The organism is Rhizobium binae, assembly GCF_017357225.1.
Lineage (GTDB): Bacteria > Pseudomonadota > Alphaproteobacteria > Rhizobiales > Rhizobiaceae > Rhizobium > Rhizobium binae.
Genome location: NZ_CP071607.1, coordinates 230,223 through 345,285, shown reverse-complemented (window position 1 = coordinate 345,285; position 115,063 = coordinate 230,223). Strand labels below are relative to the sequence as shown.

Sequence of the window (115,063 nt, the reverse complement as noted above, 5' to 3'; positions counted from 1 at the left end):
GCGATGCACCGTTGGTTTTCAGGGTCGCTATGAAGAACAGAAGCTTGCAGAGTCGGTCATGCACGCTCTGATCGCCCGACCGCGCCAGGCCCGAAACGACACAGACGTCGCGCCCTCGAACCTCCACCAGCGGCCGGGTCTTTTCTTCCCCGTCTTCAAAGGTGCGCTCCTCGACCTGACTGAGCGGCAGACCCAGTTCGCTCGCCACACGCTCGCCGAAACTTCCGCTGCCTTTCAGCGCGAAGAGAAGCACATTCGGCGGTACTCTGTTCGGAAGAACCTTGGTCGCCGCGGACGAAAGCCGACGCATACTGGCGCTGGCAAGAAAGGAATCGATCGTTCTGCCATCGCTGGAAAGCGGAGCAACCAGAAGTTCCACATAAGCGGATGGAGCTTGTCGATATCTGGTGCTGAATACAGCGAGAATTGGCTCTCCTGTCCGGCCGACCATGTCGAACAGTCGGCGCAGCCGCACGGCGCCGCGACGGTTCTTTGCAGCTGCCAGGCGGCCGCCTGCCGGAAGCTCGCCGATGAGGGCCGCGGCCGGTGCCGGATCCGAAGTGAGCACATAGTCTTGCGGCGTTACGGCATCGCGCCGAAAGGTGAAAGCGCGCATGGCAGCGGTTGAACCTGGCGCAATGAGCGCTTCAGGCGTCGGAGCGATCAGTTGCCGACGCCGGTCCAGCCATTCCTGAAAAACATCCGATAGCTGCTGATCGCTGGGTCTCGGCAGGCTGTCCAGGCGCTGGAAAAGACGGGCCAACGCGGCGTTCGTTCTTGCCATCATGCTCATGAGAGACTCCTCCGTTGCAGGCAGGATAGCTCCAGCCGGGAGGGGTCGCGATGACCGAAGTCAAAAGGAGCGCTGTTATCGCGCATTTGAGGGACGTCAATGCGTCGGTCGGCGAACGGGCAAATATGCCTGACGATCGATCGTGGAGAAAACGACGTGCTTTCTTTGGATCAGAAGGTAGGCTTCCTCAGCAGGCAGGAAGCCTACGGGGAAGGGAGCGCTCCGATCACGGCGCTGGAAACCCACATGTCCTGGGTTTTCCTATGCGGCGACCGTGTCTACAAGTTTAAAAAACCCATCGTCAGCCCATTCATTGATTTTTCGGATCTCGCCGCGCGGGAGTTGAATTGCAGGGAGGAATTGCGCCTCAATCGGCGGCTGGCACCGGATGTCTATCTCCGCGTCACTCCTCTCGTCAGCCATCCGGACGGTATGCTTTCGATTGACGGCGAGGGGACAGTGGAGGAGTGGCTGCTGGAAATGCGCCGTCTGCCTGAAAAATTCATGCTCGATCAGCTGATCAAGAGCGGCACCCACACTGCAAATGACTTGGTCAGGCTAGCTGAACGCCTCACTGCCTTCTACCGCAGGGCGGAGCCCATCTCCCTCGACCCGCTCGATCATTTTCGGCTGCTGGAGTGTCAGAATGAAATCAACAGAGAGGTCTTGAGACACGAGGAGTTCGATATTGACCATCAGGCGGCCAGGAATCTGTTGAACGACCTTGACCATGCGTTTCATCAGTTACGCGATCCAATCGAGCAACGCATCAAGCAGGGCTGCTACATCGAGGGGCATGGGGATCTGCGGCCCGAGCACATCTGTCTGTGCGATCCCCTCGCCATATTCGACTGTCTTGAATTCGATCGACGGCTTCGCCTGATCGACCCTTTTGACGAGATCGCCTTCCTCGGAATGGAATGCAGCTTCTTGGGCGCTCCTGACATCGCCGACACGCTCTACCTCATGATGGAGGAGAAGCTGGACGACCGCATCCTGCCCGAATTGCGATTTCTGTACACGGCATTTCGGGCGGCCATGCGGGCGCGCATGAGCTACTCTCATCTGCTGGATTGCGTGCGAGTGGTGCCGGGTCTCTGGGAGGAGAAGACGACGAAGTATCTCGCTTTGGCGCAGGCCGCCCTTTATCGCGGGGGATTCGCATCCCTGTCTGCGCGCTGACACGATGCTCACGTGGCTGGCCGTCCCTTTCAGCCTCGATCGGCAGTCCCGGCCTGCATTCTTTCAACGGTATCTGGATCTTGCGGATACCAACCCAGTTCGCGCACCGCCGATCTTGAGAACACAGCAGGATCCGGTGACCGAACTCGCAGCTTGGTGAAATTCTGAAACGGGAATGTCCGTGGCCACTCCCGTGCGTCAGCAAGCAGCCTGTAAGCCGGAAATCCGTACCGCTTTGACGAAGGTCAAGGAATGCACTGGCCGGAAGGCTAATATCCTAACATTGAAACCGGAGAGGTATCCCGACATGACAATCAGGACGGTATTAAGCATCCTCAGCGTCAATCAGTGTGAGGAGGATCTCAAAAGCGCGATCGACTTCTGTGGGGCGCAGGGCGCACATCTGAACGCGCTGGTGATCGCATTGAGGGCGGTGCCGATCATGGCGGATTATAACACCATTTCTTCCGTCTGGCTCGACGAGCGCCAACGCGAAATCGACGCGCTTTCCGAGAAGGCCGATGAAATCAAGGAAATCCTGGGGCGCAGCGGACTTTCCTACGAGGTGCAGGACGTTTATTCAGAGTTCGCTTATGCGGATGCGGATATCGCCGAAAGGGCGCTTTACGCCGACATCGTCCTGATCGGGCGAGAAGCCGCCCGAGACGAAGAGCTCCGCAAGCGCATCATCGGTGGCGCTCTGTTCCAAACGCCGACGCCGATCCTCATCAACCGGGGAAGGCGGGCAATGAATTCATCTCCCGGTTCGATACTTCTGGCGTGGGATTCAAGTGACGAAGCCTCCCGTGCCGCTCGCCAGTCGCTCGATCTGCTCAAGCAAGCCGACACCGTCTATGTGACCATGGTGGATCCCGTCGCAAGGATGGGCGCGAATGGCGAGGAGCCGGGAGCCGACATTGCCGCCTATCTCGCCCGTCACGGAGTCAAGGTCCAGGTAGACCGAATTGCCAGCGGCGGACGGCCGGCAGATGAGATCTTGCGACAGCATGCCATAGACGTATCCGCCGACCTCATGGTCATGGGTGCCTATAATCATCCGCGTTGGCAGCAAACGATCTTTGGCGGTGTGACGCGCAACATGCTCGAAGAAAGCAAAATGCCGATATTCATGGCCCATTGAAGTCGGCCGTTTGCTCGGCTGCATCGCGAAATATCCGACGTCGGACTTCGGCGGGAAGCGAGCGACCTCCGCATACAATCCTTCTGCAACTTCGAGCAGGGCGAGTTCTCTTAGGGCGCCTTGGTCGGAGGGCCAAGAGGGAATTCCGGGTTCTTGCCATCCATCGGACAGGCAGAATCGTCGATTGGCACGATCACGCAGCCTTTCGAAGCCGCTTGGCTTTGCGAAGCGGACCACCAACAGTCCTTTGCCAATCGGTGAAAATGCACAGTACGAATGGCATTGTTTCGTGCTACCTCGGTTGTGTAATCATATAGAGCACGGCAGATTGCATTCTGGTTTGCGCCTTCATCAGCGATAAGAACCGGTACATCAAGGACTTCGCGATACGGCCATCGCTGGGCGCATTGGATAAGGCAAAAGCCTCGGATCATGCCCAGCCTGTCGACGGCAATGAGCATTTGGTTCAGGTGCCGATGCTTTCGAGCAGCAGAAAATTCGGCGGTTAGCTGCTTTAGGTCTTGCCAGATAGCCGGTGGCGGCATCACGCCTCCGACGTGCAGGAATCGTTCAAGGTCCGGCCAATCTGATTCCTGCGCTGGCGCCACGGTGAAATCGCTCACAACAGTTGCCCTGCTATGGAAAAAGTCGGCTCATCATAGACCCTGCGCAGTCAAAGGACATTGCGGGAGATCAAAGGTTCCGGGCCTGAGAATTTGCTTTCGCCGGTCATGGACTCTTCGAGGGTTTGACCATCTGGTCTGGCGGACCTGCTGCGGTCAGCGCTCAAGGCCATCTGAAATGAAACAGAGATCGCGTTGCAGGAAACATTGAAAGATTGAGCTATCGCAAGTCCTCTGACGAATAACCATGTCAATATTGCCTTTGTCTCAAGGAGGTGATGATGAGCGTGACCATTCGGGAAATGAGCGCGGATGATTGCTTCCACGTACTTCACCACGCGAAAACAGGGATCCTGGCATGTAGCCACGAGGATAAGCCATATCTCGTGCCGATGTCCTTGGCCTGTGAGGAGCGAAAGATCTATGCCTTCTCCCTCGAGGGAAAGAAAATCGCTTGGATGAGGGCAAATCCCCAGGTTTGCGTGTTGGTCCAAGAAAGTGCATCGCGTAGCGCCTGGCAGTCGGTGATCGCCTCGGGACGCTTTGAAGAATTTCCGGACAAGGACGGCTTTACCGGTGAACGGCAGCACGCCTGGAGCCTTCTGCAGAGGAAGAGTGGATGGTGGGAGCCTGGCGCCATCATCCCGGAAGAGGGGACGATCGCAAAGGCACATGAGCCCATCTTCTTTGGAATTTGGGTTGAAGAAATCTCGGGCAGGCAAGGTTTCGAGTTGACCTGAGACGAGCCAGACGGGTGAGGCGTATAAGCGTCTCGACCGAAGTCCTCAACAGCAGTCGTAAAGGCCTGCCCAAACTGGAAGTCGGATCCGCTTCTCCCATTCTCGCGTAAAGGGCGATGACATGCCGGTGACGATTATGGCGGTTGCAGCAGGTTGATGCGCTTCAAAACTCCCTGAGTCTGTTCTTCCCATAGTATGTTTCCGGCTGTGATCTTGGGCAGAGACGAGGGGGGAGGGATGAAGATGAGTCAGCAGCAGATCCCGCTAAAGGTGACCGCAATACGGTTCGTCCGCGCAGTTAGACTGTTCCTGATATCCGATGTCCGAAGACGCGCTTGGTTTCTTCTCGTTGCCCTGATCGCCCTCTTCAGCGGCATCAGTGCCCTCAACGTCGTCAACAGCTTCGTCGGCCGGCATTTCATGACTTCGATTGCCGAGAGGCAGACGACCGAATTTGTTCGCCAGGCAATCCTCTACACCAGCGCATTTGCCGTTTCGACAATCGTGTCGGTGGTGGCCCGCTTCGCCGAGGAACGACTGGCGCTGCTTTGGCGCGAATACCTGACCCGCCGCGCAGTCGGGGTTTATATGACCGGCGGGACTTTCTACCGGCTTGGCATACAGGGCAGACTTTCTTATCCCGATCAGCGGATTGCCGAGGATATCAAGGCCTTCACCACCACGACCCTGTCTTTCCTGCTCATGCTCTTGAGCAGCCTGTTGACAGTTTTCACCTTTTCGAGCGTCTTGTGGCTGATCAGCCCGCTTCTCTTCTTCACGGCCGTTATCTACGCAGCCTGCGGTTCGTTTATGACGATCCTGCTTGGACGGCCTCTCATCAAGCTGAACTATAACCAGATTGATTGCGAAGCGGGCTTTCGATCGGCACTTATCCGTGTCCGGGAAAATGCCGAATCGATAATGGTCGAACGCTCGCAGCAACGTCATGCAATTCGGCTGTTAGGACAGTTCGACGAACTCGCCGCGAATTTCAGGCGCATCATCAGTGTCAATCGCAACGTCGGCTTCTTCACCACTGGCTACAACTGGATGATCCAGATCATACCGGTGGTTCTCATCGCGCCGGCTTTCATGCGCGGCGATATGGAATTCGGCGTCATCACCCAGTCGGCGGCGGCATTTGCGATGCTCGTCGGCGCGTTCTCGTTCATCGTCGCGCAATTCAGCTCGATCTCGAATTTCGCGACCGTCGTGGGGCGCATCAGTTCCTTTCTGGACGCGGTCGAAGAAGCCAGCAAGGCGACGGATACGGGCGTCGAATGCATCGAGTCCGGCGGAGATTTCCGCTATCAGAACCTGACCCTGACATCGCCGACAGGCGATATCCTGCTGAAGGACCTGACCGTCAAGCTGGCGGCCGGCACCAGCCTGATCGTCGTGGGGGACGGCGATAGCGCGAGCACCGCGTTGTACCGGGCGACTGCAGGACTTGGCACCGCCGGGAGCGGGCGCATCGTCATGCCGCCCGGCCAAAATCTAGGTTTCGTCGGCCAGCGCGCCTATTGCGGTCCGGGAACCCTGCGCCAGATCCTGTCCTCTCAAGAGCCCGCGGCGGAGGAAACGGATGAGCGGCTCCTTGAGCTGTTGAGACAACTCGGCCTGGAACGGCCTTTGACGCTCGGCGACCTGGACGCCGAACAGGATTGGTCCTCCCTGCTGTCGTCACGCGAACAACGAATTGTTGCTCTTGCAAGCGCTATCGTCGCGGCCCCACGTTATATTCTTCTCGAGAAGGCCGATGCCGGCTTCGGCCAAGAACGCCTGGCGGATATCCTCAACTTTCTGGCGAAACGAGGGATCGGATGTGTCAATTTCGCTGAACCGGGAGCGCCGCGCGCTGGCTATGATGCCGTCCTCGAATATGGCCGGGACGGCTCGTGGGCGTGGATCGATCAGCATAAGCATGAATCTCCAGGTCCCTAGCATGATGCCAAAAGTGCGAGCGGTTTTCGGACGACATCATGCTCTGACTCTTTAATTTAGAACAGGCGTTTCATGGGCAAGGCGAGCTTTCGAAACCGGTCATAGCCAGCCACCGGAAAACCCCGCTCGTTTTAATCCGACAACCACCGGTTCGCACCGACGCATGATGTTCCACAACAGGCCGGTTCGGTAGTTCTCGATCATCAGGACGACCGGGCCCTGGTCGATCCCGAAATGGTAGGGGCTGACCCACCAGTCGTGGTCCTTGCCTTCAGTGGCATATGTTTGATTGAATGACGGCTTGAAACCATAAAGCCGCGTCATGCCAAGGTTCATACGAGCAAAGTTTCGCACCGTCGGGATCACAATCTCCGGCGCGAACGGCAGCGACGCGACCACAACCCAGGGAGATACCGTCCCGTCATCCGGCCCGAAGGGCGCCCCGCGCGCGACGTAATCATAGAACTCCCTGTCGATCCCATCTACCGTTCGCTTCGTCCAACCTGGTCCGTCGCTTGCCGTGAACCCCCAGCAGTGTTCACCGTAACCTTTAAAGTCCAATGGGTTGCGGATGGCATATTCTTGTTGGACGAATGTGGCGTGTCGGCTGTTCTGGAAATAGTCGCTATTGTGCTCGCGCATGAAGACGTCGCGAATTTCGCGAAAATCGATCCACATGTGCGAAAGCTGATGGGTAAAGAGCGGACCGGAATAGAGGAGTTCGCGACCGAAGATGTTCCGCCATTCGTAACTCTCCGTATAGGCCGTAAAGCTTTCAGGCGGCAGGGGGTGGGTCGGCGAGCCAAGCCCAAGAATGTAGAGAAGCAAACCTTCGTCATAGCCGCGCCAGCGATAAGGAATGAAGCCGTTCTCCGGCCGCCAGCCATGCGTAAGCGTCGCGCCGTTGTTGCGCGCCCAATTCCAGTCCACGCGCTCGTAGAGCGATCTTGCAAGTCTCCGGATCTTCGCTTCGTCATCGGTGTCTGCATCGAAATAGGCCGCAACGGTCAAGGCGCCGGCGAAGAGGAAGGCTGAGTCGATCGTTGACAGCTCGCATTCCCAGACCCGTCGTCCCGTTTCGATATCCAGGAAATGGTAGAAGAAGCCCTTGTAGCCGGACGCGTCCGGTTCCGGTCCCTGATGGCAGGACATCAGAAATTCCAGCCGTCGTCGGGTGATCTTGGCGGCGAACTCGCGAATGACGACGCCGCGCTCGACGATGACAGGAATGGTGGCAAGCGCCATGCCCACGGCCGCGATGCTGGCCGGGGCGCTTGGCTGCGTCTTGTCGCGCACCAATCCGTTATCCGGATTGGTGCATTGCAGATAATAGAGCAGTGTCGTGAACTGAAGACGACCGAGATCTTCATCCGTTGGCATTCGGTTCAGTTCGGGATCGGTGGACAGTAGCTCCGACATGATGTGGTAACCGAGGAGATCAGGTGGTTTCGCTGGAACAGCATTTGGGCCCGGTCGGCCTAAATACTGTTCCGAATTAAAGAGTTAGAGCATGATGTCGCCCGAAAACCGCTCACACCTTTCGGAATCATGCTCTAGGATCCGGAGTCGGCCATGGCCGCTTGCCCGCGGCCACGATCGTTTGCGCGCAATGTCTCGCCTAGGTATTGTCTCCCTCTGTGGACGTCGCCGCCTTGGCCTTTTCCGTGCTCTTGACACCCCATGTCCAGCCGCTGATCTGCGGCATGTCATCGCCGTGCGCCTCGATATATTGCCGGTGTTCGATCAGCTTGGCGCGAATTGCCTGCTTGAAATAGGCCGCGCGCGCCCCGAGCTGCGGCAGGCGGTCGATGACATCCTCGACAAGATGAAAGCGATCGAGCTGGTTCAGAACGACCATGTCGAATGGCGTCGTGGTCGTTCCCTCTTCCTTGTAGCCCCGCACATGCAGGTTCTTATGGTTTGTTCGCCGATAGGTAAGGCGGTGGATTAGCCAGGGATACCCGTGGAATGCGAAGATGACCGGCTTGTCCTTGGTGAAGAGCGCATCGAAGTCGGGATCCGAAAGCCCGTGAGGATGTTCGCTCTTCGGCTGCAGCTTCATCAGATTGACGACATTGATGACACGCACCTTCAACTCGGGAAGGTGCTCGCGGATCAGTTGGACGGCGGCAAGCGTCTCCAATGTTGGCACGTCGCCGCAGCAGGCCATGACCACATCCGGGTCCGAGTCGCGATCATTGCTCGCCCATTCCCAGATGCCGAGACCCTCGGCGCAGTGCTTGATCGCTTCATCCATCGTGAGCCATTGCGGTGCGGGCTGCTTGCCTGCGACCACAACGTTCACATAGTTTCGGCTGCGCAGGCAGTGATCGGTAACCGACAGAAGCGTATTGGCGTCCGGCGGCAGATAGACCCGGATAACCTCGGCCTTCTTGTTGATCACATGGTCTATGAAGCCTGGATCCTGATGGGAAAACCCATTGTGGTCCTGTCTCCAGACGTGTGAGCTCAGGAAGTAGTTGAGCGAGGCGATCGGCCTTCGCCATGGGATGTGGTTGCAGACCTTCAACCATTTGGCGTGCTGATTGAACATCGAGTCGATGATGTGGATGAAGGCCTCGTAACAAGAAAAGAAACCGTGTCGTCCCGTCAACAAATAACCTTCGAGCCAACCCTGGCATTGATGTTCGCTCAGGACTTCCATCACCCGCCCATCCGGCGAAAGATGATCGTCTTCGGAGTAGATCTCGGCCATGTAGCAGCGATCGGTGACCTCCAGCACGTCCTGCCAACGGTTGGAATTGTTCTCGTCGGGGCTGAACAGGCGAAAATTCTTGCTGTTGAGGTTCAGCTTCATCACATCGCGCAGGAATTTGCCCATGACACGGGCGGATTCTACGGTGACCGATCCGGGTTTCGGCACTGCGACGGCATAACTGCGGAAATCCGGCATCTTCAGATCGCGCAGCAACAGCCCGCCATTTGCGTGCGGATTGTCGCTCATCCGGCGATGTCCCGCCGGCGCCAACGAGGCCAGTTCGGCCCGCAATTTCCCTTCACCGTCGAAGAGTTCTTCGGGCCTGTAGGACTTCATCCAGCGTTGAAGCACCTTGATATGCTCGGGCTTATCCATGTCGCCCATCGGGACCTGATGCGAGCGCCAGTAGTCTTCGCATTTCTTACCGTCGATTTCGGAGGGGCAGGTCCAACCCTTCGGAGTGCGGAAGACAATCATCGGCCAGGCTGGACGGCGAACCTTCCCGTTGCTCCGCGCGTCCGCCCAGATCGTCTTGATTGTCGCAACGGCGGTGTCCAAGGCTGCGGCAAGCTGCTGCTGCACCTGATCTGGCTCATGGCCTTCCACGAAGAGGGGAGCATATCCCATGCCCTCAAAGAACTTTGCCAATTCCTCCCTGGGTATACGGGCAAGGAAGCAGGGATTGGCAATCTTGTAGCCATTGAGATGCAGGATCGGCAAAACGCAGCCGTCACGGGCAGGATTGAGAAACTTGTTGCCGTGCCATCCCGTTGCAAGAGGACCTGTCTCGGCTTCCCCGTCCCCGACGACACAGGCGACGATCAGGTCGGGATTGTCGAAAGCCGCGCCATAAGCGTGGCTGAGAGCGTAACCAAGTTCGCCGCCTTCGTGGATACTCCCCGGAGTTTCAGGGGCGACATGGCTCGGAATACCGCCGGGAAAGCTGAATTGCTTGAACAGCCTTTTGATTCCCTCCTCATCCTGGCCGATATTCGGGTAGAATTCGCTGTAGGTCCCCTCCAGATAGGCGTGCGCAACAAGCGAAGGACCGCCGTGGCCGGGCCCGATCACATAGATCATGTTGAGATCGTCGCGCTTGATCACCCGATTGAGATGCACGTAGAGCATGTTGAGGCCGGGTGAAGTTCCCCAATGGCCCAGCAGACGCGGCTTGATATGCTCGCGGGCAAGAGGTTTCTTGAGTAGCGGATTGTCGAGCAGATAAATCTGCCCGACCGACAGATAGTTCGATGCCCGCCAATAGGCATCCATCAGGCGGAGTTCCTCGGCCGGAAGCGGTGTCTTTGCCTGCGATGTTGCCGAGGCCGTTCTTTTCATCACTGCCGTTTCAAGTGAGGCCATCTCAGTCTCCCATTCAAAATGATGATTACGAATCTCCTCGGCAGATCGTCATCGGGTCGATCAAGTCTCGTGTGGATGCCGCGAGGCTATTGAAGAGGAGCTTCCGGGAAATGCTCCACCACACCGCGCACACCGCGAACACCCTCCGCTACAATTCTTGCCGCCCTGCGGCAGGCGGCCGTCTCGACGTTGCCCCGTAAATGCACGATCCCGTCAGCGACCGTGACGGATAAGTCCGAGCTCGGCCATCAGATTGGCCGCTTGCCGAACGCTATGATCGGGCAACAGTGTGATGAGCGTTGTGGTCATCACGTCATTAACGAGCATGTCGAAACCCCGGCTATACGTGTTGCAGACGATGCCAGCCTCCGAAGCTCGGATGCTTTTGGACGCTAAGGAACTGCAAGAGCCTAGACAGATCCGGCCAGGTTTTGCATTGAGCTCGATCAATGATAGTTGCCGATTTTGGCGCTTATCCGCGCGACGACGCGACCAAGTCTCTTGGCCGGGCTACAGCGTGCGCGTTCGCCCGAATGACCGCAACAACAGGTTAAGAGAGACGGCAACCTTGTCGATGTCGCGAATATCACGCGAATATTGGCCGGTGTAGAGTTTGACAATCATGTTGTCGCGAGCAGCGCCGCTGAGTTCGAAATACAGATGCAGATAATAGGCTTGCTTGTCGCCGCTGCGACTGACGCTCCTTCGTCGTTGCGTGACCTGCCCGAGTTCGGCTTGGACCGGGGCGAAGCCGGGAAGCTTCAGCATGACCGATTTGGATTGAAATCGGGCCATGTTGGGGACGGCAACGACCGCCTTGTCCAGTGCCAGACTGACGATCTGGCCGGAGACATCGTCGACGGTGGCCGGCTCATCGAGCTTGAACGCATGAAACAGGCGCCGGGGTTTCTCAAAGCAGATGAGCGACGCGATGAGCAGGACGACGATGTTGATGCCTGACCACCAGGCCGCGACCGGCGAAAACTGGCCTTGCACATGCGACGTCTCCGGCACGACGTTGACCAGCAGGCCAACGACGGTGACCGCGACGATGCTTGCGATCCAGGTGAAGCTGTAGCGGTCGAACTGGTTGGACTCGTTACCACTGCCCTTCGGCGTCACCCTGAACGGCTTGCCAAATGGTCTCACCAGGCTGGAGACCACGGTCGGCAACATGCGGAATGTCGCAAAGGTCCCGACGGCGCTGGAAACCACAGGCAGATAACGGGTCGGCGTGATCCACAGCATGAGCAGAAAATACGCCGCCAGCAGCGGCACCTGATGCGCGACATAATCGGCTATATCCGTGAAATAGAGCGGGAGAAGGCCGAACCAGAAATAGACGATGGGGACGAGCAATACCGTGAAGCGGACCAGATACTGTACCAGCCATGACGCCGGCAGGAACATGATCCGTTGAAAAAGCGTCAATCCCGGGCCGCGCAGCGGGCCATTATACAAATAGAGAGTTTGAATACCCCCCTGACACCACCGTTCGCGCTGCACAAAATAACCGGTCAGGTTTTCGGCGGCGAGTCCCATCGACAGGCGCTCGTTCAGGTAGCGCGTCTTGTAGCCCTTGTTGAGCATCGAAAGCGTCGTCAGCAGGTCTTCCGTGATCGACTCCGTCGGAAACCCGCCTATGGCGTCGACGGCCTTGCGGCGAGCAATCGAGCATGATCCGCAGCAGAAACTGACGTCCCAGGCGTCTCGGCTGGGCGCGATCTCGTCGAAGAACAGGCGCTGCTCGTCCGGCCAGATATTCTCCAGGCCGAGGTTCGATTGCACCGGATCGACATTGAAGAAATGTTGAGGCGTCTGGACGATGCCGATGCTTTCATCGCAGAAGAAGGGCAGCGTCCGGCGCAGGAAATGTCGATAGGGAACAAAATCGGCGTCGAAGATCGCAATAAACTCGCCCGAGCTAACCTTCAGCCCGTTGTTCATATTGCCTGCTTTGGCGTGGCTGTTGTCGCCGCGCGTGATGTGGATGACGTTCTTCTCTTCGCAATAGGCCTTCAGCCAGTCCCGGCGTTGATCGTCGAGCACATACACATTCAATTTGTCGGCAGGATAATCCAGCGAGCGGGCGCCGATGATGGTTCGCTCGAGCACATCGAGCGGCTCGTTATAGGTAGGAATGAAAACATCGACAGTCGGCAATCCACGTTGGTCTCGCGCAAAGAAAACGCGCGCCAGCCGGTCCGCTTCTGCGCTCCGGTCGACATAGCGGCTCATCAATACCAGAAAAAGGATGACCTCGACGCAGGCCAGGACCTCGACGATAAAGAGGATCCAGACCCAGTAGAAACTCGGACCGCCATCGGGAAAGGGAAGCACGGTCTCCGTCAAGCGCCAGAGCATGTATCGCAATGCGACTGCCGCGACAAAGGCGCAGGTCACAGCCCGAGTCCAGGTGTGACGGCGCGACCAGTTGAATGGCCCCAGGAAGAAGAAGGCCAAAACGACAAAGGTCGGAACCAGCGCTACAAGATACTGAACCACAGGCTTTTGACCCAGTTGGATACGTTGATGCCGTGTTTGGAAAATCGTACCTGCACTGTGCGCCCCACCTGGCAGAAGTTCGCAAAGTCGTCGTTCATGAAGGATGGATCGAGGCGAACCCGAATGCGGGCATTGCGCTGTGTCGACGGCGGCAAGCTGGCGGCATAGGAGTCGGTTTCGAGCGAAGCCGAACTGCCTCTGACGGAAATGACCGTGCCATTGAAGACATCGCTGCGGCCGAACAAGCGCACCTGTGCGACAAGTCCCGGATAGATCTCGTCATAATTGACTTCGGGAACAAGGATATCGACAAACAGCTCCCGACAGTCGAGCAGGCGCATCAGCTCGTTGTTCAGCACGACGTTGGAACCGCTGACGATACTCCTGCTCCAAACAACGCCGTCAAACGGCGCTATAGCGGTTGCGGATTCGAGGCTGTTGACGCGATTTTTCTCTTCGACCAGCTGCTTTTCGACTTCGCTGGCTCGTGTCTCGTTTTCCGCTATGCGCGAGTTCAAGTCGTTGATGCGAACGACGACCTCGTCTTCGCGCTGCCGCGAATAAGGCACGTCATTCTGTCCGTCGCCGAAGACAAAGATACCCTGGCGGACCGCATTGAGCCTTTGCTGCAATTGATCGACCGTCAGGTTGCTGATTTCAACCTCGCCGCCAGTCGCAGCTCCGGCGGCACGTGCGGCCTCGACCAGCTTCTGCGTCAGAATGCCTTTTGACTCGAGTGCCATCCGACGGTCCAGGTCGACCTGCGCGACCAGATCCTGAGCTTGCGACACCTCGACTTTTTTTCTGAGGATTTCGACTTCGCGTTCGAGATTGGCAATGGTGGTCTGCCTGTAGACCTCCAATCTGGCAGACAATTCCTCGCGAAGCGCGGAGAGCTCGTCCCGTTCCTTTTTCAATGCTGCGACGCGGTCGAGCGCCGTGTTTCGATCTGCCTCCAGCGACGCGAGGATGGCGCGATTGACGCGCGTATTTTTGATTTCTGCGAGCAATTGCCCGGCTTTGACCGGGATGCCGACTTTGATGGGTTCGTCCGCGATCGTGCCGTCGATTGGGGCATTAACGACAGCAAACCGGGCATTGACCGTGCCATCAAGGCTCGTAAAGCCGGTAATCGTCGGCAATGAGACGACCGTCACGAGTGTCAGCAGCAGTAGGCCGACGATGATGCGCGTGATGCGATGGTTCCAGATCATCTTGGCATCCGAAGGTATCGCTTTGCAGCCATTCGTCCCTATCGACCCGGTACAAACGGATGCAACTCATTCTTGCATAATTTAGCGGAATATAATTTATAGGCAAGTGATGGTCGTAACGCTGCGACAGAAACGCTTCGGCTCTGGATCAACGGCCGCCGACGAGGGCGTGGCATCATATCGATGCGGTGCTGGTAATATCGCCAAGCCATCTGCGGCGCGGCGACTGAGGTGATCGGGTGCTGGAAATCCTGCGCCGCGCCTGACAGCGCTGCCGTCTCATTTGGACAGGAACAGCACAATTCCACGCGATCTGGTTTAATGCGCATCGCATGAAACTTGATTCATGCGATGCGCTGTCGTTATTCCGGAACCACCCCACGCTTCCGGGCGACATGCATCAATGCGGTCGAAGCTTTTTGGTGGCGATCAGCATGACGAGATCTTCGGAGGCGTCTGCGAGCTCCAATGCCAATTCCGCAGCCGACCATCCCCGTTTCTGCAAACTGACGAGCATTTCCACCATCGCGACTTCGACCTCTCGTCTGCAGTTCGAAATCGGCTTCAGTTCGATTTGTTTCTCATCACACGCAGTGGTCATCACAGCCTCCATTCTGCCACGGAAATGGGCAGCGTCGCAAAAATTCGTCAATGGGTTGATAGGGTAAGGGTTGCGTGCAAGCCTCGGGCTCATTACGCATCGACACAGATGGCCTCGGCTGCGCGCAACCCCTTGCACGCCCTTATTTGCCGATATCCGGCCCCAGGCGCGTCTCGCATGATTGTGAGCAGGGGAGACCCGCACGACCGGCGATAGGAGTTTTTCCTGGCACCTGACGGTTGTGCGGAGAAGAATTGCCGCCGTAATCCGATGCCCGCGCAAAGCGCGCACGGATGTTGTCCCGATAGTTCACGACCTATCCTCCCATGCTTGCTTGTTTTGTTTTGAATAAGTGTCGCCTCACGTTGAGAGTGCTTTGAAACTGCATCGCACCGGCAAGTGAGATCTGGATTTCCGAACGCCCTTCGGAATTAACCATTGCTTAATTAGATACAGGAGAAGGACGCAATTGTCGTTATCGCTGCATCCTGAAAATTATCGGCCCGTCCATTTCTGCTCGTTAAGGAATATGATAAGTAGCTTATGCACGCGCTGGAGGAGTGGATGGCTGCCGAGTCTGGAGACGAACCCCCTGCGGGAAAGGAATGGCCGGCCCACCTGGAGCGGCGGCGCTGGCCACGGGAACCTGCCGCGCAGAAAGAACGTCGGGTCGACGTTCCGCCTGCACTGGTGCCCTTGCGATTTTCGACGCACGACCTGCCACCGAAAGAACAGTTCCAGTCCTGGCGATCACACATGGCGCCGCTTGTGGATGTTCATCTGCCGGACGGAAAATCAGAGGATGACGGCTTTCTGGCGGAACAGACCGGTTGGCATCTCGGTGATATCCTCCTCCTCCAACAGCGTGCGCAGGCATGCAGCTATGTTCGCGATCAGGCCATGCTGCGATCGAGCCCACTCGATCACTGGAACGTCGGCGTGTTTCGCAGCGGTCGGGCCTGGACCGAGGCCAATCGCCATGTAACGGAGACCGGTCCGGGGGAGATATTTTTCAGGTCTCTTGGTTATCCGTACCGCGGGCGGATGACCGATTCAGTCGCTGTGCTCATCTTTCTGCCCTATGAATTGTTGACCCGTGATGCGCCTCTTCTGCAGAACGCCCACAACATCGCCCTCTCCGGTAGCCTGGCCGAATTGCTCGTCAGCTATATCAACGGCCTGGAACCGAACCTCAGCAATCTGACGGTGGAAGACGTGCCGCGGATCATCCGGACGATCGGCGACATGGTCGTTGCATGCGCTGCCTCGTCCGCAAGTGCGGATCGCGGGCAGGAGAAGACCAATATGGGGCTGATGGAGCGGGCGCATCGCTATATTCACCTCAATCTTCATTCCGATCGCTTGACGCCTGACGTGATGTGCCGTGCGCTGGGCATCTCGCGGACGCGGCTCTACCAATTGTTCGAAACGAGCGGGGGCGTCTTCAATTACATTCGCAAACGTCGATTGCTGCAGGCCTATGCGGATCTTACCAACCCGACCGACAACAGGCCGATCTCGGAAATTGCCGAGGCCGCCGGCTTCGACGTTGCCGCCAATTTCACCCGCGCGTTCAGCCATGAATTCGGGCTCAGCCCGCGTGAGGTCCGAAAGACCATAGCAACCGAGCGCCCGGTCAACCCCGCAACACGTCCCATGCGACGTTTTGGGACAACGATCGGCGATTGGCTAACCCTCGCACGTTAAGGCGGGAACCCATCAACTGTCGAATATTTTCAATGTATTATGCAGCGACGTTTGCTTTAACGCCTTCAAGTTCCATAAGCTATCTTACGCCAGATTCGCCTGTAGCGGGGTACATTCTATTTAGTAATGCGACAGTTGAGCCAGTTAGAGATGCGACAGTCTCGCCTCTCGACGTGCTGGTCAACATCCACATTGGGAGCAAGGATGACGACTTTCAGCCTGATGAAGACCATCAGCGTTCGGAGTCGTGATATCCTTTTTGATCACCATGTCGCAGAAAGAATTGCATCGCCTTCGGCACGCCCCACAGATAGGCCTTGTGTTCGTCGATCAATCGGGAATGTTCGGCAGCCTTGCCGGGATCGGATACCGCATGGCGAACGACGATCACCGTCCAGTCTCGACGGGCGTCAGCACGAAATCGAAATCGGAGCGCCAGGCCGTCGGACCATCGACACGTTCGAAAGGCGCGATCAGGCTCTTTTTTACACCAAACACCGTATCTGATTCCAGATAGGGATCGTCGCCGACAAAGGTGTGGGTTACGAGCTTTTGATAACCTGAAGCCGTGATCAGGTAATGGGTATGGGCGGGACGGTAGGGATGGCGGCCGAGCGAGGCCAGCATCTGGCCGACCGGACCGTCATCCGGGATCGGATAGGAGACCGGCTTTATGCCGACGAAACTATAGGTGCCATCTGCGCCGGTGACGAAGATGCCCCGGTTGTTCCACTTCGGCTGGATGTCCGGCTGCTGGACATCGTAGAAGCCATCGGCATTATCCGACCATACATCGATCTGAGCTCCCTCGATCGGATTGCCGTAAAGATCCAGCACTCGCCCGATGAAGAGACAGCTCTCGCCCTTGCCGTCGAGAGAGATGTTTTCGCCCATCTGCCGTATGGGCGCGCCTTCGATATGGAACGGTCCAAACACGGTATTCTCCGTGGCGCCCGGCGGACGCCGGTTGTTGATGGCATCCACAAGCATCGACAAGCCCAGCGTATCACTGAGCAGGATGAACTCCTGTCGCTCGTCATGACAGAGATGGCCGGTTCGGGTCAGGAAGCCGATGGCCAGTTCCCATTCCTCCTGGGTCAGGCTGATATCCTTGGCAAAGGCATGCAGGTGCCTGACAAGCGACGCCATGATTTCGGCCAGACGCGGATTAATGTCCCGCCCCATCCGCGAGTTGACGGCTTCCGCGGATCTCTCTTCGCTGAAATATTCGGGCACGTGCCCATCCTCCAAAACGTTAACGCGGCCGCGCGCCCTCCCAGGCGCTCTGCAACAAAGTCCGGATCGCTTCCCATTCGATCGGGCGCGGGTTCCAGTAAGGATTCTGGGCGGCGAGTTCCGCCGCACGGTCCAGATCGGCCTCCTTCATACCCAGATCGCGCAGCGCCAAGGGGGCACCGATCGAAGCAGCAAAATCATAGACACCGCCGCCCAGCGAGCCGCCAAAAAGATCGGCAGCGGGTTTTAACGCATCCGCTGCGGCCTCCGCATTGTAGGCGGCAGAATGGGGAAGAATGACCGCATGGGTTTCCGCATGCGGCAGATCGAAGCTACCGCCCAGCGTATGGCAGAGCTTGTGATGCAGGGCCATGCCAACCGCTCCGAGCACCATACCGCACAGCCAGGAACCGTAAAGCGCTTCGCTTCGCGGCTCGATGTCCCCAGGGGCCTTGACGATTTGAGGTAACGCCTGCTTCAGCGCACGCAGGCCCTCGACCGCCATCATTGACGAAATTGGATTGCGATCCTGTGCATAGAGACCTTCGACCGCATGCGCCATTGCATTGAGCCCGCTGCTGACGCTGATGTTGACCGGCAATCCCAATGTCAATTCTGGGTCGTAGATCACCACTTCGGGCAGGATGCCAGGCCCGCGGACCGTCGTCTTCTGCCCGTTTTCCGTCTGGCCGAGGATCGGTGTAACCTCAGACCCCGCATAGGTCGTCGCCACCACGATTTGTGGCGCGTCGTTGCGATAGGCCATCGCCTTGCCGAGACCGATCGTCGATCCGCCGCCGATTGCGACCACGCAATCGGCGCCGGCCAAATTGTATGCCGCGATCGCGCGCTCGGTCACATCGACCGGCGTGTGCATGACAGCACCGTCGAATAATCCCGCCGCAAGCGGGCCGAGGGAAGCAGCGATGCGCTGAGCGTCGGCTTTCTGGTGCGGGGTCGAAAGGATCAGGGCGCGCTTGCCGCCCTGCCCTGTAATCGCCTCGGCGAGGCGACTCACCGAGCCGCTCCCGAAGAAGATTTGGGCCGCGCTGGCCGTGTATCTGAAAGATGCAACCATGCTATCGATCGAGTTTGAAGAGTGAAACCGCGTTGGTGCGACCGATCTTCAGACGGTCGGTCTCGGAGATGGTCGTGCTGTCGAACCAGTTTGCAGCATGATCGACGTTCTCGAATGGCCAGTCTGTCGAGAACAGAATACGGTCCGCGCCGATTTCCAGCATAGCATCGATCAGCGATTGCGTGCGGAAATTCCCCGACGTCGTAATGTAGAAATTCTCGTTGAAATAATCGGCAATCGGGCGTTTGGCCGGATAGTTCTTTTCCACCTTGACCCACGCATTCCGGTTGTCGATGCGCCACATCATGTACGGCAGTCCCTCGCCCATATGACCGACGATGATCCGCAAAGCCGGGTGCTCGTCAAACAGGCCGGATCCCATCAAGCGCAGCGCATGAACAGCGGTCTCCTGCGCGAACGCCCATGTCGGACCCATCAGCCAGGAGTGGCCGGCATAGATCCGGCTATCCTGCGGCAGCGGGTTGCGCGGATGCAGATAGAAGGGAACGTTGAGTTTTTCGACTTCGGCCCAGAACGAACGATATTGCGGCAGGTCGTAGTAAAGCGGCATGGTTCCGTCGCCTTCCTGCGAGAAGCCATTCACCAGTGCGCCGACGAAACCCATCGTTGTCACGCAGCGCTGCAATTCCTGCGCGGCCGCATCTGGATCCTGCAGGGGCAAAGCTGCAAATCCCAGGAAACGGTTCGGGTTCTTGACGCATTGCTCCGCCAGAAAGTCGTTGGCGCGTCGGGATATCTCCAGAGCCTTTGCTTTATCCGGGATCGCTTGCACGGCCGGAGCGTTCAGCGACAGGATCATTTTCTCGATGCCGTGGGCATCCATCAGCCGCAGACGCTTGTCCTGGATATCAAGAAGCCGGGCGGACAGTTCCGTCCAGTAGTCGCCCGGCACGAACCCCGCCGAATCCTGCAGCGTCTCGGGAATGGCGAAATGTTCTTCAAGCGCGATCTTGCCTTGCACGATATGCTCTCTTTCCTGTCTTAGGTCGAAATAATGGGGATGGCGGATCAGAATTGCCCCCTGGGCGGAAGACCGAGCAGTTGCTGGCCGACCATGGTGCCCACGGCATCCCAGTTCATGGAAATATGGCGCCCGACGGCATTTGCATCGCGCCATGCCCGCTGGACGGGGTTGGACATCTGGAGGCCGAGGCCGCCTGTCGATGCATTGAGAGCTTCGACGGCCCGAAGAGCCAGGCTGACCGCAAAGGACTGGCTGCGACGGGCGAGAATCCGATCGTCCTCGGTGATCTCGCCGGTGCCATCCTCGCGGGCCTGGGCCAGTTGCTGCGCCCGGGCAATATCGCGCAGAATGATTTCGCGGGCGGCATCCACGCATGCGGAGGCTTCCGCCACGCGAAGCTGGATCGTCGGAAATTCCGCGATCTTGTTGTTGCCACCAGCCACTGCACCACGTGTCACACGGGCTCCCATGTGGTCGATATAGCTCTCCAGTGCGCCCTTCGCCGCACCGACGGCTGCGCTGCCGAGGCAGAACGGAACCCCCATGAGCAGCGGAATGTTGAAAAGGCCGATACCCCTATAGCCTCGTCCGCCCGGCGTTCTACCGGAGGTCGCGTCCGGAAAACTCAGCATGCGGTATTCCGGAACGAAGACGTTCTTGAGGGTCAGGCTTTTTGAGCCGGTGCCCGCGAGGCCGACCACATCCCAGGTCTCGGCAATGGCATAATCGCTGGCGGGAACCAGAAGGAACGCCGGTACAGGACGCTCCCCCTCGCCGTTTGCCGGAATGATCGCCGCACAGAGCGCCCACTGGGCATTTTCGCATCCGCTCGCAAAGGCCCAATCTCCAGATAACCGGAAACCACCTTCGACGCGTTCCGCCATGCGGACCGGCGCATAGGAACCGCAGAGCAGGGCATCCGGATTGCTGCCCCACACCTCCTGCTGAACCCTTTCATCGAACATGGCGAGGAGCCATTGATGCGCGGAAAGGAGGCCGGCAACCCAGCCGGTGGAGGCACAGGCCGACGACAGTTCGATATTTGCATCGACAAGCTCGGCAAACGATCCTTCGTCGCCACCGAAACGGGCAGGCTTGACGATATCGAAATAGCCGACGGAGCGCAGCAGATCGATATTGCGTGCCGGCACGCGGCCGGATTTTTCCGTGTCGCGCGCACCGGCACTGATCTCGTTCAACACCGGGGCGATACGATCTGCAAGGCATGCGTTCTCAACCCGCGCCGAAGCGGGCAACAGGGCAGCTGTATTGTTCATGGAACTACCTTCAGTTCTGGGATGCAGGAAGCGCGTGCTGTGGCGCGCAGTATTTCGAATTCTCGTACATCAGCGCGGTCGTGTCGTCGGAATGGCGTGTATCCACCACCTGCCCGATGAAGATCGTGTGCGTGCCATAAGGAACCGCGCCCATACGGCGGCAGACAACCGAGGCATGAGCGGAGCCCAGGACCATCATGCCACGCTCATGGCGAACCCAATCGGCAGCATCGAAGCGACGCTCAGGCGCAATCTTGCCGCTGAACCCTTCCGATACGGCTGCCTGCCTGTCCGTCAGAACGCTGACGGCGAATTCCGGCACCTCGAGCAGCATGTCGTGCAGGTAGGTGCGATTGTTCAGGCAGATAATGAGAGATGGCGGATCCATCGAAAGTGATGTGACAGCAGTAGCCGTCATTCCATGATCGGCACCGTTGCGACAGGCGGAAATGACCGTCACCGTCGCCGGGAAACGGCGCATGGTCGATCGAAACGCATCGCTGATCGGTGCGGGCGTCGGCGCTATGCCGAGGGCAGCAGTGGCAGACATGATTTCCTCCCGTATCTCCTTGGGGCCCAAACTATTGCATTTGCAACTATTGTCAATGCAAATTTAGAGATTAGGCGGGAAAATGCTTGCTCTATCCAACCGTTCTCGGCAGTCGAAAGCCAATCGTATTGTCATCCCGGTAATTTAAGTGCATGTCGGAGAGAGCCTTCAGCAAGCCGAATCCCGCCAGCAGACAGAGACATGTACAAACTTACCGATTCCGTTCCCTATCTTCTCAATCGCGCCGGCGTGCGGATAGCCGAGGTCTTCGCGCAGAGAATCGCCGAAGACAATCTCAGCGTGGCGATGTACCGGGTCCTGGCCATGCTCAAAGAGCGCCAAGAGAGCACCCTGGGGGATCTCGCCGACGTCGTCTCTGTCGAGATTTCGACGCTTTCGCGCCTCGTCGGCACACTGGCCAAGCGCAAGCTGGTGTCGCGAACACGTCCGGAAGATAATGGCCGTATCGTCATCGTAAGGCTGACCCCGCAGGGCGAGGCGATGACGGAAAGGCTTATGCCGCTTGCCGTGGAACTCGAACGCACCGCGGTGCAGGGCATGTCGGACGAAGAGGTCGCAGCCCTGAAGAAGGCGCTGCGCCGCATGCACAGCAACCTGCCGGCAATATCCGCAAAGGGAAAAGTTGCGGGCTGAAAAGTTTGCAGTTGCAAATATTTTATTCGCAAGTATTTAATGGCATGTCATCGTTGTCTTGACATCGCTCTCTCTCGGGTGAGTCTGGCGGCTGGGAGGAACCTCGCCGGCAACGATCCAGGAGGATTTGTACATGGATCAACGCGGACCTGCCGCTGGCAGGAGCGTACTTCCTGTACTCAAATGTATGGGGAGGGAAAATTGGCCATACAAGATCTCGCTATTATCAAGGAAAACGTTCGCAGCCCGAATATCATCATCGCTCTTTGCGGCCTGCTGATCCTGTTCGACGGCTATGACCTGATCGTCTACGGCGCGGTCGCGCCGGCATTGCTCGGCGAAGCCAGCTGGGGCCTGACGCCCGGCCTGGTGGGACGAGCTGCCTCCATCACCCTGTTCGGTATGCTGCTGGGCGCTCTCGTCGCCGGAACACTCGCTGACAGGATAGGTCGCCGCAAGGTCATCATAGGCAGTCTGCTGAGCTTCTCCGTTATGATGATCGGCAGCGGTCTTGCGCCGAACTTTCTCGTTTTCGAGGGAACACGCTTTCTAGCCGGTCTGGGCCTTGGGGCTCTTTTTCCCACGGTAACTGCGTTGATCATCGAGTTTTCTCCGCCGAAGCGGAAGGCAATAGCCTACTCGATTGCTCTTCTCGGTTATCTGGCTGGCGGCATCATCTCGGGTATCCTCGGAATGCTGCTGGTGCAGAAATACGGATGGCGTCCACTGATGATCATCGGCGGCACACCGATCCTGCTTCTGCCTTTCTTCATCCGCCTCATCCCCGAATCCCCCGAATGGCTGGCAACGAAAAACCGCCAGACCGAAGCCAACCAGATTGCAAACCAGTACGGGCTGCCCAACCCCGTAGCCAGGCCTGCTGTGTCACGCCAGGTCGGCATCAGGTCGCTGTTTTCCGAAGGTCGCCTGCTGCCGACATTGAACGCATGGGGCATCCACTTCTGCTCGCTTCTGCTCACATTCGGCATGGTCAACTGGCTTCCGACCATCATGAACAAGATGGGCTATGATCTCGGTTCCGCCCTGCTCTTCTCCGTAACGCTCAATCTCGGAGCCGCAGTCGGCCTCCTGATCGGCGCACGGGTTGCCGACCGCGGAAACGTCAAAATAGTCGTGGCGGGTATGTTTCTCCTCGGAGCCTGCTCGATCGGGTTGCTGACGCAGGTGAACCAAGGTCTCCAGGTCTATGGTCTCGTAGCACTTGCCGGTACGGGAACGATCGGCACGCAGATCCTCGCCAACGTTCTCGTTGGAAACCTCTATCCGGTCGAAATCCGTGGAACCGGCCTTGGCTTCTCGCTCGGCATCGGCCGTATCGGAGGCATGATAGGACCGGCCATCGGCGGTGCGGTTCTGGGTGCAGGCCTGGCTCCGCAGTGGAACTTCTACATCTTCGCATCGGTAGCAGCCTTGGGATGCCTCCTGGCGCTCGCGACACTGCTATATCGCACCATACCGCACTGATCGGGTGGCGTTGGGCCAACCCTATTCGATCGGTTTAAGCCTCGTGATGGCATCCACTTGCCTACGCCGGCGGTGAGATGATGACTCGCCTGATTTGAAAATCGGGCGAGCCAGGCCCCAGCCCACGGATGGTTAAAAAACTCGTTCTGGCGCAGTAATGTCCACCGAGGATTTTTCGCCTTCAGCGGTTTCCCTGCCCTACGTTTCAAGCATTCGGCGTCCGCGGCAAGCCGCTGAAGCCGTCGACACATCATTTCGCGGCCGCCAGCCCCAGGCCGGCAAGCTTCAGCACCTCCTCGGCCTTCGCATCGGGATCGACGCCCGGTTCGATCTGGCCGTCGATTATCAGCAGGGCGAGGCCGCGCTCGGCTTCATCTTACTGAAGGATCTCGGCCCCACCGAAATGGCCAAACGCTTCTTCAGCCTGCCGCAGGACGCGCCGGACGGGGGCGCGGGTCCGCATATCATATGCGCCAGAAACTCCTGATTTCCGGCTGCCCATATGGCGCGGCCGTCATTAGCCGTCGATATAGGAGCGCCTTACCGTTATGAGCAAACTGCGAATCAAATCGTCCCGCACCCAGATCCGATCCTTCCGCCAAGCCGCGACTAGCCAATGGAGGATGGCCGCGCTGCAACTCGCCCGAATCCACCTTGCGGCTTCCATGCGCCCGCGCGTCAAAATGTGACAGTACCTGGTGGAGTAGTTCTCCGAGGCGGCTGTCATACCTTGTTGCTTCAACTCCCCGGCCAAACCCTCTCCGACGTCAAGCGCCGCGCTCTTTCTGCTCGGTAGCGGCCGCAAAGACGGCGCTGGCATCGCTGACGATTTCCACATGGGCATAGGCCGCCCGCGCGGCGGCCGCACTATCCGCCCGCATGATCGCCGTCACGATCACGTCATGCTCGTCGTAGGATTTCGCCAGCCGACCGGACAGCCGGAACTGCGCGCGGCGAAAAGGCGCAAGCCGGGCCCTGCTCTGCGTCACCAGTTCATGGATGTGCTCGTTGTGGGCGCCGCGATAGAGCCGACTATGAAATTCGGTGTTATAGGCAGCATACTCTTCGTCGGCGCCCTGACGCACGAGCCGGGCCGAGGCGCGGTGCTCGATTTCCAAAAGGCGCCGTTCCTCGATCGTCATCCGCTCGGCGGAAAGCCGCGCGCAAATGCTCTCGAGTTCCGCCATCGCCTCGAACATCGAATGCAGATAGGTTTCCGTTACATTGGTGACGACGGCGCTGCGGTTCGGTTCGCGTTCGACAAGCCCCATCGCTCCGAGTTCCCGGAGCGCCTCGCGCACCGGGGTGCGCGACACTTCGAAACGGGCCGCCAGCGAAATTTCGTCGAGCTTGTCACCCGGCAGCATCTGCCCGGTCACGATCATGTCAGCGATTGCCCGCACCATCTGCTCGACGGTCGTTCCTGCCCGGATGATCTCCCGGCGCCGGATCTGCTTCGATGGGTCACTCTGATCCTTGGTCATGCTGCATACACATGCATTGCCCACTACACAAAGTCAAATATGGAAACAATACGTTGTTTTCATTTGAAAAAATGACTTAGCTCGCAACCGGAAGCAAGCACCCCTTCGTCGCACGTGAAATTATCGCCAACTTTATAGGCTTTGCATAAATTTTATACTTGGATTTCAGGAAATTGCATACACTTACAACATCCGTCGGACGACCTTAAAATTAATATCGTCAAATCAATCTGTTAATATCTGGCACGGCCATTGCATACACTTCCCCGTAATCGATCAACCGGCAGAACCGCCATAAAGGGGAGCATTCCAATGATCAAACTCCTTTCCATGAACCGCCGCATTTTTCTTCAGGCTTCTGCTGCCGCTGCCCTCGCCGGCGCGGCGCCCGGCCTCCTCTCCTCGCGCGCCCTTGCCCAGGGCGCCCTTACCGTCGGATTCATCTATGTCGGTCCGAAGGACGATTATGGCTACAACCAGGCGCATGCCGAGGGCGCTGCTGCCGTCAAGGCGCTGCCTGGAGTCACCGTCGTCGAGGAAGAGAACGTGCCGGAGACGGTCGACGTCCAGAAGACGATGGAATCGATGATCAACCTCGATGGCGCGGCTCTGCTTTTCCCGACCTCCTTCGGTTACTTCGATCCGCACATGCTGGCGATGGCCGCCAAATATCCCGATACCCAGTTCCGCCATTGCGGCGGCCTCTGGCAGGAGGGCAAGCACCCGGCCAATACCGGCTCTTACTTCGGTTACATCTTTCAGGGCCAGTATCTGAACGGCATCGCGGCCGGCCATGCGACGAAAAGCAAGAAGATCGGCTTCGTCGCCGCCAAGCCGATCCCGCAGGTGCTGCAGAACATCAATGCCTTCCTGCTCGGCGCGCGCACCGTCGATCCGACCATTACCTGCCAGGTGATCTTCACCGGCGAATGGTCGCTCGCCGTCAAGGAGGCCGAAGCCACCAACGCATTGGTCGACCAAGGCGCCGATGTCATCACCTGCCATGTCGACAGCCCGAAGGTCGTCGTCGAGACGGCGGCCGGCCGCGGCGCCTTCGTCTGCGGCTATCACGCCAACCAGAGCTCGCTCGCGCCCGAGAAGTACCTGACCGGTGCCGAATGGGCCTGGGGCAACGTCTACAGCGACTTCGTCAAAAGGGCCCAGGCCGGCGAAAAGCTCGGCAACTTCGTGCGCGGCGGCCTGAAGGACGGCTTCGTCAAGATGAGCGCACTCGGCCCCGGCGTTTCCGAAGCCGGGCGCAAGGCCTTCGAGGCCACCCATGCCGAGATGATGAAAGGCGGCTTCTCGGTCTTCAAGGGACCGCTCAAGGACAACCAGGGCAACACGGTGGTGACCGCCGACAAGAGCTACGCCGAAGACGCGATCGAGCTCGAAAGCATGAACTATCTGGTCGAGGGTGTCGTCGGGTCCACGGCATAAACCGCGAAGGGAGAAGCGCCATGACCGTCCAGGCCAACGATCCCGCAATATCCATCGCCGAAAACCCGGCTTCGCTGCGTCCCATCCTCGAATGGATCGCGCGAAAGGCCGAACCCCTTGTCATCGGCCTTGCTGCCATCCTGATCGGTCTTGCGCTCTTCTCCCTGTTCATCCTGGCGATCGGCAAATCGCCGGCAGTGCTTTTCCAGCTCATGTATACCGGCGGCTTCGGCAGCTGGTTTTCGGTGCAGAACAGCTTGAGCCGTGCCGCACCCCTTCTCCTGACGGCACTCTGCGTCGCCCTGCCCGCCCGCCTCGGCCTCGTCATCATCGGCGGGGAAGGAGCGGTCGTGCTGGGCGGCGTTGCCGCCGCGGCCATGGCCATGCCCCTCGCGGGTTCGGCGCCGGTCTTGCTGACGCTCGTTCTCATGGGAATTGCTGCCATGGTGGTCGGCGGCATCTGGATCGGCCTCGCCGGTTTTCTGCGCCACTACCGCGGCGTCAACGAGACCATCTCGTCGCTGCTGCTCTCCTATATCGCCATCGCCTTGATGAACCAGTTCGTCGAAGGGCCGCTGCGCGATCCTGCAAGCCTCAACAAGCCGTCGACCAAACCGCTGCCGGCTGAGTACATGCTCGGCAACATCCCCGGCATGGACGTGCATTGGGGCCTTGTCATCGGCATTGTCGCCTGCATTCTCTCCTGGATCCTGATCGAAGTGACGAGCTACGGCTTTGCCGCCCGTATTGCCGGCGGCAATGTGCGCGCGGCCCAGATTCAAGGCTTGCCCGTGGGCAGGCTGATTGCCGGCTTCACCGCGATCGCCGGCAGCTTCGCAGGGCTTGCCGGCATGATCGAGGTCGCCGCCGTCCAGGGCAGCGCCAATGCTTCGCTCGCTGCCGGCTACGGCTACACCGGCATCCTCGTCGCCTTCCTTGCCCGCCACAATCCGCTGGCGATCATTCCGGTGGCGATCCTGCTTGGCGGCATCGACGCCTCGGGCGGCCTGATCCAGCGCCGCATGGGGCTGCCTGATGCCACAGTGCTGGTGCTGCAGGGCATGCTCTTCCTCGTCATCCTCTTCTGCGAGACCTTCTACGGCCGCTTCAAGATCTTCAATCCCGACCTCTGGAAAAGGAGCCTCTGATGGAAGAGACAGGCATCGGCGCCTGGGGCGTGCCCCTCGCCATCCTTGCAGGCGCCATCCGCGTGTCCACCCCTTTCATCTTCGTCAGCCTGGGAGAGACGATCACCGAGCGCTCCGGCCGGATCAATCTCGGCCTCGAAGGCACGCTCGTCTTCGGCGCTATGACAGCCTATGCCGTCGCCGTCATGACCAATTCGCCCTGGCTCGGCGTGCTCGCGGCCATGGCGACAGGCGCGGTCTTCGGCCTCGTCCACGGCTGGATCTGCAAATGGCCCAAGGTCAACGATATCGCGATCGGCATCGCCATGATGCAGTTCGGCCTCGGTCTCGCCTTCTTCCTCGGCAAGCCCTTCATCCAGCCGGCAGCGCCGCATCTGCCGGCAATTCCGCTCGGCTTCTGGTCCAGTCTGCCGCAGATCCAGGCGGCGCTGAACATCAACGTGCTGTTCCTCCTCGGAGCCGCCCTCGCCTTCCTTCTCTGGTGGGCGTTCAAGAACACCCGGGTCGGCCTCGTCCTGCGCGTCGTCGGCGACAGTACGGATGCAGCGCGCGCCATGGGCATCAATCCGGATCGCGTGCGGCTGCTTGCCACGGCGGCCGGCGGTTCGCTGGCGGCGATCGGCGGCGCCTATCTGTCGCTCTATTATCCCGGCTCCTGGAACGAAGGCATTTCCTCCGGTCAGGGCCTGATGGCCGTAGCCCTCGTCATCTTCGCCAGATGGAATCCTATCGGCTGCTTTCTTGCCGCCCTGCTCTTCGGCGGCGCCGGCGCGTTCGGCCCGGCACTGCAATCGGTCGGCGTGACCGAGGGCTACTATCTCTTCTACGCCGCACCCTACGTGCTCACCCTCGTCATCATGATCGCCACCTCCTCGCCCACCCGCGCGCTTTCGGGTGCGCCGGGCGCGTTGTCGCTGACGAAATGAGGAAGGAGCAGCGCATGTCCGGCACCTGCGCATCAAACGGATCGGAACGGCCGCGTCACCACAGCGACACGTTCAAACTCACAGGCGAATAGGAGAAGAAGACGATGGACGCCATGGTCGAAACCAAAGGACATTATATCGACGCCGACCCCTATGCCTGGCCCTATAACGGCGATCTGAGGCCTGACAACACCGCCCTCATCATCATCGACATGCAGACCGATTTCTGCGGCAAGGGCGGCTATGTCGATCACATGGGCTATGACCTGTCGCTCGTCCAAGCGCCGATCGAGCCGATCAGACGTGTGCTGGCCGCCATGCGCGACAAGAGCTATCACATCATCCACACGCGCGAAGGCCATCGGCCCGACCTTGCCGACCTGCCGGCCAACAAACGCTGGCGCTCGCAGCGCATCGGCGCAGGGATTGGCGATCCAGGCCCTTGCGGGCGTATTCTGACTCGCGGCGAACCCGGATGGGACATCATCCCCGAACTTTATCCGATCGAAGGCGAGACGATCATCGACAAGCCGGGCAAGGGTTCCTTCTGCGCCACCGACCTGGAACTGATCCTCAACCAGAAGCGCATCGCAAACATCATCCTGACCGGGATCACCACGGATGTTTGCGTCTCCACCACCATGCGCGAGGCCAACGACCGCGGTTTCGAATGCCTGCTGCTGGAAGATTGCTGCGGCGCGACCGACTACGGCAACCATCTCGCCGCCATCAAGATGGTGAAGATGCAGGGCGGCGTCTTCGGCTCCGTCTCAAATTCGCAAACGCTCGTGAGCCAGCTGCCATGAGCACGGTCCGCGACACGCCTCTCCCACAGGCCGGCAGGGCCGTCGGCATCGATACGCTCGACATGACGATGCGCTTCGGCAGCTTCACGGCGCTCGACCATGTCTCGATCAAGGTGCCCGCCGGCAGCTTCCACGCTTTGCTCGGCGAAAATGGCGCCGGCAAATCGACCCTCGTCAAATGCATCATGGGCTTCTACCACGCCACCGCGGGCGCGCTTTCCGTCGACGGCCGCGAAGTGGTCATCGCCTCACCCAAAGACGCCGCCATCTATGGCCTCGGCATGGTCTATCAGCACTTCACGTTCGTCCCGTCGCTGACCGGCGCCGAAAACCTTGTCATCAGCCGCGCCGAAGTACCGGCCATCATCAACTGGGCGAAGGAGCGGAAGGACCTTGCCGCCTTCATGGAACGGATGCCGTTCACGATCCCGCTGGACCGCCCCGTGAGCGAGCTCGCCGCCGGCGAGAAGCAGAAGCTGGAGATCGTCAAGCAGCTCTATCTCGGCCGCTCCTTTCTCGTTCTCGACGAACCGACCTCGGTTCTGACCCCTGCCGAAGCCGATGAGATGCTCGGTCTCATCCGGGGAATGACCGAGCGCGGCGAATTGACCGTTCTGATGATTTCGCACAAGTTCCATGAGGTGACGAAATTCGCCGATGCCGTCTCGGTCCTGCGGCGCGGCAGGCTGGTCGGGACCGGCAAGGTCGGCGACCTCTCGACATCGGAGATGGCCGCCATGATGATCGGTGACGTGAAGCTTGCAGAACTCGACAGCCGCGTTCCCGTCTCCGAAAACGCCAGGCCCGTCCTTGCGGTGGAGCAGGTCAAGGCGCCGGACCGCTCTGGCCTCAAGACCATTGCGATCGACAATCTCATGGTCCGCTCCGGCGAGATCGTCGGCATTGCCGGCATTTCGGGCAATGGTCAGAAAGAGCTGACGGAGATCCTTGCCGGCCAGCGGCCGGCCGACAGCGGCAGCGTGAGCGTCAATGGCCAGACCTATGGCGCGACGCGCTCCGAGACCCGCAGGAACAATGTCCGCTTCATCCCGGAGGAGCCGCTGCAGAACGCCTGCGCCCCGCGCATGACGGTCAGCGAAAATCTCGCCTTCCGAACCTTCGACCTGAAGGCGGACGGCAAGGATGCAATCTGGCTGAACAAGGGCAAGATGAAAAAGCGGGCGGCGGCACTGATTTCGGACTTCAAGGTGAAGACCGCCTCCTCTTCCTCGCCGATCGCGGCACTTTCAGGCGGCAACGTGCAGCGCGCCGTGCTCGCCCGCGAACTGACCGGCGAGGTGGACCTGCTGATCGTCTCGAATCCCTGTTTCGGCCTCGACTTCTCGGCTGTCGCCGAAATTCGGGCCCGCATCATGAAGGCCCGCAATTCCGGCACGGCCGTGCTGCTGCTCTCCGAAGACCTCGACGAGTTGCTGGAGATGTCCGACCGCATCATGGTCATTTCCGAAGGCAGGCTGGTTTACGAGACACCGGCGCGCGCGGCCGATATCGCCGTGATCGGCGCCCACATGGCGGGGCATCATTGATGGCCGAAATCAAGGCAGAACCCTTCGCTTTCCCGGTGAAGCACGGTCAGCTTGCCCTTATCGTCATCGATATGCAGCGGGATTTCGCCGAACCCGGCGGCTTCGGCGCAAGCCTCGGCAACGACGTCAGCCGCATCGGCAAGATCGTGCCCGATGTCAAACGCCTCATTCAGGGCTTCCGCAATGCCGGCCTGACTGTCATCCATACGATGGAATGCCACCGGCCCGACCTCTCGGATCTGCCGCCGGCGAAACGCGACCGCGGCAATCCCAGGCTCAGGATCGGCGACGAAGGCCCCATGGGCCGCATCCTCATCGCAGGCGAGCCGGGAACGGCGATCCTGCCGGAGCTTGCGCCGATCGACGGCGAAGTGGTCGTCGAAAAACCCGGCAAAGGCGCCTTCTATGCAACTGGTCTCGGAGAGGTGCTGCAGCGAAAGGGCATCAAGCAACTGGTCTTTGCCGGCGTGACCACCGAGGTCTGCGTACAGACGACCATGCGCGAGGCGAACGACCGCGGCTATGAGTGCTTGCTCGCCGAGGAAGCGACGGAAAGCTATTTTCCCGAGTTCAAGGCCGCCGCCATCGCCATGATCCGCGCCCAGGGCGCGATCGTCGGCTGGACCGCCCATGTCGACGACATTTTGGAAAGCATCGCCCATGCCTGAAACAACCCGTGAACTTCTGACGTCGGGCGGCTGGAAGGAACTGGAGTTCGGCCCCTTCCGCGATCAGGTGACGATCCACTGGATCCGTCCCTTCGAGGACGACCAGCCGGGCGTGGCGCTCCTGAAATACGAGGCCGGCGCCAGCGTTCCGCGCCACAGGCATGAAGGACTTGAAACCATTCTCGTTCTCGATGGCGTACAATCCGACGAGGCGGGCGATTACGCCAGGGGCAGCTATATCGTCAATGCGCCCGGCACCGAACACTCGGTCTGGAGCGACACCGGCTGTGTCGTGCTCATCCAATGGGATCGGCCGGTGAAAATACTGGAAGAGAAGTAGCTTAAGATCGGCGATGCCAGCTTTCGACATTGCCTCGCTGCGCCATTCTATGGCGATGGCGACAGCACACCGCGATTGTTGGCATGGTCCTGGCCGCGAGTCCCCGTCAATGGATCACGCCACATTAACAATTTAACGCTGCATAAAACCAAGCAAGTTGCGACGTACTAATGCGCGGCAGGTCCCTTACCGAACCTCGAACTCCGGATCGGGCGGAACCTGCATGGCGAGGGCGAGATGGTTTGTCTGCGCGGCAAGCCCGATGATCGTCAGGAGTTCGCCGTGCTGGGCATCGGTCATGCCGCGCGACCGGGCGGCTGCGGTGTGGGATTGAATGCAGTACTGGCACGCATTGGCCGTTGATACCGCAATGTAAATCATCTCGCGCGTCAACGGATCGATGGCGCCTTCGACGGTCATGACCGATTTGAGCGCCTCCCATACCCGCTTGAGATTTGCGGGATCGTTTGCAAGAGCCCGCCAGAAATTGTTGATGAAATCGGTCTTGCGTGTCGTCCTGATGTCATCGAACACGGCTTGCACGGCTGGAATGGCTGCGGCCTCTTGATCCGACAGAAGTTTGACTGTTGCCATCGAAAGTTCCTTTCCGGCGCCGCTCTACGGCCTCAAGCATGACATTGCTCGGCGCTCCCACGCCGCCGGCGGAAGATACGAAGAAACGGCCATGGCCGCCAGCCTCCCTGCCGGCGAGGAAATCGCAGCGGCTGTTCCACGAAAACAGGCAAGATTAGAAATTATTGTCTATATATTTTATAGATTATACGGTTCCATAGCCTTGTCGACTTCAGCACCGAGAATTCGAACGCCCAATGGATGCATCCTTGGGCGCATGACCTGCCGACTTCTTCCAAATCAACAGGAGATTTCCATGAGCAATCCGGTTCTTGTCAATCAGATCATTCCCGAGTCCGACGTCGTCCCGCTGACCGGCCGTGTCGGAGCCGAAATCAAAGGCATCCGCCTCGGCGGAGCGCTTTCGGATGCAACGGTGGCAGCCATCAACCAGCTTCTCCTGCAGCACAAGGTCATCTTCTTTCGCGATCAGGGGCATCTCGACGATTCCGCCCAGGAAGCCTTCGCGCGCCGCCTCGGCGATCTCGTGCCGCATCCGACGCAGGGACCGGTCGCCGGCACGGCCTCCATCCTCAATCTCGATTCCAGCCGTGGCGGCGGCAGAGCGGACCAGTGGCACACCGACGTCACCTTCGTCGACGCCTATCCCAAATTCTCCGTGCTTCGCGGCGTCGTCATCCCGGCATCCGGCGGCGACACGATCTGGTCCAATACCCATGCGGCCTATGAAAGCCTGCCGGCGCCGCTGAAACTGCTGGCGGAGAATCTGTGGGCCATTCACAGCAATGCCTATGACTACGCTGCCGTGCGCCCTCGCGCCACCGCCGAAGAGAAGAAGCATTTCGAGGAGGTTTTCACCTCGACCATCTACGAGACCGAGCATCCGGTCGTGCGTGTCCATCCGGAAACCGGCGAAAGATCGCTGCTGCTCGGCAACTTCGTTCAGCGCCTGGTCGGCGTTTCGAAGAGCGACTCAGCCAAACTCTACGAGGTCTTCCAGTCTTACGTCACCGCCCCGGAAAATACCGTGCGCTGGCGCTGGAGAGCCGGCGATGTCGCGATCTGGGATAATCGCGCCACCCAGCATTATGCCGTCAACGACTATGGCGACCAACACCGCGTCGTGCGCCGTGCCACCGTTGATGGCGATGTTCCCGTCAGCATCGACGGCCGCCGCAGCATAACACGCGTCAAGGCTGCCAAGCCGCAAGCAAAGGCGGCTTGATCGCGCACATGTAAGTGTCGCCCGGAAGCAAAATGCGCCGCATACCTTACGAGAAGGAAAGCTTCTCGCTTGGCCGGGTCAGGGTTTCCGGGCGCAGCACCGCATCGAGATGCTCCTTCTGCATCAGGCCGCGCTCGAGAAGGATTTCGTAGACCCCCCGTCCCGAATGATGCGCTTCCAGCGCAACCTCGGTGGCATTGCGGTAGCCGATATAGGGATTCAACGCCGTCACGATGCCGATCGATTGCTCGACCGTCTGCCGCAGCCGGTCGCGGTTGGCGGTGATGCCTTGAATGCAATTCGCCTCGAGCGTCAGGCAGGCATTGGTCAGGTGGCTGAGACTGCGATAGAGGCTGTAGAAGATCACCGGTTCAAAGGCGTTCAGCTGAAGCTGGCCGGCCTCCGCGGCCATGGTGATCGTCACGTCGTTGCCGATCACTTCGAAGGCGACCTGGTTGACGACCTCGGGGATAACAGGATTGACCTTGCCGGGCATGATCGAGGAGCCGGCCTGGCGTGCCGGCAAGTTGATTTCGTTGAAGCCGGCGCGCGGCCCCGAGGACAGCAGCCGCAGGTCGTTGCAGGTCTTGGACAGCTTGACCGCGACGCGCTTCAGAACGCCCGAAAGCTGCACGAAGGAGCCACAATCCTGCGTCGCCTCCACCAGGTCAGGTGACGTCACCAGATCGACGCCGACAATCTCGGACAGGCGCTCGCGCACCAGCGCCGCGTAGCGAGGATGAGCGGTGATGCCGGTGCCGATCGCGGTGGCGCCGAGATTGATCTCGCGTATCAGCGAGACCGCTTCCGAGAGGCGCGCCTCGTCCTCCGCCAGCATCAGCGCGTAGGTTCCGAATTCCTGGCCGAGCGTCATCGGCACGGCGTCCTGCAATTGCGTACGGCCCATCTTGAGGACGTCGGCGAACTCGACTGCCTTGGCCTCGAATGCCCGGCGCAGGATCGCCATGGCGTCGACGAGACGATGAACGCCGATCCATGCGGCAAGCTTCAGCGCCGTCGGATAGACGTCGTTGGTGGATTGCGAGAGATTGACGTGCTCGTTCGGATGCAGGTGCTGGTACTCGCCGCGGCGATGCCCGAGGATTTCCAGCGCCCTGTTTGCAATCACCTCGTTGGCGTTCATGTTGGTCGAGGTTCCCGCCCCGCCCTGGATCAGATCGACGACGAAATGGTCGTGCAGCCCACCGTCGCGGATTTCGATGCAAGCCGCGATGATGGCGTCGGCCCGCTCCTGATCCAGAAGGCCGAGGCTCGCATTGGCCTGAGCCGCCGCCTGCTTGATCGCCGCCAGGGATGCGATCAGATCCGCCGATTCCTTCAGCGTCTGACCGGTAATCGGAAAATTCTCGACTGCGCGCAGCGTATGCACGCCGTAATAGGCCGAGGCCGGCACGTCGCGATCGCCGATCAGGTCGTGCTCAACGCGGATAGCAGTCATATGGGATGTCGTCATGGCAGGAACTTTCGAGTGGGGCGCTGCGGGCACGCATTGCGGCGGCAGGCTGAAGACGAGAATGGCTGGTGACGCGGCGGGATAGCCGCATCCGGAGGCGTCATCGGGTCAGGGCGGCCAGATGAGGATCGTCGCCGTCCGCCTTCGATCCGCGCAGCTTGAATGGAAAATACACGCCGCCTGTCGTTACACCCATCGTGTTCAGGCGTTGGGGATGATGGAACGGCGCGAGCTGGTTTCGGATCTCAAGCGAACCGATCCCGAGCCGGTCGAGGAGCTCCGTCACGACGGCGTAAAGGATTTCCAAATTGCCGTCCTCGATCTTGACCGAGATGCCGAGCGCACCGTCCGTTCCCAATCGCCGGGTTTCGTCCGAGGCCCGCACGCCGATTGCGTAGCTGGCATCGGCCCCGAGCTTGCCGATAAGGGCGCCCTCGAATGCGCGCATCAGCACCGTGCAGTAGCGCCCCTCGCCCGCGACCATGTCAGGATGACGCGCCATTGACTGGAAGATGCGAGCCAGTGCCGGCCCCCGCGTCGACGGCCCCTCGCCGGCCCCGGCCCCGTCCGCAGCCGCGGCAAGCTTGGCATAGATGCGGGCCAGGCGGTCCAGGGGAAAAGCCGGGGTCGGGAGATTGCATCCATCGATCCCCCATTCGACGCCCTCAACGTCCAGATCGCAGAGTTCGGCGACGGTGCGTCTAACCCTCCCCTGCATCGGATGGTCCGGCAGGTGGTAGCCGTCGATGCCTGCTCCGATCGCCCGGGCGCCGGCAAGCATGCCGACGTGCTTGCCCGAGCAATTGCTGCAAACCGCCGTCGGGACAAAGTCCTGCCTGATCCAGGCGCGGTTGACCGTTTCCGACAGGGAAGGATGGCCGCCGCAGCGAAGGTCGGCCTCCTCGGCCTTGATCTTCGACAGCATGGCCCGCGTTCGCGCGATATGCCTTTCTTCGCTGCTGTGGGACGCGCACATCAGCGCGATATCCGCGTCATCGAAGCCGTAACGCGCGAGACCCTCCGTCTCCAGGATGGCAAGCGTCTGGGCCGGCTTGGCGGCCGAGCGGGCGAGCGTCATACGCTCGGGATTTCCCAGCGCGTGGAGCAGCCTGCCCTCTGCATCGACGACCGCCGCGTGGACGCGATGACTGTTCTCGACGATGCCGCCACGATCGGTGACGACGAAATCCTCACTCGAGGTCATGTCTCTCTCCATTCATACCGCACCCCGGCGGCGACACTCGCCGCCGGAGCAAGCTTGGATGATCGGTATCAGGCCAGATCGAAACCGCCGCGATCCTCGCCCTGTTCGGCTGCAATCGTGTAGATGCGCTCACGCATCAAGAGCCAGCCGACCACCAGCGCCGGAATGATCAGGGCCAGAGAGGCGACCGTGTAGGTTCCGACCGGATAGTCGAGGGCCATCAGGATCACGACGACGGCGAGGAAGCCCAGCGTCAGCACGCCGGTATAGGGCGCGCCGAACATCCGGAATTCAGGCCGCGCCAGCTTGCCCTGCCGCGACAGCTGCCACAGCTTGAGCTGGCAGAGAACGATCACGCCCCATGCGGCGATGATGCCGAGAGCGGCGACATTCAGGCCGATCTCGAAGGCCTCTGCCGGAACAATGGCGTTCAGCACGACGCCGAAGGCGGTCACGACAGCCGTCACCGCAATGCCGCCATAGGGAACGCCGGACCGGTTCATCTTCGCCAACGCGGCCGGTGCCGAACCTGATATCGCCATGGAATGCAGGATGCGGCCGGTCGAATAGAGGCCGGCATTGAGCGACGACAGGACGGCGGTCAGCACGACGAGGTTCATGACGACATCGGCGCCCTGGATGCCGATCTTGCCGAAGAAGGTCACGAACGGGCTCTCGCCGCCCTTATAGGCGGTATAGGGCAGCAGCAGTGACAGCAGCAGGACCGAGCCGACATAGAAAACCACCAGACGGAGCACGACCGTGCGGATCGCCCTTGGCATGACCTTCCGGGCATTTTCGGTTTCACCGGCGGCGGTGCCGATCAGCTCGATCGAGGCATAGGCGAAAACAACGCCCTGTATCACCACCAGGGCCGGCAGGACGCTGTTCGGGAACATGCCGCCGAAATCGGTGATCGTATTCAGGCCCGGAACATGGCCGTCGATCGGCGTGCCGGTGACGACGAAGTAGACGCCGACGACCAGGAAGACGACGAGGGCGAGGACCTTGACGAGGCTGAACCAGAATTCCAGTTCGCCGAAGACCTTCACCGACAGTAGGTTCATCGAGAGGACGAGGACCAGCGCCGCCAGCGCAAACACCCACTGATCGATCATGGCGATCCATGGGACATAGGCCTTGAAGAAATTCATGTAGAGCGCCACCGCGGTGACGTCGGCGACCGCCGTCATCGCCCAAGTCAGCCAATAGAGCCAGCCGACGGCGAAGGCGAGCTTTTCGCCGTAAAATTCCCGGGCATAGGAGACGAACGAGCCCGAGGTCGGGCGATGGACGATCAGTTCGCCGAGAGCTCTCAGAACGAGGAAAGCGAAAAAGCCGCACAAGGCATAGACCAGCACAAGTGCCGGACCGGCAGCGGCAAGCCGACCGCCGGCGCCGAGAAACAGCCCCGTGCCGATGGCGCCGCCAATGGCGATCATCTGGATCTGCCGCGGCTTCAGCGCCTTATGGTAGCCGAGATCCTCCTCGGCAAAAACCTGGCCGTCCGCCTCGCCTTTGTTGGATTGCATGACTGTCATTTCTCCTCCCTATCCCTGGGTTCGGCAACCTCCCGGCCGCCCCTTCGCGCAGATGCATGAAGATGTTAATCTGCTATGCGGTCTGACAGGTTTCGCGCTTAAAGGAAAAACTACCCTGCAGTCAAGGATTTTCACTGTGCTATTTGGGGATGCGTAACCGGCGGCCTGCGGAAAGGCAGTCGTTGGCGGCTGAATGCGTCGTTTCCCCACGCCGAGCGAGGGACCTTAGCGCGGCTCGGCGCCGATGATGCGGCCGACAGCCGCCTCGACCTTCTTGAGATGAATTTCCATCGCCGCCTGGGCCTCGGCCTCCGCACCTCTGCGGATCGCTTCGACGATGGCGCGATGCTCTTCATTCGATTCCTGACGCCTCGGCCCCAGGGCGGTCAGTAGCCCGGATTGCTGCGCCATCGCGTCGCGCACGTCATCGACAATGTCGCGAAAGACGGCATTCTTCGATGCCTCGGCAATCAGCCCGTGAAAATCCGAATCCAGCCGCACCCAGGCCTCGGTATCTTCTTCCCGCTCCATCCGGTCGCAGAGCGCCAGCAGCCTGGACAGTTCATCATCGCTCCGGCGCAGCGCCGCCCAGCCGGCAGAGGACACCTCGACGAAGGCGCGCGCCTCCATCAGATCCCGCGCCGAATAATTGCCGTAGCGGATATCTCCGTCGCCCCCGGCGGCGAGCACATAGGTCCCGCTTCCGGTCCGCGTCTCCGTCAGCCCCAAAATCTGCAGCGAGCGCAGCGCTTCCCGCACGATCGGACGGCTGACACCGTATTTTGCCGCGAGCTTGGCTTCCGACGGCAGCTTGGAACCGGCGGCGAAGCGGCCGGACAGAATGAGATTGCGCAGCTCCTCGAACACCAGTTCCGAGGCGCTTTTTCGACTGAGGATCGCGGAGTCGGAAAGCCAGCTTTCTAGATCGTTCATCGCTTTGCATTCGATCGGCAGCGACCCGGATAACAGGGCGCGACATTGGAAATCATCTCGTCAGCGGCGCTCGCTCTATTCACTGGCAATGCCGATGATGGAACGCTTGACCTCCAGCAGGTGCTCCGCCATCGCGGCGCGGGCATGCCCCTCGCTGCCTGCGGCGATTGCCTCCAGAATGCGGCGATGCTCGGCGTTGGAGGCTTTGCGTCGTCCGCGAACGTGCTCCACCAGTTCCGACTGCGTCGAAAGCGCGCCGCGGACATCGGCGACGACCTTCCTGAAAATCGCATTGCCCGAGGCTTCGGCGATTTCGCCATGAAACTCGGCGTCCATCCGCACCCATGCCTGAACATCCTCTTCCTCGTCCATCCGGTCGCACAAGGATGTGAGCGACGCCAGTTGCTCGCTCGAGCGCCGCAATGCCGCCCAGCCCGCCGCCGGTATCTCGATGCAGGGGCGCGCTTCCATGAGATCGCGGGCGGAATAGCCGCCGCCGAGCTGCCGCGCGGGGCTTTCCGAAACGACGAAAGTGCCCCGGCCGGTCCTGGTCTGCGTGAACCCCAGCGTCTGCAGCGAGCGAAGTGCCTCACGCACGATCGCCCGGCTGATGCCGTAACGTTCGGCGAGCTGTACCTCCGAGGGAAGGCGGGTGCCGAGAGCCAGTTTCCGATCGACAATGGCCGTGCGGACATCTTCGAAGACCGCTTCGGCAGCGTTTCTCCGGCTGATCTCGTTCTTCGCCGACAGCCATGAATCCAAATCCTGCATCGAGGGACGATGCGGGCATTCGAGAGAGCTGTCAAGCAACCGGACAGGCGCGCGAAACTGCCTACCAGAGCTTCATGTGACGGTTGACGTCCTTGTACAGCAGGTAGCGGAAGCGGCCGGGGCCGCCGGCGTAGCAGGCCTGCGGGCAGAAGGCGCGCAGCCACATGAAATCGCCGGCCTCGACTTCGACCCAGTCCTGGTTGAGGCGATAGACCGCCTTGCCCTCGAGCACATACAGCCCGTGCTCCATGACATGGGTTTCCATGAAGGGGATCACCGCGCCCGGCTCCAGCGTGACGATATTGACGTGCATGTCGTAGCGCACATCGGCCGGATCGATGAAGCGGGTCGTGCCCCAGCGGCCGTCGGTGTCGGGCATGGCGCGGATCGGATGGTCGTCCTCATGCGTGACGATCGCCGGCGGCGGCTCCAGCCCCTCGACCTCCTGAAAGGCCTTTCTGACCCAGTGGAAGATTGCTGCGGCCGAGCCGTCGTTCTTCAGACGCCAGGCCGAACCGGCGGGAATATAGACGAAGGAGCCGGGGCGCAGCGTATGGATGACGCCTTCGAGCTCGACCGTCACGCCGCCTTCGACGACGAACAGCACCGCTTCGGCCCGCTTGTCCGGCTCCGGCCGGTCGCTTCCGCCGCCCGGCTGAACCTCCATCACATATTGCGAGAAGGTCTCGGAGAAGCCGGAGAGCGGACGGGAAAGAACCCATGCCCGCGTTCCCGTCCAATGCGGCAGGAGGCTGGTGACGATATCGCTCATGACGCCGCGGGGAATAACCGCGTAAGCCGTCGTGAAAACGGCCCTGCCGGAAAGCAGCTGGGTCTGCGGCGGCAGGCCGCCGAGCGTCGAAAAATAATCTGTCTTGTTGTTCATTGGTTCGGCTTTCCAAGCATTTGGCTTTGCATCCGGTTTATGCGGCGACGGTCCGTTAGGCAACTCCCAACGGGCCGAGCCAAACCTAGGTCCTGTTGACAAAGTCCGTGGTGATAGTGCGATAAGATCGCTCCATGTCGGAGGTTTTGATGTCCACACTTGATCGAGAAATAAGACTTCGACTTAGTGTGCAACGCGCGTTGCTTGGGGCAGTCTCATCGGCGCTAGCCGCTGTTACGTGCGGCTGGAATGGCAAGGAGATTGTCCTCGAATTCTTGGTTGACTCGGATTTCAACGATGAAGATCGAGAACGTATGGAGGTCGTCGCATCTGAGGTCGTCGCGGATTTCGGCGATGAAACGATAACGACTGTCTTCACGTCACTGCCTTCAGATGGGCCGAAGGTTCCAGTCGCTAAGCGATGGTGGGCTTACAAGCGATTTCAGCCAAACGCCATGTCAGTTGAGCGAAAACTGGAGTGGCCCGTCGTTGTGAAGATACTCGCGCTTGTCGACAGGCTCTTTCAAGAGAAAGCGTCGTGGCTAGAACTCATCAAGCAAATAAGAGGTGCAGCCGGCGTGGATATTTTGACGGCGGAAAAGATTGCGCTTTCCCACAATGGATGGCGACGATTGTGTAACTATCGGATCAATCATGATCCTGAATGCAAGAAGCAGGCGTCACAGCACATCAAAATCCATGGGCTAAGCTCACTGATTTCATCAGTCGGCGGAAGCTTTGTCGTCACGGAGCCAGAGATGAACTAAAGGCGTTTCGCGAAATGCGGCAGCCAAATTTTTGCGGCGGCCAGCGAAAGGAACGCTTCGAAGGAAGTCCGCGTTTTGTCGTTGGACCTACCGATCGGCCATCACCAGATGGCCCGGCCCGACCTCGCGATAGACGGTGGCCGGAGGCCGATAATCGACCGGGCGCATCGGGCTCTTGATCTCGTCGTTCGCCACCATCCGCTTCTCGTGCCGGCGGTCGGGATCCGGCACCGGCACGGCTGAAATCAGCTTTTTCGTATAGGGATGCTGCGGATTTTCGAAGACGGCGGCGCGCGGTCCGATCTCGACGATCTCGCCGAGATACATCACCGCCACGCGGTGGCTGACGCGCTCGACCACCGCCATGTCGTGCGAAATGAACAGGAAGGCGAGGTTGAGGCTCTGCTGCAGGTCGAGCATCAGGTTGATGACCTGCGCCTTGATCGAGACATCGAGCGCCGACACGCTTTCGTCGGCGACGATGACCTTGGGCTGCAGGGCAAGCGCCCGGGCGATGCAGATGCGCTGGCGCTGGCCGCCGGAAAATTCATGCGGGTAACGCGAAGCCATGTCGGGGGAGAGGCCGACCTTGACCAGCAGGTCGGCGACGACCTCCTTTGCCTCTCTCGTATTGCCCATCCGGTGTTCGAGATAGGGCTCGGCGATCGCAGCTCCCACCGTCATGCGCGGATTGAGGCTGGCGAAGGGATCCTGGAAGATCATCTGCACGGATTTGCGCATCTCGCGCAGCTCTTTCCTGTCGAGGCCGAGCACCTCCCTGCCCTCGACGAGAACGGAGCCCGCCTGCGGCTCGATGAGGCGCATGATGGCGCGCCCGGTCGTCGATTTGCCGCAGCCGGATTCACCGACGAGCGACAGGGTTTCGCCGGCATGCAGATCGAAGGAGACGTTTTCGACCGCGTGCACCCGGCTCGTCAGCCGGTTGAACAGGCCAGAATGAATGTCGAAACGTTTGGTGAGGTTCTTTACCTGTAGAACAGGCGCCACTGCCACCGTGTCGGCCGCTTCGGCGGGAACGTCCGATTCCCCGGTCGCCGTGTTGACCACGGGAAAACGCAGCGGCCTTTGCCAGCCCTGCATCGAGCCGAGCACCGGCACGGCCGAGAGCAGCGCTCTCGTATAGGGATGTTTGCCGCGGTGGAAGATGTCGGCGGTAAGCCCGCTTTCCACCTGTTCGCCGCGATACATCACCACCGTTCGGTCGGCAATCTCAGCGACGACGCCCATATCATGGGTGATGAACAGAACCGAGGTTCCCTCCTCTTCCTGCAGCATCTTGATGAGATCGAGGATCTGGCCCTGGATCGTCACGTCGAGCGCCGTCGTGGGCTCGTCGGCGATCAAGAGCTTCGGCCGGCTGGCGAGCGCCATGGCGATCATCACCCGCTGGCGCATGCCGCCCGAAAAACGATGCGGATATTCGTCGAAGCGCGAGGCCGCCGAGGGGATGCGGACTTTCTCCAGCAGCCTGATCGTCTCGGCCCGGGCATCGGCCTTGCTCATCGCGGAATGGCAAAGCAGCGCTTCGGAAATCTGGTCGCCGATGGTGAAGAGCGGATTGAGCGATGTCATCGGCTCCTGGAAGATCATCGCCACCTCGTTGCCGCGCACTTGCCGCATGGCCTGTTCCGGCAGGGCCAGCAGGTCGCGTCCGCCGAGCATCACGCGGCCCTCGATGCGGCTCACCTCCGCCTGCAGCAGCCGCATGATCGACAATGAGGTGACGCTCTTGCCCGAACCGGATTCGCCGACGATCGCCACGGTTTCACCGGGCGCGACGGTGAAGGTAACGTCGCGCACGACAGGCTTCCAGGCGCCGTCGACGAGAAAGGACGTCGTCAGTCCCTCGACGGAAAGAACGGGGATGGCGGTCTCGATCGATTGTGCTTGGACGCTGCCCATGTCGGTCGGTTCCTTTGCGGCTCAATCCGGCCAGCGCAGCAAGCCGTCGAAGCGGTGCCTGCTGCGGTTTTCGATCGGGGTTGCGATGATCTCGTTGGAGGCGCGCGCCTTGTCGAGTTCCTCGGCGAGGCGGTTTGCGACGATGACCTCCTGGCCGGGATGCAGGTTGCACGGGTCGAGATAGAAATAGCGGTGCTCGACCTCATGGTCGCGCACGATGATCGGCGGATTGCCCCTCGCCAGCGCATCGGCGAGATCCCAGGCGGTGATATGCGCCTGTTCGGGATCGACGATCAGGCGCAGCCGGTCGAGTGGATTGTTGGTCGGGTCGGGTTCGATCAGCGCAGTGATGCCGGGGCGACCGTCGAGCGTGCGTTTCCACAGATTGAGATAGCCGGTCTCACGCTCCCGGATGCCGGCATGGTCGCGGCGTTCCCAGGCTTCCAGCGCCGCCATCACGCCGAAGATGCTTTCCTTGCCGACCTTCATGCCGCGGCCGATCCCCATATTCTGCAGGAAGGCATGGCGCACCAGCTCTTTCCTGCCGGCAACGATGCCCGAGGTCGGGCCGCCGAGGAATTTGTGGCCGGAATAAAGCGCGATATCGGCGCCCTGCTCCAGGAATATTCTGAGGTCGTATTCCGAGGCCGCGTCGACGATAACAGGCACGCCCCTGGCATGGGCCATCTCGACGAATTCCTTCAGGTTCAAGAGGCCGTAATCGACGACATGGTGGGAGACGACATAGACGGCCGCGGCGGTCTTGTCGGTGATCGCCTTTTCCATGTGGAAGCGGTGCGTCGAGGTCGCCTGCCCCACCAGCACGACTTTGCCGCCGGCAAGCCGGATCGCCTGGTCGACCGGGGCGCCATAACTGACGACATGGCCCATCTGCACCACCACCTCGTTTTTCTCGGGCACGACATCCGGCAGTTTCTCGATCGCCAGCAGATTGTCGCCTGACATGGCGCCGGCGACGGCGAGCGAAATGCCGGCCGAGCAGGAGGCGGTGACGAAGCCGGCTTGCCCGCCGGTCAGCCGGGCGATGACGCTGCTTGCCTTGCGCTGCAGGTCGTTGATCTCGACGAAGTGCGGCAGGATCGCGGTCATCGCGGCGATTGCCTCCGGAACGACGATCGAGGCGCCGAGGCTGGTCATCGTGCCGGACACGTTGATGACGGGGCGAAGGCCGAGCGAAGGTCTGATATCATCGGGCATGAAGATCTCCGGAAGTCTGGGGCGAAAGGCAGAACATGGGGCGATCATCCGGCAGTGTCGAGCAGCCGGAACAAAAGCCTGGGTTAAAATAGAAAGAGCTCATCCGAAGACCACTCCAAACATGAAAGCGTCTCAGCCATGCAAGGCGACGATCGCCTCGATTTCGACGGTGATGTTGCCCGGCAGCGAGCCGAAGCCGACAGCCGAGCGGGCATGTTCGCCGGCCGCGCCGAAGACGGCGATCAGCAGATCCGAGCAGCCGTTGATGACGCTCGGATGATCCTCGAACTCCGGCACGGCATTGACCATGCCGAGCAGCTTGACCACCCGCTTGACCCGGGAGAGATCCCCGAGCGCCTCTTGCATGACGGCGAGCAGGTTGATGCCGGTCAGCCGCGCATGCCGGTAAGCCTCCTCGACACCGACATTGGCGCCGACCTTGCCGGCATGCAGGAAGCCATCGGCCTCGCGCGGCCCCTGGCCGGAGAGGTAGAGCATATTGCCCTCCACCACATGCGTCACGAAATTGGCGATCGGCGGCGGCGGCGGCGGCAGCTTGATACCGAGGGCGGTTAACCGTTGGTAAGGCGAATTCTCGACCTTGCCGGCGGCGTTGGAAAACTGATTCACGCAAACTCCTGTCATGCGAATTGGGTTGGGCCGACGGCTGGTCGGCGGATTAAAGGTCCTTGCGAAGTCTCGGATCGAGCATGTCCCTGAGGCCGTCGCCGACCATCTGCAGCGACAGCACCGAGAGGATGATCGCCACACCCGGAAACAGCGTCATCCAGTCGGCCTGGCCGATATATTGCCGGCCGGCGGCGATCATTGTTCCCCAGGTCGGAATCTCCGGGCTGACGCCGAGGCCGAGGAAGGAGAGGCCGGCTTCGGCGAGCATGGCGCTGGCAAAGAGGAAGGTGGCCTGCACCAGGATCGGCGAGAGCAGATTGCGCAGCACGTGCCGGGTCATGATGTGGAACGTGGAAATGCCGAGTGCCCTCGCCGCCTCGACATAGGGCAGCTCGCGAATAACCAGCGTCGAGGCGCGGACGATGCGCGCCAAGCGCGGCGCATAGACGATCGACAGCGCGATGATGACCGTCGTCAATGACGGCCCGAGGGCGGCGACGAGGGCGATCGCCAGCAGAATATCCGGGAAGGCCATCATCGCATCGATCAACCGGGCGATCGGCGTATCGAGCTTCTGGAAGAAGCCGGCAAGCAGGCCGAGCGTCACGCCGATCACCGCCGACAGGCTGACGACCGCGACGCCGACGAGCAGTGACAGCCGGCCGGCAAAGATCGTCCGCGAGAAGACGTCGCGGCCGAACTCGTCGGTGCCGAAGAAGAAGGTGCCGCTTGGCGGCTTCAGCCGGTTGACGATGGAAAGCTTGGAGGGGGAATAGGGCGCCACGACAGGTGCGAAGACCGCCAGCAGCACGAAGATCGCCAGGATCAGCAGGCCGAGGGCCACCGTCTTGCGCTTCAGCAGGCGGCGGAGAAATTTGCTGCCTTCGCTCTCGACGGGCTTGATTGCGATGTCGGCCATCAGTAGCGCACCCTCGGATCGACCAGCAGGTAGAGCATGTCGATCGCAAAATTGATCAGCACATAGAGTGCGGCGACGACGAGCAGCGCGCCCTGGATGACAGGGTAGTCGCGCCGCAGCACCGCCGAGACGACGAGATTGCCGACGCCCGGCAGGCCGAAGACAGTCTCGGTAACGACGGCGCCCGAAATCAGCACCGCCGCCGTCAGGCCGAGCACCGTCAGGATCGGGATCAGCGCGTTCTTCAGCGCGTGCTTGAGGATCACCTTGCGTTCGACCAGCCCCTTGGCGCGGGCCGTGCGGATATAATCGTCGCCGAGCACATCGAGCATCGAGGCGCGGGTGAAGCGCAGGATCAGCGCCGAGGAGACGATGCCGAGTGCAAAGGCCGGCAGCGTCAGATGATACATTCGGTCCACGAAGGTCGAGCCCGGCCCGGCATAGCCGGAGACCGGGAAGAGGTTGAGCCTGACGGCGAAGAACTGCATCAGGATGAGGCCGAGCCAGAAGCTCGGAATGCTGGCGGCAAACATGGCGAGCGTCGTTGCCGCCTGGTCGACGAAGGAGCCGCGCCGATAGGCGGCGTAGATGCCGATCGGCAATGCGATGACGCTGGCGATGGCAAGCGAAAACAGCGTCAGGAAAAAGGTCGGCTCGGCGCGATCGAGCAGCGCCGACGTCACCGGCATGTTGAGGAAGATCGACTGGCCGAGATCGCCCCGCAGCAACTGGCCGATATAATAGACATATTGCAGGCCGAGCGACTGATCGAGACCGAGTCTTGACCTGAGATCGGCGATATCCTGCCGCGTCGCGTCCGGTCCGAGCATGACGGCGGCCGGGTCACCCGGCGTCACCCGCACGATGACGAAGACGATCGTGACGACGAGAAACATCACGACGATCATGCCGAACAGGCGCTGGAGGATGTAGCGGATCATGAATGCTGGCCTTCAAGCCCTTGCGGATGCTGCAGAAAAGGCCGGCGCCGTGCTCTGGAGAGCTGGCACCGGCGGCGATGCTTACTTCTTGATCGAAGCATTCCAGAAATACGGCCACGGAGCCGGATCGACGCCTTCGAGCTTGACGGACTTTGCCGAGACCGCGTTGAAATCGCCGATCTTCATGAACGGCGCATCGGCATAGATCGCCTTCTGGACATCGGCCCAGAGCGCCACGCGCTTCTTCGGATCGACCTCGGAGGTGAAGGCATCGACAGCGGCCTTGCGGGCAGGTGTATCCCACCAGCCGGGCGAGCTGGTCGAGAGCGAGCCGATCAGCGCCGGCTCCGGCAGGAAGGGGCTGTGGGTGATGTAGATATCCCAGAGCTTCGGATCGGTGCGGCGCTGCGTCAGCGTCGCCCAGTCCACAACCTGCAGATCGACCGTAAAGCCGGCAAGCTTCAGATATTCGGCGGCGACCTGCGCCATCTTGTAATGGAATTCGTACTGGCGGCTGGTCAGGATGCGGATCGGCTCGCCATTGTAGCCGGCCTTCTTGGCGGCAGCCGCCGCCCCTTCCGGATCGGCGACATTATAGGCGCCTTCGACGCCGGCATCGGTCGACCAGGAATAGCTCTTCGGATAGATGGCGCCGTCGAGCGCATAGAAATCCTTGCTGCCGAAAGCCGCCGCCAGCATGTCTTCCATGTTGAGCGCCTGGCGGATCGCCTTGCGGACCTCGACATTCCCAGCAACACCTTCCTTCGTGTTGAAGACGAAGACCGGATAACCGAAGGGCTTCAGCATGACCGGCTGCGAGGCAGTCGAAGCCTTCAGCTTGTCATAGGATTCGACCGGGATCGAATCGACATAATCATACTGGCCGGAAACGGCGGCCTCGACGCGGGTATTCGGATCCGGCACCGGGACGAAACGGATCTCATCGAGATACTGATGGCGGGCGCCGCCATAACCATTGCTGTCGCCTTCACGCGACTTGTATCCGTCGAAGCGGACGAGCTGGATATACTGGTCGGCCTTGCGCTCCTTCAGCATATAGGGGCCGGTGCCGATGAACTCCTTCATCGGCTCGTCCTGCTTTTCGGCCGGGATGATGATCGCCGCCGAATTGTTGAAGGCGAGTAGCGAGGTCAGCGGCGCATAGGGCTGCTTCAGCGTGATGGTCACGGTTGCGGGATCGGCGGCAGCGATCTTGTCGATGAAGCCCGCCACCTGCTTGCCGCGCGAGGCGATCTTCATCCAGCGGTTCAGTGAGGCGACGACATCGTCCGACGTCATGTCTGTATTGTCGTGGAACTTGATGCCGGTCCGGAGCTTGATCGTATAGGTTTTGCCGTCGGCGCTGATCTCCGGCAGGCTTTCGGCCAGAAGCGGCGTGACGTTCCAACTCTTGTCGAAAGTATAGAGCGTTTCGAAAATATGCTGCGTGACGATGCCGACCAGATCGGCCGTCGACGACATCGGATCGAGCGTCGGCGGCTCGCCGATCGTGGCGACATTGATGACGCCGCCCTTTTCCTGGGCAAGGAGGGTCGAGGGCAAGGCGACGAGCGCGGTGCCGAGCAGGAATGCGACCAGTGTTTTCATGTGAGGGCTCCCGGTTAAGTTCCACTATTATGTAATTCATGTTTTTGTAACAGAATAAGAGATGAAATGATCGTGTCAAGCGGAAGCCGCGGATTATATCGTGAGACGAAGGTCGGAGTGGCGGAAACAGCGCCGCACCATCGGCGGCGGCTAGCCGTCCAGGACAAGCTTGCGCATTATGCGGGCGCGAAGAATCTTCAGCGGCAGAGCTTCAATCAAGCGTAAGCGCTGTTTTCTTCGCACATTGACCAAGCGCGGTAGGCCGTTCAGAAAGCTACCGCTGCGACATCGATGGCAAGAATGCGCCAAGAGCAGTCGCACAGCGAGAGTCCCATCAGCGGCCACGATGCCCCGTTGCGGACAACTCCTAACGCGACTATCCAGATGATCTCCTTTGAGGTGACGAGGATCGTTTGAATGGACAGTCAGGATTCGGCGGTCGCAAAACTGGATGCCTGCCGCCACATATTCCTTGCCAAACTTGGGACCGGGCCTTCGCTCGACCTTCGTATTTTTGTTGTGGAAGCGCGCGTCCAAGATGAACTTGTTTCGGTTGGGGCCGGTGACAGAGACTTGGACGCGATTTTTGCGGAGGCGCATCCTCTCATGACAAAGGAAGGATACGACGCCTTTACAATCATATTTGAGAGTTACGTTTGCTTTTCGGTTAGGAACGAGACTTACGCAATTCCCGAAGATGATGAGGATTACTCGCGCCGCTTACGTACGCACGAACGATCCGCTTTTTTGGATTTTGTGTCGAAGGGCACTTGGGCGTCGTCGGACCATCCAGGCCCATTCGTGCATTATGCAGTGATTTGCGAGGATCATGTGATTGATATTGCGTGCAATTCCGAGCCGATAATTGAGCATCGAATTGTGACCGCCGATGATTTGTAAGCTCGTATTGAGAAAGGTGAACGATGGCCTCCCACCCAAGGCGAACCTCACCATCCTAGAGGTCCGCAACGGGCCGGAATCAGACTTCACTCGCTTGTTCGTCTTGCGAAGTTCCACGGCATAAGCTCATTCACCCGGCTCTGTTTGTGGCCATTGACAATGGAGGTGAGCGTGGCGGTCAGATACGCAAATGGATCGACGCCATTGACCTTACAAGTTTCGATGAGCGTGGCGATGGTCGCCAAGTTCTCCGCTCCGGCGTCGTGTCCGGCGAAGAGCGCGTTCTTGCGATTGAGGGCTATTGGCCGAATGGTTCGTTCGACGGAATTGTTGTCGATCTCGATGCGACCATCGGTGAGCAAGAGACAGAGGCCGTCCCAGTATTTGGCGATATAGGCCAGCGCTTCGCCAAGCGGCGACTTGCCCGCGACGCGGGCACGATGATGGGTGAGCCAAGTCCGCATGTCGGCTATCAATGGCGCTAACCGTGCCTGCCTTCCAGCGAGGCGAGCGTCGGCATCGAAACCGCGCAGTTCTGCTTCGATGCGATAGAGTTCGCCGATCCGCTTCACCCCTTCCTCAGCAATCGGTGTTGTGCCGGTACGGGTGATCTCGACCAGCTTACGCCGAGCATGGGCCCAGCAATGAGCTAGCCGGATGTCGGGCCCAACGCGATCCGGCGCAATCAGCCGATTATATCCGGCGTAGCCGTCCACCTGAAGGACGCCCGTAAACCCTTGCAGTATCCGTTCGGCATGCTGGCCGCCGCGACCCGGTGCATAGGTAAAGGCCACACCAGGCGGAGCACCTCCGCCCCAAGGTCGGTCGTCACGCGCCAATGCCCAGAAGTATCCGGTCTTGGTTTTGCGGGAGCCGGGATCGAGGACCGGCGCACGGGTCTCGTCCATGAAGAGCTTTGTCGACCGCTTCAAATCGGCGATCAGGGCGTCGAAGACCGGGCGTAGTTCGAATGCTGCCCGACCGACCCAGTCGGCGAGCGTCGAACGGTCAAGGTCGATGCCCTGTCGGCTCATGATCTGGGCTTGTCGGTAGAGCGGCAGATGGTCGGCATATTTGGAAACCAGCACATGCGCGATGGTCGCCTCGGTCGGTAATCCTGCATGGATCAGTCGTGCAGGCGCTGGAGCCTGGGCAACGCCGTCGGTGCAGGAGCGGCAGGCATATTTGGGGCGACGTGTGACAACGACGCGAAATTGCGCCGGAATGACATCCAGCCGCTCGGAGACGTCTTCACCAATGCAATGCAGGCCGCCACCACAGGCGCAGATCAGGCTTTCCGGTTCGATGATCTCCTCGATGCGAGGAAGATGAGCGGGAAGAGAGCCGCGATTGGTGGCACGGGGTTTAGGCTGCGGCTTCCCAGAGGGGCTATCGGCTTCATCTTCGGCATGGATCGCCGCAATGGCCGTTTCCAGGTCCTCCAATGCGAGATCGAATTGTTCAGGATCGGCCTTCTCAGATTTGCGACCGAAGGCTGCTTGCTTGAAAGCCGCGACCAGCTTCTCCAGTCGCTCGATCCGGTCATCCTTGCGAACTTCACGCGCTTGCGCCGCAATCAGCATCGCCTTCAGGGCAGCAATATCATCGGGAAGATCAGTGGCGTCCAACATGGTGAAAGTCTATCAAAACCAACGCCGCTTCGCCGTTGGAAATTACCGCCCGAGTCATCGTGCCGCATCTATTCGATGGCCTCGGGCTGTCTCGCCTCTACGGAACGGACTCGACGCCAGTCGAGGCCTGCAAACAGCGCTTCGAACTGTGCGTGGCCCAGCGTCATTAGACCATCCCTGACACCCGGCCAGGTGAAGGTGTGTTCCTCCAGCCGCTTGTAGGCCATCACCAATCCGCTGCCATCCCAGTAGATCAGCTTCAATCGATCTGCTTTCCGGGATCGGAATACGAAGACCGTCCCTGTGAACGGGTCCTTATGCAACTCGTTCTTGACCAGCGCTGCCAATCCATCGTGGCCCTTGCGGAAGTCGACCGGCTTGGTGGCCACCATGATCCGAACCCGGTTCGATGGAAAGATCATGCCGGGACCGCTAAGGTACGCGCGACAGCCGCGATCCGGGCGGCAGACGCACCTTCTTCCAAACGGATCGTGACGGAGCCAACAATGATCTCGGGACGGCTGGCTTTCTTGATCTGCGTTTCCGAAACCGGTGGATCGACGATCACCGCTGCGAATTCCACCGCATCCTCGGGTGCAGGCAGAACCAGCTTGCCCTGCCGTGCCATCGTTCTCCAAGTCGAGAGGTGGTTCGGCTTCAGGCCGTGTCGCTCTGCGACCTCATTGACCATCACGCCTGACCGAAGACTTTCCGAAACGATCTGCGCCTTGACGTCGTCCGGCCAATGCCGATTCACCTCACGTCCAGACTTCCTGGTCGTGAGAACCTCCAATGTACTCTCCATGGAGAAACTCCCGTTGCTCTTCCAGGAAAGGCGATCACAGATCAAGGTGGTGAAGACAACGTGGGACTGGCACATCGGTTACAATCAAGCGAGGATGGAATGCGCATCGATTTCAACGACGGAAAATGGCTGAACGAACCGGAAAGCTGGCAGGCCGACGCAACCGGCCTGACGCTGACAACAGACGAAAAGACCGATTTCTGGCGGGAAACCTATTATGGCTTCACCCGCGACAGCGGCCACTTCCTCGCCTTCCCCACCGCCGACAGCTTCACCGCCCAGATCCGCGTACAAGGCGAGTTCCGCACCCTCTACGACCAGGCCGGCCTGATGGTGCGCCTCGACGAAACCCGCTGGGTCAAGACCGGCGTCGAATTCACCGACGGCGAAGCCTTCCTCAGCACCGTCATCACCGACGGCCGATCCGACTGGTCGGTCTCGCAACCCTTCAGGCAGCTCGAGGACTTCCACATCCGCGTCACCGTCGCAGACGGCGCCCTGCGCATCCAGGCCTCCTGCGACGGTAGCCGCTGGCCGCTGCTGCGGTTAGCGCCCTTTCCGATCGCCGACCGATACGAGGTCGGGCCGATGGCCTGCACGCCGGAACGCAGCGGATTGACGGTGCGGTTTTCGGAGTTTTCGATCGGGGCGGCGATTACGACGGATCTGCATGATTTGAGTTGAGAAGTTTCCATCTTCTACAGGAAAGACTCTAATTCCTTTTGGAGGAAATTCGCAGTGGTAGGTCACTGATTGCAGTAGCAACTGAAGGGTATCGCTCATTCTTCTCATGCACAGCTTCGATTTCGCCTTAAACAGACGACCTCTCGCAGAGTCGGTATAGCGCAGGTCCGCTTACTTCACCTTCCGCCTCTTCCGCCGCCCCTACATTAGCTTATCAACGATGACGCTGACTGCAGAGAGGAAGCTGCGTTTGCGGAGTAACTTAGTAAGGTTGCTTGAGCAGTTCGGCTTCCTTTATCATCGCGTCCAAACGATGCGGCAATATCCCCGGAATTCCCGCTAGTTTCCATGCGCTAAAATATTCCGGATAACTGCTGTATACTTTTCCGCTGACCTCGACCTGCTTTCTTTCCGACTCTAAGGACCCGAATTCAAGCATGAATTTCAGATGGATCATCGCCATTGCTCTCAGTCGGCGTGAATGTCTATCTAGGCTATCAATAGAATCTAGGTCTGAATATTTCGAGTTTCCCTCCAAGACAGCCAGCAACTCCTTGGTCAAGCCAAGCTCCAAAGCACGATCTACCAAGGATTCTTCCGACATTCTCTCACCCACCTTACTTGCTAAACTTCACCGCTGGAGCTCGCTAATGTAATTCTCAATGTCCATATGAGCCTCAATGCGGTGGGTAGCCTGTGATGATGCTCTGGTAATCCTCCCCGGCCGGCTCGGTCACGGCCTTTACAGCTACTCCGTCAACGACTGACGGTGAGGGCGTCAGTCACGACGAGTCGCGCCGGTTTCCGATTTCTTAAGATGGATCTATTCGAATTGTCAGTTCATATGTCAAATTCACCGCGAACATATATTCAATCAGTCGCAACTGACTGGTTATTCCCCAAGAACCGTCTCTTCAAGAACTGCTGGTAACGTTCCGGAGATGCGCCAATAATCGGCCGTACGTCATTACCCATTGTTGACATCTGATCGACGATGGCCTGCACGAAATAATACATGAATTCTCCATGTTCTGCCATCAAACCGTTGTATTCCTGAAGAAAGTTGCACATGTCTTGTACAGAGCTCTTAGCCATGTTCCATGCCAAAATCTCGGCCGCCGATATATAGTGCTTGAGACGAATTGCTCCTTGAAGCCCACCGAACTCATCAAGAAGTGTGTCGACTTCGTCGCTGCTAAAGTAGCCGAGTGACACCAAGCGTTGTAAGCGGTGAACAGAGGCCGTTACTTTTGGAATTTCCAGGGCATTAGAGCCTCAATATCGCTGGCCGGCCATCCGGCTGCGATGCGCTCGAGCGTCTGTGTCAACCAGGCCAGTGGGTCGACGTCATTCATCTTGGCGCATTGAATGAGGGTTGCAATCGTCGCCCAGGTCCTACCTCCGCCAGCATTGCCGGCGAATAGACTATTTTTTCGAACAATTGCCTGTGGCCTGATCGCCCGTTCAACGATGTTGGAGTCGATTTCGATGCGTCCATCGCGGAGGAACTGTTCGAAGGTTTCGCGCCGATTGAGAGCGTAGCGGATGGCCTCAGCGAGCTTGGACTTGCCAGAGATGCGCGGCAGCGTGTCCCGCCAGAGCTTGTAGAGATCGGCAACGATTTCAGCGGAGCTCTCCTGGCGGGCGGCAACGCGCCGATCCGGGCTTTGTCCACGCACCTTTTCCTCGATCGCCCAGAGCGCGCCCATCTTTTCGATCGTCGCTGTTGCCACCTTGGAACCGTCGTTGGCATGTAGCTCGTAAAACCGACGCCGACTATGAGCCCAACATCCCGCCAGCAGAGCGCCGTCATTTCCGCGATCGGGACGGGCAACGCGGTTATAGGCCGCGTATCCGTCGATCTGCAGGATGCCACGATAGCCATCGAGATGCCGGGCGACACAATCTCCAGACCTATTGTCTTCAAATCGATAGGCAACCATCGGCGGGCCACTGCCGCCGAACGGTCGATCATCTCTGGCATACGCCCATAGATACGCTGTCTTGGCCGACCCCGACCCAGGCACAAGCGTCGGCAATGTCGTCTCGTCGGCGAATATTCGCTCGGCTTCTTTGATCCGATCAAAGGTGTAGTCGGCGAGGATCTCAAGTTCGAACCCGACCTTACCCATCCATCGCGCCATGGCACCACGGTCGACTTCGACATGGTCGCGCAGGAAGATCGCCTCCTGCCGATAGAGCGGCAAACCATCGCCGTATTTGGAGACCGCGACAAAGGCGAGCAGCGCTTCCGTTGGCATGCCGCTTTCGACGATGTGCGCCGGGGCCAAGGCCTGGATGACGCCGTCCTCGTTTTTGAAGGCGTACTTCGGGCGGTGGGTGACGATCACCCGGAACTTTGGCGGGATAACATCCAATCGCTCGGAGGTATCTTCACCAATCAGGATCTTCTGTTTGCCGGCATGCTCAGGCAGCTCGTCCGGCTCGATTACCACATGGATACGCTCCAGATGCGGCGGGAAGCCCTTGCGCGGACGTGATGCACGTTTCGTGGTGCTTGGGGTTCGGCCTTTTGCGACCAGCGCTTCGATTACAGCAATCCCAGTCTCGATTTCCTCGAAGACGAACGCACCCTGTTCATCGAGATCCGTGTCGGCCTTGTTGCTCTGCTTTTCCGAGCGTCTTCCATACCGGTATCGGTTGAAGGCTTTGAGGACCTGCTTCAGCTTGGCGATCTGCTCGTCGGCATCTGTATTGCGGGCTTTCAGATCAGCGACTTCAGTTTCCAGGACCTCAGCGCGCGCAGCCTTTTCAGCCATCGCCAGGATCATGGCTTTCAGCGCATCAACGTCATCGGGGAGCTGCAAATCGGCTGCTATCATGCCTGCAAATAGAGCATATTTTGCCGACAATTTCCCGCAGTTTCGGCCGCCTGATTCACTCTGCCGCAGGGCTTTTACCCAACAAATTCCGGCCGTTTCACCGCAACCGTGCGCACACGTTTCCAGTCCATCCCGTCAACCAGGGCAAGGAGCTGCGCGTGATTGAGCTGCACGCGGGCATGTCCGATCTTCGGCCAAACGAACTGATTTTTCTCCAGCCGCTTCGAATAGAGGCAGACGCCGGAGCCGTCCCACCAGGCGATCTTGACCCTGTCCGCTCTCTTGGCGCGGAAAACATAAAGCGAGCCACTGAACGGGTCATTGCCAGCATCGCGCACCAGCGACAAAAGGCTATCGGGACCTTTACGGAAGTCGACCGGGTGGCTTGCCAGAAACACCTTCACACCCGACGGGATCATGCTGACCGCACCGCACGCAGGACACGAGCAAGATGAGCCTCATCGATGTCGGCACCCGCCCGGATCACCGTGTCGCCGATGATGATCTCGATCGTCGGACCTCTGCTGCTTGCCGGTGAAGGCAAACCATTCCCCGATGCCGTCGTGGGTAATACCGCAGCTTTCCGGCGCGCATGGCGAAGCCACGTGAATAACTGCGACGGATCAATTCCGATGCGACGCGCCACCGCCGATATGTTGGTGCCCGGCTGCATCGCTTCGACAACCGCTTGCGCCTTGAATTCGTCTGACCAACGCCGAACCTCACGAGGCGCGCCTTCAAGACGACTGGCAACGGCTTCGATCATATGGAAGCTTCTAGCTTCGGACATAGGTGCAGACATAGAAGTTCATACCAAAGCTCATTCATCGCTCAGGCACGAATAGACCCTCAACATCAACCTCGCCAGATGGGGTCTCTGCATCGCTTACCAAGCGTTGGACAAGATCTCGAAAAAACTTACCTTTTGAGGGCATCGTCAAGAACCTTTACAAGCTCTTTTGCATATTCAGTATCACGTTGAGTGTATGGAGATGATCCCGGCGGGTTGGTTGTCTGCATTGAGGATAGATCTTTCAGGTCGTCTCCGCATACCTTCCGCTTGGGGAAGGGTACGTCTTGCATATGATCAAGATTCGAACGTCATCAACGGCCATGTACCCGCCTAGCTAGACCACCCCTTCGTATTCTTCTCCCGCCATCACCCTTCTGAAGAGGTTCACGGCTTCGTGCGACCACGTGCGCGCCATGCTGGAAGCCTCGATGTGATCAGATGGAAGACGGACTTCTTCCATGACCATATCCTCCGGAAATAGAACGTGCAGGTGTTGCTGACGTCGACCTCCGGATCGACCTTCTCGTTCGTGGTGACTTCGACCTTTGTGAGTTCGCCCTTCATGTCGTCGGTCACGACGAATCGCGCCGGTTTCCCCGATTTCGTACTGCGTTCAAGCTTGACGGAAATGCCGTTTGGCCAGGTTGCCCTGGCCAAAGATGGCCGCCACTACTGGACCATCTCCATACAGAATTCGGTTCCCCAGCCTTACTTGAAGCCAGCAAGCTTTAACTGGTCGAGTGGATTCCACCGCGAAGGTGGTCTTACATAGGTGCTCCACCAGACCATTCCATTTCTGATCCAGTCATCGCGAAGCTGGGAATGGGCGGCGCTAGCGTCGTCATAACCAAATTCGGTGCCGCAACATGGACAGATGTTGAATGTTGGATCTCCCCATTCGTCATAGGGAGGTTCATCCAAGTCCGGATAGCCGCATACCGGGCATTGCGATTTTGTCTGTTCATTGAGCATTGAAATAATCCAAGTTGCTGCCTTTTCCGTGAACCGCTGGATCCGGTTTGTAGTACGTTCGAATGATCCCGCCGCTAGAGACAACGCCAAATTCATCGGTCGTCGGATTGTAACGAACGATATCACCATTACTCCGGGTTTTCTCAAGTATTCCAGGAGTTATCGGGCCTCCCAAAAACGCTTTCGCTTGGGCCTGGTATTCTGCGGCGCTTTTGGCACCAAAATCATTTCCATGTCGATTATAGTGATCTTGAAGCTTGGCTACGCTGCCAAACGCTCCGACACCTACCGCAGCCCCTCCCAACATTGCCATAGCGATTACGCTGTTGATGTCGAGACCGGTCGCCTCCAGTCGATCGACCTTTACGCTCCAGGAAATTGAGGTGTCCTGCCAGATCTTCCAGCGTTTACCGGTTAGCTGTTCGCCCACAAGGGCAGCGGCATTTTGCCCTTGAGCATAAGCCTCGGCATTCGGACCATCCGGGTCACCACCATCGAGTTTCTTGATTGCGTCGAGAAGCCAGTCAGTTTTCGTCCAAGTTTCCATGTCGAGCGGGTGGTCGACGACGAAGGCGAAACCTGCGTTTCTTAAGATATCCGAGCGCTTTTCAGCATCGATCGTATTCAGGTAAGCATAGATGGCATCCTGGCAGTCCTGATAAGATTTGATACCGAGATGAATGAGCTGGCCGTCCCGCTGACGGATGGTGCAGTCCGTGGAGAAACCGTCAGCATATGCCGGTGTCACGATCATATCGAACAGGTTGAATCCTTGCTGCTGGGTACAGCCTCCCAAGGATCCACCTTTCGCAAGAGCGTCCAGACCGGACTTGATATTCGCGACCTCTTCCGGGGTCAGTTCTTTGCCGAGAAGATACCTGTCGATGAAGCCACCCGGCTCGATCGCCTCCTTGATACCATTTCCGACAGCCCGCAGGCTGTTGCTAGAGAGATAGAAATCGAGATCGACATGCTTGTCTTTCGTGATCTCCCAAGCTTTGTCGGGATCACGGTTGAGTTCATCAAGCGGACGCGTGGATGTACCATCCTGTTCGAGTGCGGCCTGCTGGCCCTGATCGCGAATGACGATTTCACCTGCGCCGATGGTGGCCCGAACGGTCTGGCGAGTATCGTCGAGCTGGTAGGAGCCCTCCAGTGTGTGGTTGGTGGTGGAATTGCCGTTCTCATCTTTGCCATTGGAAAGGTCGATGCCGAGATCGATACTGAAACCCTCGTATCCTTTCCGCCCATCGAAGTTGTCGTAAGTCAACGTGCCGGTATCAAGTTTGAGGTCTCCCGATTCGGAGACAATTTTTCCGGCGCCCAGATGGGTATTGCCGCCGACCGTGACGTCCATCGTTCCATTGGAGAGGAGGCCCGACTGCTCCGTGATCCAGTTCGTTTCGCCAGAACCGCGGCCACCGCCGATCTGCACGCCGGAAAGAAGCTGCCCGCCGCCAAGGCTAAAACCACCGGAAGCGGATTGGTTGGAACTTGTCCCCGTGTCGGGAACCGAGAGAATTGTGAGATCGCCACCGACTTCTGCAGTCACTGTGTCACCGGAGACAACCGCACCTGCGAGACGCGTATCGTTTCCGGATTTCAGGGTGACATCACCGGAACCGTTGACGTGGCTATTGACCTGGGTGGTGCCATCAGTGTTGGATTTACCGACCGATGCATTAGCGCTGCCCGTGAGGCCGGAACTGATACCTTTGATACCAAGGCCGGCGGAAACGCCCAAGCTTGCACCTGCGGACTTGCTGCTCATCGACGAACTATCGGTCGCCTGTGCACTTTCGAGAATGATATCCTTGCCGGCCCTCAGCGTAATATCACCCGCTTTGTCATCATCGGAGATAACGACATCGCCATCAGCATCGTAACCCGCAGCGATTTGTGCTCCATGACTCGTGAGATCCCCGGAGATTGCCTCGATCGTTACAGACCGCCCTCCGCGTATGTCTGTCAGGACCGGAGCAGAGGTTTGCGCCGCCTCCTTTTCCTTCTGATAAGTGAATCCTACTGTGAGCGACGCCGACGCGACGTTGCCACCCTTTGCAATCTTGTCGAGCGCATCATAGGCCTTGAGTGAGGCAAAGGCGGCGTTTGCTGCGGAATACCCATCAGAGATATTTGCAAGATTCTGCGCCGCGCCGCTCACGCTGTCAGCCGCGCTTATCAAGGAGGTTGAGACCGACAGGCTGATACCCGCGAAGAACTCTTCATGCAGGTGTTCGTAGTTGGTCTGGTCTTGCGCCGAGAACAGATTGACGTCGCGTTCAGCAGTGATCGCAACATCACGATCGGCCGAGATATCGGCGGCCTGCAGATTGGCGTCGCGTCCGGCCTTGATCGTCAGGTCGTTGCCGGCGGAAAGGGTGGCCATCGCGTTGGTCTGCGAACCTTGTTTCGTAGTGTCGGCGACCGACGACATGCCGATGCCAACCGAGAAGCCCCCACTGCTCGAGCCGAATGAAATGCCGAAGCCGGAGCGTTTCTCTTTTTCCTCGGAAGAAGCGCTCTTGGCGCCCGGCGTGATATTGACATCGCGGGCCGCATCGAGGGTGATGTTGTTGGTCGCAGAGATCTGCGAGCCGAGGATGTGGACGTCGGTCTCGCGCGACTTGAGTGCCACATCCGTTCCGGCAGACAGCACCGATGCCACGTTGAGCTCGGAGGCCTGCTTACCGCTGTTCTGCTGACTGCCGTAGATCGAAATAAACCCACCGCCGCCGCCGACGCCGAAGCCGGATTTCTTGCGCTGCTCCTCAAGCTCGTGCGTCTCCTGCGCTCCGATGATGGAGACACTGTCGCCCTCGACGGAAATCGAGCCGTCCGCATCTGCCGTGGAGCCAGCGATCACCGCCGCGCCGCCGGCATCCAGTTTGATATCGCCGGATGCGCCAAGCTCGGAGGCGACCGTCGTCTCATCGTAGCTCTTGTGGCTGGACGAGCCCTTGGACAGGAAGCCGCTGCGCGAGCCCTTGTCGTCCTTGGCACTGGTGTCCTTGCCGGAGGCGATGATCAGGTCACCCTTGGTGGTGATGTTCAGATCGGCATCATGGTCCTCGTCGCCGGCCTCGATCTTCGAGGCCGAGATGACCGTGTCCTTGCCGGAGGTGATGTCGACACCGCCGCCGCCTGATATGGCGGAGCCGACGGCCGTCGTCGTTTCCAGATGGGTGGTCGTCTTCTCGCTTCCGCCGAGGAACCCGCCCTTGATGCTGAGCCTGGTGTCGAGGGTCGCGGTGTCGGTGGCTTCGGCGATCGTCACGTCGCCGTCGGCCTTGAGAGCGAGCTTGCCGTCGGCGGCAAGCTGGCTGCCGACGATGTTGAGGTCGTGATCGCCGCTGCCGTTGCCTGCGGTCACCGAGAGGTCGCCGCCGGCCGATATCTCCGAGCCGACATGAGTGATCGACGAGGCGGATTTCTTGCCGAAGGTCGATGCGGAATGCTCCTGGGCGGCCGTGATGTTGATGTCGTCGCCGGCGGTCAGCGCGACATTGCCGTCAGCCTTGACGGAGGAGCCGGAGAGCAGGATGTCGTCGCCTGATTTGATCGTCGCATTTGTACCGGCGGAAAGCTGCGATTGCTGCTGGTCGGTGGAAAGGGTTCTGGTGTAGCCGGATTGGTTGTCGCGGGCGACATCGGTCGACACGACGGCCACCGAGCCGTTGTCAGCGGTCACATCGAGCGTCGTGCCCGCCTTGGCGGAGCTGCCGATGATATTGACATTGTCGGTGGCCTTGATCGTCAAGGCTCCGCCGCTGGTGACCTGGCTGCCAGTGGCATTCTCAGCGTGACCGCCTGCGGTCATCGCGGGCTGGCCGTCGTTTTCGACCTTGGCGGCATCCAGCGTTACATTTTTGCCGGAGAGCGTGGCGTCGCCTGTGGCATTGACCTTGACGCCCTTCAGTGCGAGGTCGCCGCTGCCGCCGGCAAGCTGCAGAGCGCCGCCTGCCGTCACGCCGGCATTGGTGTTGACGACGTTCTGGCCGCCGATCGTCATGGTCTGGGCGGCGAGCGTGATGCCGTTGGTGGCGTTGAGCGCCGTGTCGCCGCGCGACAGGAACGTGCCGCTGCCCTCAATGGCGCTGCCGGAGACGGCAAGGCTGCCGGCCGACGCGATCAGGCCGGAATTGTCGAGATTGTCGGCATTCATGTCGACCGAGCCGCCTGCGATGGCGGCGCCGGCGCTGGAAAGCTTCTGCCGGTCGGCGGCGGCGACGTAGACGACGGGTGCAAGCACCTGGACGCCGTTGACGGTCTGGAACTGATAGAGGACGATCGACTTGGTGAGGGCCGCCGCCTGCTCAGGCGTGAGGCCTTGGCCGACGGCCAGGTGGTGATCCTTGGCATAGGTCACGCCGTTGTCGAGCAGCGTCTTCATCTGCTCGATGGCGCTGTCGCCGGCGATAAAGGTGCTTCTGCCAAGCCCTTCGCCGACGAGCTGCCGCAACTGCGTGTCGATCAGCTGGTTCTCGAAATAGGCATCGCCGAGGAAGGGAACCGTCGTCTCCGGCTGATAGCCGATGCGGTCCATGAAATAGCCGGAGCCATAGAACTTGCCGACATCGAGATAGGCTGTGCGGGTTTCGAACAGGAAGACCTGTCCCGCTATGTTGCCGCCGAAGCCGCCGGAGTTCGGGTTGGCGGGAGGCGCAAGGGCGGCACCGCCGAGCCCCGAATTGACGTTGAACAGCGCGCCGCCGGCGGTCAGGCCTGTGAGAGCCGAGAGCGGGTCGCCGGGATTGCCTGTTGCCGCCACACTGGCGCCGCCGGCCATCGATCCGGCCGCCGACGTGTTGCTGACGCTGCCGAAATCGACGGAGAGCGCGCCGCCGGCCTTGATGTTGGCCGATACGCCGCCGATCGCCTCGACCGAGCTGACGATCGTCGTGCCGTTGGCGATGTTCTTCGAGGGATTGGCGGTGCCGTTGGCATTATAGGCGGTGCAGGCGCCCTGGGCATGGCAGGTCGTCGTCGTCGTGCGGAAAAGGCTGACGCCGGTATTGTCAAGCGTCGAGCCCTTCAGCGTCGCGTCGCCGGCGGCCTCGATCGAGCTGTAGGCATTGCTGAGACTGGTGGCGTCGATGCTGAGGTCGCCGCCCGCCCGGATCGTCGCTTCCGGGCTGAGCGTGCCGACCAGGCGGTCCTCGTAGACCGACTGGCTGAGATGGGACGACCAATCCCAGGTGTAGGTGGTGCTCTCGTCCGAGCCGCTGAAATTGACCTCGTCGACGATGAAATAGCGCGACGGATTGTTGGGATCGACGACGGGATTGCCGTTCGCGTCCCTCGGCACCCGGGCCCTGATCCAGTCGATGATCGGGCCGACCTTTTCCGGGCCGTCGGCCGATATCCAGGTCCACGCGCGGTAGGTGGTGCCGTCGGCAAGCGTCGCCTTCGACCAGAGCAGCGGCTGATAATCCTGCCACAGCGCCGGATCGACCCCGGCATAGAGCTGGTACATGTTCTGATCGGCGGTCTCGAGGTAGCCGAAAGGCAGGCCGGCGGCGACGGGGTTGAGCGTGAAGCCGGTGACGACGCCTGATGAAACCAGGACGCCGGTCGTCCATTGCGGCGCAGCCGTCCGCTCGTTGGTCAGGTTGCCGGTCAGGATCGACATGTCGTTTCCGGCCTGGATGAGGCCGGAGATATTGGTGACAGTACTGTTTCTCAGTCCCGATGCCGTCCCGGCGATCTCGAGGTCGTGGCCGGCGAGGATGGCGCCCTGATCATTGGTGAGCACGCCGCCGATGAACAGGCGGGCATCGTTGCCGGCATAGGCAAGGCCGGTGGCGCTGTTGGTGACGTTGCCGGAAATGTTGAACGTCAGATCGTGGCCGGCGGCCAATTGCCCGGCATTGGCCAGCGACGGCAGCGTCAGGGTCAGGTCATGGGCGGCGAGCAGCGACGTGCCGGCCGAGGTGGAGAGGCCGCCGGCGTTGATGGCGATGTCGCCCGAACCGCCGGCATTGGTGACGGCGTTGATCCTGGTGCCGCTGAGATCGGCAGCATCTGATAGATTGAGAGTGAGTCCCCCGAGCGTGATGCTGTTGTTGCTGAGATTGGCGCTATCGGCATTGAGCGTCAGCGTGCCGCCGGCGGCGATGTTGCCTGCGCCGCCATTGGAGAGGTCGACATTGGCGGTGGTCAGCGTAAGATCGCCGGCGGTGCTGGTGGGATTGCCGTAGCTGATCTGGCCGGCAGCGGAGAGAACGGCGCTGCCGAGGCTCTGCAGCTTGCTATAGGCGAGATTCTGGCTGGCATCGGCCGAAAGATCGCCGCTGCTCATCAGCGCGTTGGAGACGGTGATCGAACCATTTGCGGCGGCAAGGCTTATGTCGCCCGCCGGCTGCAGCACCAGTGCGGCATTGGCGGATTGGGCGGTGGCGGCGAGATCGACGCCGGAGGCGATCGTCGCGGCTGCGATCGAGCGGCCCGAAGCGGTGACGTCGCCCTCGGCCAGCACATCGCCCGATATGGCGATTTCGGCGCCGGCCGACAGCGTGAGATTGTTGCCGCTGACAAGCGAGGCCGCGGCGATCGCGCCCGATGTCGCGGTCATCGTCAGCGCCTCGGCGCTCTTGACCGCATCGGCGATCTGGATGTCGCCCTCCGCGGCGGACAGGCTGAGCGCCTTGCCGGCCATGACGCTGCCGGCGGCAATACCGGCGGCCGATGTCATCTCAACCTTGGCGGCGCTATTCACTTCGCCGCCGACACTCAACAATCCGCTGCCGCTGGACAGCAGGATATCGTCATCGGCGGCGACCGTATCGAGGGTGATGCCCTGGTCCGCCTGAAGGGAGACTTTGGCCTTCGCGGTGACCTTGGAAGCCGTCACCTTCGCCTTCGAGGAGACCGAAACGCCCTGCTTGCCGGAGACGTTGCCGAGCGAGATCTTGCCGTCGGCCGACAGGGACAGCTCGTTGGTGTTGGCCGCAAGATCGCCGCTCATGCGCACGCCGGCGCCGTGCTCGGTGACAACGATCTTGATGCGGTCGGCCTGCATGGCGCCGAGTGCCGTGCCGTCGATCGCATATTCCGGCGTGCCGGAAATCGGAGCAAGCGCCTGGGCTTGGCCGGTCGCGTAGTCGAATTTGTTGCGTCCGGCGGTCACGCGAAGGTCCTTGCCGTAGACCGGGCCGTTGACGTGAACGGTGCGCGAAACGATGTCGAACAGGTCGACCGCGCCCGGGCCGGCGGCGAAATTGCCGCCGTTCGAGCCGAAGGTCACATCGCCGCCATTGACGGTAAAGCCGTTGAGCTTGCCGTCGGCGCCGATGTCGGGCGCTCCCGTCGTCAATGTGGCATGCGGCGTGTTGATGAAGCCGCAACCGTCGCAGGTGATGCCGTTCGGATTGGCGATGACGACATCGGCGCGCCCGCCGAACACCTCGATTGCGCCGTCCAATGCTGAGCGGTTGCCGCTGGTGACTTCGTTGAGGATGACCGATGCCGGCCCCGATGTGTTGAGATTGGCATTGCCAGGCGTGACGCCGCCGAGACTGGAATTGCCGATCTCGCCCTTGAAGTTGTTGAGGATCAGCCCAGGCGTGCCGACGTTGAAATTGTCGTATTTGTTGTGCGACAGACCCTTGCTGTTCGGCGTGACGATGTCGATGAGCGGCACGCCGTTCGGCGCCGCACCGACGCCCGGCTGGTTGGCCGCCGGCGCCGTGCTGCTGGCCGATACCGACTGGGCATTGGCAAGCATCGGTTGGAAGACCAGCAGCGCGCTGAGCACCATGGCAAGCGAGCGATGGGCGAAATTGACGAGCCTGTAAGCAAGGCCCTTGCCGTTCGAACCAAGATCGGATTTTTCACGCATCGTTTCGTCTTTCCATACGCCCAACTGGTTTTGTGTCTCGACGTCGATCATGGCTCGGCGCCGCCTTTGCCGCGGCAGCGCCTCGCCCTGTTGCGGTCCTATTTCTGGGTAAGCCAGGTCTTCACGTTGCGGGTGAAGGATTTGGACAGGCGCTGCGCCATGATGTCAGGCGCACCTGATGTCGTCGCCGCATTGACGGCGACGGCGATGATCACGCCGTAACCGCTTCCGCGCATGGAGAGGTCTTCACCATGGATATTTTGCGCTTCGGCGATCAATTGTCCGGTCTTGGCATCCTCCAGCCGGACGGTCCCATCGATCATGCTGTCGTGACCGCCGATGATCCGGGCCTGCTTGGTGGTGACGTCAAACACATGCAGCGTGACGACCAGCCTGCCCCGGTTGGGGCCGCCCGGCACGCCGATCAGTTCCTTCGTCATCGCAGCCTGAAGGGTGTGAACCGCCTCCTGGACCTGCTGGTCCGGCTTGTCGCCGAAGCCGAATGTCTTGACGTCAGGAGCCAGCTCGATCCGGATCTCGCGCACGGACGTCCGCTGAAGGGCGGCGATCAGACGGGGGTCTGTCCTCGTGGTGACGCAGGATGCCAACGTCGTCGCCAGCAGCAGAAGGGTTGGAAAACGCACGATGCGCATAAGCAACTCCGTCGACCTTGAAAGGGTTTTGACGGGCTTGTTCGTCGAGATGCTGCGGATGGTCATTTTCCTGCTTTCGTTACCAATGCGTGGATGCGTTGAAATAAAAGAGCCCGCCGTCGACACCGTCGAGGCTGCTTGCAACAATGTCGGAATATCCGAGGTCGGCGCTGATATTGCCGCCGACCATCCTGATGCCGGCCGTCCAGCTGGCGAGATCACCGCCCGATATATCGAGGCGCTGCTGCGCATAGATGTGGCCGTAATCGAAGCCGAGATAGGGGCGCAGCTCGCCGAATGCTTTCGCAGCCGCGCCGCCGCCCTGGTTGGACCCCGTTCGCCAGACGATCTCGTTGTGGCTGAACACGCCGTTATTGCCGAAGAGCACGCTTTCGCGGGTGCCGCGGACATTGCTGTAGCCGCCGAGCGACATCTGTTCGGCACCGAGGAGATTGTCGCGGGAATATTGGCCGCTGACGAGCGAGGTCAGTTCGAACTGCCGGCCGAGGGCCTGGAACGGCTGCGTGACGCTGATGGTGGCATTGAATTTCGAAAATCGCGGATCGGCATTGCCGGCGCCGGGGTCCCCCGGCTGCACCGCATCGAAGAGGCCGAGCCCCTTGTCGTAGCTGGCGTCGAACATCCAGATGCCGCCGAACATGCGCCGCGAATGGGAAATGCCGATATCGCCGACCGTATAGCGGCGGCTGCCGACCTCGATCAGATTGCCGAGCAGGAAGTTGTTGGTCTGCTTGTAGGTCAGGCCGCCGCGGACGGTGGTGATCGAATCCTGGTCGCGGAAGACGACGCGATCGATGCCGACACCCGCCTGCCCCGAATTGCCGGAGGTTTCGAGCGTGCTGAAGTTTCCTTCGACCGCACTTTCATACTGATACCAGGAGCCGTTCAGCGACACCGTGGAATAACCGTACGGGACGCTGACGCTGCCGGAATAGCTGTTGCCATAGCCGTTTCCGTCATTCTCCCAGGGATAGTCCGGACCGCTATGCTCGTATGAGAAGTTCCACTGGTCGTTGATGCCGAGCAGATCGTCATAGCCGAGCGAGGCCGAGCTGCGGGAAAAACCGGTGCTCTCCTGCCCCATATTGTTGTTGCCGAAGGAGACGTGCCAGGGCCGTCCCGGGTGGTTTTCGATATTGAGGATCGACGTTCCGTCCTTCGGGCCGGGCAGCATGGCCGACTTGGCGTCGTTGGCCTGCAGCCGGTTCATCTGGTCGAGTCCCTGCTCGATATCGCGGATATTGACGACGCGGCCAATCAGACCGGGAAAGGCTGTCGCCAGCGAAGCGTTGCCGGCGACTTTCTGGCCGTTGAGATAGATGTCCGACAGCGTGCCTTCGACAACGAGCAGGCGCAGGATCCTGGTCTTGCGGATATCCTGCTGCGGCACATAGGCGCGCGAGGTGACATAACCGTGGTCGATATAGAGATGGGTGACATCCCTCAGCACGGCATTGATCTCGGCGAGGCCGACGCAGCGATTGCCGTATGGCGCCGTCACCTTGCCGATCTCCTGCGCCGACAGCAGGTTCGCCCCCTCGATCTCGACCCGCGCGATGTCGAAGCAGGCGCCGTTGCCGCCGCCGGCGGGCAAAGCGCCGTTTTCCGTCTGCGCGCCACCGCCCGGTGTGGCCTGCCGAAGGGCATCCAGCCGCTGCCTCTGCGACTGCTCCTCCTGGCGGCGGTTGAAGTCGTCGGCAGGCGTTTGCGCGTAGGAAGGGGCGATAGCCCCTACGAGGGCAGCCCCGGCAACCAGAAGATATCGAATTTCTATGGTCATCTGTGAAATTCGGCTACTTCGCGGCGATGGACTGAAGTCGGTCGAGGGCCGGTTTCAGCCCTTTCAGCGAGAACCGGATATTGACGTCCTGGCCGTTCATCAGCCGCACCAGCGCTTCGGCACCTGCGCCCTTCTTCAGCGCCGCAGCCGTCCTGTTATCCAGCGCCAACTGCGCCCAGCATCCGGTGTGGTTGCAGTTGCGGTAGTCGAACTTGGCGACGAGCTTGCCGTCCGCCTTGATCGACAGGCCCGAGGGCAGGAAGACGTTGAGCGGCAGGAGGGCGGTCAGCACCAGCCGCGGCTTGCCCTTGTCGGCCGGTCCGGCCGGCGGCGCCGATATCGCCAGCGTCAGGACATTGACCGGCTTGCCGTCCTTGGCGACTTGCGCGACCTGTGCGACTTCGCACGCCTCGGCACCGTCAGAGCCGGTGCAGCGATAATACCAGTCGTCGAATTTCTGCGATTTCATCGCCGGCGGCGCCGGCTTGGCCTGCACCTGTTCCGGTTCCTGAGCCGCAGGCGCCGGAGATTGCGCAAAAGACGGATTGGCACAAGCAATGAACATCGGAACCGGGGCGATCATCCGGATGCCCCGCTTCATGCCGCTTTTCAAAAGTTTTTTCATTTAAAATGCAACTTCAGGAAGTTTTTATTCTGTTGAATCGTCATATCTTTGCAGTCCGCACTTCGGTCAACCCTAACGTGTTAGCACGGTAAAGTTTGCGTTAGGTATTTGGTTCGCGTTTCGGGAGATGAGGTCCAGCCTGCCCGAGATTGCTATGCCAACAGAATCGCCAGCAGATTCCGGAATTTGACTAAACCGGCTGGCGAGGGACAAGAGACGCCGCGCAACTTACGCGAGGCTGGTCGTCTGCTCGTTTTCATTGCAAATCATCAGCATAGACGGATAGGATGAATAATCGGAAACCCGGAAAAGTTCGTGGAAAGATGAGCCGAACTCATTTTGAAGAAGAAGCGTTCCGAAAGGCCTGCATCGCTCCTCAACGCCGCCCATAAATACAGAGATGTATTCGCGAGATTCATTACACCGCCGGTTGATACTATTATCTCTGCCGGAATAGAGAGGACAACCGTTTGGCGATACGGCAATCCACCGGCGCCGCCCGGACCGGAATCGACGAAAACCATTCGGGAAAACCTGGCATGGAGGCGAATCGGCAACGAACTCCGCCCCGTCAAAGGCGAGGCCGCCGTAAACGGCTTCACGCGCCGCGCCGTCGCGGGACTGTCATTTTCGAGATGACATCCGCGCCGTTCTCTGCGAAAAAGAGCACGATGAGAGACAGGGGCGTTCGTCGACAGACGGGCTGAGAAGCACCCTTCGAACCTGAACCGGATAATGCCGGCGGAGGGAGTCGCTCGGGGATCGCCGTACACGCTGCCCCGCGCCTGCCCCGCCTGAAAGGGGCGATATGCAAAGCAAGACCACCTCGGGAGCCATGCTGGAGGCGATGCGCGAAAAGCCGCCGCTCGTCCACTGCATCACCAACTACGTCGCCATGAACATCGCCGCCAATGTCCTGCTTGCCTCCGGCGCCTCGCCCGCCATGGTGCATGCGGCTGAGGAAGCCGGCGAATTCGCCGGCATCGCGAGCGCACTGACCGTCAATATCGGCACGCTGTCGACGCAATGGCTCGACGGCATGCGGGCGGCGGCGAAGGCAGCGGCCTCAGCCGGCAAACCCTGGGTGCTCGATCCGGTGGCGCATTATGCGACGGCCTTTCGCCGCCAAGCGGTTGCCGATCTGCTGGCGCTGAAGCCCACGATCATTCGCGGCAATGCTTCCGAGATCATCGCGCTTGCCGGCGGGGAGAGCCGCGGCCAGGGCGTCGACAGTCGCGATCCGGTCGAGCAGGCGGAGGATTCGGCCCGCCGGCTCGCGGAGCGGCAGCAGGCCATCGTCGCCGTCACCGGCGCCGTCGATTTCGTGACCGACGGCGCGAGATCGGTGCGCATCAAGGGCGGATCGGTGCTGATGCCGCAGGTCACCGCGCTCGGCTGCTCGCTCACCTGCCTCGTTGGCGCCTTCGCCGCCACTGCGCCCGGGGATCTGTTCGGGGCGACGGTCGCTGCGCTCGCAACCTTTGCCGTCGCCGGCGAAGATGCCGCACTCGGGGCGGCCGGTCCCGGCTCGTTCGCCTGGCGCTTCCTCGATGCGCTGGCCGTACTCGACGGTGAAGCGCTGGATGCGAGAGCCAGGGTATCGATCGCATGAAGGCTTTCGACCTTTCGCTCTATCTCGTCCTCGATCCGGATCTCTGCGCCCCGATCGGCATGGTCGAGACCGCCCGGCTTGCCGTTGCCGGTGGCGCGACGATGGTGCAACTGCGCGACAAACGGGCCGGCACGCCGGGGATGATCGAGACCGGCCGCGCCTTGAAGCAGGCGCTCGATGGCACCGGCACCCGCCTCATCGTCAATGACGACATCGAAGCGGCGATCGCCATCGGCGCTGATGGCCTGCATATCGGCCAGGACGACATGGATGCGCGCACCGCGCGCGCGATGATCGGTCCCGACATGATCCTCGGCCTCTCGGTCGAAACCGAGGCGCTGGCAGCCGCTGTCGATCCCGATCTCGTCGACTACACCGGCGTCGGCCCGGTCTTTGCGACGCCGACCAAGGCCGACCACAAGCAGCCGATCGGCTTTGACGGCCTGGCACGGCTGGTGCAGGCCTCGCCGGTGCCCTCGGTCGCCATCGGCGGCCTCAAGGGGGAGCATGTAGCAGAAGTGTTTGCCGCCGGCGCCAAGGGGCTTGCCGTCGTCTCCGCAATCTGCGGCACCCCGGACCCCGAAGCCGCCACACGCCGCATCGCCGCAGAAATCCGAAAGGTCCCGGCATGATCCGCAACGTCCTCTCCATCGCCGGCTCCGATCCCTCGGGCGGCGCCGGCATCCAGGCCGATCTGAAGGCCTTTTCCGCCCGCGGCGTCTACGGCATGGCGGTGCTGACGGCGCTGACGGCGCAGAACACCCAAGGGGTGAGCGGCGTGCATCTGGTGCCGCCTCCATTCGTCGCCGATCAGATCGATGCCGTCTTTGCCGATGTGCGCGTCGATGCCGTCAAGATCGGCATGATTGCCAATGCGGCCATCGCCGAAGCCGTCGCCGCCGCACTTTCTACCGCCAAAGGTCGCAGCGTTCCCGTCGTCCTCGATCCGGTCATGATCGCCAAAGGCGGCGCCGCCCTGCTCGCGCCCGAAGCGGTCGACATGCTGACCCTCCGGCTGCTGCCGCTTGCCACGCTACTGACCCCGAACCTGCCGGAGGCCGCAGCACTGCTGCATCAGCCGGTCGCGACGAACCGGACGGAGATGGCGGCGCAGGCCGAACAGTTGCGCGCCCTCGGCCCGGCCTCTGTACTGGTCAAGGGCGGCCATCTCGACAGCGACGAGAGCCCCGACGTGTTGGCCGCCGTCGACGGGCTGCACTGGTTCGAAGCCCGGCGCGTGCCGACCAAGAATACGCACGGCACCGGCTGCACGTTATCGAGCGCGCTGGCGGCCGAGCTTGCCAAGGGCGCCTCGGCGCCAGAGGCCGTCGCCATCGCCAAGGACTATCTTGCCGGCGCGGTCGCGGCGGCCGGACACCTCACTGTCGGCTCAGGCCACGGGCCGGTGCAGCATTTTCATGCACTCTGGAAAGACGGCGCATAAGCGCTGAACTCGACGAACAGCTACATCGAACGGCCCGGTCTCCCCGGGCCGTTTTCGCGTATGCAACCCTGCGTTGATAACGCAACCAAAGCGGCTGAATCACTGGTGCTGATTGAAAAACCCTGTTGACAAAGCCCGACGAGATGGCAAGTCTATGACATACGAGGGGTATATATTCCACAAAACCGGAATAATCGGAGGAGTGTCGGGTGCCGGACCTGGTTGTGAGCCTTTACTCCACGCAGCTCGCCGAGCTGAAACACCGAGCCGATCACGTCGGCGCCTCCATCCGCCCGGCCCTCCCCCCGGAACTGCATCTCGTCGTCAACTGGGTTCGCGAACACTTCAGCGAGAACTGGGCAAGCGAGGTCTCGGTCGCCTTCTCCCGCCAGCCCGTCGCCTGCCTGGTCGCCGTCGCTGGCGGAATGCTCAAAGGCTTTGCCTGCTATGACACGACGGCGCGCGGCTTCTTCGGCCCGACCGGCGTTGATCCGCAAGCGCGCGGCAAGGGGATCGGGCTCGCGCTGTTTTCCGCCTGCCTTCAGACGATGAAGACGCTCGGCCATGCCTATGCCTTTATCGGCGATGCCGGCCCGGTCGAATTTTACGCCAGGACCGCAGGCGCCATCATCATCCCGGCCCCCGACAAGGGCATTTACGAACGCATGCTGAGAAGCATGCCGAAATGACCATCTGATACCGGAGTTATAGAATTGTCCTCGACCCCCCTCGCCCTTTTTGTCGGCCTTCCCAATCCGGTTCTGTCGGACGACGAATTCGCGCTGTTTCGCGAGACGAACCCGCTCGGCCTCTTCGTCGGCAGGCGCAATCAGCGCGAGCCGGAGCAGACGAAGCGGCTGATCGAACGCTTCCGGCAAGCCGTCGGCCGCGACGACGCCCCCGTCTTCACCGATCAGGAGGGCGGCCGCGTCCAGCACCTCGATGCCGGCCCCTGGCCGCTCTTCCGCAGCTTCGGCCAGTTTGCCGAACTGGCGCGCCGTGATTTCGAGCTCGGCAAAAAAGCATTGCGCCTTTCCTCCCAGGCCATGGGCGCGATGATGACGGAACTCGGCCTTTCGAGCGGCTGCTCGCCCGTTCTCGACCTCGTCTTCGAGACGACGAGCGCGGTCATCGGCGCCCGCTCCTTCGGCCCCGATCCCGATGTCATCGCTGCCCTCGGCCGCGAGGTGGTCGACGGCCTGCTGGAGACCGGCAACATGCCCGTGATGAAGCATATTCCCGGGCATGGCCGGGCGGCGCTCGATTCCCACAAGGAGCGGCCGGTCGTCGACGCCAGTCGCGAAACGCTCACCGCCACCGATTTCAAACCCTTCGTCGCGCTGAAGGATACGCCCTGGGCCATGGTCGCCCACGTCGTCTACCCGGCCTTCGACGCGGAGCTACCGGCCTCCGTCTCGCCTGTCATGCACGACCTCATCCGCAACGATCTCGGCTATGACGGCGTGCTGATCTCCGACTGCATCTTCATGGAATCGCTTTCCGGCACCCTGCCGGAGCGAGTCGAACAGGTGCTCGATGCCGGCTTCGACATCGCGCTCCACAGCCATGGCGATCTCAGGGAAAGCGAAGCCGCCGCCAAAGCCGCCCGGCCACTGACGGACGCCGCGCTCAAGCGCATCGCCGCCGGCCAGGCCCGCCTCGGCAATCTCAAGGTCAACTTCCGCGCCGCCCACCGCCAAGTCGAAGACATGTTTGCCAACGCCTCGGTCTCCTGACCGGCGCGCCATCTCTCACCGCATAAGAAAAAGGGGAATAAAACATGAAAAAATATCTTCTAGCAGCCGCTGCCCTGACACTGCTTTCCGGTTCTGCCATGGCGCAGACGATCCTGACGGCCAATATCGAACCGGCGACGACCTGGGTGCGCAACTTCAATCCGTTCAACCAGACCTCGGCGCGCCAGTCGACGCTCGATTTCATCTATGAGCCGCTGGTCATCTTCAATCGTTTCGACAGCAACAAGCCGGTCTATCGCCTGGCCGAAAGCTTCAAGCTTTCCGACGACCTGAAGAGCATCGATTTCAAGCTGCGCCCCGACCTGAAATGGTCGGATGGCAAGCCGCTGACCTCAGCCGACGTCACCTTTACCTATGCCTACCTGAAGAAATTCCCGGCGCTCGATTTCGTCAGCATCTGGAGCTTCGTCACCGATGTCAAAGCCGTCGATGCCCAGACGGTGCGCTTCACGCTCGCCAATCCGAGCTCGCTCGCCGCCGAGCAGATCTCCCAGCTGCCGATCGTTCCCGAACATGTCTGGAAGGATGTCGCCGATCCCGTCACCTTCGCCAACGAAAACCCGGTCGGCAGCGGACCGCTGACCGAGGTCCCGCGTTTCACCGGCCAGACCTACGACCAGTGCCGCAACCCGAACTATTGGGACAATGCGCATCTGAAGGTCGATTGCATTCGCTTCCCGCAGCTTGCCGACAACAATCAGATGCTGACGGCAACGGCCGACGGCACGCTCGACTGGGGCGTCTCCTTCATTCCCGATATCGACAATGTCTATGTCTCCAAGGACCCGGCGCATTTCCACTATTGGTATTCGCCGAGCAGCATGGTCGCCTTCCTGTTCAACCTGGAAACGGCAAACGAGAACAACAGGAAGGCTTTCAACGACCTCAAATTCCGCCGCGCCGTCTCGATGGCGCTCGACCGCAAGACAATGATCGACGTCGCCGGCTACGGCTATCCGACGCTGAACGAAGACCCCGGCCTGATGGGCGAGCTTTACAAGAGCTGGGCGGACCCGTCGGTCAAGGCCGACTTCGGCAAATTCGCCACCTACGACGCCGATGCCGCCAAGGCGCTACTCGACGAGGCCGGCTATAAGGACAAGGACGGCGACGGCTTCCGCGACAATCCCGACGGCAGCAAGATCGCCTTCTCGATCATCGTCCCGAGCGCCTGGACGGACTGGATCGACACCGTCAACATCGCCGTCGAAGGCATGCAGGCGGTCGGCATCGACGCCAAGATCGAAACGCCAGAGGAAGCCGTCTGGACCGGCAACCTCATCAACGGCACCTTCGATGCGGCGATCAACAGCCTGCCGGCATCGGCCTCGCCCTACTATCCCTACAAGCGCGCCTTCAGCGCCTCGGACAAGGGCAAGACCCGCTTCACCGCGCAACGCTGGTTCAATCCTGAGGTCGAAAAGCTCGTCACCGCGTTCACCCAGACCGCCGACCTCGCCAAACAGAAGGACGCGATGAACAAGGCGCAACGTATCGTCGCCGAAAACATGCCCGTCATTCCGGTGTTCAACAATCCGAACTGGTATCAGTACAACACCAAGCGCTTCACCGGCTGGTCGACCAAGGAAAATCCCTTCGTCAATCCGTCGATCTCGCGCACCAATCCGGCACGCCTCTTGAACCTGCTCGCCCTAGAGCCAGTCAAGTGAGGCATTGATCTCGGGAGCGGCGCCTTCAGCGCCGCTCCCGTCACGACGGAGTCCACATGGCTTTCCTGTTTCGCCGCCTCGTCTTCTACATGGCAGCCTTCATCGCAGCAGCGACGATCAATTTCTTCCTGCCGCGTCTGATGCCGGGCGATCCCGTGCAGATCATGTTTTCGAGCGCCGGCACCGAATTGCCGCCGGAAAGCCTGCAGGCGCTGAAGCTGACCTTCGGTTTCGTCGACGGGCCGCTCTGGCAGCAATATCTCACCTATCTGGGCAGCATCTTCACCGGCGATCTCGGCCGCTCGATCAAATATTTCCCGCTGCCGGTCACCTCGGTGCTCGGCCATGCCCTCGTCTGGACCGTCGCCCTGATGGGAACGGCGACGATCGTCAGCTTCGCGCTCGGCACCTTCCTCGGCATCCTTGCGGCCTGGCGCCGCGGCAGCAGGTTCGATGTCGTCGTTTCCGTCGGCGCGATCTTCGCCACCTCGGTGCCCGCCGTCGTCACCTCGCTGATCGTGCTCTTCATCTTCGGCTTCACGCTCGGCTGGTTCCCGAACGGCTATGCCGCCGATCCATCGCTCGATCCGGCCTTCAGCCTGCAATATCTCGGCAGCGTCGCCTATCACGGTATCCTGCCGATGGTCACGCTCTGCACCGTGCTGATCGGCGGCTTTACCGTCACCATGCGCAACAACATGATCAACCTGCTCGGCGAGGACTATATCGTCATGGCCCGCGCCAAGGGCCTGTCCGACAGGCATGTGATGCTCTGGTATGCGGCGCGCAACGCCCTGCTGCCGACCGTCTCCAGCCTTGCCATCGCCATCGGCACCATCCTCGGCGGCTCGCTGGTGACCGAGGTCGTCTATAATTATCCCGGCCTCGGCAACATCCTCTATCAGGCGATCCTCGCCCGCGATTATCCCGTCATCCAAGGCCAGTTGCTCATCATGACCGCGACCATGCTGGTCGCCAATTTCATCGTGGATGTCAGCTATGTCCTGCTTGACCCGCGGCTGAAGGGAGCGTGAAATGAAGAGCCTGCTTCGGAATCGCAAGGCGCTCGCCGGCCTGGTCATCATCGCCTTCATCGTCATCGTCGCGGTCGCAGCACCGCTGTTGACGCTATACGACCCCGCCGCCCGCACCGGCCGGCCGCATCAGCCGCCCTCCTTCGACCATATTCTCGGCACCACCCGCATCGGCCAGGACGTCTTCGCCCGGCTGATCTATGGCGCCCGCACCTCGCTCGCCGTCGGCTTCGGCGCCGGCCTGCTGATCACGCTCGCCGGCACGGCGCTCGGCATCATCGCCGGCTATCGCGGCGGCAAGACCGACGAGGTCATCAGCTTCTTCACCAACATGGTGCTCGTCGTTCCCAACCTGCCGCTGCTGCTGGTGCTCGCCGCCTTCATCGGCCAGGCGAGCCCGCTGGTCATCGCGCTGATCCTCGGCGCCACCTCCTGGGCCTGGGGCGCCCGCGTCACCCGCGCCGAGACGCTCTCGGTCAAGCACAAGGACTTCGTCAAATCGGCCGAGATGATGGGCGAGCCGCAATGGCGGATCATGACATTCGAGATCTTCCCCAACGTGATATCCATCGTCGGCATCAATTTCATCGGTAGCGTCATCTTCGCGATCATTACCGAGGCAACGCTGGAATTCCTCGGCCTCGGGGATCCCCGCGCGATCTCCTGGGGCACCATGCTCTACAATGCGCAGAAGGCCTCGGCGCTTTCGGTCGGCGCCTGGTGGGATATTCTCACCCCCTGCTTTGCGCTCGCTTTCCTCGGCATCGGCATGTCGCTCCTGAATTTCGCCGTCGATGAGATCGCCAATCCGCGGTTGCGCACCGGCAATCATCTGAAGCGCTGGTCCCTGCTCGTCCGTTCCGGGGAGGGCCGCCTGTGACGCAGCCGCTGCTTTCGGTGAGAAACCTTTCGATCGACTATATCGGCGAGGAGAAGGATTTCCGCGCCGTCGACGATGTCAGCTTCGATGTCGCGCCCGGCGAGGTCTTCGGCCTTGCCGGCGAATCCGGCTGCGGCAAGAGCACCATCGCCTTCGCCGTCAGCCGTCTGCACAGACCGCCGGCGCTGATCCGCAAGGAGAGCCGCATCCTGCTCGACGGCCGCGACGTGCTTGGCCTCGACCGGCAAGCGCTCGCCGCCTTCCGCTGGCGCGAGGTCGCCATGGTCTTCCAGAGTGCCATGAATTCGCTGAACCCGGTACTGCGCATCGAGGCGCAGTTCTACGATGTATTACGTACCCACAAGAACATGAGCCGCGCGCAAGCCCGCGAGCGCACCGCCGAGATGCTGACGCTGGTCGACATCGCGCCGGATCGCATGCGCGACTATCCGCATCAGTTTTCCGGCGGCATGCGCCAGCGCATCGTCATCGCCATCTGCATGGCGCTCGACCCGAAGCTCGTCATCATGGACGAACCGACGACGGCACTCGACGTCGTCGTTCAGCGCGAGATCCTGCAGCGCATCAATGAACTGCGCCGCCGCTTCGGCTTCTCCGTCCTCTTCATCACCCATGATCTGGGGCTGATGGTGCAATTCTGCGACCGCATCGGCATCATGCTGGCCGGCAGGCTGGTGGAGCAGAACACCGCCGAGGCGATCTACAGGACGCCTGAGCACGACTACACGAAGAAGCTCTGGGGCTCCTTCCCCTCGCTGCATGGAGGCGTGCTGCTGTGACAGATACTATCCTTGCGCTCGACGCAGTGACGAAGACGTTCGGCCACGGCGCCTCTGCGGTTCATGCTGCCCGCTCGATCTCCTTTTCGCTGCGCGCAGGCCGGGCGCTGGCGCTGGTCGGCGAATCCGGCAGCGGCAAGACCACCTGCGCCCGCATGGCGATGCGCGAATATCGGCCGACATCGGGCCGCATCCTCTACAAGGGCCGGCCGGTCGAGACGGCGAATTCCGCTGAAATCGCCCGCTACCGCCGCTCGGTGCAGATGATCTTCCAGGATCCCTTCGCCTCGCTGAACCCCGCCCATACCATCGCGCACCACCTCCGGCGGCCGCTGAAACTGCATCGCCCGGACATCAAGGGGGCGGAGATCGACGTCACCATCCGCGAACTGATGCAGCGCGTCAGGCTCGATCCCGATCTCGTCGCGCCGAAATATCCGCATGAGCTCTCCGGCGGCCAGCGCCAGCGCGTCAACATCGCCCGCGCCCTTGCCGTCAAACCGGAGGTGATCGTCGCCGACGAGCCGACCTCGATGCTCGACGTTTCGGTGCGCCTCGGCGTGCTCAACCTGTTGAACGAGATGAAGCAGGAGATGAATCTCGGCCTGCTCTACATCACCCATGATATCGCCACCGCCCGGTATGTCGCCGAAGACATCGCTGTGATGTATGCGGGCCAGATCGTCGAATGGGGCAGCACCGCCCGGGTGATCGACAATCCGCTGCATCCCTATACCAGGTTGCTGCTCTCGGCCGTGCCGGACCCCGACGTCCGTTTCGAGGATCCGAAGGCGCGGCTGAGGCCCGACGAGGTCGACGATATCCGCCGCCGTTCGGCCGCGCCGCGGGACGATGTCGTCGAAGCGGAGCCGGAGCACTTCATGCGGATGGTCTGACGCCGGTTTGCTGGTTTCGCTCCTCTGCCTGTGTTAGGGGACGGCTCTTTCATGTGAGGCGATCATCATGCTGCCCTGGATTCAGCTCGATTCCGCGACCATTCCCGGCGAAGGCGGCGAGTTGCGCCTCAAGCAGCGCGGCAGCGAGTTCTCGATCATGCTCGGCGCCAACGAACTGATGAACAGCCGCCTCAGCGGCTCGGAAGAAGCTCTCGCCACGCTTTCCTGGGAGCGGATCAAGACGCATCCGAAGCCTAGGATGCTGATCGGTGGGCTCGGCATGGGTTTTACCCTGCGCGCCGCTCTCGCCGTCCTTCCCGATGATGCCGACGTCACCGTCGCGGAACTGGTGCCGGCCGTCGTCGCCTGGGCGCGCGGGCCGATGGCCGAGGTGTTCAAGGGCTGCCTCGACGATCCCCGCGTCGGCATCCATCAGGGCGATGTCGGCGAGGAGATCCGCGCCGGCAAGAGCGCCTATGATGCGATCCTGCTCGATGTCGACAATGGACCGGATGGGCTGACCCGCAAATCCAACGACCGGCTCTATGATTTCGCCGGCCTGCGCGCCGCCCGCGACGCGCTTCGCCCCGGCGGCGTGCTCGCCGTCTGGTCGTCCGGGCCCGATCCCGATTTTACACGCCGCCTCAAGGACAGCGGCTTTGCCGTCGATGTCGTCAATAGCCGCGCCGGCCGCAAACGCGGCGCCCGCCACGTCATCTGGCTGGGGGTTAAATCGACTCGCTGACGAAGTTCAGCTGCCCGAAGCGATCCTGCGGGCGGCATTGATGGCGCGGCGGGCGCCGGCGCGTAGCTGTAGGGTCTCGGCGCCGGCGATGACCAGATCAAAGCCGAACTTCAGCAGTTCGCCGGCCCGCTCGCCATCGCCGGCATAGGCGCAGGCGAATTTGCCGTGAGCGCGGCAACGCGCAACCGCGTGCTGCATGGCGCTGTCGATCTCGGCCGCATTCGGCGCCACCTGGTCGCCGTTCGACAGCGCAATCGAAAGGTCGGCGGGGCCGACGAAAATGCCATCGATGCCGGTGACGCCAAGAATGCCGTCAATCGCATCGAGCGCCGCGCGGGTCTCGACCATGGCGATGGCGACTGTGAGGTCGTTGGCAGTCTTCAGATAGGCATCGGCCGACAGGCCGCTATGGTTCAGCGCCAGGGACGGTCCCCAGCTGCGCTCGCCGAGCGGCGGATATTTCGTCGTCCGGACGAGGGCTCGCGCATCCTCGGCCGAATTGATCATCGGCGCAATGATGCCGGAGGCCCCGGCATCGAGCAGCCGCGAAGCGGAGGCGAAATCGCCGACCGGAATGCGCGCGATGGCCGGCTTACCGGCAAGACGCGCCTGGGCAACGGCATTAGCCGCCGACTGCATGTCCCACATACCATGCTGCATATCCAGCACGACGGCATCGAAAGCTTCCTGCGCCAGATGGTTGACGAGCATAGCGTCGGGGATGCCGACCCAGGCCGAGATCATACCGCCCTGGTGCTTCCTGATACGGTCGGCAAAACCGTCGATTTCAGCTGCGCTCATGCCATTCTCCTCATTTCGATAGGCCGCCAGCGGCCGGATTGCCGCCAAACGGCGGCAGCAATTCATCCTCTCCGGCGAAGCCGCGAGATGATGATCGTCACGACGATGCCCGCCGCCGCCAGAACGGCGCCCCAGAACATCCAGATCTTTTGGGCAATCATGAAACTCGATGCCGGATAAGGAAAATAGCCGCTTCCCTGCCCGATCCAGATCAGGCCGAACACGACCATGAGCAGTCCGATGACATATCCGATGGTTCGCACGCTTCAGCCCCTTCGCGATGGATTCGATCCCACAATGTCGATCGTCATCGCCGATGACAAGGCTTCTCCTGGGCACAAACGTCGTCGTTGAGGCGTGGTGAGCCGCAAGGCTGCTGCTGGCCACCCAGATCCGCGGGCATCCATGTGGCGCTTTTGAAATCCCCGTATAGACCAGGAGAACGAAATACACCCGCTCCCTTATCGAATGCCCTCTCCGTTACTCATGTTGCATAGATCGCTCGCAAGCCACGATCCAGTACGGGAGGAAGAACTTCATCGAACCTTGCAAATCCGAAGTAACCACAACTCTCTGACATCACTCGATTCTTTTTGAGGCAGCCCCTCATGCGCTGCAGCAATCCAGCCATGGTCATAGTGATTATTGCCGTACACCCAATGAATGACTTTAGCTTCATGAAAATATCAATCACTATGAGCCGCGTACAATGGCAACCAACGAGTCCAAGGCCGAACCATATTGCTTGGCTTTTCTTTGGTCTCTGATGATGTTGCACGCGAATTCTGTTGGGTAGAGCACGCCGGACATTGCCGTGCTGGAGTTTCGATGAAAAAGGTGGCGCCATGACCCATGTTGCACTTCGCTCCCTAGCCAAGGGACTGGGTTCCTTTGTCCTTCCGCAACTGCGAAATACGCACGTAGAAGGGGGCACTGCTTCTGCGCGCCACTGTTATGACCTTTTCTTTCGCCACTACGGTCACCTAGCGCCCTGGCTGAACGGCAAAAGACCTGAAGTATTGGTCGAGGTCGGCCCCGGAAGTTCGCTTGGTGTTGGGCTTGCCGCACTGCTTGCGGGCGTCGACACGTACATCGGGCTCGATTTGCAAGAGCACCGGAGCATCGAGCACGATCTTGAAGTCCTGGACGGTTTGATTGAACTCTTCGGCGAGCGGGCCGCATTTTGGGATAACACCGTATCGGGTGACATCTTTTTTCCGCCGTCACCGACAAACTTCGCCTGGGATCGGATAGATGGGATCGTGCAACAGCGGCTCAGTGCGGAGGCAATCGACGCACTGAAGGCGGACCTCGTGAATGGCAGCGAACGATTAAAGTTCGTCGCGCCATGGACCGATTTCAACGTACTGCAGGCGGGCGTGGCTGACTGGCTGATGACGCATTCAGTCATGGAGCACGTGGACAACCTCGTTGATACCTATGTCGCTATTGCCCGGTGGCTGAAGCCAGGAGGGTTTGCGACGCACCTGATCGACTTCCAATCTCACGGTCTGTCAAGCGACTGGAATGGGCACTGGGTTCTGAGCGCGCCCACGTGGACGATGATGCGTGGACGACGACCCTACCTGATAAATCGGAAGTGGCGCAGCCATCACATCAGTCTGATGCAGGAGAGCGGCTTCGAAATCCTTGCGGAACTCCAGTACATCCGTACGGACGGACTAGGACGCAAGGAATTTCGAGCACCGTTCACGTCAATGCCAAATGGTGACGAAAAAGTTGCGATGAGTTTCTTTGTGACGAGAAAAATCGGCTAAGACTCGGATTCGAAAAGGCTTCAACTATATCCATACCTTGCGAGGCGTCTGGTGAGCATTCGGATGTGGCGGTGGTTATCTGGGATAACCGCCGTCAGAGCCTTTCCACCATGCGGCGCGGTCGAGCTAGCCGACCTTCCCCGCCTCGTTCATCAGCCACGTGCTGAGCTTCTCGCTTTGGGCGCTTGCCGATCGCGGCGGTACCAGCCAGTAACCGCGGTCGGCTGCATCCAGTGACGGCCCGGCTTCCAGCAACATGCCTGCCGAAAGGAGTGTGTCGACGAGCCCCTTCCAGCCGAGCGCCACGCCCTGCTCGCTCAACGCCGACTGAACGACCAATGAATAGGTGTTGAAGCTGATATCACCGCGGCCGGCAGGGGCGTCGCGCAGGATGGAGAATTCGGCAAAATAAGTGCGCCAGTCGAACCAGGGCGATGGCAACGGCGCGTCGAGATGGATCAGCCTTGAGCCAGCCAATTGCCTTGGATCGTCGAAGGGTCCGTTGCGATCGAGGAATCCCCGCGTGCAGACGGGCACGACCCTCTCCGGCAACAGAAGGGTGCCGACCGCGTCGAACTCGGCGCGCGTACCGAAAACCACCGCAACATCGGCTTCGTCGCGAAATCCGGCCGCAAGCCTCTGCGTCGCGACGATCTGTATGTCCGTTTCCGGATGCAGACGTCGAAAGCCATCCATGCGGGGGATCAGCCAAAGCGCCGAGAAAGCATAGTCGGTTCTGAGCCTGACGACCGGTCTCTGGGCTTCGGCGCGGAAACTGCGGGCGAGCGCATCGATGTCGCCGACCGCCCTTGCCGCAACCTCCAGAAGCCGCTCGCCTTCTGCCGTCAATTCGACGCCACGATGCTGGCGGCGCAGCAGGCCGACGCCGAACTGCTGTTCCAGCCGGCGGATCTGGTAGCTGACGGCCGGTTGGGTCAGCCCGAGAAGCGTTGCCGACGCCGAAAAGCTCCCGAGCCGCGCAACCTCGACGAACAGGCGCATCCATCCGAGCTCAGGAGGGCGATCTGACATAAAAATTCCTTTGAGCAGCCATCGAAAGAAGCTGTCTTTACAGCTCTCATGATAGGCGTTTCAATAAAATCTTCAAATAGCAATAGGGGAATCGACATGGCGCGCCCAAACATCCTCATTCTGATGGTGGACCAGTTGAACGGAACCTTCTTTCCCGATGGGCCCGCCGATTTTCTTCACGCGCCGCACCTGAAATCATTGGCCCGCCGCTCCGTGCGTTTCGCCAATACCTATACGGCAAGCCCGCTCTGCGCGCCGGCGCGAGCCTCTTTCATGTCCGGACAATTGCCGAGCCGGACGCGCGTCTATGACAATGCGGCAGAATTTGCCTCCGATATCCCGACCTATGCGCATCACCTGCGCGCAGCCGGATATCAGACGGCGCTGTCAGGCAAGATGCATTTCGTCGGTCCTGACCAGCTTCACGGCTTCGAGGAGCGCCTGACGACGGATATTTACCCCGCCGATTTCGGCTGGACGCCCGATTATACCAAGCCCGGCGAGCGCATCGACTGGTGGTATCACAATCTCGGCTCGGTCACCGGCGCCGGCGTTGCCGAGATCACCAACCAGATGGAATATGACGACGAGGTCGCCTACCACGCCACCCGCAAGCTCTTCGATCTGTCGCGCGGTCATGATGAGCGGCCCTGGTGCCTGACCGTCAGCTTCACCCATCCGCACGATCCCTATGTCGCGCGCCGCAAATTCTGGGATCTCTATGAGGACTGTGTAGCCCTCGACCCGGCCATAGCGCCGATCCCTTTCGAGCAGCAGGATCCTCATTCTCAGCGTCTGATGAAAGCTTGCGAGCACGATGCGTTCGACATCAGCAACGAGCAGATCAGGCGGGCAAGACGCGGCTATTTCGCCAATATCTCCTATATCGACGAAAAGATCGGCGAGCTTCTCGACGTCCTGGAACGCAGCCGCATGGCCGAGAACACCATCGTCCTCTTCGTGTCCGACCATGGCGACATGCTGGGCGATCGCGGCCTCTGGTTCAAGATGAACTTCTTCGAAGGATCGTCCCGCGTGCCGCTGATGATCGCAGCCCCCGGCTGGACGCCGAAGCGCATCGAGCAGCCCGTCTCGACCCTTGATGTGACGCCGACGCTTGCCGGTCTCGCCGGCATCGATATCGCGTCGTTGAAGCCTTGGACCGAAGGCCAAGATCTCGCGGCCCTTGCGAAGGGCACCGGCAGCCGCGGCCCGGTACCGATGGAATATGCCGCGGAAGGCTCCGAGGCGCCGCTCGTCTGCTTGAGGGACGGGCGCTACAAGCTCTCGCTTTGCGAGAAGGACCCGCCGATGCTGTTCGATCTCGAGGCCGATCCGCAAGAGCGCGAAAATCTGGCAGCCGACCCGGCGCATGCCGACATTCTGGCATGGCTTGTCGAGCAAGCCGGCCGGCGCTGGAACCTTGCCGATTTCGACGCGGCCGTGCGCGAAAGCCAGGCCCGCCGCTGGGTGGTCTACGCGGCGCTGCGCAACGGCGCCTATTATCCATGGGATTATCAGCCGCTGCAGAAAGCATCGGAGCGCTATATGCGCAACCACATGGATCTGAACGTGCTGGAGGAAAGCCAGCGGTTCCCGCGACACGATTAACGGGAACGCTTTGGTTCAAACCGTCCGGCGCGCCGGCGCCCCGCTGAGAAAATCCTCGATGAAGGTCTTTTGCAGCAGGATGCCATCCCATTCGTCGGCGAAGAAAGGCGAATCATAGATCAGCGTGAAGGGACCGGTGTAACCGGCCCTTTCGCACATCTCCAGGCACTGGCGGTAATCGTCTGCATCGAGGCCGCCGGCATTGTAATCGGCCTTGGCGTGGCAGATTTCCGCCCGCCGCATGATATCGGCCAGGCCCGCATATTTCTCGGGTGCCGACCAGTTGCCGAGGTCGCCATTGAGCCCGACCTTGCCATCCAGCCGATCGAGCAGCCAGTTCATTTCGACCGGGGACGGTAAGAGGTCGAACCAGTTCTCGACGACGACACGCACGCCGCTGCCCTCCGCTTTGTCGGCCAGCCAGGTCAGGTGGCGGGCGGCTCGGCCAAGATTCTCCTCAGTCGGCTGCTGCTTGCCGGCGATGATGCGCATTCTCTGCGCTCCGAGGGCGGCGGCAATGCCGATCCACTCCGCCATCCAACCAACGTCGCGCTCGGCCGTCCCGGCATGACTGGGATCGCCGTCCTCGACGAGCAGGGTCTGGAACAGCACGTTCGACGCCGTCATCGCGTCACGAAGTTCGCTGAGATAGCCGGCATCGAGGCTCGGCAGGTGGAAAGAACAGATCTCCAGCCGGTTGATGCCGCGCGCCGCCAGCATCGCCGGCACGTCGATCAGCGCCGCGCTGCCGGGGCCGTAGGGCTCCTTCGGCGCCGCGCTTTTGTCGGGGTCGGGGCTATAGGCATGGACCGCGCCGAGCAAACGATGCAGCGACCATGTCGAAACTGCGAAACGTCCGCTTTGCAAAAGCTGCATCTGCCGTCCTCCCAGGATCTCCTGATGCCATCAATGGCAATAAACGCCCATCGGTTCAATTGTCGATCAGGCGAAATCGCCGCGGATGATCGGTTCGGCGGCAAGAGCTGCCCCAAGCAGCGTCTCGTCGCGGCGCGCCGTTGCCGACAACAGCAGGCCGATCGGCATGCCGGCCTCGCCGGTGCCGCAGGGCACGGAGACACCGCACCAGTCGAGGAAGTTGCCGAACATGGTGTTGCGCAGCGTCTTGTTGTTCGTGGCGAAGAAGAGCTCGTCATCCTGTTCCAGCGGCGCGATCAGCGGAGCCACGTGGGCGACCGTCGGAAAGGCGATCAGGCGGTCGCCGACGAAGCGGTCGACATCGACGATCATCCGGCTGCGCGCTTCGAGGAGGGCCATGTAATGCGGCGCAGTCGTCCTCGCTCCCAAGCGGGTGCGCATGACGACACGATGATCCATGCGGTCCGCTTCCGGCCCCGACAGCCTCTCCTGATGAAGAGCATAGGCTTGCGCCGTCACCAGGGGGCCGTATTTCGTCAGCAGATCGATTATCCGGTCGAAAGCCGGGATGGTGATGCGTGAAATCCGCATACCGACCTTTTGAAGGCGCTCCAGGGCCGCTTCGAACGCCGCGACAACACCCGGTTCGGCCCCATCGAAGACGATGTTTTCAGGCACCAGCAATTCCAGCCCCTGCAACGAGGGCTCCGCGACCTCGGGCGCCGTCAGGCCGCGCATCGCCGCATCGATCCAGACCGCATCCTTGACGGTGCGGCAGAGCGGCCCCAACGAATCCAGGCTTTTCGCCAGCGGATAGACACCGTCCATCGCATAGCGGCCCCGCGTCGCCTTGTAGCCGACGATGCCGTTGAAGGCGGCGGGAATGCGCACCGACCCACCGGTATCCGTGCCCATCGCGACCGGAACCAGTCCAGCGGCGACGGCGACGCCGGCGCCCGAGGAGGAGCCGCCGGGGATGCGCGGACGGTCGGAGCTTCGCGGATTGACCGGCGTGCCGTAATGAGGATTGATACCGAGGCCGGAGAAGGCGAACTCGCTCATATTGGTGCGGCCGATGGCGACCATGCCGGCATTCCTCAGCAAAGCGACGACGGCCGCATCCCGCTTGGCCGGCGCATCCCCTGCCAGGATGCGCGAACCCGCCGTCGTCGTCACACCTTCGATGTCGAAAAGATCTTTCCAGGCGATCGGAATACCGTCCAGCAGTCCGAGCGAGCGCCCCTGCCGCAGCCGTTCGGAAGACGCGCGCGCTTCCTCTATCGCCCGTTCTTCAAGCAGTGTGGTGAAAACGGCCTTGTCGGCGTTATTCGCGATGGCGTCAAAGACGGCCTCGGCCACATCGACCGGATCGGCTGCGCCGCTCTGAATGAGGACGGAAAGCTGGGCGACCGACATGGCGCCGAAGGATATGCTCATGGGACCATCCAGACGAACTTTCCCTCCGGATTAGCGCGTATCGTTTCGATGAGCCAGAGCTTCACGATATTTTGCGTTCATTAGATCGATTTCTTGAACACTGCGTTTGCGCATCGCCCCTTCAATTCCCGCGATTGAAGACACACATGATGCTCGCATTTGGGGCAGGCTTCGGCGCGAGGGTGAGGGTTTGCTCTCGGGACGCGGCTCCTGATGTGTTGCAGGAGTAATTAAGATGACAGATTGTGAAACTTTGAGCCGTCGCCAGGATATGGTGAACGTCCACGTGAAAGAGGACGAAATCGCCGGTGCCGGCGAGCGCGATTATGCGGAACATGTCAGCGCCCAGAAGCTGTCGGGCTTTGAGCGCATTGTCGTTGTCGGCGCATTGCTTGTCTTGAGCTTTACGGGTTTTGCCGCATATTCTTCCGGCAATACCGATCCGATGACGACATCGGCTATTGCCGCTTCCGCTGGCGACAATGCGCCGCTTCATCCGGCCTACGGCCATTGCCGCGACAGCAGCCCCTACGCTGAAAGGGTCTGCTGACAGCCCGGCCACTTCGCCAGGCAGAAAGGTTTCGCCGGGCATGGAGCCCCTTGGCCCAGGCTGCAAAGACAGCAGGAGAAGGGAACCGAACCATGGCCGGTGATATCGACTTTAACCTCGACCGCTTTGTCGAAGCCCAGAACGGCGTCTATCAACAGGCGCTCTCCGAACTGCAGGCCGGGCGCAAGACGTCTCACTGGATGTGGTTCATCTTCCCGCAGATATCGGGTCTCGGCACGTCGGCGATGGCGGAAAAATATGCGATCCGTTCGGCCGAGGAAGCCGCCGCCTATCTCGCCCACCCCATTCTTTCGAGCCGGCTGCTGCGCTGCGTCGAGGCGATCTTATCGGTCGACCGTCGATCGGCGCATGAGATCCTCGGCTCGCCGGACGATCTCAAACTGCGCTCATCGATGACCTTGTTTGCCGCGATCAGCAATCACGGCTCGCCTTTCCACCGGGCGATCGAGCGTTTCTATGACGGAAAATTCGACGAACGGACGATGAAAATCCTCAGCGCTCGCGACTAGCGCATGATGGCGAGGAGTGTGAGCGGTTTTCAGATCAGGCTCTAACTCTCTAGTTTAGAACAGGATTCAGATTGGCCGACAGGGTCTAAAATCATCCTGTTATAAGCCGGCCTGCTTCCAACGCGGCGATCTCGTCGGAGACCTCTCTCAATCGCTGACGGAGATCGCTGTCGGTGCCGTCATCGACCTCTTCCTCGCCGAAACAATAGCGCGCATCGTGAAGCTCCAGCTTGGCTTCCAGCTCGGCGCGTTTCGCATACAGACGCTTGAGATAGACGTGGTTCATCTCTGCCTCCACATCGCCTTCCGGTGATTGAACAACGGCATGGAGGCGGTAAGGTTCCCCCGAGCTCAGGTGAAAGAGGCGATCGCCGCCCTGCAGGCCTTGGCGAAATGCCCGCAACAGCTGGCGGCACCCATCGCCTGGCGGCTGACGCGCGCGCCCTCGAGCAACAGCGTCAGCGTATCGGCAAGAAGTTGAGGTTCGCGCGCACCGGCTGCCGAACAGAGCGCCGCCAGACGATCGCGCTGTTCGGCCTTGTGCCGCTCGATCATCTCGTGGGCGGGATGGCCCTCGCCCTTGAGTTCGATGGCGGCATTGGCGAGATCGCAGCCGGCGGGCTCGCCGTTCAGACACTGCGCCCGCATCTCGACCCAGGCGTCCAACTGGGCGCTCGGATCGCCGGGATGGGCCGCCTCCAGATCCCGCCAGATGGCATCCGCCTTTTCGGAGGCGCGGCGCAGCGTCTCGCAGACGAGCTCGTCCTTCGATCCGAAATGCCGGTAAAGCGTCATCTTGTTGGTCGACGCGGCATCGGCGATGGCATCGACGCCGATGCCGCGAATGCCGTGCTCGCGGAAAAGCTCCGAGGCGGTCGAGACGATACGCTCCCGCGGAGGGATGCGATCTTCTGGGGCTGCGGAGATTTCATTGGAAGTTTCTGATTTTTTTGCGGACGAAGTCCTTGACATCGATGTGACCGATCGGTAACAAATGCATTGTTACTTACCGGTAACACCACAGACCGCCAAAGTCAATGCCGAGGGCTTGGCGGCGCAAGTGGAACACGGGCGACCGCCCACGAAAGGAGGACAAGCCATGAGTAAGACCAGAGACGACCTGACGATATCCGAAGCCCTTCGCGACCCCCTGATCGCCATGGTATTGCGCGCCGACGGCGTGAAGCTTGAAGATTTCAAGCAACTCCTGGAGTCGGCTGCCGGCAAACGCGAGCCGCGCCCGACGCCGGTCGGCAAAATGATCGGAGCACTCGCCAGCCGTGCCAACCTGCCGGCGATTCCCTGCTTCGGCTGAAGCGACCATCTGAATACCGGGGGATCTCTCCCTGCCCCCAACAAGGGCTGCCGTCATAAAGAGGCGGCGGCCCTTGCTGCGTGATCGTAGTGGCCGGAGCGTCGCCGCCACGGCCGACGTCGCTGCCGGATCGAGCCCGAGCTCCCTGAGCGAATACACCAGCAGGGCTTCGCGCACCGTCCGATATTTCAGGCAGGTTGCCAAGCCCTTGTCGGCCTGACTTTCGGCAATGCCGTCTATCAAGATTAATGCTCGCAGCCGGCGACGCCGTGATCGTCACGACGCCGACCGGCGGTGGCTACGGCAGGCTGCACTGAAGCGCGTCGCATGAAACTTGATCGACACTCTTCTGTTCCTTGATTCCACGCATGTCTTTGACCCGGAACCGCCAATTCCAAGCGACCTGCATCAAAGGATCGGCTTGCCGCCGGTGACCGCGATTGTCGTGCCGGAGACATAGCTCGACAAAGGATCGGCCAGCATCACGTAGGCTGTTGCCAGCTCGGCCGGCTGGCCCGGCCGTTTCATCGGCACCTGCTTGCCGAAATTGCTGACGCTGTCCTCGGGCAGCGTCGAAGGGATGAGCGGCGTCCAGATCGGACCCGGTGCCACGGCGTTGGCGCGAATGCCTTTCTCGGCCAGAAGCTGGGCGAGGCCGGCGGTGAAATTCTGGATCGCACCCTTGGTCGTCGCATAGGCGAGCAATGTCGGATTCGGACTGTCTGAATTGATCGAGGCCGTATTGATGATGGCGCTGCCGGGCTTCATATGCGGGACGGCCGCCTTGGTCAGGTAGAACATCGCATGGATATTGACCTTGAAGGTCAGTTCCCACTCCTCATCGCTGATCTCGTCGATGCTCTTGAAGCTTGCCTGATGTGCGGCATTGTTGACGAGAATATCGATACCGCCGAGTTCCTTGACCGCCGTCTCGACGATCTGCCGGCAGAGAGCCGGATCCTGGATATCGCCGCTGACAAGAACGGCCTTGCGGCCGGCCTGCTCGACAAGCCGCTTCGTCTCGGCGGCATCCTCATGCTCGTCGAGATAGGAAATGACAATATCGGCGCCTTCCCTGGCATAGGCGATCGCCACCGCCCGGCCAATGCCGCTATCGCCGCCCGTGATGATCGCCCGCTTGCCTTTCAACCTGTCGGAGCCTCGATAGCTTTCCTCACCATGATCGGGAACAGGATCCATCCGCGCGGTAAATCCCGGCATCGGCTGTTTCTGGGACGGGAAAGGCGGTGTCGGATAATTCGTCATCATGTCCTCCTGAATTCAGGGTCAAACTCAGGCTGCGGCTTGTTGTTCCAAATTTTGCGATGGAGGTTTTCCTGAGCGGCCCGACCGCGCTGAGGTGAAGGCAGCCGTCGCACCCGCCGACATGATCAACCTACAAAATGTTGCGATTTGCCACAGCGACCGCTATGCCATAGTAATGTAACATGATCGCAGTGTTAATGAGGTGCATGGAATTGGACGGAAAGACATCACCCGCAGTTTACTCCGAAGAGGAGGGCCATGCCGACGAAGCCGCCGGCAAGGGCGCGCGCCGCGCGCGCGTCAGCGGCATCGACCGGGCGCTTCAGGTGATCGATCATCTCTATGAGACGGGATCGCCTGCCGGCGTCTATGCCATCGCCAAGGCAGTGAAGGCGCCGCTTTCGACCGTCTACGTCATCGTCGACGATCTGGTCGAGAAGAACATGCTGACGCGCCAGGCGGACGGCTCGATCTGGCTCGGCGCCCGGCTTTATCACTACGGCCTCGCCTATGCCCGGTCGCTGGATTTCATGAGCATCGCCACCCACGAGATGCACGATCTCTGCCGCCAGGCCGGCGAGACCGTGCAGGTCTGCGGCCGCGACGGCGATTATATGCTGGTGCTCGCCATGGCCGATGGCCCGAGCCACTTCCAGGTGGCGTCGCGCGTCGGCACCAGGGTGCCGCTGAACTGGACGGCGTCGGGCCGCCTGCTCGTCGGCCATCTGCCCGAAGAGGAGCGCATCGAGCTGTTCAAGCGTTGCGCCCGCTCGTCGCCAACCGGCCGCGCCGAGATCGATCCAAGCACGCTATCGGAAGCCGCCGCCAAGGCCTTTGAGGCGCGCCTGTCGATCCAGGCAGGGGAATCGGATTATGCAGTTGCCTGCATCGCCTCACCGATCTGCGACCGCGACGGCCACTGCGTCGCCACGATTTCCATCGTGCTGCCGGAGCAGAAAGCCTTCTCCGACGAGAACCACTATACTGCGCATGTCCGCAATTCGGCGGAGCGGATCGAAAAGCTGATGGGCTGGCGCAACCGCTAATCATGCCTGCGTCGGCAGATCCTACCGGTACGAATAGCCATGGCTATGCCGCACGAGCTTGCGCGCTCGCGGCAGATAGCGACTGGCGGTAACGGCGTCGGCGCCCATCACCGCATAGCGCGGCTCGAACATCTTGTTCAAGACCGAGACTTCGCCGTTGGAATCCGTCGCTTCGAGGTCGGAATCGACCAGGTCGAAGATGGTGAACTCCGCCTGCGCGCCGACCGAAAGCCGGTTCTCCATCGACAGCTTGATGACGGATGCCGGGGCATGGGTGACGGCCTCGACCACCTTGTCGAAGGGCATGCCGACGCTGAGCAGCTTCGACATCGTCGTCGCCAGATCCCAGACCGGGAAATTCATCGAATGGCCGTGCAGGTCGGTCGAGATCGAGAAGGGCAGCAGACCGCGGGCGATCGCCGCTTCGGCGACCTTGAAGGAGAAGGAGGCACCGCCATGGCCGATGTCGAGGCGGATGCCCTCCGAAGCGCAGCGTTCGGCGAGATTGAAAAGATCCTCGTCCTCCATGATGCTCGAACCGGCCTTGCCGTTGAAGCAGTGGGTGACGACGTCGCCGGGGCCGAGGATTTCGAGCACTTCGTCGTAGAGCGCCGGCGGCTCGCCGACATGGACCATCATCGGCACCTTGAGGATCTTGGCGATCTTCTTGCCGAGCTTGACGGGCGTGACTCCCCAGGAGCCGGTAATGACGTGGCTGGCGCGCACCTTGATGCCGACGATGTGCTCGCTGTTTTCGGCATAGACTTCGAGGATGCGGTCAAGGTCGATATCTCTGATATCCCTCAGTTCGGCGACACGGTTGCAGGCGACGAGACCGATCGAGCCAAGATTCAGGAAGGCCTTGATGCGCTCGCGCGAGGGCTCGATGATGTATTCGCGGAAACCGTGGAAATTCGCCTCGCCGGCAGACCCGGCATCGACAAGCGTCGTCACCCCGCGCTCGAGACCGCATTCGGAGGGGCGGATCGAAATGTCGGTGCCGCCATGCCAGATATGCACATGCAGGTCGATCCAGCCGGGCGAGACGAAGGCACCCTTGCCGTCGATGCGCGTGACATCTTGAGAGACCGCGAGCGACGGGCCGATCTCGGTGATTCTGCCTTCGGCATCGACGAGAATGTCGATCACCCCTTCGCCTGCGCCGGCCCCGAAAGCCACCGGTTTGACATTGGTAAGGAGAAGCGGCTTCTTCGCCTGGTCGCCGGACATGGTATGCTTTCCTTTCGAGGTCTCGAAACCTGTCTGCAGGTACGCTGAGAGGCAATGGGGGGTGGGGGACCACCTGCATCACACTTGCGACAATTCCACAGTTATGATACATGAGGCTTTATAATAGAATAAGAGCGGGAGCGTGGCTGTCAAGAAAAATGACGCTCGCTTGTGGCCCGTTAATCGGACGCGGCGCGCCTCCTGCGAAGCGCGCCGGTTTCAAAGAACCGCAATTTGTTCAATCCCGCAGGATCGAAAAGTCGAGCCGTTCCAGCTGATCCGGGTCGGCGACGGCATCGATCGCGACGATCCTCCCCTCATCGATCGTCAGCGTTACAGCGACGCGGATCTGGCCGCCAATGTGCACGACAAAGCCGAGCTCACCATCGATAATGGCCATTTCCGCCGCCTGCGCCCGGCCCTTGAAGGCCGCAGCGACGTCGGTCGCGCCGCGCATGGCGCCGATGCCATACCGGGCGGCCGTCGCATCCGGCCGGAAGACGACGTCGGGAGCGAGCACCGCAATCAGCGCCTCCAGATCGCCATTGCGCGACGCCGTCAGAAAGGCCGCGGCGATCGTCCGTTTGCGGCCAAGATCAACCTCAGGCGCCTCGTCCATGCCCTGCACCCGGCGGCGGGCGCGGCTCGCAAGCTGCCGGGTGGCGGCGGACGAGCGGCCGATGATCGGCGCGATCTCATCGAACGGCAGATCGAACATGTCGTGCAGAACGAAAGCGACACGTTCGGCGGGCGCCAGCGTCTGCAGCACCACGAGCAGCGCCAGACCGACGGAATCGGCGAAGGCTGCTTCGCGTTCGGGGTCGCCGGCCGGATCGGCGACCGCTGCATGCGCCGGCATCTCGAGCGGCTCCTCGCGCCGGCTCTTGCGGGCGCGAAGCATGTCGAGGCAGATGCGCGCTACCACAGTCGTCAGCCAACCGCCGAGATTGCCGATGCCGGACGAATCGGTGCGGTTGAGCCGCAACCAGGCTTCCTGAACGGCATCCTCCGCCTCGCTGCGCGAGCCGAGCATGCGGAAGGCCGCCGCCCTGAGATGCGCCCGGTTCGCCTCGAATTCATCGGCCAGCCATTTTTTCTCGTCCATGCGTCACATTCCTCCGCTGCGTTGCGTCAAGGCCATGACGAATGAAGCCCGGCCGGTGTGACAGCGTCGGCGCATCGTCGAAGAGCAAACACGTCAAGGAGACATACCATGCAGGAGAGAATGGGAAATCCCGCCCTCGTCCTTCCCGCGGCCATGCAGGCGCTGACGGCGCTCGGCAAAGTGCCGGCAGAGGCCGGCCTTTCACCGAAGCTGCTCGAACTCGTCAATCTGCGCGCCAGCCAGATCAACGGCTGCAGCGTCTGTATCGACGGGCATCCGCGCATTGCAAAGAAGCTCGGCGAGACGGATGAGAGGCTCTTTGCCGTTGGCGCCTGGCGCGATACCCCCTATTTCAGCGATGCCGAACGGGCAGCCCTGGCGCTGACCGAGGCTGTGACCCGAGTCAGCGACCGCGCCGACCCGGTGCCGGATGAAATCTGGGACGAAGCGACCCGGCATTACGACGGCAGAAGCCTCGCAGCCCTCGTCGTTGCCATCGCCAATATCAATGTCTGGAACCGGCTGAACATCGCCACCCGCCAGATCGCCGGCGCCTGGAAGCCGTAAACGGCAATGGCCGGCAGTGCGTCATCGGCGCTGCTGGCCATCCTTTTATGTTCAGTCTCGATTTCAGATGATGCCGCCGCCGCCGGCAACGGAGGCCGGGCGCTCGGCCGCGACTTGTCTGCGATAGCCGCTGGCGCGATAGGCGGCGATCGGATCGATCGCGCCGCCGGCTCTGCGACGGGCTTCGGCAAGGATCGGCTCGACATCGGCGCGATAGGCGCGCTTTAGAGTTTCCGACGCCATCAGCGCGTCATTGTCGTTCTGATAGCCCTCGAGCGCCTTGCGGTCGACGATCAACGCCTGCGCATAGGCGCGGCGGATTTCGTTGGCGCTGTTGATCAGGCTCTCGATCGGATCGGTGACGTTGTGCGACTGGTCGATCATATGGGCCGGGTTGAAGTCGTTGACGCCGCGCTGCTCGGCATCGACCAGCTCATTGAAGACGAGGAACAGCCGGTAGGGATCGATCACGCCGGCGTCGAGATCATCATCGCCATATTTCGAATCGTTGAAATGGAAACCGCCGAGCTTGCCGAACTGGATCAGGCGGGCGACGATCATCTCGATATTGGTGTTCGGTGCATGGTGGCCGAGATCGACGAGGCAATAGGCCTTCGGACCAAGCGTCTGGGCGATCAGGTAGTTGGTGCCCCAGTCTTGGACGATCGTCGAATAGAAGGCCGGCTCGTACATCTTGTGCTCGGTGAAGAGCTTCCAATCGTCGGGGAGTGCCTTGTAGATATCGGCCATCGAAGCGAGGTAACGCTCGAATGCTCTGGTGAAATTGCTCTGGCCGGGAAAGTTCGAGCCGTCGCCGATCCAGACCGTCAGCGCCTTGGAGCCGATCGCCCTACCGATCTCGATACATTCGAGATTGTGCTCGACCGCCTGCGCCCGCGTTCCCGCGTCGGTATGGCTGAGCGAACCGTATTTGTAGGAATGAGCCTGCCCCGGCGCATCGGAGAAAGTGTTGGAATTCATCGCATCGAAGCCCAGACCAAGCGCATCGCCCTTGGCCTTCAGCTCCTTGGCATCCGCCTTGTCCCAGGGAATATGCAGCGAGACATTCGGCGTTGCCTGCGTCAGCTGGTTGATGACGGCGCAATCGTCGAGCTTGTCGAAGATGCCGCGCGGCTCACCGGCGCCGGGGAAGCGGGCAAAGCGTGTGCCGCCGGTGCCGACACCCCAGGAGGGAACGGCGACGAAGAATTCGGCAACCCTGCGGGTGATTGCTTCGATATCGACGCCGCGACGGTCAAGGGTGGCGCCCAGCGCCTCGTAATCGGCGTTCAGCGCGGTTGCCCGCTTGTCGTTTTCTGTCGCGATGAGATCCTGCGCGATCCTGAACTCGGCCATGTCTTCCTCCCGGTTCTGCAATTTCTACATTGGAACTGGCATGGGGCCGCCCCTCATCCGCCTGCCGGCATCTTCTCCCCGTTCAAAACGGGGAGAAGGGGATATGCCGCGCGGTCTCCGTCCCACTCCAACATTTCGTTGGGCAAGTCCCCTCTCCCCGTCGTGACGGGGAGAGGGTTAGGGTGAGGGGCAGATGCATCCGCCCCAGTCAAAAATCAGCGCGTAAAACTCTGCACGTTACCGGCATCGACGTTGATGATGTTGCCGGTCGATTTTGCCGAAAGGTCCGAGGCCAGGAAATAGATCGCCTCGGCGATATCCTCGGGAAACACGTTGAGCTTCAGCATCGAACGCTTGCGGTAATGTTCCTCGAGCTCGTCCACTTCGATCTTCGAGGAGGCGGCGCGCTGCTCGCGCCACTCGCCGCTCCAGATCTTCGAACCGCGCAGCACGGCATCCGGATTGACGGTGTTGACGCGGATGCCTGCATCCGCGCCCTCCAGCGCCAGGCAGCGGGCGAGATGGATTTCGGCGGCCTTGGCCGTGCAATAGGCCGACGCATTCGGCGAAGCGGCAAGGCCGTTTTTCGAGGCGACGAAGACGATGTTGCCGCCGAGCGCCTGGCGGCGGAACAGTCGGAAGGCCTCGCGCGAAACAAGAAAATAGCCCGTCGCCAGAATATCGATATTGCGGTTCCATGTCGAAAGCTCGGTCGCTTCGATCGGTGCCGAGGAGGCAATGCCGGCATTCGAGACGAGGATATCGACGCCGCCGAATTCGACCGAGGCTTCCGCGAAGGAGGCGATCACCGCATCTTCCTTGGTGACGTCGAGCCGAACGCTGCGCACGGCATCGGCGCCGAATTTCTTGACGAAATCGGCCTCTGTCGATTCAAGCGCCGCCTGATCGATATCGGCAAGCACCACGCAGGCGCCCTCGCCGACGAGGCGCGCGGCCGTCGCCCGGCCGATGCCGCCGGCGCCGCCGGTGACGAAGGCCACCCGGCCGGCCAGGCTCTTCGGCTTCGGCATACGCTGCAGCTTGGCCTCTTCAAGCAGCCAGTATTCGATATCGAAGGCTTCCTGCTCCGGCAGGCCCTGATACTCCGAGACCGTCGAAGCGCCGCGCATGACGTTGATGGCGTTGACGTAGAATTCGCTGGCGATGCGTGATGTCGCCTTGTCGCGGGCAAAGGACAGCATGCCGACGCCGGGAACAAGGAAGATGACGGGATTGGCGTCGCGCATGGCGGGCGAATTGTCATGCTTGCAGTCATTGTAATAGCGGGCGTAATCGGCGCGATATTCTTCCAGCGCCTTGTCGAGGCCGGCGACGATCGCATCGACATCCGGCTTGGCAGGATCAAAATCGACGATCAGCGGCCGGATCTTGGTGCGCAGGAAATGGTCGGGGCAGCTGGTGCCGAGCGCGCCGAGCGGGCGCAGATCTCTGGAATTGACGAATTCGAGCACGGCGTCCTGGTCGTCGAAATGACCGAGCTTGCGCTCCTGCTTGCCGATGCGGCCGCGAATCTCAGGCATCAGCCGGGCGGCGATGGCGCGTCGCTCGGCAACGGGCAGGCTCTGGACGGCAGCGCCGCCGAAAATTGTCTTGCCTTCGGCCTTTTCGGCAAACCAGACAATCGCTTTGTTGATGATCTCAAGCGTCAGCTCGTAGCAAGCCTTGGCATCATCAGCCCAGGTGAAAAGACCGTGGCTTTCGAGCACGACGCCCTTGGCGTTCGGGTTCGCCTTGACGAAGGCTTCGAGATCGAGGCCGAGCTGGAAACCCGGGCGACGCCAGGGCAGCCAGCCGATCTCGTTGCCGAAGACCTGCTGCGTCAGCTCCCGGGAATTCTTCGACGCCGCGATGGCGATGATCGCGTCGGGGTGCATGTGATCGACATGGGTGAACGGCACGAAACCATGCAGCGGCGTGTCGATCGACGCGGCGCGGCCGTTGAGATTGAAGGTGCAGTGCGGCAGAAAGCCGACCATGCGGTCTTCATCCTCGACGCCCTTGTAGATTGATTTCAGCGATTCCAGCTTGTCCTGATAGAGGGTCGCAAAACCATCGAGCTTGATGGTGCCGACGTCGCCGCCCGAGCCCTTGACCCAAAGGACCTTGACCTTGCCGCCGGTTAGCGGATCGGTTTCCATAACCTTCGCCGAGGTATTGCCGCCGCCGTAATTGGTGATGCGCTTGTCGGCGCCGAGCAGATTGGAGCGATAGAGCAGCTTGCCGGGCTCGTCGAGGCCCGCCGCATAACCATCATCCCACCGGTTTTCCAGAAGCCGGACGTTCGCCGCCATATCATCCTCCCATATAGGCTTGTCAGCACCGCGATCAGCGAGCCCTTTCGCTCACGGTATCGCGCATCACAAATGCGCTTGTCAATCGAAAACGATCAAAATCGCTTATGCTGCATCGCAATATGAAAATTTATGATCGTTTGTGATTGACAGCCTTTAGCGGATACGAAATAAATATGACAAGAGGAGGAGCCCAATGCACGAACGCGAACGCCATCGCATCATTTTAAGCGCCGTTCAGGAAAAGTCCGTCGTTACGATCCAGGACATTTCCGAGCTGACGGAAGCTTCCGAAGCGACAATTCGGCGCGACATTGCGGCTCTGCATGTGCAGGGAAAAATCCGCCGTGTGCGCGGCGGTGCGGAGGCGGTGCATCCGCCGCAGCTCGGCAATCTCGCCGGCCGCCCCTTTCGAGTTTCAGAATCGGTCAACATCGATAAGAAACGCGCAATTGCACGCGCCGCGGTCGATCTGTGCGAAGCGGGCGACGCCATCATCATCAATGGCGGCACGACGACCTTCCAGATGGTGCATTACATGGCCGGCCATCGCATGCAGGTCATGACCAATTCTTTTGCCATTGCTGAGCATCTGGTCAAACATTCCAAGAACACGGTGACGGTTCCCGGTGGCGCGATCTACCGCGAGCAGAGCCTGATCCTGTCGCCCTTCGATAATGACGCAATCCGCAATTTCTATGCGCGGCGCATGTTCATCGGCGCGCAGGGTGTCGGCCCGCTCGGCATCATGGAGGCGGATGCTCTCATCATCCAGAGCGAGCAGAAGCTGATGCACCAGGCCGATGAACTCGTCGTCATGGTCGATTCAAGCAAATTCAATCGCCGGTCGAGCCTTATTCTTTGCGCGCTCGACCGCGTCTCTGTGGTCATTACCGATGACGCGATTTCGGAAGAGGCAGCTCGCATGGTCGAGAATGCCGGCATCCGGCTCGTTGTCGCAAGTCCGGTGACCCAGGCTGTGAGGGAGGATTCCTCGTCGGTCGCATGAGGCGCCGCCGAGGTGTGGAAGTCTAATCTTCAAGGGAGGAAAGTACATGAAAATCGCAAAGACACTTGCGCTCGGCGTCGCGCTCGCCGTCGCTATGATGGCCGGCACCGCCAGCGCCAAGGACATCACGATCGGTCTCGTAGTGAAGTCGCTCGGCAACGGCTTCTTCGATGCCGCCAACAAGGGCGCCCAGGAAGCCGCCAAGGAACTCGGCGGCGTTGAGGTGATCTACACCGGCCCGACATCGACGACCGCCGAAGGCCAGATCGAAGTCATCAACTCGCTGATCGCCCAGGGCGTCGACGCCATCGCCGTTTCGGCCAACGATCCGGATGCGCTGGTTCCGGCTCTGAAAAAGGCGACCCAGCGCGGCATCAAGGTCATCTCGTGGGATTCCGGCGTCGCACCGGAAGGCCGTATCCTGCAACTCAACCCGTCGTCCAACGAGCTGATCGGCAAGATGTGCCTGACGCTCGCCAAGGATCATCTCGAAGGCGGCAAGGGCGACTTCGCCATCCTGTCGGCAACGACCACCTCGACCAACCAGAACATCTGGATCGACCAGATGAAGAAGCAGCTCAAGGATTTCCCGGGCCTCAACCTCGTCACCACGGTTTACGGCGACGACCTCTCGGACAAGTCCTATCGTGAAGCCGAAGGCCTCCTGAAGTCGAACCCGAACGTCAAGGTCATCGTCGCCCCGACGACGGTCGGCGTTCTCGCCGCCTCCAAGGTTGTCGAAGACAAGGGCCTTGTCGGCAAGGTCTACGTCACCGGCCTCGGCCTGCCGTCCGAAATGGCCGGCGCGATCAAGTCGGGCGCGACGAAGGAATTCGCCATTTGGAACCCGATCGACCTCGGCTACTCCGCAACCCAGATCGCCTACCGCCTCGTCAAGGGCGAGACCGACGGCAAGCCGGGCAGCGAAATCAATGCTGGCCGCATGGGCAAGATCAAGGTCGGTGACAACGGCGAAGCCGCTATGGCCGATCCCTTCGTCTACAATGCTTCGAACATCGACCAGTTCTCCAAGGTCTTCTGATCCTGAGCCGACGTTCAAGAGCCCGGCGGCCCGATGGCCGCCGGGGTTTCCCTTCGACACTGGTAGAAATCTGATGCACGCCGCCTTTCAACAACCCGTCACGGACAGCAAAACCGGCGATGCCCCCGCCATTCTGGAAATGCGCGGCATCTCCCAGATCTTTCCTGGTGTGAAGGCGCTGGACAATGTCAGCATTGCCCTTCATCCCGGCACGGTCACCGCTTTGATCGGCGAAAACGGCGCCGGCAAATCGACGCTCGTCAAGATCCTGACCGGCATCTACCGCCCGAACGAAGGCGAGATTCTGGTCGACGGCCGGCCGACGACCTTTGCCAGCGCCCAGGCCGCGATCGATGCCGGCGTCACCGCCATCCATCAGGAAACCGTGCTTTTCGACGAGCTGACGGTGGCCGAAAACATTTTCCTCGGCCACGCGCCGCGCACGCGCTTTCGCACCATCGACTGGCAGACGATGAACAGCCGGTCGAAGGCGCTGCTGACCGCGCTCGAAAGCAATATCGATCCGACCATCCGGCTGAAGGACCTGTCGATCGCGCAGCGTCACCTGGTGGCGATCGCGCGCGCTTTGTCGATCGAGGCCCGCATCGTCATCATGGACGAGCCGACCGCCGCCCTCTCCCGCAAGGAAATCGATGATCTCTTCCGCATTGTCCGGGGCCTGAAAGAACAGGGCAAGGCGATCCTCTTCATCAGCCACAAGTTCGACGAGCTTTACGAAATCGCCGATGATTTCGTCGTCTTCCGCGACGGTCGCGCCGTCGGTCAGGGGCGGCTCAAGGAAACGCCGCAGGACGAGATCGTCCGGATGATGGTCGGCCGCGACGTCGAGAACGTCTTTCCGAAGATCGACGTCGCCATCGGCGGCCCGGTCCTGGAGATCCGCAATTACAGCCACCGCACCGAATTCCGCGACATTTCCTTCACGTTGCGCAAGGGCGAGATTCTCGGCGTTTACGGCCTGATCGGCGCCGGCCGCTCGGAACTATCGCAATCGCTCTTCGGCATCACCAAGCCGCTTTCCGGCAAGATGGTGCTCGAAGGCCAGGAGATCACCATCCATTCGCCGCAGGATGCGATCCGCGCCGGCATCGTCTACGTGCCGGAGGAGCGCGGCCGCCATGGCCTGGCGCTGCCGATGCCGATCTTCCAGAACATGACGCTGCCTTCGCTCGCCCGCACCTCGCGCCGCGGTTTCCTGCGGGCCGCGAACGAATTCGCGCTCGCGCGCAAATATGCCGAGCGGCTGGATCTGCGCGCCGCCGCCCTTTCCGTGCCGGCCGGCACGCTCTCTGGCGGTAACCAGCAGAAGGTCGTCATTGGCAAATGGCTGGCGACGGCGCCGAAGGTCATCATCCTCGACGAGCCGACCAAGGGCATCGACATCGGCTCGAAGGCCGCCGTGCATGGCTTCATCAGCGAACTCGCCGCCGAGGGCCTGTCGATCATCATGGTCTCCTCCGAACTGCCGGAGATCATCGGCATGTCGGATCGCGTTCTGGTCATGAAGGAAGGCCTGTCGGCGGGGATTTTCGAACGCGCCGAACTGTCTCCGGAAGCGCTGGTGCGCGCCGCCACCGGCAATGCGTGAGGTAAGAGCATGGCAAGACTGATCAGAAAACGCGAAACCCTGCTGTTCCTTATCATCGTCGTGATGATCGCGGTCTTTTCGACGCGGGCTGCGGATTTCGCCACACCCGGCAATCTCGCCGGCATCTTCAACGATACCTCGATCCTGATCATCCTGGCGCTCGCCCAGATGACGGTCATCCTGACGAAATCGATCGACCTGTCGGTCGCCGCCAACCTCGCCTTCACCGGCATGGCGATCGCGATGATGAACGCCGCCCACCCCGATCTGCCGCTCGTCGTGCTGATCCTGACGGCCATCGTCATCGGCGCCTGTCTCGGCGCCATCAACGGCTTTCTCGTCTGGGCGCTGGAAATCCCGCCGATCGTCGTCACCCTCGGTACGCTCACCATCTATCGCGGCATGGCCTTCGTGCTTTCCGGCGGCGCCTGGGTCAACGCGCACCAGATGACGCCGATCTTCCTGTCGGTGCCGCGCACGCCGGTCCTCGGCCTGCCCGTGCTCAGCTGGGTGGGCATCATCATCGTCATCCTGATGTATGTGCTTCTTCGATATACCCAGTTCGGCCGCTCCGCCTATGCGACCGGCGGCAATCCGACCGCTGCCGTCTATGCCGGCATCGATACGGGCTGGACGAAGTTCCTCGCCTTCGTCCTGTCGGGCGCTCTGGCCGGCCTCGCCAGCTATCTCTGGGTATCGCGTTATGCCGTCGCCTATGTCGATATCGCCAACGGCTTCGAGCTCGACAGCGTCGCGGCCTGCGTCATCGGCGGCATCTCGATTGCCGGCGGTGTCGGCTCGGTCGCCGGCACTGTGCTCGGCGCGCTTTTCCTCGGCGTCATCAAAAACGCCCTGCCGGTGATCGGCATTTCACCCTTCACGCAGATGGCGATATCAGGCACTGTCATCATTCTCGCCGTCGCCTTCAACGCCCGGCGCGAGCGCAACCGCGGCCGCATCATCCTGCGTGACCGCGCCGCGGCCGAAATCAAAGCGGAGGCCGCAGCATGAGCACCGTTTCGACGCAGCCCGAAAAGCGCATCATTCCCGACCGGCTCGGTACGCCGTTGCGCCGCATCGCCGCGAGTTGGGAAGTGCTGCTCTTTGCCGTGGCCGTCCTGATCTTCGTTTTCAATTCCCTGGCTTCGCCCTATTTCCTCGATGCCTGGAACCTTTCGGACGCCACGTTCAACTTCACCGAAAAGGCGATGATCGCCTTCGCCATGGCGCTGCTCGTCATTTCAGGCGAGATCGACCTCTCGGTCGCCGCGATCATCGCGCTCGCCTCGACGGCGATGGGGGCAGCAGCCCAGATCGGCATCGGCACGCCGGGTCTCGTGCTGATCGGCATCGGCACCGGCCTTGCCTGCGGCATTTTCAACGGCGTGCTGGTCTCGGTGCTGAAACTGCCGTCGATCGTCGTCACCATCGGCACGATGAGCCTGTTCCGCGGCATCTCCTATATCGTCCTCGGCGACCAGGCCTACGGCAAATATCCTGCTGATTTCGCCTATTTCGGCCAAGGGTATGTCGTCTGGGTGTTCTCGTTCGAATTCGTGCTGTTCATCGCGCTGGCGGTCCTTTTCGCCATCCTGCTGCATGCGACGAATTTCGGCCGGCAGGTCTATGCGATCGGCAATAATGATTTCGCCGCCCGCTTCTCCGGCATCCCGGTCGAGCGCGTCAAATTCATCCTCTTCCTGCTGACCGGTATCATGAGCGGCATCGCCGCCGTCTGCCTGACTTCGCGGCTCGGCTCGACCCGGCCGTCGATCGCCCAAGGCTGGGAACTCGAGGTCGTTACCATGGTCGTGCTCGGCGGCATCTCGATCCTCGGCGGCTCGGGCACGATCGGCGGTGTCGTCATCGCCGCCTTCGTCATGGGCCTCGTCACCTTCGGCCTCGGCCTGTTGAACGTGCCCGGCATCGTCATGTCGATCTTCATCGGCCTTCTGCTCATCATCACCATCGCCATTCCGATTATCGCCCGCCGCATCAAGCTCATGAGCTCCCGATGACATTGGAAAAACACGCCTTCAAGATGCAGCTCAATCCCGGCATGGAAGCCGAATACCGCAAGCGGCATGACGAGATCTGGCCGGAGCTGGTCGATCTGCTGCACCAGTCGGGCGCCAGCGACTATTCGATCCATCTCGACCGCGAGACCAACACGCTGTTCGGCGTGCTGACGCGGCCGAAGGACCACACGATGGCGAGCCTGCCGGACCATCCCGTCATGAAGAAATGGTGGGCGCACATGGCCGACATCATGGCGACGAACCCCGATAATTCGCCCGTCCAGAGCGACCTCGTCACCCTCTTCCATATGCCATGACCGCCAGTTCCTATCGCCGCATCGCCGTCCTCGACATCGGCAAGACCAATGCCAAGGTCGTCGTGCTCGACGCTGGGACAGGCGCCGAGATCGCCTTCCTGAAACGGCCGAACATTGCGATCAAAACCGGTCCCTATCCGCATTACGACATAGAGGCGCTCTGGTCCTTCGCGCTCGATTCGCTGAAGCGCCTTGCGCAGGATCCCGGTTTCGACGCCATTTCGATCACCACCCACGGCGCCGCAGCCGCGCTGCTCGATCGGCACGGCACACTCGCCATGCCTGTGATCGACTACGAACACGAATATCCGCAAGAAATCCGCGATGCCTATACGGCCTTGCGCCCCTCCTTCGACGAAATCTTTTCGCCACGCCTTTCGATGGGCCTCAATGTCGGCGCGCAGTTGCACTACCAGAAGAGCGTCTTTCCCGAGGAATTCGCCAAGGTCGCGACGATCCTCACCTATGCGCAATACTGGACGGCGAGGCTGACGGGTGTGGCCGCCAACGAGCTGACCTCGCTCGGCTGCCACACCGACCTCTGGAACCCCAGGGCGGGCGACTATTCCTCGCTCGTCGACAGGCTCGGCATCCGCGGCCTGATGGCGCCGATCCGCTCCGCCTTCGATGCGATCGGCCCGGTTCTGCCCGAGATCGCCGCGGAGCTTGGACTCGCAGCCCCCGTGCCGGTCTATTGCGGCATTCACGATTCCAATGCCTCGCTGCTGCCGCATCTGGTCCATCGCGAGGCCCCCTTCGCCGTCGTCTCCACCGGCACCTGGGTGATCAATTTCGGCGTCGGCGGCGATCTCGATCACCTCGATCAGAAACGCGATGCGCTCGCCAATGTCGATGCCTATGGCCGGGCCGTTCCCTCCTCGCGCTTTATGGGCGGACGGGAATTCGAGATCCTCTCGGCCGAAATCGGCCCCGTCGACGAACAAGCCGCCCAGGCGGCGATCGGTCCTGTCGTCGAAAAGAGCATAATGCTGCTGCCGAATATCGCCCCCGGTTCCGGCCCCTTCCCTGATAAGGCGAGACTGTGGATCGGTGCTGAACAGGCTAGCCGCGAAGAGCGTCATGCTGCGGCCTGCCTCTATCTCGCCCTGATGACCAACGCCTGCCTCGAACTGATCGGCGCCAAAGGCCCCATCATCGTCGAAGGACCCTTTGCCCTGAACGAGGCCTATCTGAAGCTGCTCGCCGCCCTTGCCGGCCGTGAGGTCCTGGCCCTTCCGGGCACGACTGGCACCAGCCAGGGTGCTGCCCTGCTGACTGGCATCCGGCCGGTCTCGGGGGCAGAGACGCACGTGCCGCCGCAAGATTTTCCGGGACTGGCCGCCTATCGCGATCGCTGGTACGCGGCGATGGCATGGGCCCCCCAGGAATAATCAGAAACGGGCTTGTTCGCCCCCGTCTTGCCGTTAGTGTGCACCTCGAAGATCAGCTCGAGGAGACAGCATGACAGAGACATTCGACCCGCGCGCGCTTGCGGCCGGACTTCACAGCCTGCGCCTAGCCGGAACACAGGAAGAAACGGGTTCTTTCATGCTGCCGCCCGATCTTGATCAGGCGGTGAAAGCGCAGAATTTCCTCGCTGCCGCGGATCGTATTTCCAGCGACGCCTGGAAGGTAACGGTCTCGCCGCAGGGTCAAGCGGTCGCCGCCCCTTTGCATCCTTATGTCGAGGCCGTCTCGGGGGCGAGCATTCCCTGGCACCCTGGACTGAAATTCGAAACGGAGATCGCCGTGCGCCTCGGCAAGGACCTGCCGATCCGCACCAGTACCCCTTATAGCCGCGCCGAGGTGACCGAGGCGGTCTCCGCCGCCTATCTCGGCGCCGAACTTCTGGTCAGCGCCGTCAAAGAAAGCGGCAGCATTTCCTTTCTCCTGTTCCTCGCCGACCGGCTCGGCAACAGAGGCTATGTCCTCGGCCCCGAGATCGACAAAAGCGCCGTCGACACCGCCGGGGGCACGCCGCTCGAGGTCACCCATGCCGGCCGCACGATCTATGATGGCCCTGCAGAACACCCGAAGGGCGACGTCCTCACCTGGCTCGTCGACTACGCCAATGACGGGCTCCGCTCCGAAACATCGCTGAAGGCAGGCGCGCTCATCACAACAGGCACGCTGAGTGGTGCGGTCGAGCTGACCGAACCGGGCGAGATCGACATTCTGTTCGGCGACGTCAGGCTGGGTTTTTCGGTGTCGAAGGGCTGACAGTCGACTCACGGATTGGTGCCGACCGCAAAGCTGAAGTTGACAATCATGGTTTAGTTTTGCAGGGAAAGGGAGGGCTCGCCCTCCCGAGCCCGTTCGCCGTGCCGAACCTGGAGCTGACCATGCCTTCGCCTTTCCTTGCCCTCTCCGGAATTCAATATGCCATCGGGCCGAAATCCATCCTGCAAGGCATCGGCCTGATGCTCGAGCAGGGCCGCATATACGGTCTCGTGGGGCCGAACGGTTCCGGCAAGAGCACGCTTTTGAAGATCATCGCCCGGCAGATCGCGCCTCAAGCCGGCACTATCGCCTTCGACGGCAGGCCGGCGGTTGATTGGGGTGCTCGCGAATTTGCCCGGCACGTGGCGTACATGCCGCAATTCACGCCGGCGACCGACGGAATGACTGTGCGGGAGCTTGTGGCGCTCGGACGCTTCCCCTGGCACGGCACGCTCGGTCGCTTCACCGCAACGGATCGCAAGATGGTCGAGGAAGCGATCATCCGCACCGAGCTCGAGGATTTCGCCGATCGTCTCGTCGCCAATATGTCCGGCGGTGAACGCCAGCGCGCCTGGATCGCCATGATGCTCGCCCAGAACGCCCGTTGCCTGCTGCTTGACGAACCGACATCCGCGCTCGACCTCGCCCATCAGGCAACTGTCCTCTCGCTGGTCAAGGAACTCAGCCGCGAACGCGGGCTGACCGTCGTCATCGTGCTCCACGATATCAACCTCGCCGCACGCTACTGCGACTCGATCGTCGCGCTCAACCGCGGCCGGATCACCGCCGAAGGAACGCCCGCCGAGATCATGCAGGCCGACAAGCTGCAGTCGATTTTCGGCGTCGGCATGGGCGTCTTTCCCCATCCGGTGCGAAATGAACCGGTCAGCTATCTCCTATAGATATTGCCTATGCCTTTTGCCGGAACATCTCAATGATGGCGGAGAAATCCCTCCCGCCATTGCCCTGCTTTTCGAACAGCGCATAAAGCTGCGCCGCTTCCGCACCCATCGGCGTTGAGGCGCCGCTCGCCAGCGCCGCCTCTTGCGACAGCCGGAGATCCTTCAGCATCAGCGCTGCGGCAAAACCCGGTTTGTAGTCGTTATTGGCAGGCGAGGTCGGCACCGGTCCCGGCACCGGGCAATAGGTATTGATCGACCAGCACTGGCCCGACGAGGTCGAGGCGACGTCGAACAGCGCTTGGTGCGAGAGGCCGAGCTTCTCGGCAAGCACGAAGGCTTCGCATACGCCGACCATCGAGATGCCGAGGATCATATTGTTGCAGATCTTCGCCGCCTGGCCGGCGCCCGCCCCGCCGCAATGGACGATCTTCTTGCCCATCGCCTCAAGGATTGGCTTGCCCTTGAGGAAGGCCTCATCCGAGCCGCCCGCCATAAAGGTCAACGTGCCGGCGCTCGCCCCGCCGGTGCCCCCGGAAACCGGTGCGTCGAGCGACAGGCAGCCTGCGGCCTTGGCCATCTCATGCGCCTTGCGGCTGCTGTCGACATCGATGGTCGAGCAATCGATGACCAGCGTGTCCTGCGCCGTCGACTGCAGGATGTCGGTCCAGGCCGTCAGCACATGTTTGCCCTGCGGCAGCATCGATATGACGACCTCGGCATCCTTGACCGCTTGGCTGACATGGCTTGCCGGCTTGACGCCGCTCGCCTCCGCTGCCTTCAGCACCGAAGCCGCGAGATCGAAACCGAGGACCTCGTGACCCGATTTGACGAGATTGGCCGCCATCGGTCCGCCCATATTGCCAAGCCCGATGAATGCGATTCTTGCCATGGTCTTCTCCTATCGATTGTCTTCGAGGATCATCGCCGCCGCCTTTTCGGCAATCATGATCGTCGGCGAATTGGTGTTGCCCGAGGTAATCGACGGCATCACCGAAGCGTCCGCGATCCTGAGCTTGCCGAGCGCCCGGAACCGCAGCCGGGGATCGACGACGCTCTCCCTGTCGGCGCCCATGCGGCAGGTGCCGACGGGATGGAAGATCGTCGTGCCGATATCGCCGGCTGCCCGCTCCAGATCGGCCTCGGTCTGATAGCTCGGCCCCGGCTTGAATTCCTCCGGCCGGAACCTCGCGAAGGATGGCTGCGCGACGATCTTGCGTGTCAACCGTATCGAACGGACAGCTATGTCACGATCGCGCTGCGTCGAGAGGTATTTCGGGCTGATCGTCGGCTGTGCGGCAAAATCCGGGCTCGACAGGTGCACTGAACCGCGGCTTTCCGGCCTCAGATTGCAGACGCTCGCGGTGATCGCCGGGAAGGGATGGACGGTGTCGCCGAATTTTTCCAGCGAGACCGGCTGCACGTGATATTGCAGGTCGGGCGTCGCCCGGTCCGGTCCCGAACGGGTGAAGATGCCGAGTTGGCTCGGCGCCATCGCCATCGGCCCGGAGCGGCGGACGAGATATTCGAGCCCGATCGCCGCCTTGCCGATCAGCTTCGTCGCCTTTTCGTTCAGCGTCGGAACGCCGGTCACCTTATAGGCCAGACGCAGCTGCAGATGATCCTGCAGGTTCTCGCCGACACCCTTGACCTCGGTGACGACATCGATGCCCACCCGCTGCAGCACCTCGCCCCTGCCGATGCCGGAGAGTTCCAGAATATGCGGCGAGCCGATCGAACCGGCAGAAAGGATGGTTTCCTTGCCCGCATAGGCGCGCTTCGCCACGCCCTGGTGCTGAAATTCGACGCCGGCGACGGCGCCCTCCTCCACCAGCAGACGCCGCACCTGCGCCTTGGTAAGCACCGTCAGGTTGGAGCGCTTGCGCGCCGGGCGCAGGAAGGCCTTCGACGTGTTCCAGCGTATGCCCGAGCGCTGGTTGACGTCGAAATAGCCGGAACCTTCATTACTGCCGCGGTTGAAATCTTCCGTCTCCGGGATGCCGGCTTCTCTCGCCGCCTGCTGGAAGGCGTCAAGCACGGCCCAGCGCACCCGCGCCTTCTCGATGCGCCATTCGCCGCCGACGCCATGCATCTCGTCTTCGCCGCGATAAAAATCCTCGGACTTGCGGAAGAAGGGCAGAACATCGTCCCAGCCCCAGCCGCTGCAGCCCATCTGCCGCCAGAGATCGTAGTCGCGCGCCTGGCCGCGCATATAGATCATGCCGTTGATCGAGGAGCAGCCGCCGAGCACCTTGCCACGCGGATAGCTTAGCGCCCGGCCGTTCAACCCCGCTTCCGGCGCTGTGGTGAAACACCAGTCGGTACGCGGATTGTTGATGCAATAGAGATAGCCGACCGGGATATGGATCCAGTGGTAGTTGTCGCTGCCGCCGGCTTCGAGCAGCAGCACGCTGCTCCTGCGATCGGCCGACAGCCGATTGGCAAGCACGCAGCCCGCGCTGCCCGCCCCGATGATGATATAGTCGTAACGATCCATGTGCCCCTGCACGAAACTCCCGATGCCGGCCGCTCCCCTCTCCCCGCGAGACGGGGAGAGGGAGTAATCGCAGCGCCGCCGCCCGCCCCTTCTTCCGGTAGAAACAAGCTCTTCCCGGGAAAAGAGAGGTCCGCCCGTTCAGCGGCGATAGACGAAGCCCAGTTTCCGCCCCAGCCGGGAGGCGTAGAATTCGCCGATGATGCCGCGCCGGAAGATCAGCACGCAGACCATGAAGACGACGCCGGTGATGATCGTCACCGGAAATTCCGAGGTGGCGAGGTAGTTTTCCAGCGCCACCACCAACCCCGCGCCGAAAAGCGGGCCGATCAGCGTGCCGATGCCGCCGAGCAGCGTCATCAGGATCACCTCGCCCGACATCTGCCAGGCGACGTCGGTCAGCGTCGCGAACTGGAAGACGATCGATTTGACCGCGCCGGCGAGCCCGGCAAGCGCTGCCGACATGACGAAAGCGCCGAGCTTGTAGCGCGCGACGGAATAACCGAGCGAGATCGCCCGCTGCTCGTTCTCGCGGATCGATTTCAGGATCATGCCGAAAGGCGAATTGATGAAGCGCCAGATGATCAAGATACCAACGAGGAACACGGCCAGTACGAAATAATACATGTTGGTCGAGTTGTTCAGATCGATGAAGCCGAAGAGATGGCCGCGCGGCACCGACTGGATGCCATCCTCGCCCTCGGTGAACTCCGCCTGCAGGCAGAAGAAGAAGAACATCTGCGACAGCGCCAGGGTGATCATCGCAAAATAGATGCCCTGGCGGCGGATGGCGAAGAAGCCCATGACGAGGCCGAGAAAGGCCGCACCCGCGACGCCGATCAGGATGCCGAGTTCCGGCGGCAGGCCCCATGATTTCACCGTATAGGCGGTGAAATAGGCCGCGCCGCCGAAGAAGGTGGCGTGACCGAAGGACAGTAGGCCGGTATAGCCGAGCAGCAGGTTGAAGGCGCAGGCAAACAGCGCGAAGCACAGCAGCTTCATCAGGAAGATCGGATAGAAGAAGAACGGCGCGAGCAGCAGGAGCAGCAGGCCTGCGAGCACGAAGCCGGCTTGGACCGAAAGGGCGGTCCGGCTCTTTTCCGTGCGGATGGTGTCGGTGATGTCAGCCATGTCAAGCGTCCCGGCCGAAGAGGCCCGCGGGCCTGATGAGAAGCACGATCGCCATGATGACGAAGATCACGATGTTGGAGGCCTCTGGATAGAAGACCTTTGTCAGGCCCTCGGCGATGCCAAGCACATAACCGGTGATGATCGCCCCCATGATCGATCCCATGCCGCCGACCACGACGACGGCGAAGACGACGATGATCATGTTCGAGCCCATCAGCGGCGAGACCTGGTAGATCGGTGCGGCCAGCACCCCGGCAAAGGCGGCAAGACCGGCGCCGAGCGCGTAGGTCAGCGTCAAGAGCACCGGCACGTTGACGCCGAAGACTTGCACCAGCACGGCGTTTTCGGTGGCCGCCCTGAGATACGCGCCGAGCTTGGTCTTTTCGATCAGCAGCCATGTGCCGAGGCAGGTGACCAGCGAGACGACGACGACCCAGCCGCGATAGATCGGCAGGAACATGAAGCCGAGATTGGCGCCGCCAGCAAGGGCCGTCGGCGTCGCATAGGGCTGGCCGGAGGAGCCGTAGAGATAGCGGAAGGTGCCCTCGACCGCGAGTGCCAGCCCGAAGGTGAAGAGCAGGCCGTAGAGCGGATCGAGATCGTAGAGCCGGCGCAGGAACAGCCGCTCGATGATCGCCCCGGCAAGGCCGACGATGACGGGCGCCAGGATCAGTGACGGCCAGTAGCCGATGCCGGCATAGGTCAGCAGCAGATAGGCGACGAAGGCGCCGAGCATATATTGCGCGCCATGGGCAAAGTTGATCACCCGGAGCAGGCCGAATATGATGGCGAGGCCGAGGCTGAGCAGTGCATAGAACGAACCGTTGATCAGGCCAATCAGGAGCTGGCCGAGCAGCGCCTGCAGGGGAATGCCGAAGATCATCATCATCTGGTCATACTCCCAGAACCTTGTGCAGCGTATCCATGCGCTGCGGCAGTTCACCGACCGGGAATTCCGACACCATTTGCCCATGATCCATCAGATAGAAGCGATCGGCAATACGGCTGGCGAAGCGGAAGTTCTGCTCGACGAGCAGGATTGTCATGCCGCGTCCTTTCAGCGTCTGCAGCACCTCGCCGATGCGCTGGACGATAACAGGGGCAAGCCCCTCGGTCGGCTCGTCGAGAATGAGCAGCCGTACACCTGTGCGCAGAATCCGGGCGATCGCCAGCATCTGCTGCTCGCCGCCTGAGAGTTTGGTACCGGGGCTGCCGCGCCGTTCATAGAGATTGGGGAAGAGCTCGTAGATCTCGTCGAGCGTCATGCCGCCCTTCGCCACGACGGGCGGCAGCAACAGGTTTTCCGACACGGTGAGCGTCGAGAAGATGCCGCGCTCCTCCGGCACGAAGCCGATGCCGCGATGCGCCGTCTTGTGCAGCGGCACCTGCATCATGTCGCTGCCGGCAAAACTGATCCTGCCCTTGCGGGTGCGCACGATGCCGGTGATGGTGCGCAGTGTCGTCGTCTTGCCGACGCCGTTGCGGCCGAGAATGGTGATCGTCTCGCCTTCGGCCACCCGCATATCGACGCCGTGCAGGATGTGGCTTTCGCCGTACCAGGCGTTCAGCTCCTGGACTACGAGCAGATCGGCCATCAATGCTCCTCCGTGCCCATATAGGCGACGCGCACTCGCTCGTCCTGGCTGACCGTGGCATAATCGCCCTCAGCGAGGATCTCGCCGCGCTGCAGCACGGTGACATGCTGGCAGATATTGGCGACGACGGAGAGATTGTGCTCGACCATCAGCACCGCCCGGTCGCGGGCGACGTCGCGGATGATCGCCGAGACGACGCCGACATCCTCCAGCCCCATGCCGGCCATCGGTTCGTCAAGCAGCAGCACCTTGGGATCGAGCGCCAGCGTCGTGGCGATTTCCAGGACGCGCTTGCGGCCATAGGAAAGGTCGGCGGCGATATGATCGCGCTCCTTGGAAAGGCCGACGCTGGCGAGCAACTGCTCGGCCCGCTCGTTCAGCCGGTCGAGCGCCGAAAGAGGCCGCCAGAACTGGGTGGAAAGATTGTTCGGACGCTGGAGAGCCACCCGCACATTGTCGAGAACGGAGAGGTGCGGGAAGACCGCCGAGATCTGGAAGGAGCGCACCAGCCCCATGCGCGCCACCTTGTCGGGCGGCGTATAGGTGATGTCGGTCCCCATCAGGGTGATCGTGCCTGCGGTCGGCTGCAGGAACTTGGTCAGCAGGTTGAAGACCGTGGTCTTGCCGGCACCGTTCGGGCCGATCAGCGCATGCACGCTGGCGTCATGGACGTCGAGATCGACGTTCTTCACGGCCGTGAAGCCGCCGAAATCGCGGCACAGGCCGCGGGCGGAGAGCACCACCCGCGGCTTGGCCTGCGTTTCAATCGCGGAAACCGCCATCGCCCTTACTTCACCAGATCGCAGCCGCTCTTGGCGGGATCGATATAGGCTTCCTTGCCGGGAATGGTGGCGAGCACGTTGAAATAGTCCCACGGCTCCTTGCTGTCGGCCGGCTTCTTGACCTGCAAGAGGTACATGTCGTGGATCATCCGGCCATTGGCGCCGACCGTGCCGCCGCGGCCGAAGACGTCGTCGACGGGCATCTCATGTAGCGTTTTGGCGACGGCTTCCGTCTCGTCGGTGCCGGCCTTCTGCACCGCCTTCAGATATTGCGTCACAGCCGAATAGGTGCCGGTATGGATCATGTTCGGCATCTTGCCGGTGCGGGCGAAGAATTTCTTGGCGAAGGCGCGGCTTTCGTCGTCGCGGTTCCAGTAATAGCCTTCCGTCAGCGTCAGGCCTTGCGCTGCTTCAAGCCCGAGGCCATGGACCTCGGCGAGGGTGAAGAGCAGCGCCGCCAGATGCTGGCCGCCCTGGGTGATGCCGAATTCGGCCGCCTGCTTGATGGCGTTCGAAGTATCGAGGCCGGCATTGGCAAGGCCGATCACCTTGGCGCCGGACGATTGCGCCTGTAGCAGGAAGGAGGAGAAGTCCTGGGTCGACAGCGGATGGCGGACTCCGCCGACGACCGTACCGCCACTCGCCTTGACATAGTCGGTGGTCTGCTGCTCCAGCGAATAGCCGAAGGCATAGTCGGCGGTGAGGAAGAACCAGCTGTCGCCGCCCTGCTTGACCAGCGCGCCGCCGGTGCCGACGGCGAGCGCGTGGGTGTCGTAGGCCCAATGGAAGCCGTAGGGTGAGCAGGCCTTGCCGGTCAGATCGGTCGTCGCTGCACCCGTGACGATGTCGATCTTCTTCTTTTCCTTGGCGATCGCCTGCACGGCGAGCGCCACAGACGAGGTCGTCAGTTCCATGATCGCGTCCACCTGTTCGGTGTCGTACCACTGGCGAGCGATGTTGGAGGCGATATCCGGCTTGTTCTGGTGATCGGCATCGACGATCTCGACCGGCACACCCAGCACCTTGCCGCCGAAATCCTCGACCGCCATCTTGGCGGCTTCGACGGAAGACTTGCCGCCGAAGTCGGCATAGACGCCCGACTGGTCGTTCAGAATGCCGATCTTGACCTTGCCGTCAGTCGCGCTCTGCGCGAGCGCCGCTGTGCTGCCAGCGAGCAAAAATGCAACGGACGCGATGAGATTCTTTCGCATATTCTCTCCTCCCAGAGATTAGCCAGATTACCGATCTGTTCAAATTTGGCCGATCGCACTCCTCAGAACGGCCGGCCCTTGCCTTACGATCACGGAAATTCTCCCCTGAGGCAACGGGTGGCTGACTACTAATTCCAAACAGTATCTGTTCATTTTTGCACAGAAAGAGCTGCACAATTTCGATCCAGGCCCAGGAAGCGCAAGAAGTGAACGCTCAGCGCTAGATTTAGGGCAGTTTCGACGGTTGTGCAGGGATGGCGGCGTCAGACAAAGGACCGATCATCTGCTGATCCTTCGTCTCCGGCACATTCCACGCGCTTCAGCCCGCCGTTATTTCCATCGCGTCCCATTCTCCGCAGCGCAGCCATAGGGAGGCAGGGCGCTGGCGAAGGTTTCCTTCAGCTTGGCGCAGCCCCAGGCATTCAGCGGTCCTGGCATCGATGTGTTGAGCGTGATGCCGACTTCGTCATAAGGACTGTCGGTGTTGGTAACATAGCGATACCAGCGAAAACCGATGACGACGACGAATGCGATCGCGATCGTCAGCAGCAGGCGAACCAATTTTTTCATCAATAGTTCCTCAAACCGAAAACGCGGCCGTGTAGCATTGGTGGGTAACGGCTGAAAGCACCCGCGCCGAGGCATCACAAATTTCTCACCGGCGTCATCTCGAGTTCACCAAGGACCAGCTTTCGCCGGGTCTCCGCCCGCGATCCCCATTCTTTACCTGATGTTAAAACGCAAATAAAA

General features: G+C 61.0%; 105 protein-coding genes, 3 pseudogenes and 1 riboswitch (1 of these 109 running past the window's edge). Of the genes and pseudogenes, 47 read left to right on the top strand and 61 right to left on the bottom strand.

Going from position 1 to position 115,063, the window contains the following annotated elements; translation table 11 throughout:
• Window positions 1-793, bottom strand: the 5' portion of a protein-coding gene (locus tag J2J99_RS28490; RefSeq protein ID WP_168302266.1) for a ribose-phosphate diphosphokinase. 695 nt of this gene lie to the left of the window's left edge; only the first 793 of its 1,488 coding nucleotides appear in the window; the start codon lies at window positions 791-793; its stop codon lies off the left edge, out of view.
• Window positions 794-949: 156 nt separating this feature from the next.
• Here J2J99_RS28490 and J2J99_RS28485 point away from each other — a divergent pair, with 156 nt between their 5' ends.
• Both J2J99_RS28485 and J2J99_RS28480 read left to right on the top strand, forming a co-directional pair.
• Window positions 950-1,975 (top strand): hypothetical protein, encoded by a 1,026-nt coding sequence (locus tag J2J99_RS28485; protein WP_168302265.1) that lies wholly within the window; start codon window positions 950-952, stop codon window positions 1,973-1,975.
• 307 nt (window positions 1,976-2,282) lie between these two features.
• Window positions 2,283-3,116 carry a universal stress protein gene (locus J2J99_RS28480; protein WP_168302479.1) on the top strand — a complete coding sequence of 278 codons (834 nt, stop codon included), beginning with the start codon at window positions 2,283-2,285 and terminating at the stop codon, window positions 3,114-3,116.
• Window positions 3,117-3,226: 110 nt separating this feature from the next.
• Here J2J99_RS28480 and J2J99_RS28475 read toward each other — a convergent pair whose 3' ends face one another.
• The gene (locus J2J99_RS28475; protein ID WP_168301395.1) at window positions 3,227-3,739 is read right to left on the bottom strand and encodes a hypothetical protein; all 513 of its coding nucleotides are present in this window, start codon (window positions 3,737-3,739) and stop codon (window positions 3,227-3,229) included.
• 281 nt (window positions 3,740-4,020) lie between these two features.
• On the opposite strand from J2J99_RS28475, the gene J2J99_RS28470 reads away from it, so the two are divergent.
• Together J2J99_RS28470 and J2J99_RS28465 are read left to right on the top strand one after the other, a co-directional pair.
• A complete protein-coding gene (locus J2J99_RS28470) occupies window positions 4,021-4,479 on the top strand; it encodes a pyridoxamine 5'-phosphate oxidase family protein (RefSeq protein WP_168301396.1) in 459 nt (152 codons plus the stop codon).
• A gap of 243 nt (window positions 4,480-4,722) precedes the next feature.
• Window positions 4,723-6,423 carry an ABC transporter ATP-binding protein/permease gene (locus tag J2J99_RS28465; RefSeq protein WP_168301438.1) on the top strand — a complete coding sequence of 567 codons (1,701 nt, stop codon included), beginning with the start codon at window positions 4,723-4,725 and terminating at the stop codon, window positions 6,421-6,423.
• Between the two features lie 99 nt (window positions 6,424-6,522).
• Here the strand turns inward: J2J99_RS28465 and J2J99_RS28460 are convergent, their stop codons facing one another.
• From J2J99_RS28460 to J2J99_RS28435, 6 genes and pseudogenes are all read right to left on the bottom strand, one after another.
• Entirely contained in the window at window positions 6,523-7,842 is a 1,320-nt protein-coding gene (locus tag J2J99_RS28460) for a glucoamylase family protein (protein WP_168301397.1), read from the bottom strand.
• A 199-nt stretch (window positions 7,843-8,041) separates the two neighbouring features.
• The gene (locus tag J2J99_RS28455) at window positions 8,042-10,504 is read right to left on the bottom strand and encodes a phosphoketolase family protein (RefSeq protein WP_168301398.1); all 2,463 of its coding nucleotides are present in this window, start codon (window positions 10,502-10,504) and stop codon (window positions 8,042-8,044) included.
• An 86-nt stretch (window positions 10,505-10,590) separates the two neighbouring features.
• Window positions 10,591-10,740 (bottom strand): annotated as a pseudogene (locus J2J99_RS28450) (BON domain-containing protein); the annotation flags it as partial.
• 274 nt (window positions 10,741-11,014) lie between these two features.
• The gene (locus J2J99_RS28445) at window positions 11,015-13,009 is read right to left on the bottom strand and encodes a glycosyltransferase (protein WP_168301399.1); all 1,995 of its coding nucleotides are present in this window, start codon (window positions 13,007-13,009) and stop codon (window positions 11,015-11,017) included.
• A complete protein-coding gene (locus J2J99_RS28440; RefSeq protein WP_168301400.1) occupies window positions 12,991-14,223 on the bottom strand; it encodes an HlyD family secretion protein in 1,233 nt (410 codons plus the stop codon). The genes J2J99_RS28445 and J2J99_RS28440 overlap by 19 nt, the downstream gene beginning before the upstream one ends.
• Window positions 14,224-14,623: 400 nt before the next feature.
• A complete protein-coding gene (locus J2J99_RS28435; RefSeq protein WP_010041391.1) occupies window positions 14,624-14,824 on the bottom strand; it encodes a hypothetical protein in 201 nt (66 codons plus the stop codon).
• Between the two features lie 564 nt (window positions 14,825-15,388).
• Between J2J99_RS28435 and J2J99_RS28430 the strand changes: the two genes are divergently transcribed.
• On the top strand, window positions 15,389-16,531 hold the full coding sequence (locus J2J99_RS28430) for a helix-turn-helix transcriptional regulator (RefSeq protein WP_168301401.1): 1,143 nt from the start codon (window positions 15,389-15,391) through the stop codon (window positions 16,529-16,531).
• 301 nt (window positions 16,532-16,832) lie between these two features.
• Here J2J99_RS28430 and J2J99_RS28425 read toward each other — a convergent pair.
• From J2J99_RS28425 to J2J99_RS28400, 6 genes and pseudogenes are all read right to left on the bottom strand, one after another.
• Window positions 16,833-16,922 (bottom strand): annotated as a pseudogene (locus tag J2J99_RS28425) (YciI family protein); the annotation flags it as partial.
• On the bottom strand, window positions 16,919-17,767 hold the full coding sequence (locus J2J99_RS28420) for an intradiol ring-cleavage dioxygenase (protein ID WP_168301402.1): 849 nt from the start codon (window positions 17,765-17,767) through the stop codon (window positions 16,919-16,921). The gene J2J99_RS28420 and the pseudogene J2J99_RS28425, both read right to left, overlap by 4 nt.
• Before the next feature lie 19 nt (window positions 17,768-17,786).
• Window positions 17,787-18,845, bottom strand: a complete 1,059-nt coding sequence (locus J2J99_RS28415) for a maleylacetate reductase (RefSeq protein WP_168301403.1) — start codon at window positions 18,843-18,845, stop codon at window positions 17,787-17,789.
• Window position 18,846: 1 nt separating this feature from the next.
• Entirely contained in the window at window positions 18,847-19,827 is a 981-nt protein-coding gene (tsdA, locus tag J2J99_RS28410) for a gamma-resorcylate decarboxylase (protein ID WP_168301404.1), read from the bottom strand.
• A 47-nt stretch (window positions 19,828-19,874) separates the two neighbouring features.
• A complete protein-coding gene (locus J2J99_RS28405; RefSeq protein ID WP_168301405.1) occupies window positions 19,875-21,107 on the bottom strand; it encodes a flavin-dependent monooxygenase in 1,233 nt (410 codons plus the stop codon).
• A gap of 10 nt (window positions 21,108-21,117) precedes the next feature.
• Window positions 21,118-21,657 carry a flavin reductase family protein gene (locus J2J99_RS28400; protein WP_168301406.1) on the bottom strand — a complete coding sequence of 180 codons (540 nt, stop codon included), beginning with the start codon at window positions 21,655-21,657 and terminating at the stop codon, window positions 21,118-21,120.
• Window positions 21,658-21,858: 201 nt separating this feature from the next.
• Between J2J99_RS28400 and J2J99_RS28395 the strand changes: the two genes are divergently transcribed.
• From J2J99_RS28395 to J2J99_RS28385, 3 genes and pseudogenes are all read left to right on the top strand, one after another.
• Complete coding sequence (locus J2J99_RS28395; RefSeq protein WP_168301407.1) at window positions 21,859-22,311, top strand: MarR family winged helix-turn-helix transcriptional regulator; 453 nt, start codon at window positions 21,859-21,861, stop codon at window positions 22,309-22,311.
• A gap of 183 nt (window positions 22,312-22,494) precedes the next feature.
• On the top strand, window positions 22,495-23,796 hold the full coding sequence (locus J2J99_RS28390) for an MFS transporter (protein ID WP_205919180.1): 1,302 nt from the start codon (window positions 22,495-22,497) through the stop codon (window positions 23,794-23,796).
• A gap of 361 nt (window positions 23,797-24,157) precedes the next feature.
• Window positions 24,158-24,283 (top strand): annotated as a pseudogene (locus tag J2J99_RS28385) (SAM-dependent methyltransferase); the annotation flags it as partial.
• Between the two features lie 280 nt (window positions 24,284-24,563).
• Here the strand turns inward: J2J99_RS28385 and J2J99_RS28380 are convergent.
• Window positions 24,564-25,280 carry a GntR family transcriptional regulator gene (locus tag J2J99_RS28380; protein WP_168301409.1) on the bottom strand — a complete coding sequence of 239 codons (717 nt, stop codon included), beginning with the start codon at window positions 25,278-25,280 and terminating at the stop codon, window positions 24,564-24,566.
• Window positions 25,281-25,592: 312 nt separating this feature from the next.
• Between J2J99_RS28380 and J2J99_RS28375 the strand changes: the two genes are divergently transcribed.
• The 7 genes from J2J99_RS28375 to J2J99_RS28345 all read left to right on the top strand — a co-directional run bounded on the left by J2J99_RS28375 (window position 25,593) and on the right by J2J99_RS28345 (window position 32,155).
• A complete protein-coding gene (locus J2J99_RS28375; protein WP_168301410.1) occupies window positions 25,593-26,720 on the top strand; it encodes a BMP family ABC transporter substrate-binding protein in 1,128 nt (375 codons plus the stop codon).
• A gap of 20 nt (window positions 26,721-26,740) precedes the next feature.
• The gene (locus J2J99_RS28370) at window positions 26,741-27,868 is read left to right on the top strand and encodes an ABC transporter permease (RefSeq protein WP_168301411.1); all 1,128 of its coding nucleotides are present in this window, start codon (window positions 26,741-26,743) and stop codon (window positions 27,866-27,868) included.
• Window positions 27,868-28,794: an ABC transporter permease gene (locus tag J2J99_RS28365; protein WP_168301412.1), complete on the top strand. Its 927-nt coding sequence runs from the start codon at window positions 27,868-27,870 to the stop codon at window positions 28,792-28,794. Before J2J99_RS28370 ends, J2J99_RS28365 begins: the two co-directional genes overlap by 1 nt.
• 104 nt (window positions 28,795-28,898) lie before the next feature.
• Window positions 28,899-29,600: a biuret amidohydrolase gene (gene biuH / locus J2J99_RS28360; protein ID WP_168301413.1), complete on the top strand. Its 702-nt coding sequence runs from the start codon at window positions 28,899-28,901 to the stop codon at window positions 29,598-29,600.
• Entirely contained in the window at window positions 29,597-31,147 is a 1,551-nt protein-coding gene (locus J2J99_RS28355) for an ABC transporter ATP-binding protein (RefSeq protein ID WP_168301414.1), read from the top strand. Before biuH ends, J2J99_RS28355 begins: the two co-directional genes overlap by 4 nt.
• The gene (locus tag J2J99_RS28350; protein ID WP_168301415.1) at window positions 31,147-31,815 is read left to right on the top strand and encodes a cysteine hydrolase family protein; all 669 of its coding nucleotides are present in this window, start codon (window positions 31,147-31,149) and stop codon (window positions 31,813-31,815) included. Before J2J99_RS28355 ends, J2J99_RS28350 begins: the two co-directional genes overlap by 1 nt.
• Window positions 31,808-32,155: a cupin domain-containing protein gene (locus J2J99_RS28345; RefSeq protein ID WP_168301416.1), complete on the top strand. Its 348-nt coding sequence runs from the start codon at window positions 31,808-31,810 to the stop codon at window positions 32,153-32,155. Before J2J99_RS28350 ends, J2J99_RS28345 begins: the two co-directional genes overlap by 8 nt.
• A gap of 186 nt (window positions 32,156-32,341) precedes the next feature.
• Here J2J99_RS28345 and J2J99_RS28340 read toward each other — a convergent pair whose 3' ends face one another.
• On the bottom strand, window positions 32,342-32,749 hold the full coding sequence (locus J2J99_RS28340; RefSeq protein WP_168301417.1) for a carboxymuconolactone decarboxylase family protein: 408 nt from the start codon (window positions 32,747-32,749) through the stop codon (window positions 32,342-32,344).
• A gap of 295 nt (window positions 32,750-33,044) precedes the next feature.
• Between J2J99_RS28340 and J2J99_RS28335 the strand changes: the two genes are divergently transcribed.
• Window positions 33,045-33,974: a TauD/TfdA dioxygenase family protein gene (locus J2J99_RS28335; protein WP_168301418.1), complete on the top strand. Its 930-nt coding sequence runs from the start codon at window positions 33,045-33,047 to the stop codon at window positions 33,972-33,974.
• Between the two features lie 46 nt (window positions 33,975-34,020).
• Here J2J99_RS28335 and aspA read toward each other — a convergent pair whose 3' ends face one another.
• The 6 genes from aspA to J2J99_RS28305 form a co-directional block, all read right to left on the bottom strand.
• A complete protein-coding gene (gene aspA, locus J2J99_RS28330) occupies window positions 34,021-35,448 on the bottom strand; it encodes an aspartate ammonia-lyase (RefSeq protein ID WP_168301419.1) in 1,428 nt (475 codons plus the stop codon).
• Window positions 35,449-35,548: 100 nt separating this feature from the next.
• The gene (locus J2J99_RS28325) at window positions 35,549-36,652 is read right to left on the bottom strand and encodes an asparaginase (protein ID WP_168301420.1); all 1,104 of its coding nucleotides are present in this window, start codon (window positions 36,650-36,652) and stop codon (window positions 35,549-35,551) included.
• A gap of 68 nt (window positions 36,653-36,720) precedes the next feature.
• Window positions 36,721-38,193, bottom strand: a complete 1,473-nt coding sequence (locus J2J99_RS28320) for an amino acid permease (RefSeq protein WP_168301421.1) — start codon at window positions 38,191-38,193, stop codon at window positions 36,721-36,723.
• 225 nt (window positions 38,194-38,418) lie between these two features.
• Entirely contained in the window at window positions 38,419-39,126 is a 708-nt protein-coding gene (locus tag J2J99_RS28315; protein WP_168301422.1) for a FadR/GntR family transcriptional regulator, read from the bottom strand.
• A 75-nt stretch (window positions 39,127-39,201) separates the two neighbouring features.
• Window positions 39,202-39,897, bottom strand: a complete 696-nt coding sequence (locus J2J99_RS28310) for a FadR/GntR family transcriptional regulator (RefSeq protein ID WP_168301423.1) — start codon at window positions 39,895-39,897, stop codon at window positions 39,202-39,204.
• A 61-nt stretch (window positions 39,898-39,958) separates the two neighbouring features.
• A complete protein-coding gene (locus J2J99_RS28305; protein WP_168301424.1) occupies window positions 39,959-40,783 on the bottom strand; it encodes a bifunctional allantoicase/(S)-ureidoglycine aminohydrolase in 825 nt (274 codons plus the stop codon).
• 149 nt (window positions 40,784-40,932) lie between these two features.
• On the opposite strand from J2J99_RS28305, the gene J2J99_RS34240 reads away from it, so the two are divergent.
• Window positions 40,933-41,550: a MafI2 family immunity protein gene (locus J2J99_RS34240; protein WP_246638766.1), complete on the top strand. Its 618-nt coding sequence runs from the start codon at window positions 40,933-40,935 to the stop codon at window positions 41,548-41,550.
• Between the two features lie 87 nt (window positions 41,551-41,637).
• Here J2J99_RS34240 and J2J99_RS28295 read toward each other — a convergent pair whose 3' ends face one another.
• From J2J99_RS28295 to J2J99_RS28270, 6 genes are all read right to left on the bottom strand, one after another.
• Entirely contained in the window at window positions 41,638-43,473 is a 1,836-nt protein-coding gene (locus J2J99_RS28295; protein WP_168301425.1) for an ABC transporter ATP-binding protein, read from the bottom strand.
• Between the two features lie 21 nt (window positions 43,474-43,494).
• Window positions 43,495-44,691: an aminotransferase class V-fold PLP-dependent enzyme gene (locus tag J2J99_RS28290; protein ID WP_168301426.1), complete on the bottom strand. Its 1,197-nt coding sequence runs from the start codon at window positions 44,689-44,691 to the stop codon at window positions 43,495-43,497.
• 132 nt (window positions 44,692-44,823) lie between these two features.
• Window positions 44,824-45,336, bottom strand: a complete 513-nt coding sequence (locus tag J2J99_RS28285) for a RidA family protein (protein WP_168301427.1) — start codon at window positions 45,334-45,336, stop codon at window positions 44,824-44,826.
• 34 nt (window positions 45,337-45,370) lie between these two features.
• Window positions 45,371-46,240 carry an ABC transporter permease gene (locus J2J99_RS28280; RefSeq protein WP_168301428.1) on the bottom strand — a complete coding sequence of 290 codons (870 nt, stop codon included), beginning with the start codon at window positions 46,238-46,240 and terminating at the stop codon, window positions 45,371-45,373.
• A complete protein-coding gene (locus J2J99_RS28275) occupies window positions 46,240-47,181 on the bottom strand; it encodes an ABC transporter permease (protein ID WP_168301429.1) in 942 nt (313 codons plus the stop codon). The genes J2J99_RS28280 and J2J99_RS28275 overlap by 1 nt, the downstream gene beginning before the upstream one ends.
• An 81-nt stretch (window positions 47,182-47,262) precedes the next feature.
• Window positions 47,263-48,789, bottom strand: a complete 1,527-nt coding sequence (locus tag J2J99_RS28270) for an ABC transporter substrate-binding protein (RefSeq protein ID WP_168301430.1) — start codon at window positions 48,787-48,789, stop codon at window positions 47,263-47,265.
• A 417-nt stretch (window positions 48,790-49,206) separates the two neighbouring features.
• On the opposite strand from J2J99_RS28270, the gene J2J99_RS28265 reads away from it, so the two are divergent.
• On the top strand, window positions 49,207-49,689 hold the full coding sequence (locus J2J99_RS28265; RefSeq protein ID WP_168301431.1) for a hypothetical protein: 483 nt from the start codon (window positions 49,207-49,209) through the stop codon (window positions 49,687-49,689).
• 86 nt (window positions 49,690-49,775) lie between these two features.
• Here the strand turns inward: J2J99_RS28265 and tnpC (J2J99_RS28260) are convergent, their stop codons facing one another.
• The 3 genes from tnpC (J2J99_RS28260) to tnpA form a co-directional block, all read right to left on the bottom strand.
• On the bottom strand, window positions 49,776-51,320 hold the full coding sequence (tnpC, locus tag J2J99_RS28260) for an IS66 family transposase (protein WP_168301432.1): 1,545 nt from the start codon (window positions 51,318-51,320) through the stop codon (window positions 49,776-49,778).
• Window positions 51,321-51,388: 68 nt separating this feature from the next.
• Window positions 51,389-51,742: an IS66 family insertion sequence element accessory protein TnpB gene (gene tnpB / locus J2J99_RS28255; protein ID WP_168301433.1), complete on the bottom strand. Its 354-nt coding sequence runs from the start codon at window positions 51,740-51,742 to the stop codon at window positions 51,389-51,391.
• Window positions 51,739-52,113 (bottom strand): IS66-like element accessory protein TnpA, encoded by a 375-nt coding sequence (gene tnpA, locus J2J99_RS28250; RefSeq protein ID WP_246763168.1) that lies wholly within the window; start codon window positions 52,111-52,113, stop codon window positions 51,739-51,741. Before tnpA ends, tnpB (J2J99_RS28255) begins: the two co-directional genes overlap by 4 nt.
• Before the next feature lie 111 nt (window positions 52,114-52,224).
• On the opposite strand from tnpA, the gene J2J99_RS28245 reads away from it, so the two are divergent.
• Window positions 52,225-52,809: a DUF1349 domain-containing protein gene (locus tag J2J99_RS28245; RefSeq protein WP_168301435.1), complete on the top strand. Its 585-nt coding sequence runs from the start codon at window positions 52,225-52,227 to the stop codon at window positions 52,807-52,809.
• Between the two features lie 262 nt (window positions 52,810-53,071).
• On the opposite strand, the gene J2J99_RS28240 is transcribed toward J2J99_RS28245, so the two are convergent.
• The 6 genes from J2J99_RS28240 to J2J99_RS34535 all read right to left on the bottom strand — a co-directional run bounded on the left by J2J99_RS28240 (window position 53,072) and on the right by J2J99_RS34535 (window position 56,905).
• Window positions 53,072-53,413, bottom strand: coding sequence for a hypothetical protein (locus J2J99_RS28240; protein ID WP_168301436.1), 342 nt, complete (start codon window positions 53,411-53,413; stop codon window positions 53,072-53,074).
• A 266-nt stretch (window positions 53,414-53,679) separates the two neighbouring features.
• Window positions 53,680-54,024 carry a hypothetical protein gene (locus J2J99_RS28235; RefSeq protein ID WP_168301437.1) on the bottom strand — a complete coding sequence of 115 codons (345 nt, stop codon included), beginning with the start codon at window positions 54,022-54,024 and terminating at the stop codon, window positions 53,680-53,682.
• A gap of 29 nt (window positions 54,025-54,053) precedes the next feature.
• The gene (gene tnpC / locus J2J99_RS28230) at window positions 54,054-55,652 is read right to left on the bottom strand and encodes an IS66 family transposase (protein WP_168302449.1); all 1,599 of its coding nucleotides are present in this window, start codon (window positions 55,650-55,652) and stop codon (window positions 54,054-54,056) included.
• Window positions 55,653-55,726: 74 nt separating this feature from the next.
• On the bottom strand, window positions 55,727-56,071 hold the full coding sequence (gene tnpB / locus J2J99_RS28225) for an IS66 family insertion sequence element accessory protein TnpB (protein WP_168302450.1): 345 nt from the start codon (window positions 56,069-56,071) through the stop codon (window positions 55,727-55,729).
• Window positions 56,068-56,418 (bottom strand): transposase, encoded by a 351-nt coding sequence (locus J2J99_RS28220; protein ID WP_246735488.1) that lies wholly within the window; start codon window positions 56,416-56,418, stop codon window positions 56,068-56,070. Before J2J99_RS28220 ends, tnpB (J2J99_RS28225) begins: the two co-directional genes overlap by 4 nt.
• A 361-nt stretch (window positions 56,419-56,779) precedes the next feature.
• Window positions 56,780-56,905 (bottom strand): hypothetical protein, encoded by a 126-nt coding sequence (locus tag J2J99_RS34535; protein ID WP_259665731.1) that lies wholly within the window; start codon window positions 56,903-56,905, stop codon window positions 56,780-56,782.
• A 24-nt stretch (window positions 56,906-56,929) separates the two neighbouring features.
• Between J2J99_RS34535 and J2J99_RS28215 the strand changes: the two genes are divergently transcribed.
• Window positions 56,930-57,217: a hypothetical protein gene (locus J2J99_RS28215; protein WP_168300562.1), complete on the top strand. Its 288-nt coding sequence runs from the start codon at window positions 56,930-56,932 to the stop codon at window positions 57,215-57,217.
• A 189-nt stretch (window positions 57,218-57,406) separates the two neighbouring features.
• Here the strand turns inward: J2J99_RS28215 and J2J99_RS28210 are convergent, their stop codons facing one another.
• The 4 genes from J2J99_RS28210 to J2J99_RS28195 all read right to left on the bottom strand — a co-directional run bounded on the left by J2J99_RS28210 (window position 57,407) and on the right by J2J99_RS28195 (window position 68,336).
• On the bottom strand, window positions 57,407-65,257 hold the full coding sequence (locus tag J2J99_RS28210) for a hemagglutinin repeat-containing protein (RefSeq protein ID WP_246735415.1): 7,851 nt from the start codon (window positions 65,255-65,257) through the stop codon (window positions 57,407-57,409).
• A 98-nt stretch (window positions 65,258-65,355) separates the two neighbouring features.
• Window positions 65,356-65,910: a hypothetical protein gene (locus tag J2J99_RS28205; protein WP_168300561.1), complete on the bottom strand. Its 555-nt coding sequence runs from the start codon at window positions 65,908-65,910 to the stop codon at window positions 65,356-65,358.
• A 79-nt stretch (window positions 65,911-65,989) separates the two neighbouring features.
• Window positions 65,990-67,711 carry a ShlB/FhaC/HecB family hemolysin secretion/activation protein gene (locus J2J99_RS28200; protein WP_168300560.1) on the bottom strand — a complete coding sequence of 574 codons (1,722 nt, stop codon included), beginning with the start codon at window positions 67,709-67,711 and terminating at the stop codon, window positions 65,990-65,992.
• Window positions 67,712-67,724: 13 nt separating this feature from the next.
• On the bottom strand, window positions 67,725-68,336 hold the full coding sequence (locus J2J99_RS28195) for an invasion associated locus B family protein (protein ID WP_168300559.1): 612 nt from the start codon (window positions 68,334-68,336) through the stop codon (window positions 67,725-67,727).
• A gap of 670 nt (window positions 68,337-69,006) precedes the next feature.
• Window positions 69,007-69,103: riboswitch (TPP riboswitch) on the top strand.
• Between the two features lie 41 nt (window positions 69,104-69,144).
• Between J2J99_RS28195 and thiM the strand changes: the two genes are divergently transcribed.
• The 11 genes from thiM (at window position 69,145) to J2J99_RS28140 (ending at window position 79,174) form a co-directional block, all read left to right on the top strand.
• Entirely contained in the window at window positions 69,145-69,948 is an 804-nt protein-coding gene (gene thiM / locus J2J99_RS28190; protein ID WP_168300558.1) for a hydroxyethylthiazole kinase, read from the top strand.
• Complete coding sequence (gene thiE / locus J2J99_RS28185; RefSeq protein WP_168300557.1) at window positions 69,945-70,580, top strand: thiamine phosphate synthase; 636 nt, start codon at window positions 69,945-69,947, stop codon at window positions 70,578-70,580. The genes thiM and thiE overlap by 4 nt, the downstream gene beginning before the upstream one ends.
• Window positions 70,577-71,392, top strand: coding sequence for a bifunctional hydroxymethylpyrimidine kinase/phosphomethylpyrimidine kinase (gene thiD / locus J2J99_RS28180; protein WP_168300556.1), 816 nt, complete (start codon window positions 70,577-70,579; stop codon window positions 71,390-71,392). Before thiE ends, thiD begins: the two co-directional genes overlap by 4 nt.
• Window positions 71,393-71,601: 209 nt before the next feature.
• Complete coding sequence (locus tag J2J99_RS28175; protein WP_168300555.1) at window positions 71,602-72,081, top strand: GNAT family N-acetyltransferase; 480 nt, start codon at window positions 71,602-71,604, stop codon at window positions 72,079-72,081.
• Between the two features lie 24 nt (window positions 72,082-72,105).
• On the top strand, window positions 72,106-73,128 hold the full coding sequence (locus J2J99_RS28170) for a glycoside hydrolase family 3 protein (protein ID WP_168300554.1): 1,023 nt from the start codon (window positions 72,106-72,108) through the stop codon (window positions 73,126-73,128).
• Window positions 73,129-73,172: 44 nt separating this feature from the next.
• The gene (locus J2J99_RS28165; protein ID WP_168300553.1) at window positions 73,173-74,819 is read left to right on the top strand and encodes an ABC transporter substrate-binding protein; all 1,647 of its coding nucleotides are present in this window, start codon (window positions 73,173-73,175) and stop codon (window positions 74,817-74,819) included.
• A 56-nt stretch (window positions 74,820-74,875) separates the two neighbouring features.
• Window positions 74,876-75,853 carry an ABC transporter permease gene (locus tag J2J99_RS28160; protein WP_168300552.1) on the top strand — a complete coding sequence of 326 codons (978 nt, stop codon included), beginning with the start codon at window positions 74,876-74,878 and terminating at the stop codon, window positions 75,851-75,853.
• A 1-nt stretch (window position 75,854) separates the two neighbouring features.
• Window positions 75,855-76,733, top strand: a complete 879-nt coding sequence (locus J2J99_RS28155; RefSeq protein ID WP_168300551.1) for an ABC transporter permease — start codon at window positions 75,855-75,857, stop codon at window positions 76,731-76,733.
• Window positions 76,730-77,533 (top strand): ABC transporter ATP-binding protein, encoded by an 804-nt coding sequence (locus J2J99_RS28150; protein WP_168300550.1) that lies wholly within the window; start codon window positions 76,730-76,732, stop codon window positions 77,531-77,533. Before J2J99_RS28155 ends, J2J99_RS28150 begins: the two co-directional genes overlap by 4 nt.
• Window positions 77,530-78,429 (top strand): ABC transporter ATP-binding protein, encoded by a 900-nt coding sequence (locus J2J99_RS28145; RefSeq protein ID WP_168300549.1) that lies wholly within the window; start codon window positions 77,530-77,532, stop codon window positions 78,427-78,429. The genes J2J99_RS28150 and J2J99_RS28145 overlap by 4 nt, the downstream gene beginning before the upstream one ends.
• Before the next feature lie 67 nt (window positions 78,430-78,496).
• Window positions 78,497-79,174: a spermidine synthase gene (locus tag J2J99_RS28140; protein WP_168300548.1), complete on the top strand. Its 678-nt coding sequence runs from the start codon at window positions 78,497-78,499 to the stop codon at window positions 79,172-79,174.
• A 6-nt stretch (window positions 79,175-79,180) separates the two neighbouring features.
• Here the strand turns inward: J2J99_RS28140 and J2J99_RS28135 are convergent, their stop codons facing one another.
• Both J2J99_RS28135 and J2J99_RS28130 read right to left on the bottom strand, forming a co-directional pair.
• Window positions 79,181-79,975 (bottom strand): HpcH/HpaI aldolase family protein, encoded by a 795-nt coding sequence (locus J2J99_RS28135; protein WP_168300547.1) that lies wholly within the window; start codon window positions 79,973-79,975, stop codon window positions 79,181-79,183.
• 62 nt (window positions 79,976-80,037) lie between these two features.
• Window positions 80,038-80,238 carry a hypothetical protein gene (locus tag J2J99_RS28130; RefSeq protein WP_168300546.1) on the bottom strand — a complete coding sequence of 67 codons (201 nt, stop codon included), beginning with the start codon at window positions 80,236-80,238 and terminating at the stop codon, window positions 80,038-80,040.
• A gap of 582 nt (window positions 80,239-80,820) precedes the next feature.
• Here J2J99_RS28130 and J2J99_RS28125 point away from each other — a divergent pair.
• On the top strand, window positions 80,821-81,753 hold the full coding sequence (locus J2J99_RS28125; RefSeq protein WP_168300545.1) for a hypothetical protein: 933 nt from the start codon (window positions 80,821-80,823) through the stop codon (window positions 81,751-81,753).
• Window positions 81,754-81,879: 126 nt separating this feature from the next.
• On the opposite strand, the gene J2J99_RS28120 is transcribed toward J2J99_RS28125, so the two are convergent.
• Window positions 81,880-82,785 (bottom strand): choline sulfate utilization transcriptional regulator, encoded by a 906-nt coding sequence (locus J2J99_RS28120; protein WP_168300544.1) that lies wholly within the window; start codon window positions 82,783-82,785, stop codon window positions 81,880-81,882.
• A gap of 96 nt (window positions 82,786-82,881) precedes the next feature.
• On the opposite strand from J2J99_RS28120, the gene betC reads away from it, so the two are divergent.
• Window positions 82,882-84,396: a choline-sulfatase gene (gene betC / locus J2J99_RS28115; protein WP_168300543.1), complete on the top strand. Its 1,515-nt coding sequence runs from the start codon at window positions 82,882-82,884 to the stop codon at window positions 84,394-84,396.
• Window positions 84,397-84,411: 15 nt separating this feature from the next.
• On the opposite strand, the gene J2J99_RS28110 is transcribed toward betC, so the two are convergent.
• The gene (locus J2J99_RS28110) at window positions 84,412-85,272 is read right to left on the bottom strand and encodes a sugar phosphate isomerase/epimerase family protein (RefSeq protein WP_168300542.1); all 861 of its coding nucleotides are present in this window, start codon (window positions 85,270-85,272) and stop codon (window positions 84,412-84,414) included.
• 66 nt (window positions 85,273-85,338) lie between these two features.
• Window positions 85,339-86,709: an amidase gene (locus tag J2J99_RS28105; RefSeq protein ID WP_168300541.1), complete on the bottom strand. Its 1,371-nt coding sequence runs from the start codon at window positions 86,707-86,709 to the stop codon at window positions 85,339-85,341.
• A gap of 271 nt (window positions 86,710-86,980) precedes the next feature.
• On the opposite strand from J2J99_RS28105, the gene J2J99_RS28100 reads away from it, so the two are divergent.
• Window positions 86,981-87,259 (top strand): hypothetical protein, encoded by a 279-nt coding sequence (locus tag J2J99_RS28100; protein WP_168300564.1) that lies wholly within the window; start codon window positions 86,981-86,983, stop codon window positions 87,257-87,259.
• Between the two features lie 92 nt (window positions 87,260-87,351).
• Window positions 87,352-87,789, top strand: coding sequence for a DUF1810 domain-containing protein (locus J2J99_RS28095; protein ID WP_168300540.1), 438 nt, complete (start codon window positions 87,352-87,354; stop codon window positions 87,787-87,789).
• A gap of 91 nt (window positions 87,790-87,880) precedes the next feature.
• On the opposite strand, the gene J2J99_RS28090 is transcribed toward J2J99_RS28095, so the two are convergent.
• Window positions 87,881-88,075 (bottom strand): hypothetical protein, encoded by a 195-nt coding sequence (locus J2J99_RS28090; RefSeq protein ID WP_168300539.1) that lies wholly within the window; start codon window positions 88,073-88,075, stop codon window positions 87,881-87,883.
• A 65-nt stretch (window positions 88,076-88,140) separates the two neighbouring features.
• Entirely contained in the window at window positions 88,141-88,761 is a 621-nt protein-coding gene (locus tag J2J99_RS28085; RefSeq protein ID WP_168300538.1) for a TetR/AcrR family transcriptional regulator, read from the bottom strand.
• 127 nt (window positions 88,762-88,888) lie between these two features.
• Between J2J99_RS28085 and J2J99_RS28080 the strand changes: the two genes are divergently transcribed.
• Window positions 88,889-89,104 carry a hypothetical protein gene (locus J2J99_RS28080; protein WP_168300537.1) on the top strand — a complete coding sequence of 72 codons (216 nt, stop codon included), beginning with the start codon at window positions 88,889-88,891 and terminating at the stop codon, window positions 89,102-89,104.
• A gap of 408 nt (window positions 89,105-89,512) precedes the next feature.
• On the opposite strand, the gene J2J99_RS28075 is transcribed toward J2J99_RS28080, so the two are convergent.
• Complete coding sequence (locus J2J99_RS28075) at window positions 89,513-90,370, bottom strand: SDR family oxidoreductase (RefSeq protein WP_168300563.1); 858 nt, start codon at window positions 90,368-90,370, stop codon at window positions 89,513-89,515.
• 206 nt (window positions 90,371-90,576) lie between these two features.
• Between J2J99_RS28075 and J2J99_RS28070 the strand changes: the two genes are divergently transcribed.
• Entirely contained in the window at window positions 90,577-91,416 is an 840-nt protein-coding gene (locus tag J2J99_RS28070) for an IclR family transcriptional regulator (RefSeq protein WP_168300536.1), read from the top strand.
• 21 nt (window positions 91,417-91,437) lie between these two features.
• On the opposite strand, the gene J2J99_RS28065 is transcribed toward J2J99_RS28070, so the two are convergent.
• Window positions 91,438-92,646 carry an amidohydrolase/deacetylase family metallohydrolase gene (locus tag J2J99_RS28065; RefSeq protein WP_168300535.1) on the bottom strand — a complete coding sequence of 403 codons (1,209 nt, stop codon included), beginning with the start codon at window positions 92,644-92,646 and terminating at the stop codon, window positions 91,438-91,440.
• 238 nt (window positions 92,647-92,884) lie between these two features.
• Entirely contained in the window at window positions 92,885-93,751 is an 867-nt protein-coding gene (locus J2J99_RS28060) for a sigma-70 family RNA polymerase sigma factor (protein WP_168300534.1), read from the bottom strand.
• A 108-nt stretch (window positions 93,752-93,859) separates the two neighbouring features.
• Here J2J99_RS28060 and J2J99_RS28055 point away from each other — a divergent pair, with 108 nt between their 5' ends.
• Window positions 93,860-94,318 (top strand): carboxymuconolactone decarboxylase family protein, encoded by a 459-nt coding sequence (locus J2J99_RS28055; RefSeq protein ID WP_168300533.1) that lies wholly within the window; start codon window positions 93,860-93,862, stop codon window positions 94,316-94,318.
• Between the two features lie 63 nt (window positions 94,319-94,381).
• Here the strand turns inward: J2J99_RS28055 and rhaI are convergent, their stop codons facing one another.
• Both rhaI and J2J99_RS28045 read right to left on the bottom strand, forming a co-directional pair.
• On the bottom strand, window positions 94,382-95,674 hold the full coding sequence (rhaI, locus tag J2J99_RS28050) for an L-rhamnose catabolism isomerase (RefSeq protein WP_168300532.1): 1,293 nt from the start codon (window positions 95,672-95,674) through the stop codon (window positions 94,382-94,384).
• 215 nt (window positions 95,675-95,889) lie between these two features.
• Window positions 95,890-97,986 (bottom strand): bifunctional rhamnulose-1-phosphate aldolase/short-chain dehydrogenase, encoded by a 2,097-nt coding sequence (locus J2J99_RS28045; RefSeq protein WP_168300531.1) that lies wholly within the window; start codon window positions 97,984-97,986, stop codon window positions 95,890-95,892.
• A gap of 196 nt (window positions 97,987-98,182) precedes the next feature.
• Between J2J99_RS28045 and J2J99_RS28040 the strand changes: the two genes are divergently transcribed.
• From J2J99_RS28040 to J2J99_RS28000, 9 genes are all read left to right on the top strand, one after another.
• On the top strand, window positions 98,183-98,995 hold the full coding sequence (locus J2J99_RS28040; protein ID WP_168300530.1) for a DeoR/GlpR family DNA-binding transcription regulator: 813 nt from the start codon (window positions 98,183-98,185) through the stop codon (window positions 98,993-98,995).
• A gap of 46 nt (window positions 98,996-99,041) precedes the next feature.
• The gene (rhaS, locus tag J2J99_RS28035; protein WP_168300529.1) at window positions 99,042-100,037 is read left to right on the top strand and encodes a rhamnose ABC transporter substrate-binding protein; all 996 of its coding nucleotides are present in this window, start codon (window positions 99,042-99,044) and stop codon (window positions 100,035-100,037) included.
• 73 nt (window positions 100,038-100,110) lie between these two features.
• The gene (locus tag J2J99_RS28030) at window positions 100,111-101,646 is read left to right on the top strand and encodes a sugar ABC transporter ATP-binding protein (RefSeq protein WP_168300528.1); all 1,536 of its coding nucleotides are present in this window, start codon (window positions 100,111-100,113) and stop codon (window positions 101,644-101,646) included.
• A gap of 9 nt (window positions 101,647-101,655) precedes the next feature.
• On the top strand, window positions 101,656-102,657 hold the full coding sequence (locus tag J2J99_RS28025) for an ABC transporter permease (protein WP_168300527.1): 1,002 nt from the start codon (window positions 101,656-101,658) through the stop codon (window positions 102,655-102,657).
• On the top strand, window positions 102,654-103,664 hold the full coding sequence (locus tag J2J99_RS28020; protein ID WP_168300526.1) for an ABC transporter permease: 1,011 nt from the start codon (window positions 102,654-102,656) through the stop codon (window positions 103,662-103,664). Before J2J99_RS28025 ends, J2J99_RS28020 begins: the two co-directional genes overlap by 4 nt.
• A complete protein-coding gene (gene rhaM, locus J2J99_RS28015; protein WP_032490905.1) occupies window positions 103,661-103,981 on the top strand; it encodes an L-rhamnose mutarotase in 321 nt (106 codons plus the stop codon). The genes J2J99_RS28020 and rhaM overlap by 4 nt, the downstream gene beginning before the upstream one ends.
• Window positions 103,978-105,372 (top strand): FGGY-family carbohydrate kinase, encoded by a 1,395-nt coding sequence (locus tag J2J99_RS28010; protein WP_168300525.1) that lies wholly within the window; start codon window positions 103,978-103,980, stop codon window positions 105,370-105,372. The genes rhaM and J2J99_RS28010 overlap by 4 nt, the downstream gene beginning before the upstream one ends.
• Before the next feature lie 70 nt (window positions 105,373-105,442).
• On the top strand, window positions 105,443-106,201 hold the full coding sequence (locus tag J2J99_RS28005; RefSeq protein WP_168300524.1) for a fumarylacetoacetate hydrolase family protein: 759 nt from the start codon (window positions 105,443-105,445) through the stop codon (window positions 106,199-106,201).
• Window positions 106,202-106,323: 122 nt separating this feature from the next.
• A complete protein-coding gene (locus tag J2J99_RS28000) occupies window positions 106,324-107,103 on the top strand; it encodes an ABC transporter ATP-binding protein (protein ID WP_168300523.1) in 780 nt (259 codons plus the stop codon).
• Window positions 107,104-107,110: 7 nt separating this feature from the next.
• Here J2J99_RS28000 and mmsB read toward each other — a convergent pair whose 3' ends face one another.
• From mmsB to J2J99_RS27960, 8 genes are all read right to left on the bottom strand, one after another.
• A complete protein-coding gene (gene mmsB, locus J2J99_RS27995) occupies window positions 107,111-107,992 on the bottom strand; it encodes a 3-hydroxyisobutyrate dehydrogenase (protein ID WP_168300522.1) in 882 nt (293 codons plus the stop codon).
• Between the two features lie 9 nt (window positions 107,993-108,001).
• Window positions 108,002-109,597, bottom strand: coding sequence for a GMC family oxidoreductase (locus J2J99_RS27990; protein WP_168300521.1), 1,596 nt, complete (start codon window positions 109,595-109,597; stop codon window positions 108,002-108,004).
• 138 nt (window positions 109,598-109,735) lie between these two features.
• Complete coding sequence (locus J2J99_RS27985; RefSeq protein WP_168300520.1) at window positions 109,736-110,725, bottom strand: branched-chain amino acid ABC transporter permease; 990 nt, start codon at window positions 110,723-110,725, stop codon at window positions 109,736-109,738.
• A 1-nt stretch (window position 110,726) separates the two neighbouring features.
• Complete coding sequence (locus J2J99_RS27980) at window positions 110,727-111,614, bottom strand: branched-chain amino acid ABC transporter permease (protein WP_168300519.1); 888 nt, start codon at window positions 111,612-111,614, stop codon at window positions 110,727-110,729.
• A gap of 4 nt (window positions 111,615-111,618) precedes the next feature.
• Entirely contained in the window at window positions 111,619-112,320 is a 702-nt protein-coding gene (locus J2J99_RS27975) for an ABC transporter ATP-binding protein (protein ID WP_168300518.1), read from the bottom strand.
• Complete coding sequence (locus J2J99_RS27970) at window positions 112,320-113,102, bottom strand: ABC transporter ATP-binding protein (RefSeq protein WP_168300517.1); 783 nt, start codon at window positions 113,100-113,102, stop codon at window positions 112,320-112,322. Before J2J99_RS27970 ends, J2J99_RS27975 begins: the two co-directional genes overlap by 1 nt.
• A gap of 5 nt (window positions 113,103-113,107) precedes the next feature.
• Window positions 113,108-114,313 carry an ABC transporter substrate-binding protein gene (locus tag J2J99_RS27965; protein WP_168300516.1) on the bottom strand — a complete coding sequence of 402 codons (1,206 nt, stop codon included), beginning with the start codon at window positions 114,311-114,313 and terminating at the stop codon, window positions 113,108-113,110.
• Between the two features lie 330 nt (window positions 114,314-114,643).
• Window positions 114,644-114,883, bottom strand: a complete 240-nt coding sequence (locus J2J99_RS27960; RefSeq protein WP_168300515.1) for a hypothetical protein — start codon at window positions 114,881-114,883, stop codon at window positions 114,644-114,646.
• Window positions 114,884-115,063: the final 180 nt, after the last annotated feature.

Coding starts and splice junctions, on each gene's coding strand:
- J2J99_RS27975 (WP_168300518.1), bottom strand. CDS start 112,320: ATGGCCGATCTGCTCGTAGTCCAGGAGCTGAACGCCTGGTACGGCGAA.
- tnpB (WP_168302450.1), bottom strand. CDS start 56,071: ATGATCCCGTCGGGTGTGAAGGTGTTTCTGGCAAGCCACCCGGTCGAC.
- J2J99_RS28290 (WP_168301426.1), bottom strand. CDS start 44,691: ATGCCCGATGATATCAGACCTTCGCTCGGCCTTCGCCCCGTCATCAAC.
- rhaI (WP_168300532.1), bottom strand. CDS start 95,674: ATGGCCGAGTTCAGGATCGCGCAGGATCTCATCGCGACAGAAAACGAC.
- aspA (WP_168301419.1), bottom strand. CDS start 35,448: ATGACGACATCCCATATGACTGCTATCCGCGTTGAGCACGACCTGATC.
- J2J99_RS28415 (WP_168301403.1), bottom strand. CDS start 18,845: ATGGTTGCATCTTTCAGATACACGGCCAGCGCGGCCCAAATCTTCTTC.
- J2J99_RS28245 (WP_168301435.1), top strand. CDS start 52,225: ATGCGCATCGATTTCAACGACGGAAAATGGCTGAACGAACCGGAAAGC.
- thiD (WP_168300556.1), top strand. CDS start 70,577: ATGATCCGCAACGTCCTCTCCATCGCCGGCTCCGATCCCTCGGGCGGC.
- tnpC (WP_168302449.1), bottom strand. CDS start 55,652: ATGATAGCAGCCGATTTGCAGCTCCCCGATGACGTTGATGCGCTGAAA.
- J2J99_RS28065 (WP_168300535.1), bottom strand. CDS start 92,646: ATGTCCGGCGACCAGGCGAAGAAGCCGCTTCTCCTTACCAATGTCAAA.
- J2J99_RS28265 (WP_168301431.1), top strand. CDS start 49,207: ATGGACAGTCAGGATTCGGCGGTCGCAAAACTGGATGCCTGCCGCCAC.
- thiM (WP_168300558.1), top strand. CDS start 69,145: ATGCAAAGCAAGACCACCTCGGGAGCCATGCTGGAGGCGATGCGCGAA.
- J2J99_RS28005 (WP_168300524.1), top strand. CDS start 105,443: ATGACAGAGACATTCGACCCGCGCGCGCTTGCGGCCGGACTTCACAGC.
- J2J99_RS34535 (WP_259665731.1), bottom strand. CDS start 56,905: ATGGAAGAAGTCCGTCTTCCATCTGATCACATCGAGGCTTCCAGCATG.
- J2J99_RS27960 (WP_168300515.1), bottom strand. CDS start 114,883: ATGAAAAAATTGGTTCGCCTGCTGCTGACGATCGCGATCGCATTCGTC.
- J2J99_RS28040 (WP_168300530.1), top strand. CDS start 98,183: ATGCACGAACGCGAACGCCATCGCATCATTTTAAGCGCCGTTCAGGAA.
- betC (WP_168300543.1), top strand. CDS start 82,882: ATGGCGCGCCCAAACATCCTCATTCTGATGGTGGACCAGTTGAACGGA.
- J2J99_RS28325 (WP_168301420.1), bottom strand. CDS start 36,652: ATGACCTCGAGTGAGGATTTCGTCGTCACCGATCGTGGCGGCATCGTC.
- J2J99_RS28160 (WP_168300552.1), top strand. CDS start 74,876: ATGGCTTTCCTGTTTCGCCGCCTCGTCTTCTACATGGCAGCCTTCATC.
- J2J99_RS28335 (WP_168301418.1), top strand. CDS start 33,045: ATGAGCAATCCGGTTCTTGTCAATCAGATCATTCCCGAGTCCGACGTC.
- J2J99_RS28315 (WP_168301422.1), bottom strand. CDS start 39,126: ATGAACGATCTAGAAAGCTGGCTTTCCGACTCCGCGATCCTCAGTCGA.
- J2J99_RS28090 (WP_168300539.1), bottom strand. CDS start 88,075: ATGAACCACGTCTATCTCAAGCGTCTGTATGCGAAACGCGCCGAGCTG.
- J2J99_RS28155 (WP_168300551.1), top strand. CDS start 75,855: ATGAAGAGCCTGCTTCGGAATCGCAAGGCGCTCGCCGGCCTGGTCATC.
- J2J99_RS28275 (WP_168301429.1), bottom strand. CDS start 47,181: ATGATCCGCTACATCCTCCAGCGCCTGTTCGGCATGATCGTCGTGATG.
- J2J99_RS27980 (WP_168300519.1), bottom strand. CDS start 111,614: ATGATGATGATCTTCGGCATTCCCCTGCAGGCGCTGCTCGGCCAGCTC.
- J2J99_RS28310 (WP_168301423.1), bottom strand. CDS start 39,897: ATGCAGGATTTGGATTCATGGCTGTCGGCGAAGAACGAGATCAGCCGG.
- J2J99_RS28100 (WP_168300564.1), top strand. CDS start 86,981: ATGGTGAACGTCCACGTGAAAGAGGACGAAATCGCCGGTGCCGGCGAG.
- J2J99_RS28200 (WP_168300560.1), bottom strand. CDS start 67,711: ATGACCATAGAAATTCGATATCTTCTGGTTGCCGGGGCTGCCCTCGTA.
- biuH (WP_168301413.1), top strand. CDS start 28,899: ATGGACGCCATGGTCGAAACCAAAGGACATTATATCGACGCCGACCCC.
- J2J99_RS28395 (WP_168301407.1), top strand. CDS start 21,859: ATGTACAAACTTACCGATTCCGTTCCCTATCTTCTCAATCGCGCCGGC.
- J2J99_RS28480 (WP_168302479.1), top strand. CDS start 2,283: ATGACAATCAGGACGGTATTAAGCATCCTCAGCGTCAATCAGTGTGAG.
- J2J99_RS28340 (WP_168301417.1), bottom strand. CDS start 32,749: ATGGCAACAGTCAAACTTCTGTCGGATCAAGAGGCCGCAGCCATTCCA.
- J2J99_RS28135 (WP_168300547.1), bottom strand. CDS start 79,975: ATGAGCGCAGCTGAAATCGACGGTTTTGCCGACCGTATCAGGAAGCAC.
- J2J99_RS27970 (WP_168300517.1), bottom strand. CDS start 113,102: ATGGCGGTTTCCGCGATTGAAACGCAGGCCAAGCCGCGGGTGGTGCTC.
- J2J99_RS28020 (WP_168300526.1), top strand. CDS start 102,654: ATGAGCACCGTTTCGACGCAGCCCGAAAAGCGCATCATTCCCGACCGG.
- J2J99_RS28430 (WP_168301401.1), top strand. CDS start 15,389: ATGGCTGCCGAGTCTGGAGACGAACCCCCTGCGGGAAAGGAATGGCCG.
- J2J99_RS28375 (WP_168301410.1), top strand. CDS start 25,593: ATGATCAAACTCCTTTCCATGAACCGCCGCATTTTTCTTCAGGCTTCT.
- J2J99_RS28070 (WP_168300536.1), top strand. CDS start 90,577: ATGGAATTGGACGGAAAGACATCACCCGCAGTTTACTCCGAAGAGGAG.
- J2J99_RS28010 (WP_168300525.1), top strand. CDS start 103,978: ATGACCGCCAGTTCCTATCGCCGCATCGCCGTCCTCGACATCGGCAAG.
- J2J99_RS28045 (WP_168300531.1), bottom strand. CDS start 97,986: ATGGCGGCGAACGTCCGGCTTCTGGAAAACCGGTGGGATGATGGTTAT.
- J2J99_RS28120 (WP_168300544.1), bottom strand. CDS start 82,785: ATGTCAGATCGCCCTCCTGAGCTCGGATGGATGCGCCTGTTCGTCGAG.
- mmsB (WP_168300522.1), bottom strand. CDS start 107,992: ATGGCAAGAATCGCATTCATCGGGCTTGGCAATATGGGCGGACCGATG.
- thiE (WP_168300557.1), top strand. CDS start 69,945: ATGAAGGCTTTCGACCTTTCGCTCTATCTCGTCCTCGATCCGGATCTC.
- J2J99_RS27990 (WP_168300521.1), bottom strand. CDS start 109,597: ATGGATCGTTACGACTATATCATCATCGGGGCGGGCAGCGCGGGCTGC.
- J2J99_RS28390 (WP_205919180.1), top strand. CDS start 22,495: ATGTATGGGGAGGGAAAATTGGCCATACAAGATCTCGCTATTATCAAG.
- J2J99_RS28355 (WP_168301414.1), top strand. CDS start 29,597: ATGAGCACGGTCCGCGACACGCCTCTCCCACAGGCCGGCAGGGCCGTC.
- J2J99_RS28305 (WP_168301424.1), bottom strand. CDS start 40,783: ATGAACAACAAGACAGATTATTTTTCGACGCTCGGCGGCCTGCCGCCG.
- J2J99_RS28110 (WP_168300542.1), bottom strand. CDS start 85,272: ATGCAGCTTTTGCAAAGCGGACGTTTCGCAGTTTCGACATGGTCGCTG.
- J2J99_RS28270 (WP_168301430.1), bottom strand. CDS start 48,789: ATGAAAACACTGGTCGCATTCCTGCTCGGCACCGCGCTCGTCGCCTTG.
- J2J99_RS28140 (WP_168300548.1), top strand. CDS start 78,497: ATGCTGCCCTGGATTCAGCTCGATTCCGCGACCATTCCCGGCGAAGGC.
- rhaM (WP_032490905.1), top strand. CDS start 103,661: ATGACATTGGAAAAACACGCCTTCAAGATGCAGCTCAATCCCGGCATG.
- J2J99_RS28405 (WP_168301405.1), bottom strand. CDS start 21,107: ATGAACAATACAGCTGCCCTGTTGCCCGCTTCGGCGCGGGTTGAGAAC.
- J2J99_RS28345 (WP_168301416.1), top strand. CDS start 31,808: ATGCCTGAAACAACCCGTGAACTTCTGACGTCGGGCGGCTGGAAGGAA.
- J2J99_RS28465 (WP_168301438.1), top strand. CDS start 4,723: ATGAGTCAGCAGCAGATCCCGCTAAAGGTGACCGCAATACGGTTCGTC.
- J2J99_RS28470 (WP_168301396.1), top strand. CDS start 4,021: ATGAGCGTGACCATTCGGGAAATGAGCGCGGATGATTGCTTCCACGTA.
- J2J99_RS28440 (WP_168301400.1), bottom strand. CDS start 14,223: ATGATCTGGAACCATCGCATCACGCGCATCATCGTCGGCCTACTGCTG.
- J2J99_RS28210 (WP_246735415.1), bottom strand. CDS start 65,257: ATGCGTGAAAAATCCGATCTTGGTTCGAACGGCAAGGGCCTTGCTTAC.
- J2J99_RS28165 (WP_168300553.1), top strand. CDS start 73,173: ATGAAAAAATATCTTCTAGCAGCCGCTGCCCTGACACTGCTTTCCGGT.
- J2J99_RS28105 (WP_168300541.1), bottom strand. CDS start 86,709: ATGAGCATATCCTTCGGCGCCATGTCGGTCGCCCAGCTTTCCGTCCTC.
- J2J99_RS28400 (WP_168301406.1), bottom strand. CDS start 21,657: ATGTCTGCCACTGCTGCCCTCGGCATAGCGCCGACGCCCGCACCGATC.
- J2J99_RS34240 (WP_246638766.1), top strand. CDS start 40,933: ATGTCCACACTTGATCGAGAAATAAGACTTCGACTTAGTGTGCAACGC.
- J2J99_RS28350 (WP_168301415.1), top strand. CDS start 31,147: ATGGCCGAAATCAAGGCAGAACCCTTCGCTTTCCCGGTGAAGCACGGT.
- J2J99_RS28280 (WP_168301428.1), bottom strand. CDS start 46,240: ATGGCCGACATCGCAATCAAGCCCGTCGAGAGCGAAGGCAGCAAATTT.
- J2J99_RS28030 (WP_168300528.1), top strand. CDS start 100,111: ATGCACGCCGCCTTTCAACAACCCGTCACGGACAGCAAAACCGGCGAT.
- J2J99_RS28085 (WP_168300538.1), bottom strand. CDS start 88,761: ATGTCAAGGACTTCGTCCGCAAAAAAATCAGAAACTTCCAATGAAATC.
- J2J99_RS28220 (WP_246735488.1), bottom strand. CDS start 56,418: ATGATCGAAGCCGTTGCCAGTCGTCTTGAAGGCGCGCCTCGTGAGGTT.
- J2J99_RS28365 (WP_168301412.1), top strand. CDS start 27,868: ATGGAAGAGACAGGCATCGGCGCCTGGGGCGTGCCCCTCGCCATCCTT.
- J2J99_RS28195 (WP_168300559.1), bottom strand. CDS start 68,336: ATGAAAAAACTTTTGAAAAGCGGCATGAAGCGGGGCATCCGGATGATC.
- J2J99_RS28095 (WP_168300540.1), top strand. CDS start 87,352: ATGGCCGGTGATATCGACTTTAACCTCGACCGCTTTGTCGAAGCCCAG.
- J2J99_RS28240 (WP_168301436.1), bottom strand. CDS start 53,413: ATGTCGGAAGAATCCTTGGTAGATCGTGCTTTGGAGCTTGGCTTGACC.
- J2J99_RS27985 (WP_168300520.1), bottom strand. CDS start 110,725: ATGGCTGACATCACCGACACCATCCGCACGGAAAAGAGCCGGACCGCC.
- rhaS (WP_168300529.1), top strand. CDS start 99,042: ATGAAAATCGCAAAGACACTTGCGCTCGGCGTCGCGCTCGCCGTCGCT.
- J2J99_RS28285 (WP_168301427.1), bottom strand. CDS start 45,336: ATGACAGGAGTTTGCGTGAATCAGTTTTCCAACGCCGCCGGCAAGGTC.
- J2J99_RS28000 (WP_168300523.1), top strand. CDS start 106,324: ATGCCTTCGCCTTTCCTTGCCCTCTCCGGAATTCAATATGCCATCGGG.
- J2J99_RS28075 (WP_168300563.1), bottom strand. CDS start 90,370: ATGACGAATTATCCGACACCGCCTTTCCCGTCCCAGAAACAGCCGATG.
- J2J99_RS28080 (WP_168300537.1), top strand. CDS start 88,889: ATGAGTAAGACCAGAGACGACCTGACGATATCCGAAGCCCTTCGCGAC.
- J2J99_RS28380 (WP_168301409.1), bottom strand. CDS start 25,280: ATGACCAAGGATCAGAGTGACCCATCGAAGCAGATCCGGCGCCGGGAG.
- J2J99_RS28460 (WP_168301397.1), bottom strand. CDS start 7,842: ATGTCGGAGCTACTGTCCACCGATCCCGAACTGAACCGAATGCCAACG.
- J2J99_RS27965 (WP_168300516.1), bottom strand. CDS start 114,313: ATGCGAAAGAATCTCATCGCGTCCGTTGCATTTTTGCTCGCTGGCAGC.
- J2J99_RS28025 (WP_168300527.1), top strand. CDS start 101,656: ATGGCAAGACTGATCAGAAAACGCGAAACCCTGCTGTTCCTTATCATC.
- J2J99_RS28055 (WP_168300533.1), top strand. CDS start 93,860: ATGCAGGAGAGAATGGGAAATCCCGCCCTCGTCCTTCCCGCGGCCATG.
- J2J99_RS28125 (WP_168300545.1), top strand. CDS start 80,821: ATGACCCATGTTGCACTTCGCTCCCTAGCCAAGGGACTGGGTTCCTTT.
- J2J99_RS28060 (WP_168300534.1), bottom strand. CDS start 93,751: ATGGACGAGAAAAAATGGCTGGCCGATGAATTCGAGGCGAACCGGGCG.
- J2J99_RS28205 (WP_168300561.1), bottom strand. CDS start 65,910: ATGCGCATCGTGCGTTTTCCAACCCTTCTGCTGCTGGCGACGACGTTG.
- J2J99_RS28370 (WP_168301411.1), top strand. CDS start 26,741: ATGACCGTCCAGGCCAACGATCCCGCAATATCCATCGCCGAAAACCCG.
- tnpB (WP_168301433.1), bottom strand. CDS start 51,742: ATGATCTTTCCATCGAACCGGGTTCGGATCATGGTGGCCACCAAGCCG.
- tnpC (WP_168301432.1), bottom strand. CDS start 51,320: ATGTTGGACGCCACTGATCTTCCCGATGATATTGCTGCCCTGAAGGCG.
- J2J99_RS28455 (WP_168301398.1), bottom strand. CDS start 10,504: ATGGCCTCACTTGAAACGGCAGTGATGAAAAGAACGGCCTCGGCAACA.
- J2J99_RS28435 (WP_010041391.1), bottom strand. CDS start 14,824: ATGACCACTGCGTGTGATGAGAAACAAATCGAACTGAAGCCGATTTCG.
- J2J99_RS28295 (WP_168301425.1), bottom strand. CDS start 43,473: ATGGGCAGCGTCCAAGCACAATCGATCGAGACCGCCATCCCCGTTCTT.
- J2J99_RS28320 (WP_168301421.1), bottom strand. CDS start 38,193: ATGACAGTCATGCAATCCAACAAAGGCGAGGCGGACGGCCAGGTTTTT.